Origin of the sequence: Porphyromonas asaccharolytica DSM 20707, from assembly GCF_000212375.1 — a bacterium.
Lineage (GTDB): Bacteria > Bacteroidota > Bacteroidia > Bacteroidales > Porphyromonadaceae > Porphyromonas > Porphyromonas asaccharolytica.
The window spans coordinates 634,387-749,729 of the sequence record NC_015501.1 but is presented as its reverse complement, the minus strand read 5'-3'; the positions used below and the strand labels follow the sequence as shown (position 1 = coordinate 749,729).

85 protein-coding genes, 6 tRNA genes, 2 rRNA genes and 3 pseudogenes (2 of these 96 only partly in view) are annotated in these 115,343 nt (G+C 52.7%); 39 read left to right on the top strand and 57 right to left on the bottom strand.

What is annotated here, in order from left to right:
* The 5 genes from PORAS_RS02995 to PORAS_RS02975 form a co-directional block, all read right to left on the bottom strand.
* Positions 1 to 2,465, bottom strand: a 23S ribosomal RNA gene (locus PORAS_RS02995) (it extends 412 nt beyond the left edge of the window).
* A 190-nt stretch (positions 2,466 to 2,655) separates the two neighbouring features.
* Positions 2,656 to 2,729 (bottom strand) — tRNA-Ala (locus PORAS_RS02990).
* Between the two features lie 46 nt (positions 2,730 to 2,775).
* Positions 2,776 to 2,849, bottom strand: a tRNA-Ile gene (locus tag PORAS_RS02985).
* A gap of 363 nt (positions 2,850 to 3,212) precedes the next feature.
* A 16S ribosomal RNA gene (locus PORAS_RS02980) occupies positions 3,213 to 4,741 on the bottom strand.
* The 16S and 23S rRNA genes sit together here with 2 tRNA genes alongside, the layout of an rRNA operon.
* A gap of 1,280 nt (positions 4,742 to 6,021) precedes the next feature.
* Positions 6,022 to 10,179, bottom strand: a complete 4,158-nt coding sequence (locus PORAS_RS02975; protein WP_013760134.1) for an InlB B-repeat-containing protein — start codon at positions 10,177 to 10,179, stop codon at positions 6,022 to 6,024.
* A gap of 541 nt (positions 10,180 to 10,720) precedes the next feature.
* Here PORAS_RS02975 and PORAS_RS09085 point away from each other — a divergent pair.
* The 8 genes from PORAS_RS09085 (at position 10,721) to PORAS_RS02940 (ending at position 17,115) form a co-directional block, all read left to right on the top strand.
* Positions 10,721 to 11,122 (top strand): hypothetical protein, encoded by a 402-nt coding sequence (locus tag PORAS_RS09085; RefSeq protein ID WP_245528051.1) that lies wholly within the window; start codon positions 10,721 to 10,723, stop codon positions 11,120 to 11,122.
* 205 nt (positions 11,123 to 11,327) lie between these two features.
* Positions 11,328 to 11,603, top strand: a complete 276-nt coding sequence (locus tag PORAS_RS09080; RefSeq protein ID WP_245528050.1) for a helix-turn-helix domain-containing protein — start codon at positions 11,328 to 11,330, stop codon at positions 11,601 to 11,603.
* 188 nt (positions 11,604 to 11,791) lie between these two features.
* A complete protein-coding gene (locus tag PORAS_RS02965; RefSeq protein WP_013760133.1) occupies positions 11,792 to 12,784 on the top strand; it encodes a glycosyltransferase family 2 protein in 993 nt (330 codons plus the stop codon).
* Positions 12,781 to 13,302: a nitroreductase family protein gene (locus PORAS_RS02960; protein ID WP_004330795.1), complete on the top strand. Its 522-nt coding sequence runs from the start codon at positions 12,781 to 12,783 to the stop codon at positions 13,300 to 13,302. The genes PORAS_RS02965 and PORAS_RS02960 overlap by 4 nt, the downstream gene beginning before the upstream one ends.
* Positions 13,303 to 13,317: 15 nt before the next feature.
* Positions 13,318 to 14,319, top strand: coding sequence for an FAD:protein FMN transferase (locus PORAS_RS02955; protein ID WP_013760132.1), 1,002 nt, complete (start codon positions 13,318 to 13,320; stop codon positions 14,317 to 14,319).
* A gap of 65 nt (positions 14,320 to 14,384) precedes the next feature.
* Positions 14,385 to 16,025: a hypothetical protein gene (locus tag PORAS_RS02950; RefSeq protein ID WP_013760131.1), complete on the top strand. Its 1,641-nt coding sequence runs from the start codon at positions 14,385 to 14,387 to the stop codon at positions 16,023 to 16,025.
* 36 nt (positions 16,026 to 16,061) lie between these two features.
* Positions 16,062 to 16,742 carry a nicotinate (nicotinamide) nucleotide adenylyltransferase gene (gene nadD / locus PORAS_RS02945; protein ID WP_013760130.1) on the top strand — a complete coding sequence of 227 codons (681 nt, stop codon included), beginning with the start codon at positions 16,062 to 16,064 and terminating at the stop codon, positions 16,740 to 16,742.
* Complete coding sequence (locus PORAS_RS02940) at positions 16,732 to 17,115, top strand: hypothetical protein (RefSeq protein WP_013760129.1); 384 nt, start codon at positions 16,732 to 16,734, stop codon at positions 17,113 to 17,115. Before nadD ends, PORAS_RS02940 begins: the two co-directional genes overlap by 11 nt.
* 114 nt (positions 17,116 to 17,229) lie before the next feature.
* Here PORAS_RS02940 and PORAS_RS02935 read toward each other — a convergent pair.
* The 3 genes and pseudogenes from PORAS_RS02935 to PORAS_RS02925 all read right to left on the bottom strand — a co-directional run.
* A pseudogene (locus PORAS_RS02935) lies at positions 17,230 to 17,472 on the bottom strand (PcfJ domain-containing protein); the annotation flags it as partial.
* Positions 17,473 to 17,700: 228 nt separating this feature from the next.
* Positions 17,701 to 19,314 (bottom strand): M56 family metallopeptidase, encoded by a 1,614-nt coding sequence (locus PORAS_RS02930; protein ID WP_013760128.1) that lies wholly within the window; start codon positions 19,312 to 19,314, stop codon positions 17,701 to 17,703.
* Positions 19,315 to 19,319: 5 nt separating this feature from the next.
* Entirely contained in the window at positions 19,320 to 19,694 is a 375-nt protein-coding gene (locus tag PORAS_RS02925) for a BlaI/MecI/CopY family transcriptional regulator (protein ID WP_013760127.1), read from the bottom strand.
* A 122-nt stretch (positions 19,695 to 19,816) separates the two neighbouring features.
* Between PORAS_RS02925 and PORAS_RS08730 the strand changes: the two are divergent.
* Positions 19,817 to 20,050 (top strand): annotated as a pseudogene (locus PORAS_RS08730) (transposase); the annotation flags it as partial.
* A 143-nt stretch (positions 20,051 to 20,193) separates the two neighbouring features.
* On the opposite strand, the gene PORAS_RS02920 reads toward PORAS_RS08730, so the two are convergent.
* Positions 20,194 to 20,267 (bottom strand) — tRNA-Asn (locus PORAS_RS02920).
* A 40-nt stretch (positions 20,268 to 20,307) separates the two neighbouring features.
* Positions 20,308 to 20,381, bottom strand: a tRNA-Asn gene (locus tag PORAS_RS02915).
* A 445-nt stretch (positions 20,382 to 20,826) separates the two neighbouring features.
* On the opposite strand from PORAS_RS02915, the gene PORAS_RS02910 reads away from it, so the two are divergent.
* The 8 genes from PORAS_RS02910 (at position 20,827) to PORAS_RS02875 (ending at position 31,105) form a co-directional block, all read left to right on the top strand.
* Positions 20,827 to 22,995 (top strand): TonB-dependent receptor, encoded by a 2,169-nt coding sequence (locus PORAS_RS02910; protein ID WP_013760126.1) that lies wholly within the window; start codon positions 20,827 to 20,829, stop codon positions 22,993 to 22,995.
* Positions 22,996 to 23,229: 234 nt separating this feature from the next.
* Entirely contained in the window at positions 23,230 to 23,625 is a 396-nt protein-coding gene (locus PORAS_RS02905; RefSeq protein WP_013760125.1) for a rhodanese-like domain-containing protein, read from the top strand.
* A gap of 554 nt (positions 23,626 to 24,179) precedes the next feature.
* A complete protein-coding gene (locus tag PORAS_RS02900) occupies positions 24,180 to 25,235 on the top strand; it encodes an asparaginase (RefSeq protein ID WP_013760124.1) in 1,056 nt (351 codons plus the stop codon).
* Positions 25,232 to 26,041, top strand: coding sequence for an MBL fold metallo-hydrolase (locus tag PORAS_RS02895; RefSeq protein WP_004330793.1), 810 nt, complete (start codon positions 25,232 to 25,234; stop codon positions 26,039 to 26,041). Before PORAS_RS02900 ends, PORAS_RS02895 begins: the two co-directional genes overlap by 4 nt.
* 405 nt (positions 26,042 to 26,446) lie before the next feature.
* Positions 26,447 to 28,102 carry a dipeptidase gene (locus PORAS_RS02890; protein ID WP_004330796.1) on the top strand — a complete coding sequence of 552 codons (1,656 nt, stop codon included), beginning with the start codon at positions 26,447 to 26,449 and terminating at the stop codon, positions 28,100 to 28,102.
* Between the two features lie 121 nt (positions 28,103 to 28,223).
* Positions 28,224 to 29,192, top strand: coding sequence for an ROK family protein (locus PORAS_RS02885; protein ID WP_004330778.1), 969 nt, complete (start codon positions 28,224 to 28,226; stop codon positions 29,190 to 29,192).
* 2 nt (positions 29,193 to 29,194) lie between these two features.
* Positions 29,195 to 29,728, top strand: a complete 534-nt coding sequence (locus tag PORAS_RS02880) for an NUDIX domain-containing protein (protein ID WP_013760123.1) — start codon at positions 29,195 to 29,197, stop codon at positions 29,726 to 29,728.
* Positions 29,729 to 29,785: 57 nt separating this feature from the next.
* Positions 29,786 to 31,105, top strand: a complete 1,320-nt coding sequence (locus PORAS_RS02875) for a replication-associated recombination protein A (RefSeq protein WP_013760122.1) — start codon at positions 29,786 to 29,788, stop codon at positions 31,103 to 31,105.
* A gap of 115 nt (positions 31,106 to 31,220) precedes the next feature.
* Here PORAS_RS02875 and PORAS_RS02870 read toward each other — a convergent pair whose 3' ends face one another.
* Positions 31,221 to 32,690 carry a metallophosphoesterase family protein gene (locus PORAS_RS02870; protein WP_013760121.1) on the bottom strand — a complete coding sequence of 490 codons (1,470 nt, stop codon included), beginning with the start codon at positions 32,688 to 32,690 and terminating at the stop codon, positions 31,221 to 31,223.
* A 212-nt stretch (positions 32,691 to 32,902) separates the two neighbouring features.
* Positions 32,903 to 35,476, bottom strand: a complete 2,574-nt coding sequence (gene glgP, locus PORAS_RS02865; protein WP_013760120.1) for an alpha-glucan family phosphorylase — start codon at positions 35,474 to 35,476, stop codon at positions 32,903 to 32,905.
* Positions 35,477 to 36,106: 630 nt separating this feature from the next.
* On the opposite strand from glgP, the gene PORAS_RS02860 reads away from it, so the two are divergent.
* Positions 36,107 to 37,129: a hypothetical protein gene (locus tag PORAS_RS02860; protein WP_013760119.1), complete on the top strand. Its 1,023-nt coding sequence runs from the start codon at positions 36,107 to 36,109 to the stop codon at positions 37,127 to 37,129.
* A 148-nt stretch (positions 37,130 to 37,277) separates the two neighbouring features.
* On the opposite strand, the gene PORAS_RS02855 is transcribed toward PORAS_RS02860, so the two are convergent.
* From PORAS_RS02855 to PORAS_RS02785, 15 genes are all read right to left on the bottom strand, one after another.
* Positions 37,278 to 38,126, bottom strand: a complete 849-nt coding sequence (locus PORAS_RS02855) for a 3-hydroxybutyryl-CoA dehydrogenase (protein ID WP_004330794.1) — start codon at positions 38,124 to 38,126, stop codon at positions 37,278 to 37,280.
* 56 nt (positions 38,127 to 38,182) lie between these two features.
* Positions 38,183 to 38,962, bottom strand: a complete 780-nt coding sequence (locus tag PORAS_RS02850; RefSeq protein WP_013760118.1) for an enoyl-CoA hydratase-related protein — start codon at positions 38,960 to 38,962, stop codon at positions 38,183 to 38,185.
* Between the two features lie 15 nt (positions 38,963 to 38,977).
* The gene (locus tag PORAS_RS02845) at positions 38,978 to 39,988 is read right to left on the bottom strand and encodes an electron transfer flavoprotein subunit alpha/FixB family protein (RefSeq protein ID WP_004330776.1); all 1,011 of its coding nucleotides are present in this window, start codon (positions 39,986 to 39,988) and stop codon (positions 38,978 to 38,980) included.
* Position 39,989: 1 nt separating this feature from the next.
* A complete protein-coding gene (locus PORAS_RS02840; RefSeq protein ID WP_004330805.1) occupies positions 39,990 to 40,775 on the bottom strand; it encodes an electron transfer flavoprotein subunit beta/FixA family protein in 786 nt (261 codons plus the stop codon).
* Positions 40,776 to 40,802: 27 nt separating this feature from the next.
* On the bottom strand, positions 40,803 to 41,942 hold the full coding sequence (locus PORAS_RS02835) for an acyl-CoA dehydrogenase (protein ID WP_004330777.1): 1,140 nt from the start codon (positions 41,940 to 41,942) through the stop codon (positions 40,803 to 40,805).
* Positions 41,943 to 42,034: 92 nt separating this feature from the next.
* Positions 42,035 to 42,703: a 3-oxoacid CoA-transferase subunit B gene (locus tag PORAS_RS02830; protein ID WP_004330803.1), complete on the bottom strand. Its 669-nt coding sequence runs from the start codon at positions 42,701 to 42,703 to the stop codon at positions 42,035 to 42,037.
* Positions 42,704 to 42,758: 55 nt separating this feature from the next.
* A complete protein-coding gene (kamE, locus tag PORAS_RS02825; RefSeq protein WP_013760117.1) occupies positions 42,759 to 43,556 on the bottom strand; it encodes a lysine 5,6-aminomutase subunit beta in 798 nt (265 codons plus the stop codon).
* A complete protein-coding gene (gene kamD / locus PORAS_RS02820; RefSeq protein WP_013760116.1) occupies positions 43,553 to 45,124 on the bottom strand; it encodes a lysine 5,6-aminomutase subunit alpha in 1,572 nt (523 codons plus the stop codon). Before kamD ends, kamE begins: the two co-directional genes overlap by 4 nt.
* A complete protein-coding gene (kamC, locus tag PORAS_RS02815) occupies positions 45,111 to 46,514 on the bottom strand; it encodes a lysine 5,6-aminomutase reactivase ATPase KamC (protein WP_013760115.1) in 1,404 nt (467 codons plus the stop codon). Before kamC ends, kamD begins: the two co-directional genes overlap by 14 nt.
* Positions 46,511 to 47,527, bottom strand: coding sequence for a lysine 5,6-aminomutase reactivase subunit KamB (gene kamB, locus PORAS_RS02810; protein ID WP_004330770.1), 1,017 nt, complete (start codon positions 47,525 to 47,527; stop codon positions 46,511 to 46,513). Before kamB ends, kamC begins: the two co-directional genes overlap by 4 nt.
* A gap of 53 nt (positions 47,528 to 47,580) precedes the next feature.
* Positions 47,581 to 48,846 carry a lysine 2,3-aminomutase gene (gene kamA, locus PORAS_RS02805; RefSeq protein WP_004330773.1) on the bottom strand — a complete coding sequence of 422 codons (1,266 nt, stop codon included), beginning with the start codon at positions 48,844 to 48,846 and terminating at the stop codon, positions 47,581 to 47,583.
* A 92-nt stretch (positions 48,847 to 48,938) separates the two neighbouring features.
* On the bottom strand, positions 48,939 to 49,982 hold the full coding sequence (gene kdd, locus PORAS_RS02800) for an L-erythro-3,5-diaminohexanoate dehydrogenase (protein WP_004330801.1): 1,044 nt from the start codon (positions 49,980 to 49,982) through the stop codon (positions 48,939 to 48,941).
* A gap of 65 nt (positions 49,983 to 50,047) precedes the next feature.
* On the bottom strand, positions 50,048 to 50,875 hold the full coding sequence (gene kce / locus PORAS_RS02795) for a 3-keto-5-aminohexanoate cleavage enzyme (protein ID WP_004330807.1): 828 nt from the start codon (positions 50,873 to 50,875) through the stop codon (positions 50,048 to 50,050).
* 31 nt (positions 50,876 to 50,906) lie between these two features.
* Positions 50,907 to 51,299, bottom strand: a complete 393-nt coding sequence (gene kal, locus PORAS_RS02790) for a 3-aminobutyryl-CoA ammonia lyase (RefSeq protein WP_004330786.1) — start codon at positions 51,297 to 51,299, stop codon at positions 50,907 to 50,909.
* 108 nt (positions 51,300 to 51,407) lie between these two features.
* Positions 51,408 to 52,052: a CoA transferase subunit A gene (locus PORAS_RS02785; protein ID WP_013760113.1), complete on the bottom strand. Its 645-nt coding sequence runs from the start codon at positions 52,050 to 52,052 to the stop codon at positions 51,408 to 51,410.
* Positions 52,053 to 53,109: 1,057 nt separating this feature from the next.
* Here PORAS_RS02785 and PORAS_RS02780 point away from each other — a divergent pair.
* The 8 genes from PORAS_RS02780 to PORAS_RS09125 all read left to right on the top strand — a co-directional run bounded on the left by PORAS_RS02780 (position 53,110) and on the right by PORAS_RS09125 (position 59,895).
* On the top strand, positions 53,110 to 54,153 hold the full coding sequence (locus tag PORAS_RS02780; protein ID WP_013760110.1) for a glycosyltransferase: 1,044 nt from the start codon (positions 53,110 to 53,112) through the stop codon (positions 54,151 to 54,153).
* The gene (locus tag PORAS_RS02775; protein ID WP_013760109.1) at positions 54,150 to 55,220 is read left to right on the top strand and encodes an EpsG family protein; all 1,071 of its coding nucleotides are present in this window, start codon (positions 54,150 to 54,152) and stop codon (positions 55,218 to 55,220) included. Before PORAS_RS02780 ends, PORAS_RS02775 begins: the two co-directional genes overlap by 4 nt.
* A complete protein-coding gene (locus tag PORAS_RS02770; RefSeq protein ID WP_013760108.1) occupies positions 55,214 to 56,395 on the top strand; it encodes a glycosyltransferase family 4 protein in 1,182 nt (393 codons plus the stop codon). Before PORAS_RS02775 ends, PORAS_RS02770 begins: the two co-directional genes overlap by 7 nt.
* 23 nt (positions 56,396 to 56,418) lie before the next feature.
* The gene (locus PORAS_RS02765; RefSeq protein WP_013760107.1) at positions 56,419 to 57,267 is read left to right on the top strand and encodes a glycosyltransferase family 2 protein; all 849 of its coding nucleotides are present in this window, start codon (positions 56,419 to 56,421) and stop codon (positions 57,265 to 57,267) included.
* Positions 57,264 to 58,259 (top strand): glycosyltransferase family 2 protein, encoded by a 996-nt coding sequence (locus PORAS_RS02760; RefSeq protein ID WP_013760106.1) that lies wholly within the window; start codon positions 57,264 to 57,266, stop codon positions 58,257 to 58,259. Before PORAS_RS02765 ends, PORAS_RS02760 begins: the two co-directional genes overlap by 4 nt.
* Before the next feature lie 6 nt (positions 58,260 to 58,265).
* The gene (locus PORAS_RS02755) at positions 58,266 to 58,934 is read left to right on the top strand and encodes a sugar transferase (protein WP_004330766.1); all 669 of its coding nucleotides are present in this window, start codon (positions 58,266 to 58,268) and stop codon (positions 58,932 to 58,934) included.
* Positions 58,935 to 59,091: 157 nt separating this feature from the next.
* Positions 59,092 to 59,679, top strand: coding sequence for an RNA polymerase sigma factor (locus tag PORAS_RS02750; protein ID WP_004330763.1), 588 nt, complete (start codon positions 59,092 to 59,094; stop codon positions 59,677 to 59,679).
* Between the two features lie 81 nt (positions 59,680 to 59,760).
* Positions 59,761 to 59,895 (top strand): hypothetical protein, encoded by a 135-nt coding sequence (locus PORAS_RS09125; protein ID WP_013760105.1) that lies wholly within the window; start codon positions 59,761 to 59,763, stop codon positions 59,893 to 59,895.
* Between the two features lie 140 nt (positions 59,896 to 60,035).
* On the opposite strand, the gene PORAS_RS02745 is transcribed toward PORAS_RS09125, so the two are convergent.
* On the bottom strand, positions 60,036 to 61,634 hold the full coding sequence (locus PORAS_RS02745) for an InlB B-repeat-containing protein (RefSeq protein WP_013760104.1): 1,599 nt from the start codon (positions 61,632 to 61,634) through the stop codon (positions 60,036 to 60,038).
* A gap of 165 nt (positions 61,635 to 61,799) precedes the next feature.
* Between PORAS_RS02745 and PORAS_RS02740 the strand changes: the two genes are divergently transcribed.
* Both PORAS_RS02740 and PORAS_RS02735 read left to right on the top strand, forming a co-directional pair.
* Positions 61,800 to 63,716, top strand: a complete 1,917-nt coding sequence (locus PORAS_RS02740; protein WP_044211225.1) for an InlB B-repeat-containing protein — start codon at positions 61,800 to 61,802, stop codon at positions 63,714 to 63,716.
* 269 nt (positions 63,717 to 63,985) lie between these two features.
* Positions 63,986 to 64,249 (top strand): type B 50S ribosomal protein L31, encoded by a 264-nt coding sequence (locus PORAS_RS02735; protein ID WP_004330764.1) that lies wholly within the window; start codon positions 63,986 to 63,988, stop codon positions 64,247 to 64,249.
* A 240-nt stretch (positions 64,250 to 64,489) separates the two neighbouring features.
* On the opposite strand, the gene PORAS_RS02730 is transcribed toward PORAS_RS02735, so the two are convergent.
* Positions 64,490 to 64,561, bottom strand: a tRNA-Met gene (locus PORAS_RS02730).
* Between the two features lie 531 nt (positions 64,562 to 65,092).
* On the bottom strand, positions 65,093 to 66,523 hold the full coding sequence (gene cls, locus PORAS_RS02725) for a cardiolipin synthase (protein WP_013760101.1): 1,431 nt from the start codon (positions 66,521 to 66,523) through the stop codon (positions 65,093 to 65,095).
* Positions 66,524 to 67,067: 544 nt separating this feature from the next.
* On the opposite strand from cls, the gene PORAS_RS02720 reads away from it, so the two are divergent.
* Both PORAS_RS02720 and PORAS_RS02715 read left to right on the top strand, forming a co-directional pair.
* A complete protein-coding gene (locus PORAS_RS02720) occupies positions 67,068 to 68,516 on the top strand; it encodes a T9SS type A sorting domain-containing protein (protein WP_245528049.1) in 1,449 nt (482 codons plus the stop codon).
* 13 nt (positions 68,517 to 68,529) lie between these two features.
* Complete coding sequence (locus PORAS_RS02715; RefSeq protein ID WP_013760099.1) at positions 68,530 to 69,885, top strand: hypothetical protein; 1,356 nt, start codon at positions 68,530 to 68,532, stop codon at positions 69,883 to 69,885.
* A 289-nt stretch (positions 69,886 to 70,174) separates the two neighbouring features.
* Here PORAS_RS02715 and mnmA read toward each other — a convergent pair whose 3' ends face one another.
* Genes mnmA through PORAS_RS02695 form a run of 4 tightly spaced genes read right to left on the bottom strand, consistent with a single transcriptional unit; the run spans position 70,175 to position 75,300 of the window.
* Positions 70,175 to 71,305, bottom strand: a complete 1,131-nt coding sequence (gene mnmA / locus PORAS_RS02710; RefSeq protein ID WP_044211512.1) for a tRNA 2-thiouridine(34) synthase MnmA — start codon at positions 71,303 to 71,305, stop codon at positions 70,175 to 70,177.
* Positions 71,306 to 71,335: 30 nt separating this feature from the next.
* Positions 71,336 to 73,150 (bottom strand): arginine--tRNA ligase, encoded by a 1,815-nt coding sequence (argS, locus tag PORAS_RS02705; protein ID WP_013760097.1) that lies wholly within the window; start codon positions 73,148 to 73,150, stop codon positions 71,336 to 71,338.
* Positions 73,151 to 73,168: 18 nt separating this feature from the next.
* Entirely contained in the window at positions 73,169 to 74,242 is a 1,074-nt protein-coding gene (locus tag PORAS_RS02700) for a porin (protein ID WP_013760096.1), read from the bottom strand.
* Positions 74,243 to 74,265: 23 nt separating this feature from the next.
* Complete coding sequence (locus PORAS_RS02695; RefSeq protein WP_013760095.1) at positions 74,266 to 75,300, bottom strand: YitT family protein; 1,035 nt, start codon at positions 75,298 to 75,300, stop codon at positions 74,266 to 74,268.
* Positions 75,301 to 75,763: 463 nt separating this feature from the next.
* Here PORAS_RS02695 and yajC point away from each other — a divergent pair, with 463 nt between their 5' ends.
* The 8 genes from yajC to PORAS_RS02655 all read left to right on the top strand — a co-directional run bounded on the left by yajC (position 75,764) and on the right by PORAS_RS02655 (position 81,224).
* Positions 75,764 to 76,072 carry a preprotein translocase subunit YajC gene (gene yajC / locus PORAS_RS02690; protein ID WP_004331694.1) on the top strand — a complete coding sequence of 103 codons (309 nt, stop codon included), beginning with the start codon at positions 75,764 to 75,766 and terminating at the stop codon, positions 76,070 to 76,072.
* Between the two features lie 30 nt (positions 76,073 to 76,102).
* Positions 76,103 to 77,116 (top strand): CdaR family protein, encoded by a 1,014-nt coding sequence (locus PORAS_RS02685; protein ID WP_013760094.1) that lies wholly within the window; start codon positions 76,103 to 76,105, stop codon positions 77,114 to 77,116.
* Positions 77,117 to 77,136: 20 nt separating this feature from the next.
* Positions 77,137 to 77,790 carry a dephospho-CoA kinase gene (gene coaE / locus PORAS_RS02680; protein WP_004331692.1) on the top strand — a complete coding sequence of 218 codons (654 nt, stop codon included), beginning with the start codon at positions 77,137 to 77,139 and terminating at the stop codon, positions 77,788 to 77,790.
* A 13-nt stretch (positions 77,791 to 77,803) separates the two neighbouring features.
* Positions 77,804 to 78,502: a DUF4271 domain-containing protein gene (locus tag PORAS_RS02675; RefSeq protein WP_013760093.1), complete on the top strand. Its 699-nt coding sequence runs from the start codon at positions 77,804 to 77,806 to the stop codon at positions 78,500 to 78,502.
* A gap of 32 nt (positions 78,503 to 78,534) precedes the next feature.
* Positions 78,535 to 79,290 carry a uroporphyrinogen-III synthase gene (locus PORAS_RS02670; RefSeq protein ID WP_052306460.1) on the top strand — a complete coding sequence of 252 codons (756 nt, stop codon included), beginning with the start codon at positions 78,535 to 78,537 and terminating at the stop codon, positions 79,288 to 79,290.
* On the top strand, positions 79,287 to 80,045 hold the full coding sequence (gene yidD, locus PORAS_RS09135) for a membrane protein insertion efficiency factor YidD (RefSeq protein ID WP_013760091.1): 759 nt from the start codon (positions 79,287 to 79,289) through the stop codon (positions 80,043 to 80,045). Before PORAS_RS02670 ends, yidD begins: the two co-directional genes overlap by 4 nt.
* Positions 80,042 to 80,794 (top strand): TatD family hydrolase, encoded by a 753-nt coding sequence (locus PORAS_RS02660; RefSeq protein WP_013760090.1) that lies wholly within the window; start codon positions 80,042 to 80,044, stop codon positions 80,792 to 80,794. The genes yidD and PORAS_RS02660 overlap by 4 nt, the downstream gene beginning before the upstream one ends.
* Positions 80,795 to 81,150: 356 nt before the next feature.
* A tRNA-Met gene (locus PORAS_RS02655) sits at positions 81,151 to 81,224 on the top strand.
* Positions 81,225 to 81,312: 88 nt separating this feature from the next.
* On the opposite strand, the gene PORAS_RS02650 is transcribed toward PORAS_RS02655, so the two are convergent.
* From PORAS_RS02650 to PORAS_RS02620, 7 genes are all read right to left on the bottom strand, one after another.
* Positions 81,313 to 81,690 carry a RidA family protein gene (locus tag PORAS_RS02650; protein WP_004331687.1) on the bottom strand — a complete coding sequence of 126 codons (378 nt, stop codon included), beginning with the start codon at positions 81,688 to 81,690 and terminating at the stop codon, positions 81,313 to 81,315.
* Between the two features lie 28 nt (positions 81,691 to 81,718).
* Positions 81,719 to 82,462 (bottom strand): 23S rRNA (guanosine(2251)-2'-O)-methyltransferase RlmB, encoded by a 744-nt coding sequence (gene rlmB / locus PORAS_RS02645; RefSeq protein ID WP_013760089.1) that lies wholly within the window; start codon positions 82,460 to 82,462, stop codon positions 81,719 to 81,721.
* Positions 82,455 to 84,137 (bottom strand): DNA repair protein RecN, encoded by a 1,683-nt coding sequence (locus PORAS_RS02640; protein ID WP_013760088.1) that lies wholly within the window; start codon positions 84,135 to 84,137, stop codon positions 82,455 to 82,457. The genes rlmB and PORAS_RS02640 overlap by 8 nt, the downstream gene beginning before the upstream one ends.
* 9 nt (positions 84,138 to 84,146) lie before the next feature.
* On the bottom strand, positions 84,147 to 85,031 hold the full coding sequence (gene porD, locus PORAS_RS02635) for a type IX secretion system protein PorD (RefSeq protein WP_044211221.1): 885 nt from the start codon (positions 85,029 to 85,031) through the stop codon (positions 84,147 to 84,149).
* Positions 85,032 to 85,254: 223 nt separating this feature from the next.
* A complete protein-coding gene (coaBC, locus tag PORAS_RS02630; RefSeq protein ID WP_013760086.1) occupies positions 85,255 to 86,484 on the bottom strand; it encodes a bifunctional phosphopantothenoylcysteine decarboxylase/phosphopantothenate--cysteine ligase CoaBC in 1,230 nt (409 codons plus the stop codon).
* A gap of 27 nt (positions 86,485 to 86,511) precedes the next feature.
* On the bottom strand, positions 86,512 to 87,279 hold the full coding sequence (locus tag PORAS_RS02625) for a 3'-5' exonuclease (RefSeq protein ID WP_013760085.1): 768 nt from the start codon (positions 87,277 to 87,279) through the stop codon (positions 86,512 to 86,514).
* 20 nt (positions 87,280 to 87,299) lie between these two features.
* Positions 87,300 to 88,508, bottom strand: a complete 1,209-nt coding sequence (locus tag PORAS_RS02620; RefSeq protein WP_004331684.1) for a DNA polymerase III subunit beta — start codon at positions 88,506 to 88,508, stop codon at positions 87,300 to 87,302.
* Positions 88,509 to 88,824: 316 nt separating this feature from the next.
* Here PORAS_RS02620 and PORAS_RS02615 point away from each other — a divergent pair, with 316 nt between their 5' ends.
* On the top strand, positions 88,825 to 90,024 hold the full coding sequence (locus tag PORAS_RS02615; RefSeq protein WP_004331682.1) for a saccharopine dehydrogenase family protein: 1,200 nt from the start codon (positions 88,825 to 88,827) through the stop codon (positions 90,022 to 90,024).
* A 76-nt stretch (positions 90,025 to 90,100) separates the two neighbouring features.
* Here PORAS_RS02615 and PORAS_RS02610 read toward each other — a convergent pair whose 3' ends face one another.
* The 16 genes and pseudogenes from PORAS_RS02610 to PORAS_RS02535 all read right to left on the bottom strand — a co-directional run.
* Positions 90,101 to 92,143, bottom strand: coding sequence for an alpha amylase C-terminal domain-containing protein (locus PORAS_RS02610; protein ID WP_013760084.1), 2,043 nt, complete (start codon positions 92,141 to 92,143; stop codon positions 90,101 to 90,103).
* Positions 92,144 to 92,145: 2 nt separating this feature from the next.
* Positions 92,146 to 94,533, bottom strand: coding sequence for a cation:proton antiporter (locus tag PORAS_RS02605; protein WP_013760083.1), 2,388 nt, complete (start codon positions 94,531 to 94,533; stop codon positions 92,146 to 92,148).
* Positions 94,534 to 95,325: 792 nt separating this feature from the next.
* Positions 95,326 to 97,377: a putative porin gene (locus tag PORAS_RS02600; RefSeq protein ID WP_013760082.1), complete on the bottom strand. Its 2,052-nt coding sequence runs from the start codon at positions 97,375 to 97,377 to the stop codon at positions 95,326 to 95,328.
* Positions 97,374 to 97,811 carry a Rieske (2Fe-2S) protein gene (locus PORAS_RS02595; protein WP_155811460.1) on the bottom strand — a complete coding sequence of 146 codons (438 nt, stop codon included), beginning with the start codon at positions 97,809 to 97,811 and terminating at the stop codon, positions 97,374 to 97,376. Before PORAS_RS02595 ends, PORAS_RS02600 begins: the two co-directional genes overlap by 4 nt.
* Before the next feature lie 56 nt (positions 97,812 to 97,867).
* Positions 97,868 to 98,290 carry a hypothetical protein gene (locus PORAS_RS02590; RefSeq protein ID WP_013760080.1) on the bottom strand — a complete coding sequence of 141 codons (423 nt, stop codon included), beginning with the start codon at positions 98,288 to 98,290 and terminating at the stop codon, positions 97,868 to 97,870.
* Positions 98,291 to 98,325: 35 nt separating this feature from the next.
* A complete protein-coding gene (gene pyrE / locus PORAS_RS02585; RefSeq protein WP_013760079.1) occupies positions 98,326 to 98,982 on the bottom strand; it encodes an orotate phosphoribosyltransferase in 657 nt (218 codons plus the stop codon).
* A gap of 274 nt (positions 98,983 to 99,256) precedes the next feature.
* The gene (locus PORAS_RS02580; RefSeq protein WP_044211216.1) at positions 99,257 to 102,898 is read right to left on the bottom strand and encodes a fimbrial protein; all 3,642 of its coding nucleotides are present in this window, start codon (positions 102,896 to 102,898) and stop codon (positions 99,257 to 99,259) included.
* 213 nt (positions 102,899 to 103,111) lie between these two features.
* Positions 103,112 to 104,014 (bottom strand): FimB/Mfa2 family fimbrial subunit, encoded by a 903-nt coding sequence (locus PORAS_RS02575; RefSeq protein WP_013760077.1) that lies wholly within the window; start codon positions 104,012 to 104,014, stop codon positions 103,112 to 103,114.
* Between the two features lie 205 nt (positions 104,015 to 104,219).
* Positions 104,220 to 105,329, bottom strand: a complete 1,110-nt coding sequence (locus PORAS_RS02570) for a hypothetical protein (RefSeq protein WP_013760076.1) — start codon at positions 105,327 to 105,329, stop codon at positions 104,220 to 104,222.
* A 185-nt stretch (positions 105,330 to 105,514) separates the two neighbouring features.
* Positions 105,515 to 106,867: a hypothetical protein gene (locus tag PORAS_RS02565; RefSeq protein WP_013760075.1), complete on the bottom strand. Its 1,353-nt coding sequence runs from the start codon at positions 106,865 to 106,867 to the stop codon at positions 105,515 to 105,517.
* 246 nt (positions 106,868 to 107,113) lie between these two features.
* Complete coding sequence (gene scpA, locus PORAS_RS02560) at positions 107,114 to 109,270, bottom strand: methylmalonyl-CoA mutase (RefSeq protein ID WP_004330652.1); 2,157 nt, start codon at positions 109,268 to 109,270, stop codon at positions 107,114 to 107,116.
* 24 nt (positions 109,271 to 109,294) lie between these two features.
* Positions 109,295 to 111,166, bottom strand: a complete 1,872-nt coding sequence (gene mutA, locus PORAS_RS02555; RefSeq protein ID WP_013760074.1) for a methylmalonyl-CoA mutase small subunit — start codon at positions 111,164 to 111,166, stop codon at positions 109,295 to 109,297.
* Positions 111,167 to 111,335: 169 nt separating this feature from the next.
* Positions 111,336 to 112,139 (bottom strand): LPS export ABC transporter ATP-binding protein, encoded by an 804-nt coding sequence (gene lptB, locus PORAS_RS02550; RefSeq protein WP_004330687.1) that lies wholly within the window; start codon positions 112,137 to 112,139, stop codon positions 111,336 to 111,338.
* Between the two features lie 3 nt (positions 112,140 to 112,142).
* On the bottom strand, positions 112,143 to 113,822 hold the full coding sequence (locus tag PORAS_RS02545; protein WP_013760073.1) for a putative transporter: 1,680 nt from the start codon (positions 113,820 to 113,822) through the stop codon (positions 112,143 to 112,145).
* Positions 113,823 to 114,215: 393 nt separating this feature from the next.
* Positions 114,216 to 114,401, bottom strand: a pseudogene (locus PORAS_RS09065) (RteC domain-containing protein); the annotation flags it as partial.
* On the bottom strand, positions 114,367 to 115,343 hold the 3' end of the coding sequence (locus PORAS_RS02535) for an outer membrane beta-barrel family protein (RefSeq protein WP_245528047.1). The gene runs 1,486 nt beyond the window's last position; the window shows 977 of its 2,463 coding nt (coding positions 1,487–2,463); the start codon falls outside the window, past its right edge; its stop codon occupies positions 114,367 to 114,369. The pseudogene PORAS_RS09065 and the gene PORAS_RS02535, both read right to left, overlap by 35 nt.

The window sequence follows — 115,343 nt, the reverse complement described above, 5'->3', positions numbered from 1 at the left end:
CTTGGGAGCGATCAGCCTGTTATCCCCGGAGTACCTTTTATCCTTTGAGCGATGGCCCTTCCATACGGAACCACCGGATCACTATGCTCTAGTTTCCTACCTGTGCGACTTGTTTGTCTCCCAGTCAAGCACCCTTGTGCCATTACACTCTACGACCGGTTACCAATCGGCCTGAGGGTACCTTTAGAAGCCTCCGTTACGCTTTTGGAGGCGACCACCCCAGTCAAACTACCCACCATACAGTGTCCTTGCTATTCGCAAGTTAGTACCCAAACATCAAAAGGGCCGTATTTCAACAGCGACTCCTGAAGCACTGGCGTGCCCCACTCTCAGTCTCCGGCCTATCCTACACATCTGATACCCAAGTACAATGTAAAGCTATAGTAAAGGTTCACGGGGTCTTTTCGTCCCGTTGCGGGTAATCGGCATCTTCACCGATACTACAATTTCACCGAGATCGCGGTTGAGACAGTGCCCACATCGTTACACCATTCGTGCAGGTCGGAACTTACCCGACAAGGAATTTCGCTACCTTAGGACCGTTATAGTTACGGCCGCCGTTTACTGGGGCTTCAATTCAATGCTTCTCTTGCGATGACATCTCCTCTTAACCTTCCAGCACCGGGCAGGTGTCAGGCTGTATACTTGATATTTCTATTTCGCACAGCCATATGTTTTTGTTAAACAGTCGCATGGGCCTATGCTCTGCGGCCAGTGTCGCCACTGGCGTCCTTTATCCCGAAGTTACAGGACCATTTTGCCTAGTTCCTTAACCGCGAATCTCTCGAGCGCCTTAGTATACTCAACCCAACCACCTGTGTCGGTTTGTGGTACGGGTAATATATCAATTGTTTAGCGGGTTTTCTTGGGAGCTGGCTTACCTACATTATCACTTTGTGCATGCACGCAGTGTACTCTCAGGTTCGACTCGGTCTGCGGATTTGCCTACAAACCAACTATCTACACCCTTTAACCAACTATTCCGTCAGTCGGCAGTAGTGTCACTTCTCCGTCTCCACATCACTCAATATATTAGTACTGGAATATTAACCAGTTCTTCCATCGGAATCGCCATTAGGCTTATCCTTAGGCCCCGACTAACCCTGATCCGATTAACGTTGATCAGGAATCCTTAGTCTTTCGGCGAGGGGGTTTCTCGCCCCCTTTATCGTTACTTATACCTACATTTGCTTTTCCTATCGATCCAACACAGGTTGCCCCTGTATCTTCTGCTCAATAGGAATGCTCCCCTACCGATGTATTCACATCCCACAGCTTCGGTACACCACTTATGCCCGATTATTATCCACGCCAAAATCCTCGACTAGTGAGCTGTTACGCACTCTTTAAATGAATGGCTGCTTCCAAGCCAACATCCTAGCTGTCTTCGCATCTTGACTTCGTTTGTCCAACTTAGTGGTGATTTCGGGACCTTAGCCGATGGTCCGGATTGTTCTCCTTTAGGACATGGACCTTAGCACCCATGCCCTCACTCCTTGGCTTTGACTTGTACGCATTCGGAGTTTGTCTGGACTTGATAGCCGGTGAAAGCCTCGCATCCAATCAGTCGCTCTACCTCATACAAGAAACACCAAAGGCTGCACCTAAATGCATTTCGGGGAGTACGAGCTATCTCCAAGTTTGATTAGCCTTTCACCCCTACCCTCAGTTCATCCGAAAGCTTTTCAACGCTTACCGGTTGGGTCCTCCAGATAGTGTTACCTATCCTTCAACCTGACCAAGGGTAGATCACTTGGTTTCGCGTCTACCTCTACCGACTAATCGCCCTATTCAGACTCGCTTTCGCTCCGGTTCCGTACTTACCTGTACTTAACCTCGCCGGCAACGGTAACTCGTAGGTTCATTATGCAAAAGGCACGCAGTCACCCCTCAGGGGGCTCCTACCGCTTGTAAGCAGATGGTTTCAGGGTCTATTGCACTCCTCTTATCGAGGTTCTTTTCACCTTTCCCTCACGGTACTTGTTCACTATCGGTCTCTTGGAAGTATTTAGCCTTACGGGATGGGCCCCGCAGATTCACACAGGATTTCTCGTGTCCCGCGCTACTCAGGTGGTAGCTCTGTCTACAAACATGTTTCAAGTACGGGACTGTCACCCTCTATGGTCGGACTTTCCAATCCGTTCTTCTACACGTTTACAGTACATTAGTGCTACTCCTACAACCCCGTAGATGCCGAAACATCTGCGGTTTGGGCTACTCCCCGTTCGCTCGCCACTACTAAGGGAATCACTTTTGTTTTCTTTTCCTGAGGGTACTGAGATGTTTCAGTTCCCCTCGTTGACCTCTCTTGCGAGATACTAGACCTCCAGTCTAGTGGGTTGCCCCATTCGGATATCTGCGGATCAATTCGTATGTGCCAATCCCCGCAGCTTTTCGCAGCTTATCACGTCCTTCTTCGCCTCCAAGAGCCTAGGCATCCGCCATCTGCCCTTATAACTTTTCGCCTTGAGCATTGCATCAACTTACGTCGATACAATCTCTGTTGAGTTATACTACTTAGCGCACGATCTAAAATCGTTACTCGCTTTGTATTCTTTATTTGTTCGTACTTATTTCTAAGCACGCTCGTTACTCGTTTCTATTGTTTCTATTGCTACGTATGTCAAAGATCACTTGATGCTGTTAGCATCCGTGTGGAGAATATCGGATTCGAACCGATGACCCCCTGCTTGCAAAGCAGGTGCTCTAGCCAGCTGAGCTAATCCCCCGTCCATCTTGCTTAAGATATACTAGCCCCGTGGTGCCGCCCTATCGTAGTCCCAGGCAGAGTTGAACTGCCGACCTCTACATTATCAGTGTAGCGCTCTAACCAACTGAGCTATAGGACTCTCTCGACAACCATACCGCAGTATGATCTGAGCCGTATATCCTATCATGGGTTTATCGCTCTACACGTGGACGACGTCTCGAGACCGCTCTCTATTCCTGCCTGCCTAGCTTAGACCGACAGCCTCTGAGCGTTGCCTCAGGGTCGCTCTCGCTTCATCGATTCTCCATGTTATATGGATTTCATAACTAATTCTACCTTCATCGTGTGTGTTACCTACTGACGATCTCCTATCCGTGCCTCACTGCGTCTGATAGACTTGTAAGAAAAAATAGCACCAATCTTAGAGATAGGTCTTGACGAGAGCTCTAGACGAAGGATCAACCCTCTTGTCTAAACCTCTCAGAGAGCCTCGTGTCTCCAGAAAGGAGGTGTTCCAGCCGCACCTTCCGGTACGGCTACCTTGTTACGACTTAGCCCCAGTCACCAGTTTTACCCTCAAGCGCTCCTGTGACGGTCACGCTCTTCAGGTACCCCCGACTCCCATGGCTTGACGGGCGGTGTGTGCAAGGTCCGGGAACGTATTCACCGCGCCATGGCTGATGCGCGATTACTAGCGAATCCAGCTTCACAGAGTCGAGTTGCAGACTCCGATCCGAACTGGGATAGGGTTTATAGATTAGCTCTCTGTCACCAGATGGCTGCTCGCTGTCCCTACCATTGTAACACGTGTGTCGCCCCGGATGTAAGGGCCGTGCTGATTTGACGTCATCCGCTCCTTCCTCACGTCTTACGACGGCTGTCTCGATAGAGTCCTCGACTTGACTCGTTAGTAACTATCGACGCGGGTTGCGCTCGTTATGGCACTTAAGCCGACACCTCACGGCACGAGCTGACGACAACCATGCAGCACCTACATAGAAGCCCCGAAGGGAAGAGACCTCTCAGCCTCATGCATCTACATTTCAATCCCGGGTAAGGTTCCTCGCGTATCATCGAATTAAACCACATGTTCCTCCGCTTGTGCGGACCCCCGCCAATCTCTTTGAGTTTCACCGTTGCCGGCGTACTCCCCAGGTGGAATACTTATCGCTTTCGCTTAGACCCATACTGTATATCGCATAGATCTAGTATTCATCGTTTACTGCGTGGACTACCAGGGTATCTAATCCTGTTGGATACCCACGCTTTCGTGCTTCAGTGTCAGTTGTAATGTAGTACGCTGCCTGCGCAATCGGAGTTCTGTGTGATATCTATGCATTTCACCGCTACACCACACGTTCCACGTACCTCCAGTACACTCTAGCTAGAGAGTTTCAAAGGCAAGACCATAGTTGAGCTACAGCTTTTCACCCCTGACTTCCCTTGCAACCTACGCACCCTTTAAACCCAATAATTCCGGATAACGCTCGCATCCTCCGTATTACCGCGGCTGCTGGCACGGAGTTAGCCGATGCTTATTCGTATGGTAACTGCAAACACCTACACGTAGGTGACTTTAATCCCATACAAAAGAAGTTTACAACCCTTGCGGGCAGTCTTCCTTCACGCGACTTGGCTGGTTCAGGCTCTCGCCCATTGACCAATATTCCTCACTGCTGCCTCCCGTAGGAGTTTGACCCGTATCTCAGTGTCAATGTGGGGGGTCAACCTCTCAGTCCCCCTATCCATCGTTGCCTTGGTAAGCCGTTACCTTACCAACTAGCTAATGGAACGCAGGCCCATCTCTTAGCGATTAATCTTTCCTCCTCTTCTCATGGGATCTAAGGAGTATATGGTGTATTAGTCCGACTTTCATCGGGTTATTCACCACTAAGAGGTAAGTTGCATACGTGTTACTCACCCATTCGCCGGTCGCCGACGACGTATTGCTACATCTCGCTGCCCCTCGACTTGCATGTGTTAAGCCTATCGCTAGCGTTCATCCTGAGCCAGAGTCAAACTCTCCATTGTTAGTATTTTGTTTGTTTGTTCTCTGTTATAACACAAGACCCTATTATCAGTAGCTTTCGCTACCGCAAGCCTTGTCTCTAAGATGATTATTGTGCTATTATGCTTATTGTCCTCGCAGTGTAGACCTAGATTGGATTGTCTTAGGTATTGTTTCATCTAGAGCATCGCAGCTCTAGATCACTACACTTTGATTGTTTAGTTATGAAATATATCAAAGATCGCTTCTATTATCCCCGTAAGCGTAGCCCTCTTAAGAGCCCCAGATCAACGCCTCTTCACCTGTGAAGAGCGATCTGCTTTTTCTTGCGGGTTGTGAGTGCAAAGGTACGACAAGTTTTTGAAACCACCAAATATTTGGAGAAGTTTTTTTTCGCCGATCGTTTTTTGTCAGTCGATGAACACTCATACGAGCAAGTGCTTCATTGAGTCTCTAAATCAACCTGGCAAGCGAGTCATCACATAGACTCAGCAAGCGTTTCGATCAGCTACCATCGTAACCAAACCCCAATCGTGCGCCGGACACTTCCGACCACCCTTTCTTTGAGGTTGCGAATGCAAAGGTACGACAACTTTTTGAATCCACCAAATTTTCGGAGAAGTTTTTTTTCGAGCTCCTCGCTCGTGCGTCTTACACCTATTATATATAGGGTCGCCAAGCGATGCTCTTAACATCAAAAACCTACTCGCCTCTCATGAGGCTCAGACACTTCCGAAACCCCGTTCTTTTGAGTTGCGAGTGCAAAGGTACTACAACTTTTCCAATCTACCAAATGTTTGGCAAACTTTTTTTCCGGCGAAGGCTGCTAATTATGATTTTGTGGCGCTGGGAGCGACCTGCATTGGCCTGTGATGGACTGGATCTCTTATGCCCCAAGACGATTTATCCTCAGAAGGGGTAGATCTCCACGTGGAAATTCGCAAATCTCCACGTGGAAAAAGAAAATTCTCCACGTGGGCGTGAAATGAAACTTCGGAGGAATCAAATGAAACTTCGGAGGAAATGATTCACGCCTACGTGGAGAATAAAAAATATCCACGTGGGGATTTGAGATTTTCCACGTGGATATCGAATTAGAGATTAGAAGTTAGAGATTAGAAATTAGAGGTTAGAGATTAGTCGCTAGTGCGACTCTAGCTAATAGCCAGCCTCCCAGCGGCCTCCTCAAGTGACGAGGGAGACCACCGACAGTGTGCGGTGATCTCCCTCGGGAAGTATTTACTGTACTACGTCCCTAGCGGGTGCGTGGTACTAGAGTCCTATCGTGGACGGCGGCATGGTCTTACTTGACGATGCGTGTCGTGTAGTTGCCGATGAGGACGATGTAGCTACCTGCGGGTAGTGCGCTGATGTCTAGCGCATGCTCTGTGCTTGAGAGCAGTAGCTGACCCGTGTAGTCGTAGAGACGTACCTCGGTACCCTCAGCAGCACCGGCGATCTCTAGGCGTGTGCCGCCATTTGTCACGTAAGCGACGATCTGGTTGGCGGTCAACTGCTCGACTGCACCACCTAGCTTGAAGGTTGCCTGGATCGTGATAGCCTCGGTGACTGTAAAGACGTACTTGTATCCTCCATCAGGTAGGTTAACAAGGTTCTCATCACCGACCTTGATCGTTGCATTATTGACTCGGAGGGTCTCCAGCTCATACTTGTCGGCAGGCTTTACCTCGACATACATCTCGGTGCCGGCGACGACACTATTACCACTCTCGACGGCCTCGCCATTCTTCTTGAAGAGCTGTACCGTACCAGCCTCTGCACTTGGCAGAACAGGATCTACGGTGACAGCGTACTCCTCAGGCTTTGTAGATCTAAAGGTTACCTTGACGTTGGTATCCTTAGAGAGGCTGAGGTAGTAGAAGTTGAGACCCGTGTTGGCAACAGGCTCACCATCGACTAGCCACTCATCGATCTCGTAATCCTCATCAGGCGTTGCGAGGATCTTGATCTTCGTACCAGCAGCGATCTTGGCGCCACTCTCGATTGGCTCCATATCAACTGTAGCCGTTACCGTACCGCCCTTACCAGCCTCAAAGGTGATTGTGTAGTCTACTGCTGGAGCAGGCTTCTCAGAGAAGACTGCGTGTACATCAGCATCCTCATTAGCGGTAAACGTGTAGACGAGTCCATCCTCCGTGAGTGCCTCAGCGGGAACGGGGTTGCCGTTGTTCGTATAAGCTACTAGGTAGTCACCCGTCATAAAGAACTTAGCCTTTACTGTGACGACACTGCCTAGCGGGATACGCTTGTCACCAAAGATCTTTAGCGGGTTGCCCGATCCATTTGGCTCTAAGTACGTAGTCTCGAGGTATCCAGCTGGTCCCTCATAGCTAATCTTGACGAAAGCCGTGGTCTTCTTCTGGATCTCAGCGAAGACACTTACAGAGCCATCTACCGTGAAGGTGTAAGGGTTCTGGAACTCAGTGCCTTCGATAAGCACAAAGTCAGCATCAACCCAATCCTTGACCTCATAGCCAGCCTCGGGTGTTACGGTCAGCTCGACACGTGCACCCAGAGGCAGCTTATCACCACTTGTGAATGGCTGGCCGTCTGCTGTACCAGTGATCGTAGCGTGCTTATCGCAATCGTAGAAGATTTGGAAGCCTATGACACCCTCCGTGAAGATAACCTTGATATCAGCTGCAGCCTCTAGGGTGAACTCGTACGTGAGTCCCTCGTCTGTGAGCTGGTCAGCAGCTACTGGGTTACCGTTGTGTGTGAAGGCGACGGTAGCTCCATCGATGGAAATGTTTGCTAAGACTCTCACCTTCGTGCCGATAGGCAGGTCTAGCGTTGGGTTGGTACCCTCAGCGGGCCTCTCCCAAGTGGTGCTACCAGGTGTTTGATACCTAACCATAGCAAAGCCACCTACGCCCTCCTCCTGGACGGAGAGGCGTACCTTCTCGACGGGTGTAGCCGTTGACTTGAGGATAGGCTCTACCTTGAGGTCGCCCTCGACGGTGATGATAGTCTGATTAGGTGTTTCGCTATCTAGCTCTTGACGGGCATCGTTGATCATCCAGTAGTCCATAGTGTAGCCCTTTTCAGGCGTAACGAGGAATGTAATGGTCGTGCCAAGATCTACGCCCATACCATCGGTAACGGCGATATCTTCGTATAGATCATCATCATAGTAAGAGGCAGCTAAGAAGCCTATCTCCTTACCTTGCTCATCCTTAGGCTGTATCATCGTGATGACACCCTGTGAGGGCTGTGGCTCTTCCTTTTTCTTCATGACAGGAAGCACCTTGACATCCTTAGAAAGTGTGATAACGAGTGGGTTGCTTGTGTCGTCAGACTTAACGTCATCGACCATCCAATAGTCTAGCTCGTAGCCACCCTCAGCGTCTACCTGGAAGCTAACCACTGTACCGACGGGTAGTACGTCTCCACTCTTCACAGCGGTCATGTCGCTACCATAGAATGCATAGAAGAAGCCCTGAGCGGTGGAGAACTCACCTAACGTGACAGTGCAACCAGCAGGTGCCTCAACCTTCTTGAGTACCGGCTCTACCTTGAGGTCGCCCTCGACGGTGATGACCTTATTATTAGCCATACCGGGTGTTAGCTCTTGGCGGGCATCATTGACCAGCCAGTAGTCCATCTCGTAGCCCTCAGCAGGCTCCACATGGAAGGTGACGGACGTCTCTAGAGCCACCCATGTGCTGTCTCGTAGATCTTTCTGCTCACCATTGTCAAAGTAGTAAGCGGTCATCTTGCCCTGCGTACTCTCAGGCTGTACCATAACGATCTGTCCGTGCGTCTTCTTAGCAACGGCTGAGAGTGTCAGAGGGGAGTCACCTACAGGAACGCCGATGTACCCCCAGTCGGGCTTATCAGCAGGCTTTGACTCACCGTTGACGAGGAAGTGATCAAGATCATATCCATCATCAAACCCCGCATAGACATCTAGCGTAATGCCCTGTGGCACCTCGTCACCAGTATTAACTGTTATCTCTTTGCCATAAGGACCATACGACACCTCTAGCTCACCATGCTCGAAGGGGTCGATGGTGACCTTCGTCATCGGCTTCTTTTCTACCACGACAGAGATCGTGACGGACTTCGTGATGAGGTACTCTAGTTCATTCTCATCCTTCCAATTCACTCGTCCAGTCTCCTCGTTACCATCGATGAGAAAGTGCTTGAACTCGTACTTAGGATCTACGGTAGCCGTAATGGTCACTCTTGTACCTTGAGGCACCTCATCGCCAGAGGCAACGATCGTAGGACTGGCGTAACTGCCATACTTCACCGTCAGCGTACCATGCTCAAATGGCGTGATGGTGACGATGCAAGGCTCGATCTTCTCAATGACCGCCGCGATGGTCATATCTGAGTTAGCCGTTTCAAATAGGTAAGGTCGCATAAGATTGTCTGGCACCTTGACCTCGCCATTGATGAGGAAGTGCTTGAACTGGTATCCAGCCTCTACCGTAGCCTTGATGCTGAGTCTCTCACCATCCTTAACACGAGTGCCAGAGGGGATCTCAGTCTCAGGATAGACATAGGTTACCTTCAGGGTACCATGCTCGGGCTGCTCGTAGGTTATTTTGCAACCAGCCTCTTTGAGTACCGCCGAGATGGTTGTAGCTGTCGTGACTGTGATCGTCTTTTGCTCTGAGAGACGCCCTGCCTGCTTCTCAACGCGTTCACCATTAACGAGCCAATAGGCTAGGACATAGTTCGTGTTTGGCTTGATGAACATAGTGATCTCAGTACCTGCTTCCACCTCATCTCCAGAGTTTAAAAGAGGTGCATACTTATCGTTTCCTTTGCGCACCTCGATTGTACCATTTTCTGGCTGCTCGATGGTGACAGCAACGAGTGTCGAGGCTCCTTTCTTCTTAAATTGCGCAGAGACGGTGACATCGCTCTTTACCATGTAATACTTACTGTACCGTAGAGACTCACGTTCAGCGGGCTTAATCTTCTGTCCGTCTATGAGCCAATACTCTATATCATAGCCCTCGTCAGGCTTTGCCGCCATCTTAATCTCAGTACCCGAACTAACTTGATCTCCTGTGTTGAGGGTTCCATAAGTTTTTAGGTTCGTTACAGTGAGGGTGCCACCTTCTGCAGGCGGTGTGATGGTGACGGTGCAAGGAGTGGCTTCTTCCACCTTGGCAGAGATCTCCATGTCAGAGTAGACAAACTCAAGACCTCCGGCACTTGAAGTAATCTCCTTTGGGACTCCATTGACAGTGTAGTGGGTCGCCATATAACCCTCATCAGGAGACACCTTGATGGATAACATCGCACCACGAGACACCCTATCCCCACTCTGTACCACAGTAGGTGAGGCGTAGGCTCCAGTGGTCACCGTTATGGTGGCGTGCTCCACTTGTTTGATGGTTACCATGAACTCCTGCGCTTGCGCCATGAGTGGCCAAAGCAGGAATGTGCCTAGTAACGCTAACATAGATAACATTCGTTTCATAAGCGAATCTGTTTAAGTGTAAGTGATTGAATTATCTTTATGTGATGTTTTGTGTGTCTACAGGCGGCGAAGAGGATGGGGGCAATGCAACTTCTCCTAGCTTCTCCTCTTCAAAGGGCTAAGATAATAAAAAAAAAGGACATAAGCCATTCGCCATTCGCTGCCCAGACTTTGTCCGTCTCACGAGTAACAACATATAGGGACGCACAGCTTGTCAGCACATTAAGCTTGCTGGTTATGAGATTTACGGGAGCCAGTGTGGTGTATATGTTCTTTTTTTTGAGGTTACAATTGTTTTTACTATCTTTGGGGTAAGGAAGGAAGGTCTATGTCCTTTGTTAGAGCTTTTCTTCCTGAGCGAGCGTATGAGGCGAACCTTATGAAGATCGTCTTCTGCCCCCTTATCGAGAGACGACTCGTGAATGCCCTCTATCGCAGACTGTAAGCTATCTCTAGCCGTTGGTCCTATGTCTACACAGGACTTTCGCAGGGGTGCTGAGTCGACCAGCTCTCTTTGATTCATTAACCTAAGGAGACTCCTATGGCACTATTTAATCCTCCCGAACATCTCTCTTGTCATCACTATGCTACTCCAGCCACTAGTGGCTGGATACTTGTCAAAGGCTCTGAGCAGCAAATATATCGAGGGGAGACTGAGTACCACTCGATCCTTCTCTGCACGCAAGGCTCCATACATTTATCTATTGGAGACGACTTGTGTGAGCTACAGACGGGTCAGATGAAGTTTATCCCTCGTGGCTCGTCTGTGCGTGCGATCTTGAGTAAAGATGGGGAGCTGCTGGATGCCTACTTTGATGTTATGGACTTCATCTGCGATAAGATCTCTCTGCAACAACTCAACGATCTCAAGGAGGAGGTAGTCTACAATCCAGATCCATTGGAGGTGCGGGGGGGGTATCCCCTCACTGCTCGCTACGCTTAGGATCTACCTTGATGACAAAGCTCAGTGTGCTTATCTGCATGAGCTGAAGGTCAAGGAGCTCTTTTGGAATCTACGTGCCTACTATAGTCGTGAGGAACTGGCATCTTTCCTATGGCCCGTACTAGGGGTGTCGAAGTTTCACAGTGAAGTGATCAATGCCTTTACGTGCAATGTCAAGGTCTCTGACTTGGCGAGGCGGGTCTATATGGCTACATCCACTTTTTACAAGCAATTTAGAGATGAGTTTGGTGAGACCCCCGAGCAGTGGATACGTATGCAGAGCAATAAGCAGATCCTCTTCCTTATCCAGGACTATGACCTTAACATCGGAGAGATAGCTACCAGTCTATCTTTTGGTTCGCTGTCGAGCTTCTCCCGCTACTGCACAAACAACTTCGGGTACTCGCCCACAGCCCTTCGTCAGGCACTTCAGGATGGCATCTCCTCCGATGCACTACTTGAGAGTGCCGCTCAAGTGTAGAGACATTTAGTGCGCTACGATCGTCCAGACGATCCACTTTTCTTACGAAGGACTCAAACACCCGAATCATCGCAGCGTCTTAGTAGATTGGGATACTATCGACAGTTGAGTCTACAGGCTTTCTGAGTATCGGTCTCTCGTAGGTGGCAAATTAGTATCTTTGTGCTGTAGTACTACAAGTGAACCTCATGACAGATCACAACTCTCTCGAATCTATCGCCACGGAGTGTCCCGACATCTCGGTGGTTATCCCCTTGCTCAACGAGGCTGAGAGCCTTCCCGAGCTCTACGAGCGCATCGTAGCTCACACCGCTGAGGTGGGGCTGAGCTACGAGATCATCTTCGTCGATGACGGCAGTAGCGATGGCTCGTGGGCGGTGATCGAGCAGTTGGCTGCCAAGGATAAGGCAGTGCATGGTATCAAGTTTCGTCGTAACTACGGCAAGTCGCCGGCACTGCAATATGGCTTTGCTCGGGCTCAAGGACGAGTGGTCATCACGATGGATGCCGACCTACAGGACGCTCCCGAGGAGATCGCAGGAATGTATAACATGATCGTCCATGAGGGGTACGACCTCGTGAGCGGGTGGAAGAAGAAGCGCTACGATCCGCTCTCCAAGACGATCCCCACGAAGCTCTTTAACGCCACGGCTAGGCGGGTGTCAGGGATCAAGAACCTGCACGACTTCAACTGCGGACTCAAGGCGTACCGCGCAGAGGTGGTGCATAGCATCGAGCTCTACAACGACATGCACCGCTACATCCCTTACTTGGCAAAGAATGCAGGCTTCGCCAAGATTGGCGAGCAGGTGGTACACCACGCCCCTCGCAAGTATGGACACTCGAAGTTTGGACTAGACCGCTTTTTCAACGGATACCTAGACCTCCTGACGCTTTGGTTCACCCATCGCTTCGGCCGCAAGCCGATGCACTTCTTCGGCTTCTGGGGGTCGTTCATGTTTCTCGTTGGGTTCATTGCACTTATCGTGGTACTCTCGATCAAGCTCTCCGCACTCATCAGTGGCACCCCCGCACCGCTCGTGACAGATCGGGTCTACTTCTACATCTCTCTCGCAGCGATGATCATCGGTGTGCAGCTCTTCTGTGCCGGCTTCATCGGAGAGATGATCTCACGCCGCGATCCCAATCGTGACAACTATAATATAGCAGCAGAACTATGACTAAGACTTTAGACCAAATCATCTCTACACGGCGCACGGTACGCCACTTTGATGCGACCAAGCCGATGACTCGTGCTGAGCTCATGCCGATATTGGAGGCTGGGCGGTTAGCCCCCTCGGCAAAAAACTTCCAACCTCTCCGCTTCGTCGTCGTACTCTCCGAGGAGGAGCGCACGAAGCTCCACGCCGTCAGTCAGCAGCCTTGGTTTTATCATGCTCCGAGCTATATCGTTATCATCGGCGACCACGACAAAGCGTGGCAGCGTCCCCACTGTGACCTCACCTATGTAGACACCTCGATAGCGCTCACACATATGCTCCTCAAGGCAGAGGATATGGGGCTAGGCGCTACGACCGTAGCAGCCTTCGACCAGGAGATCTGCCGTGAGCTGCTCCAGATACCTGAGCATGAGGAGCCGATCTTGATCTTAGCTGTGGGGCATCCCGACCCAGCCTTTGCAGGCAAAGAGGGTAATCCGCGTCGCAAGACGATGGAGGAGTTGGTCACCTTTATCTAAGCTCATCGCATCGCTATGCGTCGCACCGTCACCTTACTACTGCTCTCACTCATCTTCCTGAGTGGGTGCCACAAGGAGGCTCCTTACCGAAGTGCCGAGGGACTCATCTTCGGCACCCTCTATCGGATTACCTATCAGGCTGATGAAGATCTGTCTGATCAGATCAATGAGGCGCTGCAACAGGTCAACCATGTGGCGAATCCCTTTGACTCAACCTCTATGATCTATGCGGTCAATAACAACTTATCGATGACGGTGGACAGTACCTTCTACGCTATCTACAGCGTGGCACGTCGTGTCTACGAGCGGTCGGGAGGAGCCTACGATGTGACCATCGCTCCGCTGGTCAATGCGTGGGGCTTTGGCTTCGAGCAGGGCTATCCGCTCACGCAGCCACAGGTAGATAGTTTGCTGGAACTGGTCGGTATGGACAAAGTCTCCTGCACCCCCACAGAGCTGATCAAGGCGAACCCCGCCATGGAGCTAGACTTCGCTTCCGTTGCCAAGGGCTATGCTTCTGACTTAGTCGGCGAAAAGCTACGCAGGGCGGGCGTGACCAACTACCTCGTAGAGATAGGCGGCGAGATAGCTTATTCGGGGTGCAACCCTCGGGGTGCGGCATGGCGTGTAGGCATCTCTAAGCCTGACCTGGACTCGTTGGGGATAAGCCAAGAGCTACAAGAGATCATTGACTTGCCAGGTGAGCGGGGAGGACTAGCCACCTCAGGCAACTATCGTAACTACAAGGTCACAGCCGACGGAAGAGTCTACGGACACACGATCTCCGCTCTGAGCGGCTACCCTGCTGAGACCGACATACTGAGTGCCTCAGTGATCGCCCCTACCTGCGCTGAGGCGGATGCGCTAGCGACAGCTTTCATGGCTCTGGGATACGAAAGCTCCAAGGCTATGCGTACGCAACTTTCGTCTGACATCTCCTACCTACTCTTCGTCTCGACTGGCGATTCCCTAGCTTTTACCCCAATCTCTAGTCCGTCCTTTCCTCGATCGCATTGACGCTGGCTTGCTCCCTAGCGATATCGGACGGACTTTCTTATCTTTGCACCACATAGCCATACATTATGACCCAATCATCGCTTCCCAATAGAGCTGTCTACAACGAGCCAACTCGTTCTGACGAGGGCACACGACCGACCTTCTCGCAGATCCTCCGTCTGATCCTCAAGCAGTGGTACTGGTTCGTGCTCTCTTTCGTACTCTTCGTCGTACTCGGCAAGATCGTCGCTGACCATCGTCCCCTAGGGCGCCAGACGTACTACATGCAGCTCTCCTCACGAGAGCCTCACGAGCTGACGAATCCGATGATGACTCTGAGCGACTCAACGTTCAAGACCTCCCCCTGGACTCCTGAGTACATCGCTACGCTGCTCAATACGACGACAGCGGTCGTAGAGGCGGGAAGGCGTATTAACTTTCAGGTGGACTACTTTGTCAAGACACCCTGGGGGATGCGTGACTACTACAACCAGACGCCTATCATCGTACACTTTGACGATCTACTCCCGACAGACAAGGTGCATTGTATCGCTAAGCTTGATGATCCCGTTCACCCGCAGCAGGTCACGCTAAGCGGATTCTTGGGTACTGCGCAGGGGATATCTATTAACGAGCCATACGATGTCGTCATCCCTGTCGGCTCTACTCAGGAGACTCCTGTGGGGCATGTCTCCATAACCTTGGATAACCCCAAGCATCACTTCCCCTATCACATCGATCAGAAACATAAGAAGATAGCACTCTCCTACTCTACGCTTCAGGACATACGAGCCGTCTATGAGACAGAGATGCAAGTGACGATGAAAAAGGCGGATCTGCCCCTCTCCTCGGTCATGCGTGTCGAGATGCTCTCCAATCGCTCCGAGCGTCGCTGCCTAGACCTCCTCTACCAGATGTACCTCGTCACAGATAGCTTAGGATGGGTCGAGCAGCTGAGCGATGAGGGCGTGACAGACTCACTAGGGCAATTCGCAGGGACTGTACCACCCGCAGGACTTTCGCCTTTTAGGCTTATTGATGAGCCACGCATAGCTAAAGATCTAGAGCCAGACCTATTTATCATCGCTGGTATGGGACTCTTGGGTCTACTCCTACCGCTGCTCTTGATGTACATCTACTGGGCTATACGAGGAGTCATCTACTATGTCTCCGAGTTACCCAGTCTCCTACGTCATCGTCTCACACTAGACCTGAAGCGAGGTCGTAAGGGCAAGAAGCCCCTTTATCCTAACCTTGAAGAACTGTGCGCCCTCGTCATGCCACCGCAAGGCGAGCCACGCACCATACAGCTCGCTACGCCCAATAGCACGAAGTATCACGACCAGCTCCTAGCGGAGCTACAGCAAGCCTTAGAGCAGAGAGGCATCTCCTGCGCTGTGTGGCACTTAGACTTAGCAGAGCAAAAAGCCGTTAGCAAGACGCCTAGTGACGTCTACCACACTACGCTCACACCTGGTCTGATAAGCTCTACAGCCTTCCAGCAGCAACTCAAGCAGCTACAGACGCAGCACCAGCTCACGATCATCGCTTCCCCAGCACTCATGGAGGATCCGACCGCTTATCTCCTCTCTAGTAGCGTGGAGCAGAGCCTTTACTGCATCTATCGTGGTAGTACGAGAGTTAGAGCCATCAAGCGTATCGTCCATCAGCTACAGATCAGACAGCTGCTAGACCGCTCCCGCATAGAGATCCTTTGGATTGAGTAGCTAAGCATAACTACCCTACTTTTTATCACTCAGACTATGACTCCTGACGGTAAAGACTCTAGGGACAAGACTCTCGACCTGACCCATCTACGTCCTGCAGCATCGGACGTTAGCGGGACTGTCGGACTCTTTGGGGGGAGCTTCGACCCGCTTCACATCGGGCACCTGGCTCTCTGTGACTACATCTTGGCTTATCCAGAGCTGTCAGGGCTAACTCAAATATGGTTTATGCCTACCCCGCAAAACCCGCTCAAGGAGTATGGCCCCACGCTACCCTACACGCTGCGCTGTCGCATGATCGAGCAGGCTATTCAGTCCGATCATCGCTACGAGTTATGCACGATCGAGTCTATGCTCCCTGAGCCACACTACACGCTAGAGACGCTCACCGCTCTAGAGGAGCATTACCCGCACTGCTCCTTTAGTCTCATCATCGGTGCTGACAGCCTAGCCTCGCTCTCCCAGTGGTATCGCCACGGAGAGCTCATGGATCGTGTGCCACTCGTAGTCTATCCGCGGAGCGGGTACGACCTCTCCCAGCTAGTCAAGCAGTACCCCACAGCTCAGATACGACTGCTCAGCAAGGCTCCTCAGATAGAGATCTCCTCCACAGCCATCCGTCAGGCGCTCCACGAAGGGCGCGACCTGCGCCACTGGCTTCCTCAGCCTGCACTGTACGACACACTCTCTAAAATGACTACTCCTTATGAACGATGACCGAATGGTACAACTAGCCTCCTATCAGGTCGAAGAGGAGGCGCTCGATCTCCTCGATCTGCTCTCTGATCACGGCATACCAGCCACCATACGCAATAGTTACAGCGCACGGATGCTCAGCGCATTCGTTGACGTAGGCGGCTTCATCGTCGAGGTGCCAGAGAGTGCCCGCCCGCAGGTACAAGAGCTTATCGACAGTGGCGAGCTCGTCCTACCCGACCAGAGCGATGAGCCTACGACACGTCTCACACAGTGGGTCACTAGACTACCACTCCCAGCTCAATGGTCTCTGGAGAAGCGGCTCACCATGCTCCTCCTCCTACTCGTCGCCATCGGGATCATCATCGCTCTCATAGTCCTCATCGTCTCATAACGATGGTCCATTAAGGCAGTAGCCTACGGAATCAAGCAAAAAAAGAAGCCCCCGAAAGTGTTGCCGTCTGTCGGCACCCTTTTGGGGGCTTTTGTTATTAGGAAATGAAGATGTTTAAGCAGTGGCTTTTATTCTCTGCCTTATCAGCTGATGATTGGCATTGACAAGGCTCACAATTTGGTCGTGGTATGAGCTGTTTTGGTTGCACACACCACGGCTCTGTATTACTTGTAGTGTGTCAAGAGAGACCTCTATCGTCTCTATTCGCTTGCCCTCAATAGTAGCCGAAAGGATAAGCGAGTTCTCTTTGAGATAGTACTCATTTGAAAATAGGCAGTGATGCAATTCAGCACCTTCGTCTATATAGAGAATGTTGCGCGAAGTGCTATTCTCGCACATATGATTCATCAAATGTGCTAAGACTTTGAACGAAGGATGAGATGCCAGGCGCTGAGGGCAAGGTGCACGTAGGGCACCAGGCACACACAAAAGGATAAGGGTGATGGGAGCGTACTAGCGTACGTGACCGAGCCCGAATTCCAAAAGCAACGAAGCAGATCGCCTTCGTGCAACAGTCTCTTAAAGTTATTTGGTTGGTGCTGGGGTAGACCTAGGGAGCTTGAAACTGACAGGGATGGTAAAGCGGGCTCTTGCTGGCTGGCCATCCTGCATACCTGGCTTCCAATTGGGCATCGCATTGACCACTCTTAGCGCCTCGTTGTCTAGTGACTCATCTATGCCCCTAAAGACTTTGGCATTGGAGACGGAGCCATCCTTCTCAATCACGAATGAGATCATCACACGTCCCTCAATCTTGCCATCAACTGCCTCCTTTGGATACTGGATATTTTGGCTAAGCCACTCCATCATTGCCTTTCCTCCTCCTGGGAATTCAGGCATATTATCTAGGTCCTCAAAGACCTTTTCCTTAACTTCTGCAGATTGTTGGGTTTTGAAGCTGATTGGAACAAAGAAGCGGGCTCTTGCCGGTTGTCCATCTTGCATGCCTGGGTTCCACTTAGGCATGGCATTGATCACTCTTAGCGCCTCCTTGTCTAGTAACTCGTGGACACTTTTCTTTACCTCGACATTGGAGATAGAGCCATCCTTTTCGACAATAAATGAGACGATTACACGCCCCTCGATATTGCCGTCTACAGCATTCTTTGGGTATTGCATATTTTGGCTGATCCACTGCATCATTGCCTTTCCACCTCCTGGAAATTCAGGTAGTACATCTAGCTTTTCAAAGACCTTGTCTTCGGTTGGTGGCGGAGCCACCTCTGTGATGGTGCTTGCTTGGGCTTGCTTGATGGTGACCATCTGAGTACCGAGTGCCAAGAAGGCAAGTACTGGAAGGGCCGAAAGTGCGTAAACTACGGCTAGTTTCTTGTTGGTTCTGTTCTTGCTGTTCATCATTACGATTCGTTTCTTTAGGTTTTGCATAGAAAATGAGAGCGAGGGTAGCTCTACCTTTCGGCCTAGTGTACACTCCAGTAACTGGTACTGGTAGGTCTTTCGGTCTCTTCCCTCTCGCAACACCCCTTGGTCTGCTAGGTACTCAAGGTTAGTGCGCAGTTGTTGGAGCAATCCCCACGCACATGGATTCCACCACTGTAAGGGCTGCAGCACCGTACTAATGATGATATCCCAATAGTGCTTCTGCCTGATGTGCTCCAGCTCATGCGACAGAATAGTGGGTGTGATATCGCTTTGTGATAATGACTTGGGGATAAAGATCGCCCTGCCAATCGTGAAGGGGGCTAGCTCTTCATCTACCTCATAAAGTGTGGCGTTGTGACTGAGCTCGCGCTTCGTGGAAGTACGGCATAATCTATAGAGTTTGTACCCGCCAGAGGTGAGCCAGATGAGCGTACTTGCTGCACCAATAGCCCAAGTTGCCATCAGCACTCTGGTCCAGTCAATAGTGTTTCTCTTTGTAGCAGGTGCAGTGATGGTTGGTTCCTCCTCTATCACAATGGTGAAACTGGGGAGTAGCTTGTCTTGTGCCTCCTCTACCTCCCTTTTTGGTACTGCTAAAGAGAGCAGAGGGAGCAAAAGGCTAAAAACGATGGCGATAAGGTAATACCACCGCTTGGCTCGGAGTAGGGTGCTTTTGCGGAGCAATACCACTCCGAGGAGATAAAAGAGAGCAATCCCTATCCCCGACAGCCCTAGATATTTCAACCAAATCATCATACCACTTACTCCTCTTCAATTAGTTTCAGAATCTCTGAGATCTCCTCCTTGCTTACCTTCTCCTCCTGTGCAAAGTGCTGCACCAGACTTTTGTACGAGCCTTTGAAGAAGTTGGCAACAATGTATTTGATGGTCTTGTCGGTGTACTCCTCCAGGCTTACCAAAGGGGCATAGAGGTGTCCACGTCGCTTCCCCGTACGAGTAACATACCCTTTGCTCTCCAGTTTATTGACCACCGAAGCCACCGTGGTGTAGGGAGTATCCGAATGCTCCATCAGGGGGATAGCATCGCTTATCTCTCCCTCTCCAATATGCCATAGTGCACGCATAAAATCCTCCTCGAGAGGAGATAGTCCGTTTAGAAAGTTTGGCTCACTCATATTGTTGTTATCTACGATCAATGTCCTTTCTACGATTTATTCGTAGCAAAGTTACGACAATTTCGTAGATAAACAAACTTTCGCCCAATATTTTTATCCCACATCGCTAGAAGTGGCTCGAACAAGCAGACGATTCGGGTGTTAGGCATATCAAACAAATCGCTAAAACCATCCGGCTCTATCAATGGGGCATTCTAAATTGGTATGATCACCCCATTTCCAATGGAGTGGTCGAAGGGATCAATAACAAGATCAAAGTCCTCAAAAGGATTGCCTACGGATACAGAGATGTGGACTACTTTCAACTAAGACTTTATGCTCTCCACGATCAGGTCATCACACAAAATCTCGGATGAACAAAAAAAAAGAATCTCCTTCCGAATCCACTACTACGGATATTCGGGAGGAGATTTCTTTTGTTAACCACAAATATGAAGGCTCAAAAGACAACAGCTTTCTCTCAAGCCAAAAAACAAAACAACTCAGTGTAGCAACGCTGCGCTCCCTCTTGGGCTTGAACCAAGGACCCCCTGATTAACAGTCAGATGCTCTAACCAACTGAGCTAAGGAAGCAGTACGAGACTTAACAGCCTCACTGATGATCCACTCGTTGCGCTCCCTCTTGGGCTTGAACCAAGGACCCCCTGATTAACAGTCAGATGCTCTAACCAACTGAGCTAAGGAAGCGTTTCAAATGTGAGTGCAAAGGTAATACATTTCTCCAATACGTGCAAGTAGTCACACCACTAGATTGCGAGAAATCTATCGCAAGTCCGACCAAGGCGTTGAAGTATAGACATTTGCAGGGCATACAACTCTAGCATTCATCGACATTGTTTTTTACTACAACGACTGCTATAGTTTGGACGTTTTTCGTTAGCTTGCCCCGAACGACTGGGGGGAGTAAGTGATTAGCCCCCAAACTCATGCCCCCTTGTGGGGCGAACAAGTGGAAGTAGCTGTATTAATACACGAAGCCTCAAACGCAAGAGTACACTTCGCACATCATACTCAAAATACACACATATGGGTATTTCATATAATAGTGTAGTTTATGAACTTTGTAGCCGAATGAAGGAGTGGAGTCCAAATTGATCGTTTCTCCAAAATACACTAACAATATATTAATATCATGAGATATTTAGGACTAAACAGATGGGTACGCTACGTGGCCCTTTCTCTATTAATATCTACCTCCATAGGCCTTACAGCCATGGCTCAAAATGAGGTGCAGGATGAAGTCAAACTCGATGAAGTGGTCGTGACTGCTCAAAGAACCCCAGAAGTGAAAAGTCAATCGGCGACGTCCATCTCAATTGTAACACGAAAGGAACTAGCGGAGCTCAATAAGACTATGCCAGACATGCAGGCTATCGTAGGCTTTTTGGTGCCAGGGATGGCCTCTACTGGCAATACGACTAGTGAGCGCTCCAACACTTTGAGAGGAAGAAGTGTACTAGTACTGATTGATGGCATTCCACAAACAACCCCTCTACGGGCAACAAGCCGTGACCTTCGGACCATTGACCCAACGGCTGTAGAGCGAATTGAGGTGATCAAAGGTGCGACCGCACTTTATGGCAATGGAGCAAATGGTGGTATCATCAATATCGTGACGCGTAAGAACAGAAATGATAAGCCTTTCGGCGGTCAGTCTTACATAGCAATGCAGGATCACTCTTTGCTTAGCAATAAGACACAGTCATTTGGCTACCGTCTCAATCAGCAGCTCTATGGCAAGCTAGGAGGTTTTGACTACCTGGTTAATGGAGTGATCGGACAGACGGGTAGCTCGGTAGATGGAGATGGCGTATACCTCTCTCCTAGATATGGGCTAGGCGACACCCGCACATACAATGCCCTAGCAAAGGTCGGTTATCAAATAAGCGAGACAGCACGTATTGAGGGAATGTACAACTTCTTTAGGACCGTACAAAACAGTCCGCTCATTGCTAGTGGTGGTAAATACCTGGAAAGCCCACGCATCGGAATTAAAGGTGATCGGCCAAAAGAAGCAATCCCAGAGGGGATGGCGTACAATCACAATGCTTACATACGCTACACGCATCAAAACATCTTCAGCGGGACGAACTTTGAGGCGACCCTCCAGGGCCGTGCACTAAAGGTCGTGACAGACTACCGGATACATAATGAGAAGAAGCCTCGCTGGGAAGGCACTAGCGGGCAGGCAACCATTGAGGCAAAGCAGATCGGAGCAAAAGCTCAGCTTGACTCCAAACTCCCTCTGAGTGAGCAAGTATTTACAAAGCTCCTGTATGGGATAGACTTCACAATGGATCGTACTGGACAGCCTCTTGTAGACGGACGTTATTGGGTGCCAGAGATGACAGCTCTTAACTTCGGGCCATTTGTGCAAACCAAAACCACTATCGGCGACCTTCTCAACATCAAGGTTGGGGCAAGGTATGATCGCATCGACGTACACGTGCCAGACTATGAAGTCCTTCCAAAGAAGGCGGGCGTTGAGCGGACTAAGGTCCAAGGCGGTGTGCTGCCTTACAACAATCTATCCTTAAATGGTGGTGTAACCTTGAATAAGTGGAGAGTGTTCCAACCATTTTTAGCTTACTCTCAAGGCTTCTCTATATATGACCTAGGGCGCACCCTGCGCGATGCCAAGAGTGATGTGCTGAGCAAAATAGAGACTTCGCCTGTTAAGACTCACAATGCCGAAATAGGTTTTTACTCCACCGTTAGAGGACTCTTTGGAGAGGCTTCAAGGTTAGAGACTTCTGGCGCAGTATTCTACACCTATGCAGCACTTGGTAGTGACCTTAAAAGTGTAGATGGATTCTGGGTGGTAGATCGCTCACCCCAACGTATCCTAGGTGGAGAGCTATCAATGGATGCTACCATCAATAGACAGTGGCAGACGGGCGTTGGGTTCTCCATGATGGAGGGGAAGAAGTACGTTGATGGCTCTTGGGACCACTATATGAGTGGCCAGTCTATCCCTCCAATGAAGATTACAGCATATATCAATTGCCGCCCAACGAAACATAGCTATATACGCCTATATGGTATGTATACTGGAGCAAGGGACCGCTTTGCCACAAACGAAAAAGGAAAATATGCTGAGGGCGAAGGCAAGGTAACACCTGTCACCTTATTGCATCTCAATGCAGGGCTTACGGTAGATAAGTTTACCTACACATTGGGCATAGAGAACTTACTCAACACCACCTACTACACGGTCCAGTCTCAATTAGTAGCAAGAGATAACGAGTATACTCATGGTAATGGTCGTGTGATCAATCTCTCCATGACTTATAGATTTTAACTACTAGGAAGACCAACTATCCTCCTTGTAGCAGCTAGCGGTGCGACCTTGGATATACAAAAGTCTGAGGTCGCACCAATTACTCTTTGGGTTACAGTCTAGAATTAAATCACATAAAAATCGCTCTCTAGGGCAACACTTTGCTGTTCGAGCCGTTATATCAGTATCAATAGAGACTGTTGATTTCGCAACAGTCTCCAATAGGCAGTTTGGCCATAACAACACATTATATATATGACACGTACACTTTACTACTGCATCATTATGGGAGTACTATCAATGCTAATAGGATCATGCCATGCATCAGAGGGGATCAAATCGGTAGATTCAGCTACCTTCAAAGCGGAAATAAGTAGTGCCGCCGTACAGCTACTTGATGTACGCACAGCAGATGAATTTGCCAAAGGTCATCTCGAGAAGGCCATCAACATAGATGTGCATGAGTCACACTTCACTCAACTAGTCAAAGCGAGATTCGACAAGAGTCAGCCCATATACCTCTATTGTCGGTCGGGCAAGAGGAGCATGATGGCGGCCCAGCTACTGGTAAAGGAAGGATACCAAATCGTTAATCTCAAGGATGGAATCCTCGGATGGATGGATGCTGGCTATCCTGTGTCTCAAGAGTAACCCTGCTCTCCGATCCCTAATTTCTAATCTCTAACTTCTAACCTCTAATCTCTAGTTACATATCTTTACAGGGGAATTCGTCCGATTCTCTCCTTTCTCGAATATCCACGTGGAAAATCTCAAATCTCCACGTGGATATTTTTTATTTTCCACGTAGGCGTCATTCATTTCCTCCGAAGTTTCATTTGATTCCTCCGAAGAATTTTTTCTTTCCTACGTGGGAAAGAAAAAATCTCCACGTGGAGATTTGGAAATATCCACGTGGAGATCACTTTTCCCCAACACAGCCCCCGCATCGATATGTATTCGGATCTAAATTATTGCAACGCGCCGGCGTTGAGTTTGCCCAGCCAGGGCTGACGCATCATAATAACCCATTCAAGAGCTACACATTAGCGACAACCTAGAAGTCGAGAAGTCGATGAGCTCATTGTATATAATGCGTCAACCCTGGGCAAAATCTAGTTCGATCCATCGCAAAGGGAAATATCCGTATCTTTGTAAGCGCAGAAAAAAACTGCCCATAGGCTTGACTGAAGACTTATTCCTCCTCCATGACTACAGATAGAGATACGACCACCACCCTACCCCACCTGAAGGTTATCTACACAGGCGGGACCATCGGGATGGTACAAGATATAGAGACCGGTGCGCTCAAAGCATTCCAATTTGACTACCTACGGGAGCATGTGCCAGAGCTTGATCAGCTCCACTGCACTTTCGACATAGAGCAGTGCGACCCGCCCATAGACTCGTCGGCTATCACGCCCGAGCTTTGGGTCTGGCTAGGAGAGATGATCCAGCGGGAGATGCATGAGTATGATGGCTTCGTCATACTACATGGCACGGACACGATGGCTTACACCGCCTCTGCGCTGAGCTTTATGCTACAAGGGCTAGACAGACCCGTCATCTTGACCGGCTCTCAACTACCCATAGGGCGGTTGCGGACGGATGGTAAGGAAAATCTGATCACAGCCTTTGAGATTGCCTTGGCTAGACGTGCTGATGGCTCCCCGATGATCCCCGAAGTGGCCGTTTACTTCGAGGACGACCTCTACCGTGGCAATCGCACGCTCAAGTATAGTGCCGAGCACTTTGAGGCCTTTGCCTCGCCCAACTATCCGCACCTGGCCTTCGCTGGGATCGATATCAAGTATAGCCCGAGTGCTATCGGCTTTGACGAGCCTGCTCTATCGCAAGCGTGGCGACCCGCCTTCGATGGGCACGTAGTGGTACTCAAGCTGTTCCCCGGACTCTCAGCCTCGCTCCTAGATCATATCCTACACACGCCAGACCTCAGAGGAGTGGTACTAGAGACCTTCGGCAGTGGCAATGCCCCAACGAGCGAAGCTTTTCTCTCTGCTATAAAAGGAGCTGTGGCACGTGGCATCACGATCGTTAATGTGACGCAGTGCTACTCCGGATCGGTCGTCATGGGGCGCTACGAGACAGGCAACGTGCTTAGCCAGACGGGCGTCATCGGGGGTAGTGACATGACTACCGAGAGTGCTACCACAAAGCTTATGTACCTTCTAGCGCAAGATCTATCTCCCGAGGAGGTGGCGCATCTGATGCAAGTCTCTCTACGTGGCGAGCTGACCATATGATACGATTTATGAGCCTAGCGAGTGGTAGCACGGGAAACTGCTACTACCTCGAGCACGACGGGCAGGGGCTCCTCATAGATGCGGGCATAGCACTCTATGATATCAAGACTGGTCTAGAGCAAGCGGCTCTCTCGCTAGAGCACGATGTGCAGGCAATCCTCTTGACACACAATCATGCCGACCATGCACGCACTGTGGGCAAGCTGGCCAATCGCTACGGTCTACCTGTCTATGCAACTCATCCAGTGCAATGCGGGCTAGACTATATGAGAGGCATGGAGCGCATCAAGCACGATAGACGCTATGCGATCGAGCCGGAGGTGCCCTTTGAACTGATCGGACTGGTGGTAACCCCATTCTCCGTACCTCACGATAGTGCAGACAATGTGGGGTACCATATCTCTTCGGAGGATGGTTTTTCCTTTACCCTAGCGACAGACATAGGTCATCTGACCCCAACGATAGAGTACTACGCTAGCCTGGCGCACCATCTGGTGCTGGAGTCCAACTACGATCCCGAGATGCTCCGAATTGGTAAGTACCCGCCCTTCCTCAAGAAGCGAATCAGTGGACCTCTAGGGCACCTAAGCAATGATGAGTCAGTAGAGTTCCTCTGTCGTATCTGGAAACCGACGATGCGCAATGTCTTCCTCTGCCACCTCAGCAAGGAGAACAACCACCCCGAGCTAGTCCGCAAGACCTTCGACATACGTCTCTTCTCTGAGGGGATCCGTGTCGGCAAGGATGTCTACGTCACACCTCTGCAGCGCAACCACTGCAGTCCGATGTACCTACTAGAGACCTAGAGCGGGAGAGGAGCCTGAGCGTAGCATCGAGTCGCTAGCGTCTGACAAGTCAGGACAGCAAGGACGAATCTTTTACTCTTTTTCGTCTTCCCAATTAAACCTTCTCATAAGTAGGTCCTCTAAGGAAACAGAAAAACCCGCACGATGTGCAGGTCTCGGAAGTAAAATAAATGTATTGCGTGGTGACACGCACTGTGCCTGCCTTTGGATTTAAGCTTTTTACGAGGGCGCTATGGGCACCAGAAAGAAGGCACAAATGTTTTTATCGATATGGTTGTTCCCCTGTGCCTTCTTTCTTTTTTTCGTATCTTTGGAATCACCAATCGCACCACAGTGTGGAAGGTTGGTGATTCCTTCTTTTATATACTGCACATATCAATCCTAACAATATAGTAATCAAGAACTATGACAAAGAATGCACTGACTAGGCTATTAGCCCTACTCACTACACTTCTACTCCTAGGCACGAGCCAGAGCTACGCCTGCACAGGGCTACTCGTTGGCAAGAACGCCTCCGCCGATGGATCGGTGATGATCTCTTATAGTGCTGACTCACACACGCTCTATGGTGAGCTATACTACTGGCCAGCTGCCGACCACGCTCCTGGCTCTATGAGACAGATCACTGAGTGGGACTCGGGCAAGCCTCTCGGACAGATACCCGAAGTAGCACACACCTACGCCGTCATCGGCAATATGAATGAGCACGCACTAGCTATCACTGAGTCTACATGGGGTGGTCGTGAGGAGCTGATGGATCCTAATGGCTTGATGGACTATGGTAGCCTGATCTATGTAACCTTGCAGCGCGCTAAGACGGCTCGTGAGGCTATCGAGGTGATGACTACACTGGTCAAGGAGTATGGCTACGCTAGCTCTGGTGAGAGCATCTCCATAGCTGACAAGAACGAGGCATGGGTCCTTGAGATAGTCAGCAAGGGTAAGTACGGCAAGGGCGCCGTATGGGTCGCTATGCGTATCCCTGACAATGCAATCTCAGCACATGCTAACCAATCTCGTATCCAGCAGATCAAGTTCAACGATCCTGAGAACTGTCTCTACGCTCCCGACGTAATCGACTTCGCTCGTGAGAGAGGCTTCTTCAATGGTTCGGATCGTGACTTTAGCTTCCAAAAGGCTTACAACCCCTACACACCAGGCGGTCTACGTGGCTGCGAGGCGCGTGTGTGGGCTTTCTTCAATAAGTTTAGCGACAACATGAAGCAGTACGAGCGCTTCGTCATGGGTGATGAGAAGGCCTCCAAGCCTATGCCACTCTACGTTGTCCCCAACCGCAAGCTCTCTGTCGCTGACGTACGAGACATGATGCGTGACCACTACGAGGGTACACCGATGGATATGACTAAGGACGTAGGTGCTGGTCCCTACGCTGTGCCTTACCGCTGGCGCCCGATGACCTTCGAGGTAGATGGTCAGACCTACGTCAATGAGCGTGCGATCGCTACGCAGCAGACCGGCTTCGTGCTAGTAGCTCAGCTTAGACCCAACCTGCCTGACGCTTTCAGCATCTTGTGGTTTGGTGTAGATGATGCGAACACGGCTGTCTTTACGCCCGTCTACTGCTCTTCACTACGCACGCCTGAGTGCTACCGTGTGGGCAATGGCGATATGATGCACTTCTCCTGGACAAGCGCTTTCTGGATCCACAACTGGGTCGCCAATATGGCTTACGCGCGCTATGCTCCTATGATGAAGGATATTCGTCCCGTACAGCAGCAGCTGGAGCAGAGCTTCGACAAGATCGTCTCGGAGATCGATCAGCAGGCTCTAGCCATTTACAAGCAAGACCCGATGAAGGCTCGCGAAGTCCTCACGACCTTCTCCTGTGAGACCGCTGACTATGCGACACACCGCTGGAAGAAGCTCGGTGAGTACCTGCTCGTCAAGTATATGGACGGGAACATGAAGAAGGAGGAGAACGGGCAGTTCAAGACCAATGGCTATGGTCTGAGCGATATGCCTTACTTCCCTGGCTACGACAAGGCCTACTACGAGCGCATCGCTGAGACTACAGGCGATCTGCTCAAGATCAATGAGTAAGTCCCAGAAGCAGTATATGTAAATACAAAGTGGGCAATGCTAAGTAAGCGAGACTACTCCTCTAGAGGGACTGTTGAGCTACTAAGCATTGCCCACTCCTTATATTATATAGAGTAACAATATGTCACTATACTTAGGCATAGACATAGGTGGAACCAACACAGAGCTAGGCATCGTCGATGAGGAGGGACAAATAGTCTCCTCGCAGACGCTCTCGACGAAACAATGCGGAAGCCTCTTCTCTGACTACATCGAGGCGTTGAGCCAGCAGATAGCGCAAATGATCGCTAACCCAGCACTAACAGATCGGGTCGTCGGCATAGGCATCGGAGCGCCGAATGCCAACTACTTCTCAGGTTGTATCGAAGAGGCGGTCAACCTCCCCTGGACTGGCAACACGCCTATCGTTGCTGATCTCTCGGCTCGTACAGGACTACCCGTCGTCCTAGACAACGATGCCAATGCGAGTGCGCTCGGCGAGCATAGCTACGGCGTGGCTCGTGAGCTAGACCACTTCGTCGAGATAACCCTAGGCACAGGAGTAGGTAGCGGTATCTATGCCGATGGTCGTCTCATACGAGGTTACCAAGGCAAGGCGGGCGAGCTGGGACACATGGCTGTGGGTGAGCCTCATCAGCGCTGTGGCTGTGGACGATACGGGTGTCTCGAGGCTTCTGTCGCAGCACCAGCCGTGGCGCGGCGTGCCGTGAGCCTTAAGAAGCTCTGTCTAGAGCAAGGCATGTGGAGCGAACTCTGTGATATACCTGATGAAGAGCTAACCAGCAAGACTGTAGCAGAGGTAGCTCTAGCGACAGGCGACTCATTAGCTCGACAAGTCTTCGAGGAGACGGGAGAGATATTGGGACGCGCCTTGGCGCAGTTCGCTTGCTTCTCAGCACCACAAGCATTCGTTCTCTTCGGCGGCGTAGCACGGTGTGGTGACCTGCTCCTGCAACCGGCGCGCAAAGCCTTTGACGAAGCACTACTCCACATCTACAGAGGCTCTATCGAGATCCTCCTCAGCTCACTCCCTAAGGGACAAGCTGCCGTACTAGGTGCTGCCTCACTAGCCCGCGAACGAGCCCTATAAGTATGAGCCAACGCGAGACCTTCGACTACTGTCCGCGCTGTGGCGCTGACCGCTTGGAGGCGCATGGCATCAAGGCGCAGCACTGTCAGAGATGTGGCTTCACCTACTACCACAACCCCAGTGCTGCTGTGGCACTCCTCGTGCGGGATCTGCGTGGGCGACTACTCGTAGCGACTAGAGGCAAAGAACCCGCCAAGGGGACGCTAGACCTCCCAGGCGGCTTCGTCGACAAGGGCGAGACAGGAGAAGAGGCTGCGCAGCGAGAGCTATACGAGGAGAGCGGGCTACGACTCCCGACGGAGCAATTTGTCTACGCTTTCTCTCTGCCCAACAGCTACCTTTACAGCGACTTCCTCGTGCCGACGCTAGATCTCTTCTACATAGTTCAGCTACCGAGCGAGATGCCCACCGTACGAGCTATGGACGACGTGGCGCAGCTCAGCTGGCTCACACCCGCAGAGATCGACCCGTCACGCTTCGGACTAATATCTATCCGCCAAGGCATCGCTCGCTACCTATCCTCCCTCGCGGACTGACCTTTCCCCTACAACAGTCAAAGGCCAACAGCCAACCTTTTTGTACATTTGCACTATATGTCAGTAGAGCAGATACCGCTAGCGGAGCGGATGCGTCCTAAGACGCTCGAAGAGTATGTCGGACAGTCTCACCTCGTCGGTGCGAATGCCCCGCTACGCGTTATGCTCGAGCGGGGGCACATACCCTCGATGATCCTATGGGGACCACCAGGCGTCGGCAAGACGACCCTAGCACGGCTCCTCTCTCAGATGATGCAGTGCCGCTGCTATAGTCTCTCGGCCGTAGGCTCTGGCGTAGCCGATGTGCGCAAGACCCTGCAGGAGGCAAAAGAGGCGCAGTCAGGTCTCTTCTCACAGCATCAGGGACGGCCCATCCTCTTCATAGATGAGATACACCGCTTCTCCAAGTCTCAGCAAGACTCCCTGCTAGCAGCCGTCGAGCAGGGGGTGGTGACACTCATCGGAGCAACAACGGAGAACCCCTCCTTTCAAGTGATCCACCCGCTCCTCTCACGCTGTCAAGTCTTCGTCCTCAAGCCTCTAGAGCCTAGCGATCTCTCCCAGCTCATCGACCGAGTCTTCGCCACCGATCCGCTCTTCTCTCGCTACCAAGTAACCCTAGAGGGTGCCGACCGTGAGCTACTCATCCACCTCGCAGGGGGTGATGCCCGCAAGCTGCTCAACCTCCTCGAGATGACCCTCTCGATGGCACTCGAGCAGCACCCCGACGAGACCGCCGTACAGTTGACCGGCGAGGCGATCGCTAGCGTAGCACGCCAGCAACCCGCCGCCTTCGATCGTGATGGCGAGCTACATTACGACATCGCCTCCGCATTCATCAAGAGCATACGAGGTAGCGATCCCGATGCAGCGCTCTACTGGATGGCTCGCCTCATCGAGGGAGGCGAAGAGCCTCGCTTCATAGCGCGTCGTGTGGTCATCTCAGCGGCCGAAGATATAGGCTTGGCAAACCCGCAAGCACTCGTCGTGGCTCAGGCTGCTGCCGATGCGGTCGACTTCATCGGATGGCCCGAGGGACGCATACCGCTCGCCGAGGCAGTCGTCTACCTCGCAGCATCGCCAAAGAGCAACTCCGCCTACCTCGCCATCGATGCCGCCCTCGCCAAGGTGCGTGAGACGGGCAACCTGCCAGTCCCGCTACATCTGCGCAATGCGCCTACGAAGCTCATGTCAGACCTCGGCTATGGCGTCGACTACCGCTATCCGCATGACTATCCCAAGCACTACACACGGCAGCAGTACCTACCGGACGAACTCTCCGATGCGCAGTTCTACACGCCACAACAAGTAGGACAAGCAGAGCGCACGCTCAGTAGTTACCTCGACTTCATCGATCAAGAGGAGGAGACTAAATAATCTCCAGTAGCGTGTGCAAAGATAACATAGCGAACGATCGAGTCTAGCGTTCTAGTGCACGCAACATCTGTCTGTAGCCTGCAAGCGTTGTAACAGAGCCTCAAGCGAAGCGCCCCTAAGGCTTGCTCTTGGCAAGTCTTTGTCGATCCAAACGAGCGGTGTGATCGTAAGGCAGCGACACATTGTTGTCCGACTCAGAGGTGTCGTATAGAGCCGTCTCAAAGAGCTCTATCTGCTGAGTTAGCGATGGTACCAATCCTTGGATCAGTCCCTTCGTCTGATCAAAGAGATCCCCCGGATACGGCTCCGTCATCCTGGCCGTACTGTCGGGATTGTGATGCAGGCCCCGCTCGTCACCTTGCAGGTGATTTGCATAGATCTCCATAAATAGAGGCTTTAGCTCTGGTATCGCCTGCTCTATTACTCCCTTATAAGGAGCTATAACTGAGGCACTATCCTGACTCTCTAGATGCTCCGTGAGGAAGCGTACCAGATCATTCATGCCAAGCTCTAGGTGCTGATAAGCGTAATCTTGTAAAGAGATCGTCCCTTCCGAAGCTCTATGAGAGGGCATCGCTAAGGCGATCTGACGAGAAGATATACGTAGCTCTGTCGGGGTGACCTCGACCAAGCGATATGGACAGGGATATGTGACTGTCGATCCAGTCTCTATGTCATGTATGACACTCTGATTGTAGCTCTTAGCAGCGATGTCCTGAGCATGAAAGTGCCCCGTGAAGACATATTGCAGTCCAGCCTCAGCGAGTCGCTCTGCAATGCGATCATAATCCTGTATCAGATACTCCTTAGCCAGTAGCGACTGCCCCGGGAAGTGCTCCACGATGCCATGATGCATCATCGCTATGACCTGCTTGCCCTGAGCATTGGCTTGTCGCACTTGATCCTCGATCCACTGGACGCGCACCTCATCAAGACGCCCAGCCGTCGTAGGGTAGTTGTTGGCGATATTGTCATCATACTGACAAGCATCGATACCGATGACACGTAGCCCTGGGAGCGGCTCTGACACGTAGCAGAGCGCCGGGCCTCGCGAGATGCTTGAGGAGGAGTCATACCCGTATGGCGCCATAATCTGGACGAACTGATCGGGAGTGACATGCTCCGTAGCAGTCGTATGATCCCCCAGGTAGATCTGAGCAAGGGGATTGTTAATGTCATGATTGCCCGGCACGACAAGTACCTTGATACCAGCCGCTGTGAGTCGATCTAGCCGCTGCGTGAGGTAGCGATAGCTAGCCAGCTCACCATCCTTCGTTAGGTCTCCACAAATGAGGAAGAGATCAGGACGTATCTCTAGAGCTTCTTCTATTAATTGATCAAAGATCTGTACACTCTCAAGGAGTAGCTTGCGATCGCTACGTAATGTCTCCTCAAAGGCAGGTCCCTCCTGAACGACTAGCTCAGGAGCCATAATGTGCGGATCGCTACAGACGAGGAGCGTGTACTGCGACTGCATACTGAGCGGGGGACGCTCAGCCCACCCCTCCAGTGGATGAGCTAGCAAGATGATGGCGCTGATGAGTAGCGTGACGAGTCGTGTGAGGGATTGTGCTTTTTGTTTCATAGTCGATTGCGATATATTGCGTTTCCTAGATTGTCTACGCAAAGGTATCGTCTGTCGATTGCCCTATCGTTGTCTTTTTGCTACCAATAGGTTATCATGAGAGGTCCTGAATAATAGCAGAGGACTCAACCGCTCCCATTCAGCGATTGAGTCCTCTTGTTATTTATTCCGCCCTAGCTATGCGACCATGTCCAACAGTCAAAGGGCATCACTCAGAAAGAGATCCAGCGGACGTAGGCGAAGTCCATCAGATGAGTCAGCTCTGGCAGATAGGGACGCAGACGCACCGCTATCTGGTACTTGCCAGGCTGAGCCGATGGCACCGTCAGCTCATAGGTGCGGATCGTCCCCATGCGTGGCATCACCTCGTGGAAGAGATCCTTGCCCACATAGCGCACTTCGCCGGTCAGCTCGTCCCGCGTCGTGACAATCAGCTCGGCAACGATATCGGCCTCAACTTGCCCCGCATCGATCGTCACCCTAAAGGTCGGATCACTACACTGGCCATCGTAGTTTGGCTCTCGCATGACCCCCTCGAAAGTCGCCTCCTGCACGGTGATCGTATCCCACGTGGCAGCCACCTGCTGCTTCCAGGCAACTATATCACGAGCCTGCTGGTATCCCTGATGCTCTAGGAGCTCGGAGCGTACGGCCAGCTTATTGTAGAGGCGCTCGTAGTAGTCATCTAGCATGCGGCGCATCGTAAAGTGCGGCGCTATGTAGAGCATCGAGCGCTTGATATAGTCTACCCAGCGATCCGAGCAGCCAGCGGGCATATCGGCATAGTACGTGGGTACGATCTCCTGCTCTATGAGGTGGTAGATCGTCATCGCATCGAGCTGATCCTGCAGATGCGGATCGGTATAAGTATGCTCTGCCGAGAGTGCCCAACCGGCGTCCTCCTTGTACCCTTCGTACCACCAGCCATCCAGCACAGAGAGGTTGAGGACACCATTCATCTCGGCCTTTTCGCCAGAAGTACCAGAGGCCTCCATGAGACGTGTCGGGTTGTTGAGCCATACATCGACGCCCGGGATAAGTGTCTTGGCGAGCTCTATGTCATAGTCTGGCAGGAAGATGATCTTACCGACAAACTGCGGCATGCGGCTCACCTCTACGATACGCTTGATAAGCGCCTGGCCACCACCATCAGCGGGGTGCGCCTTGCCCGCAAAGATGAAACGGACGGGGTGCTCTTCGTTGTCTAGGATCTTTGCCAAAGCCTCTAGATCCTCAAAGAGCAGGTGAGCACGTTTGTAAGTAGCGAAGCGGCGTGAGAAGCCTATGTAGAGGGCGCGCTCCTGTAGCTCGTCGAGCGTTGCCTTAGCAAGCTGGGGCGGGAGCCCTATCTGTCCATGAGTCTGTATGATGGTATGCTGTATGTGCTGTATCAGACGTCTCTTGAGTATCTGGCGTATCTGACGTATCTCTTCACTTGGCACGCTCATGATCTTGGCCCACATCTCCTCCTGAGACTGATGGTTTAGATAGTCAGCACCGAAGTGACGGACGAAGAACTGCTGCCACTCAGGCGCTGCCCAGGTAGGCAGATGCACTCCATTCGTCACATAGGTGACATGGCTCTCCTCGGGGAAGAAGCCCTCCCACACGGGAGCAAACATACGCTTCGACACATCGCCGTGTAGCTTACTCACGCCATTGGCCTCCTGAGAGGTGTGTAGCGCTAAGACGCTCATAGAGAACTTACCACCGCTCCCGTGGCTATCCTTGCCCAGCTGGATAAACTCATCACGAGAGATCCCCAGACGACTATAGAAGGGCAAGAAGTAACGATCGATCAAAGCATCCTCAAAGTAGTCATGCCCTGCTGGTACAGGCGTATGCACCGTATAGAGAGAAGAAGCGCGTACCACCTCCAGCGCTACATCAAAGGGCAAGCCCCTATCCTCCACCAGATTGACCAGTCGCTCCACATTCATAAAGGCCGCATGCCCCTCGTTCATGTGGTACACATCGCACGTGATGCCGAGCTGCTTGAGCAGCATCGTACCACCGATACCTAGGAGGTACTCCTGACGGAGTCTATTCTCCCAGTCGCCACCATAGAGGCTGTGGGTGATGCTCTTCGCCAGATCCCCATTCTCAGGCACATCAGTGTCCAGCAGATAGAGCGACACGCGACCTACCGGCACGCGCCACACCTGACAAACGACAGGCAGTAAAGCCATTTCTAGTTGTAGCGTCAGTCGCTCGCCATGCTCGTTGAGTACCGGCTCGAGGGGAAGGTTGTGAAAGTTTTGCGGCACGTAGTGCGCCACCTGATTACCACTCGGGTCGAGACTCTGTGTGAAGTAGCCGTAGCGGTAGAGAAGCCCCACAGCGGTGAGCTGAACGTTGCTATCGCTCGCCTCCTTGACATAGTCACCCGCGAGGATGCCTAGGCCACCAGAGTAGATGTGTAGCGTATTGCTAATGCCATACTCCATGCAGAAGTAAGCGACCGAGGGGCGCGTCTCATCGGGACGCTCCTGTAGATAGGTCTGCAGCTCATCATAAAGAGCCTGCACCTCTGCGAGGAAGGCGCGATTCTGGCAAAGCTCCGCTATGCGCTCAGCCCCTAGGAGGTGAAGCATCCAGCGAGGATTGCCATCAGTCTGCGCCCATAGCTCGGGATCGATAGACTGAAAGAGTCGTATAGCGCGTGGTTGCCAAGACCACCATAAGTTCATCGTCAGGTCCTTGAGCGATTGCAGCTCTGTGGGGAGATTAGACTGGCTGTATATCTCTGTCCACTGCGGTGGATTACTCTTGTATTGTGGTATCATTTGCGTCTGTTCTATAGATCTAGTTACCTAAAGACACTGCGAAGGTACGACTATTTCGTGCAATGGCTGTTACGCCACACTCTCCAGAAGGTTTGTTTACATCCTTGGAAATTGCATTAGTGGGTGGAATGTACGTCGCTACAATAATTTAGAGCCTATTACATATCGAGGCGGCGCCGTGTCGGGGAAAAGTGATTTCCACGTGGATATTCCAAAATATCCAGGTGGAGAATTTTCATTTTCCAGGTAGGGAAGAAAAAATTCTTCGGAGGAATCAAATGAAACTTCGGAAGAAATGAATGACGCCCACGTGGAAAATAAAAAATATCAACGTGGAGAATTGAGATTTCCCACGTGGATATTCGAGAAAGGAGGAAATCGGACGAATTTCCCCGTAAAGATATGTAAACAGAGGTTAGAGGGCAGAGCGATTATGATGCGTCAGCCCTGAGGGCGGGAGCAAACACTTTGCACATTTAGTGGAAATCGTGTAACTTGCGGACGTAAGTACATAAGCTCGCACTAGTGCAGTGCTTTACAACGACTTGCCTTGTGGTATCACTCTCCTGCACTAGGTACGACCAATAAATACGCTGAGAATCCACAAACTATAACCTAACCACGACAATTATGAGACGTATCACCAGCCTAATCACAGCTACATTAGTTGTTCTCATCTCTAGCCTCTGGGGCCTATCAGCTCAAGAGACCCCGCCCACCCCAAAGACGCATCCGACCATCCCCACCATACAGGCGGGAGCCAAATGGATGGTCTACAAGGTTACCTTCGGTATATACTGTCAGACTAGTGAAAAGCCTGAACATTGGAACTACTGGAACTCTAGTACAGATCAATACGCTCTGACGAAGCTGGAGACAATAGATGGTAAGACCTACTTTGTCTTAGGTGATGAGACAGACTACGGCTACGCCTACACCTACCTGAGAGAGGATCTACCTGGCGGGAAGATCTATGCACGACACAAGAGTGGCGTCAAAGGAGGGGAGAAAGGTGAAGTCCCTGAGTATGTGCTCTGGGATTATAACCTCAAGGTGGGAGATCAAGTTACTCTTTACGACATTGATGGGTCGACAGCGCAGCATGACTTTACGAAAAGTCGATACACACTAGTCGTCTCAGCTATTGAGACCAGGCACCTATATGATGCTGATCGCTTAGTCTATATTATGAAGGATATGACGGGTATCCCGCTGCCATCTAATGAAATTTACTGGATAGAGGGCATCGGCTACTCCTTTGGCTTTTTATTTACGGGTATTAGGACTGAAGAGAGTACTGGAGGCTATGGCTACGAGACTCGCATACCCCTATGCTATACAGCACCCAATGGTGATGTGTACCACTTCCACCACTCAGGTATCTGTGAGGCTGTCAATGGCTTTACAGGCAATAAGACGATTGAAGCGTCTAAGACTACACCTCTGGATCTGCAAATCTCTAGAGATCAGCTAGGCTTGACCATACGTGTAGCTGATGGTAAGCATCATAATCTGACCATTTATCGTGCTGATGGCACGAAGCTCGTGGAGGCGACTACCTTTGTCGAGAGCTATGATCTAGCCTTGCCAATGGCTTCTGGGGAGAAGATTCTCATCGTAGTTGATGATGAGACTATTCCTTACGTCTTATAAGACTATTGACTTTTGCAACAGTCTCTTTTTACAAACCAAACGAGGGAGTATCACCACTGCTGGTGATACTCCCTCGCTGGTAAAGGTGTGTGGCTCTAGTGCTTAGCTTTGGGCTTGATGCGGTAGAGCGACCACTAGGGGGGAGTGACTACTTCTTAGAGTAGTCGTAGAAGCCCTTGCCACTCTTGCGGCCGAGCTGTCCGGCACGAACCATCTTGCGGAGCAAGGGATGTGGACGATACTTGGGATCGGCGTACTCATTATTGAGCACCTCCATGATGGCTAGGCATACGTCTAGACCGATGAAGTCGCCCAGTGCGAGCGGTCCCATAGGATGATTAGCACCGAGCTGCATAGCGGTATCGATCTCCTCAACGGTGGCTACGCCATCGGCATACTCACCGATAGCCTCGTTGATCATCGGGATGAGGATACGATTGACTACAAAGCCTGGAGCCTCGCTCACTCTGACGGCTGTCTTGCCGAGCTTCTCACAGAGCGTGAGGGTAGCCTCAAGGGTCTCCTCAGAGGTGCACTGACCACTGATGACCTCGACGAGCTTCATGACAGGTACGGGGTTGAAGAAGTGCATACCGATGACCTGCTCAGGACGCTTGGTGACGCTGGCTAGCTCGGTGATGCTGAGCGAAGAGGTGTTTGTAGCGAAGATTGCTGAGGGCTGTACGAGACCATCGATCTCACGAAGGATCTCCTTCTTGACCTCCATCTCCTCAGAAATAGCCTCGATAACGAGATCAGCCTGAGCGATGTCGGCATAGTCTGTCGTGACGGTGATGCGTCCGATGATCTGCTCAGCGTCTTCAGCGGTCATCTTGCCCTTCTCGACGAGACGATTGAGCCCTTTGTTCATACGTTGCATAGCACGGTCTAGAGACTCGTTGCTACGTCCTTTCATCGTGACGGCGAGACCCTTCTGCGCCATCGTCTGCACGATGCCTGCACCCATGGTGCCATTGCCTAATACGACTATATTCATAGAGTTATTGGTTTAAATAGAGCGTGCCACAGGAGTGCGACACGCTCTAGTAAGTTTTAGAATTGTGGTTTGCGCTTCTCTAGGAAAGCGGACATACCCTCGCGTTGCTCGGGATGTGCGAAGGCGTTGCTAAAGAGATCGTTCTCAATGGCAATGCCTGTATCAATATCACTCTGCAGCCCCCTATTGATAGCTCGCTTAGAGATCGCTACGGCGTGTGGTGACTTGCTCGCTATCTCCTCAGCCAGCTCGGTCACGGTGGGCATGAGTGCGTCAGGCTCTACGACACGGTTGACCAGTCCTAGAGCGAGTGCCTCATCTGCCTTGATGACACGTGCGGTGTAGATGAGCTCCTTGGCGGCGCCTGCCCCGATGAGACGGGGTAGACGCTGTGTGCCACTGAAGCCTGGGGGGATGCCTAGACCGACTTCGGGCTGACCAAACTTAGCCTTGTCACTGGCGATGCGTAGGTCGCACGCTAGGGATAGCTCGCAGCCACCACCGAGTGCAAAGCCGTTGACCGCGGCTATGACGGGGCAGTAGAGCAGCTCTACCTTGCGAAAGACACGAGCACCACGCTCACCGAAGGCGAGTGCCTCCTGGGGCGTTAGCTCTGCCATCTCGGCTATGTCAGCCCCCGCAACGAAGGAGCGTCCGGCTCCTGTGATGACGAGGACGCGCACGGTGCGCTCCTGAGCGATCTGATCGATGACGATCTCTAGCTCACTGAGTACCTGCGTAGAGAGTGCGTTGAGCGCTTCGGGGCGATCGATCGTTAGGGTACCGATCTGCCCATTGGCACTGACACTATAATGTATGGTCTGGAAGTCTGTCATGACAGTGTGGAGTGTTTACTTCTTATTAGCTTGAAGCGTCTTGAGACGCTCCGTGAGGACGGGCAGCACCTTGTGCAGGTCACCTACGATACCGAGGTCGGCTACCTGGAAGATGGGAGCAAACTTGTCCTTGTTGATGGCAATGATATACTCCGACTCCTCCATACCAGCGAGGTGCTGGATAGCTCCTGAGATACCGCATGCGAAGTAGATGTCAGGACGTACGGTCTTACCGGTCTGTCCGACCTGTCTCTCATGCCCGATGATACCAGCATCGACCATAGCACGTGAAGAAGAAACCTCAGCCTTGATGGTCTGTGCTAGAGCCTTGAGCTTGTCAAAGCCACCGTCGGTACCTACACCACGTCCGCCAGATACGAGTACGCTAGCCTCGGTGATGTCGACCATGTTCTTGGTCTCGTGCTTCTTGCTCACGAGGCGCACCTTAAAGCGACGCTCGTCAAAGGGTACCTTGACCTCCTCGACCTCGCCTGTACGTGTCTTATCGTCAGCCTTGCGACGCATGACGCCTGGGCGTACGGTAGACATCTGAGGTCTATTCTGATCGCAGACGATGGTCGCCATGAGGTTACCACCGAAGGCGGGACGAGTCATCATGAGGTTGCGATCCTCACCGATCTCAAGTGACGTACAGTCTGCCGTGAGACCTGTGCGTAGACGTGCCGAGAGACGTGGAGCTAGGTCACGCCCGATGGTGGTAGCACCAAAGAGGACGATCTCAGGCTTGTAGACGGTGATGAGGTGATAGACAGCCTGTGCGTACTGCTCGGTGACATAATCTTTAAGATTGGGATCATCGACGAATAGCACACGATCAGCACCTGCATGGATGAGCTGGTCGGCTAGTCCCTTGACCTGATAGCCACATAGGATGGCAGTGACCTGCTCGTTGATCTGATCGGCTAGCTCACGTGCCTTGCCGATGAGCTCAAAGGCTACATTCTGGATGACGCCCTCGCGTTGCTCAGCGAAGACTAGAATTCCTTTATACTGTGTCTTATCCATATCAGATGATGAATTTCTCTTTAAGTTTCTCGATAATCAAATCAGCAGCCTCCTCAGGTGTCAGCTCCTCGTAGAGTGTGCCCATAGCCTTGGCACCCTTGGTGAAGGACTTCTTGACACGCGTGGGAGAGCCCTTGAGTCCTAGACGCTCCTCCTCGACGGGGAAGCTGTCAGCCGTCAGCGTAGTGATCTCCTTGTCGAAGGCGGTCATGATGTCGCTGACATTCATATAGCGAGGCTCGTAAGCAGATGCTAGGAAGGTGAGCATACAGGGTGTCTCGACCTCTAGGATTTCGTGTCCCTCCTCGACATTGCGCATGACGGTCAGGGTGTTCTTGCCATCATAGTCTACATGCTCTACGTAGGTGATCTGAGGCAGGTCTAGCTGCTCAGCGATCTGAGGACCTACCTGTGCTGTATCTCCATCGATAGCCTGACGTCCTGCGAGGATGATATCGTAGTCAAGCGTCTTGAGTGCATGAGAGATGGTATAGCTGGTGGCGAGGGTATCGGCACCTCCGAAGCGACGATCTGAAATGAGGTAGCCCTTGTCACAACCCATAGCAAATGCCTCACGGATGATAGCGGTAGCCTGGGGCGGACCCATGGTGATCACGCTGACCTCAGCGCCATACTGATCCTTGAGGAGCAGAGCCTGCTCGAGTGCCCCCTTATCGTCGGGGTTCATAATGCTGGGTACGCCATCACGGATCAGAGTGCCCTTGACGGGGTCAAGCTTGATCTCAGTGGTATCGGGTACCTGCTTGATACATACTATAATCTTCATATGTCTAATAAGTGTCCTAAGGGGTCATTACTTGAGTAGGTGCGCTGCGATAACCATACGCTGTACCTCGCTGGTACCCTCGTAGATCTCGGTAATCTTAGCATCACGCATCATACGCTCTACAGGATACTCACGGGTGTAGCCGTAGCCACCGTGGAACTGTACAGCCTTTGTCGTCATATCCATAGCGGTCTCAGCGCAGAAGAGCTTAGCCTCGGCTGCCTCTAGGTTGTAAGAGAGACCGTTGTCCTTGCACCACGCTGCACGACGTACGAGCAGGCTAGCGCAGTCGATACGAGCCTTGAGGTCTGCTAGCTGGAACTGGGTGTTCTGGAACTTAGCAATGCTGCGACCGAACTGCTTGCGCTCCTTGGTATACTTGACAGTCTCGTCCATAGCGCCACGAGCGATACCGAGTGCCTGAGCAGCGATACCGATACGGCCACCATCGAGGGTGTGCATGGCTACCTTGAAGCCTCCGCCCACCTTGCCTAGGAGACGATCCTTGGGGATGCGACAATTCTCCATAATCAGCTCGCACGTAGCAGAGCCGCGGATACCGAGCTTGAGCTCATGCTTACCTACAGAAAAACCGGGGTCGTCCTTCTCAACGATAAAAGCGGTGATGCCCTTATTGCCCTTGCTCTTGTCCGTCATGGCAAAGATGATATAGACGTGAGCATACTCAGCATTGGTGATAAAGATCTTATTACCATTGAGGATGTAGCACTCTTCCTCCTCGACAGCAAAGGTCTGCTGTGCGGAAGCGTCTGTACCAGCGTTGGGCTCCGTGAGACCGAATGCACCGATCCACTCACCTGAAGCTAGCTTAGGGAGGTAGTGCTGCTTCTGCTCCTCTGTACCAAAACTCATGATAGGATCACAGCAGAGTGATGTGTGAGCAGAGACGACAACGCCTGTGGTAGCACAGACACGGCTGAGCTCCTCGACAGCCATCGTGTAGATCTGTACGGTAGAGCCTGCGCCTCCGTACTCCTTGGGAATGGGGATACCCATGATGCCCAGCTTGCTCATCTTCTGAACAGTCTCAATGGGGAAGCGCTCCTGCTCGTCGATCTCTGCAGCGAGAGGCTTGACCTCTTTCTCTGCAAACTCTCTGATCATTTGCAAGAATAGCTCCTCTTGTGGGGTCTTACTAAAGTCCATAGTTTGAAATATGATTGTCTATAATAGTGTGTTGTTGGCTTGATAAGGCCTGTCGCCCGAAGGCGGCAGGCTCTAAGGGTAGTGTCGTAAGACTACTGACGCATGGGCTTGACATCGTCCACGTAGTGTAGCGTAGCCTCTGTGGCTGCCTCTATCTCCTCACGTGTGACGCCGTCACGGATCTCTGTGACGTAGAGTCCCTGACCCTTGCGTACCTCGATGACGCATAGCTCAGTGATGATGAGGTCTACCTGACCAGCTGCTGTGAGCGGCAGAGTACACTTCTTGAGGATCTTAGCTTTGCCCTTTGCAGTGTGGGTCATAGCAAGGATCACCTTGCGTGTACCTACGAGCAGATCCATAGCACCACCCATACCGGGGGCGAGCTTGCCAGGGATAATCCAGTTAGCTAGGTCACCAGCCTCATCGACCTGTAGTGCGCCGAGGATGCTTACATCCACGTGACCTCCACGGATGATCCCGAAGGAGGTAGCACTGTCGAAGGTGGCAGCCTCTGGCACAGCGGTGATAGCACCACCACCAGCATTGATCCAAAGGGGATCCTCCTCGCCTGCTGCAGGAGCACCACCCATACCGATCATACCATTCTCAGACTGTAGCATCACATGCACGTCTGGCTTGAGATAGTTGGGTACCATCGTGGGTAGACCGATGCCGAGGTTGACGACATCGCCATCCTTTAGTTCTAGGGCTACGCGCTTGGCGATAACCTCTCTGACTTGATTCTTGTCTAGTTCCATATCGTATTATACCTTGATTTATATTACTTCTTACTTTGTGGAGCCGAGCGGGGCTTTACTTACCCGCAGCCTCTTTGCGACGCACGATCTCCTGACAGATAAACGAAGCCACATCGTCGGCAAAGGTATTGGCGCCAAAGCCAGCGTCAAAGCCTAACTCCTTGGCCAGCTCGTGCGAGATACGTGGACCGCCACAGATGACGATCATCTTGTCGCGTAGCCCCTCAGCCTCGATGAGCTCGATGAACTCGGTCATGTTCTTGATGTGTACGTCCTTCTGCGTGACCGTCTGGGAGATGAGCAGTGCGTCGGCATGCATCTCGATACCCTTGGCGATGAGCTCTTCGTTGGGCACCTGGCTACCGAGGTTGTAAGCATCGATCATGTCATAGCGCTCTAGGCCGTAGTGACCTGCGAAGCCCTTCATATTCATGATCGCATCGATACCTACCGTGTGCGCATCGGTTCCCGTGCTAGCTCCTAGCACCACCAGCTTGCGCCCGATGTGTGTGCGGATGTACTCGTCGGTCTCCTCCATGCTCCAGGTGGTCGACTCGACCTTGGGCACGTAAATGTTGGAGTAGTCAACCGTATGGGTGCAACTACCATAACAATTGAAGAAGGTAAAGCCCTTGGTCAGCTCCTCTGAGAAGACAACCATCGGGTTTTGTAGTCCCATCTCCTTGAGTAGGAGCTTAGCAGCCTCCTCGGCCTCAGCCCCCTTAGGTACAGGCAGCGTGAAGCTCAGCTGTACCTTACCATCGTTCATGGTGTCGCCGTAAGGCTTTACTTGCGAAAGGTCGAGGGTACGGTCGAAGTCCTTCGCTTCCATTGAATATAGTCCTCCACTCATAGCTTGCCTTGTATCTTACGGTTCTTCATTAGTTCTAGTGTCGGGTTGTAGTAGCGCTCGCTCTTTGGCTTGACGCCGTCCAATCCACGTCCTCCATCGAGAGGGCGCTTGATATCTGCAAAGATACCCTTAGAGAGCGCGGTAAAGAGTCCCTCGCCCTTGATCTCCTCGAGGAGGTCTAGTGTCTTGTCTAGCACCTCACGAGCACGGCTCTGGATGATACCACCCTCCTTAAACTCAACCTCGTCGCCGATGGAGCGCATATTGTTGAAGATGTAGCGCGCATTCTCGATCGAGAGGAAGCGGTCGCTCATGAAAGGCGTGTGGATAGCCTCCGTCGGCATACCGAGGAGCTGTAGTCCCTGATGCGTCCAGATACCTATTATATTAAAGAGTGCATCCTGTATGTGACCACGGAAGATATTTCCGGTCATAAACTTCGTAGGAGGCATATACTTGAGTGGAGCCTTGGGGAAGATCTCACGGGTCATCTGAGCCTGCGCCAGCTCGAAGAGGAAGCCGTTTTCGGTCATCGGATCCATCTCGAAGGCGTGTCCTAGACCCATCTGCTCCTCCGGGAGTGCAGCTCGTAGAGCAAACTGCTCATTGATGAAGTCAGACGCTAGCACCGTGTGTGCCTGCTCGATAGCATCAGCCGTCGTGAGGTAGTTGTCCTCACCCGTATTGATGATGACGCCGGCAAAGCCATTGATCACACGACTCGTGTACTGGTCGATGATCGTGCGCTGCATGTTAATGTCTCGGAAGAGAATACCGTAGAGGGCATCGTTGAGCATGACGTCTAGTCCCTCGAAAGCGCCCATGATAGCGATCTCTGGCATACAGAGACCAGAGCAGTAGTTACAGAGACGTACATACTTGCCACGCTCCTCACCGACCTCGTCAAGCGCCTTGCGCATGATGCGGAAGTTCTCCTGTGTCGCATAGGTACCACCGAAGCCCTCAGTCGTAGCACCGTAAGGTACATAGTCGATCAAACTCTGTCCCGTAGTACGGATCACAGCGATAATGTCAGCACCCTGTCGTGCCGCTGCCTGCGCCTGGATCACGTCCTCGTAGATATTACCCGTAGCGACGATCACATAGAGGTAAGGCTTAGGTCCCTCACCGATCGTCTTGAGGTAGTTCTCACGGCGCTCTCTATGCTCGACGATGCGCTGCATACCCTTGAGGATGTAAGGCTCTAGCACGTCGGCTATCTCCTCAGGCGTGCGTGCCGGATAGTGCGTTAAGTTGATCTCGCCACGAGCTACTCCTTCAGCGATCTGCTGTGGATCCAGGCCCGTAGCCAGCATTGCGTTGGCAAGGTAAAAGAAAACTCCGTCTGAGAGAGCCTCCTGCTCCTTGAGATGTGTCACGACGACGTTAGGCAGAGGCACATCATGCTCGTCTACTCCGTCAATCCCGACGAAGCGACAGAGCGTGCGCTCGACCGTCACAGTCGTATAGCGGTCAACAAAGCTCTGCACCTCCTCGGCGATCGTGCCGGCGGCATTGCGAGCCTTGTCCACTTTGGCAAAGTCTATACCTACTTTACTTGTCTTCATTCTTTGTTGCTAAGTTCTTTTCGCATAAATCTAATAGCTCCCTATCCATGCCTAGTATCTCTGCTATGCGCAGAGCCTCGTGAGGCGCATCGGTCTGGGTGTCGTGTATGAGAGAGTAGTCGATACAACGATTGAGCTGGTTGATCTCGAGTGGCTGTCGTAGACGCTCCTCTACGAAGCCGCGTACTCTCCATCTGTGGCATCGCCCCAAGATGCCACTATAATGTGTCGTGATGATAGCTCGCACAGCATACTGAGCGAAGAGCTGTACGAGGGCACTCACCAGAGCGTGTCCCTCCTCGGGATTGGTCGTGCGTGCGGGCTCATCAATGAGTGCTAAGACCTGCTTACCCTCCTTGACCGACTCGATGATTCGGTTCAGACGTAGCATCTCGGCACCATAGGAAGAGAGCCCCGACTTGATATTTTGATCATCTCCGATGGAGAAGATCACCTCATCGACCGGGACCAGCTGTGCCTGCCGTGCTGTCACATAGCAGCCAAACTGCATGAGACACTGCGCCAATCCTATCGAAGCGAGCAGGACGCTCTTGCCTGCCATATTAGCTCCTGTGATGAGCGTAGGCTGATCCGTGTAGGAGATCGTCACTGGCTGGAACCTATCCTGTCGCTCAGCTAGGTGATGAGCCACCTCTGGATGTATCAGGTCTGTCAGATTACTCTCGCCAGAGCGCATAGGTTTAGGACGACAGCAGCCATGCGCCAAAGCCCACTGAGCGATGGCGTGGAGCTTGTCAATCTGCGCCAAAGCCTCTAGAGCCTCCTCTATCTGATCAGCATAAGGATGCAGCGCCTCGGTGAGTCGCTTCCGTACGCGATCCTCTTCGATAGCGCATTGGACAGCTAGCTCGTCTCGCTCGGTCTCTTCGGAGGTGCGCTCCATCTGCTTGCGTAGCGAGCGCAGCACAGCACTGTAACTATCGCTAATATAGAAGCTCGGTAGTCGCTCCCCGTCGATATCCAGTATATCCACGACCTCAGTGAGTGTGTGGCACTGTAGGATCTCCAGATGATACTGCTCGGCAAGGCGACGCACCTTCTCCTCGATGAGTGCGAGTCGCTTGATCTCAAAGAGGTCGATGTCGCTACAGATGACCTGAGGCTGTCTGATCGTCTCGATCGAGCCCGAGACATTCATCAAGTCGCAGAGATGTAGTGCCACTTCTTGCATACCCTTCTGCTGCTCATGGTCAGAGAGATAGGCTATGTAGCGGGCCACCTCATCTAGTCGCTGCTCGATAGTCTCCACTTCACTACTCCAGAGCGTAGCCAGCATAGCCATACGTCCTGGAGAAGAGTTGAAGTGCATCTCCTCCACGACATAGCGCACTCCGCTTATTTGGTCTATACAACTACGTAGATCTTTCATAGCCTTCTAACATCATATACAGGTACCCCAAGAGCTTCTGATAGACGCCCACACATACGCTCACTATCTAGTCGATAGCCCGAGGGGGCTAGCGGGTTGAAAGTGACCGCCATGAGCTTACTACTATATAGAGTCTTTATCTCCCTGCCAGTAGCTAGATAACTCTGTACAGCTTGTCCCGATGCAAAGATACGAGTAAAGTCTTTGACCACAAGCTGTCGGTGCCGCTTTATGAGCCTCAACTGATTCAGCAGTTTGTCACTGACCACGCCTGGCACGTAGAGCATATCGCCCTCAGCCAGCCAAGTCGTGTCACGCCACATGTCGGGGGTAAGCGCAGAGGCAAAGCCTGGATCTACGATAGCCCCCTCATTCGTTAGGAGACGAACGCCCTTGTCCACCTCAGCAAGCTGCTCAGCAAGCTCCCTGTCGGCCAGCTGTGGCAGACGGATCAGACGCATCAACTCACGCATACGCTTGATCAGCTGCTCAGGCTGAGCCGAGTAAGCACTACCCGTGGCGAGCACCATCCCCTCGGCTACCGAGGGAGATGCTAGCGAGAGACGTGAGAGCGCTCCGTCGATGAGTGTCAGATCAACGCCCTCCTGACTCATCCTGGCGACTACACGACGCAGACCTCCCGTCGAGGGGGGACCCGCTATGAGCGTCTTGCCGATGCCTCGTGCTCGTGCATAGATAAGCCGCCCGATCGAGGAGGAGTAGATGCGATCAATGTCAAATATCTCGGCTGGTAAGAGCTTCTTGCGAAAGAAGTTCTCAGCCGTCACAAAGCGCATCCCGTTGTGCAGGGTTATCTCTGGCTTGTCTGTCTGTGTCACCTGATCACGTAGCTCTCCATCGATGCCAATTGACGTCAGCGCCAGCTGCAGCTCTGGGTGGCGCTCTCGTAGCGCGCCGAGGATGTAGTTAAGACTTTCCGTCTTGCCCACATTCTTAGCAGTCCCTACGATAGCGAGACTCTTGAGCTGAGCTATGTTTGCGATGAATGGCATCAGTCGATAGTTTGATCTAATAGGAGAGCTACGTAATCAAAGGCGTGAGGAGCTTATCCCTTGTGGGCTTCGCGCCACTTACGGCTACGCTCCTTGCGGTCGAGATGATCAGGAGCCATAGAGAGCTGATCGCCTGTGAGTAGCCCGTAGACCCCCTCGTGGCGAGCCTTCTTACAGTCAGGGCACTGACAGGGCTCCTCCTTGTAGTCCATCGGCTCTGTGTAGGTCGTGATGACTCCCTCATAGTTGCGCAGCACCACACGGTGAGGCGACTGAGAGATCACATAGGTCGGCATGACTGGGATCTTGCCACCACCACCTGGCGCATCTACGACGAAGGTAGGTACAGCATAACCCGACGTATGACCACGTAGAGCCTCGATGATCTCGATACCCTTGGAGACAGGCGTACGGAAGTGTGAGATACCCTGCGAGAGGTCACATACATATATATAGTATGGACGTACGCGCATCTTGACTAACTCATGGACGAGGTGCATCATGATCGAGGGGCAGTCGTTGATACCACGCAGTAGCACCGACTGATTACCTAGAGGTATACCAGCATTAGCCATACGCTCGCAAGCCTCACGGCTCTCGCGAGTTACCTCGTTGGGGTGGTTAAAGTGCGTATTGAGCCATATAGGGTGATACTTGCTCAGCATCTGTACCAGCTCAGGCGTGATACGCTGTGGACATACGACAGGTGTGCGTGATCCGATACGGATGATCTCTACATGAGGGATAGCACGCAGGCGCTGTATGATATACTCCAGCATCTTATCGCTAACCATGAGCGCGTCACCACCGGAGAGGAGCACGTCGCGTACCTCAGGTGTCTGCTCGATGTACTCGATACACTTCTCGATGCGCTCCTTAGGAGAGGCAGCATCCTTCTGTCCGGCAAAGCGACGACGCGTGCAGTGGCGACAGTACATAGAGCACATATCGGTAATCAGAAAGAGCACACGATCAGGATAGCGGTGCGTCAGTCCAGGCACGGGTGAGTCCTCATCCTCGCTCAGAGGGTCTAGCTGATCCTCTGGGCTTACGTGTAGCTCATTGATCGTGGGGATCGACTGCTTACGTACAGGATCGTTAGGATCATTGGGGTCGATCAAGCTTAGGTAGTAAGGCGTGATAGCCATACGGATCGTCTTGAGCGACTCACGTACACCCTCCTCCTCCTCGGGAGTTAGTTTGATATACTTCTTGAGCTGGTCTAGCGTCTCGATACGGTTACGTACCTGCCAGTGCCAATCATTCCAATCAGCGTCAGATACTTCGGGAAAGAACTCCTTTCTTCTGCTTTCGTTCATTGTATGTGTGATTGATAGGGGATTGAATTTCGATGTATAAAGAGTAAGAGACTAGAGCGTCTTGGATACGCTCTAATCTCTTATCAATTTATTTAAGCATATAGCTCAGTGAAGATCTTGCGTAGAGCCTCACACTCACGCAGCTCCTGTAGCGTGATCTCTGCGTGACCCTTGGTATAGCCGTTACCTACGATCATCGTCACATCCTTGCCGACACCCTCTGCGCCTAGAGCTGCCTTGGTAAAGCTCGTAGCCATAGAGAAGAAGTAGACAACACCATCATCCTTCGTACAGAGGATACTAGTCATCTCCGTATCGGTGATGTTGACATTGTTGATCGTAACATCACACATCTTGCCGTCGGTGAGCTTCTCGATCTCCTCCATGACAGGTACAGGCTGTGTCGCATTGGCTGAGAATACGTAGTCGCAGAAGCCGAGAGCCTTCAAACGATCCGTACTACGCTGTGAGTGGCATAGTCCGATGACCTTACCCGTGACGCCAGCACGCTTCTTAGCCTCGTAGCAGCAGAGCATACCGCTCTTACCACCAGCACCGATGATGAGAACCGTGTCGCCTGGCTTGACCAGCTTAGCCACCTGAGCAGGAGCGCCAGCTACGTCTAGAGCTGAGAGTGCGAGGTTCTCAGGTAGATCTTCAGGGATCTTAGCGTAGATACCGCTCTCGAAGAGGATAGCCTTGCCGTCAATGTCGACCTGGTCAATGTCGGGACGGATATCCTTGATCTTGTCGATGCGTAGAGGAGTCAGTGAGAGTGATACGAGGGTAGCGATCTTGTCGCCTTCCTTGAGGTCTATCTTACCCTTGAGTGCATCACCTATCTTCTCGACAGTGCCGAGGAGCATACCACCAGAGCCTGTGACTGGGTTGCGGTGCTTGCCTTGCTTCTCGACGATGCCCATCATGATCTCGGCGATCTTTGCCTTGTCGCCACCAGCCTGCTCCGCTATCTGCGTGAAGCTAGCTGAGTCGATGTTTAGCGTCTGTACATCGATGAGGATCTCGTTGTCATAGATCTCATCCATGTTGTTGTCGATCTTGTCTGCGGGCTGTGGTAGTACGCCCTTAGGAGAGATGACACGATGCGTGCCATACTTGTTTCCTTTCTTCTGCATATAAAAGTTGATATGATTGATTGTGTGATTGTATTAGTAAATAGGGGGGGGGAATCAATATCCTTTTAGTGGCGAGGAGCCAGCGAAAGGATCTGACGAGCCTCAGCAGGGTTAGCGATCTCACGACCTAGCTCATGAGCTATGCGTGCTGCCTTGGCGACTAGCTCGCCATTGCTCTTAGCGAGGACACCCTTAGAGAGATATAGGTTATCCTCAAAGCCGACACGTACGTGACCGCCCATGCCGATAGCAGCTGCTGCTAGTGGGAACTCGTGACGACCTATACCGGTAGCTGTCCAGGTAGAGCCTGCGGGGATGTTCTTAACGAGCCAAGCGAGATTGTCAGCCGTAGCGGGCGTACAGCCGAAGACACCTAGCACGAAGTTAAACTGCATAGGATCTCCAGGCACCTCACCTCTCTGAGCGAGACGCAGGATGGTGTCTAGGTGACCCATCTCAAAGCACTCGTACTCAGGCTTGATCTTGTTTTCGATCATACGCTTGCCGAAGGCACGCATCATGGGGATCGTGTTTTCGAAGACATCATCGCCAAAGTTACACGTACCGCAGTCTAGCGTAGCCATCTCAGGCATCAGCTCTGTAGGCTGTAGACGCTCCTCAGCGGTCATGCCTACCGCACCACCCGTCGAGGGGATGATGATCACATCGGGGATCACCTTGTAGATGGCATCTAGGGCTTCCTTAAAGCGCGCCTTAGACTGTGTCGGTGTACCATCGTCCTCACGGACGTGGACGTGGATGACAGCGGCTCCAGCATCGTATGCGGACTTAGCCTCACGAACGATCTCATCGATTGTATAGGGGACAGCGGGGTTCTGCTCTTTTGTTACCTCGGCACCGCAGATCGCTGCCGTTAGGATTAGTTTATCCATAGATAGTTACTGCTTTAGAGAGATGTATAGATTAAGACTTGCGCTGGCACTTCTTAGGTACTACGCAGGTACCATGAGCACGACATACGACGACAGGCTCCTCAAGGACATCTGCTGCAGAAGCACTGATGTCAGTGCGTGGAGCGATCACCTTGCGTGCCTCAAACTGCATCTGGCGTGATGAATTACCGACCTGGGTGATCTCACCGACAGCCTCTATATAGTCTCCAGCATATACTGGAGCGAGGAACTCGACCTTGTCGTAGGCGCAGAAGAGACCCTCATCGCCATCTTGTATAATGAGTAGCTCAGTAGCCACATCGCCAAAGAGCTGTAGCATCTTAGCACCATCTACGAGGTTACCACCATAGTGCGCATCAGCACTAGACATACGTAGACGGATCATTGATTTTGGATTTGCCATTGTTTTGGGGATATTAAAGTGATTGATTGATCAGAGCCTGCGTTCAGGAGAGCCTCTCTAGAAGCTCGTACCACATCACTCCGATATTGTATAAAATCTCTGTACGACTTACTCAAAGATGTAGTCCACAAAGATACCAGAGGTGTGTACCGCCTCGGGGCTGATCTGCCCTACGGGAACGATCTCGTCAATCTCAGCGACGACGCAGTCAGCAGCCATAGCCATCAGAGGCTGGAAGTTTTGTGTCGTGCCCTTGTAGACTAGGTTACCGGTCTCGTCACCGACAGTACCCTTGATAAAAGCCATATCAGCACGTAGCGGCAGCTCGAGGAGGTAGTCCTGACCGTTGATATTGATCACCTTCTTACCATCGGCAATGATCGTACCTAGGCCCGTAGTCGTTAGGACGCCACCGAGACCGCAGCCACCTACGCGGATACGCTCAGCGAGTGTACCCTGAGGGCTAAACTCGACCTCCAGCTCACCATTGTTCATCTGCTCAGCGGTCATCGGGTTCGTACCGATGTGAGAGACGATCAGGTGCTTGACCTGCTTATTGGCGATGAGACGACCACAGCCACGGTCAGGATAAGAGGTGTCGTTGACGATCATCGTGAGATCCTTGACCCCACTCTCGACCAGCACGTCGACAATACGCTCAGGAGTCCCATTAGCGAGAAATCCCCCGATCATGATAGACATACCATCGTGCAGCTTAGCTTTGAGTCCTGCTTTATCGATTGATTTTTTCATAGATCTATGTGTTTATATATTTTGAACTTACTATCGTAGATTGTTTTTGGTCGCTCGGAGCACCAGATCGTAGCACCGCTACGACACAGCTACTGTGGCGTGAAGCCTGCACTTACCCTCTAGGCACAAGCATAGCGTCAGAACCGCTCGGAGTAAGAAGGATCCAAGCAATTCCCCGCCTAGCGTACTCTGCGTGACACCATGAGTATCAGCCTTTATGTAGCCATCGTCGTACAACTCTTCAAAGGTACGAATATTTTGCGAATAATCCACTGTCCCACGACCGCAAACCTCACGAGTAGCGACTGATATGGATCGTATAACGAGTAACCCGTTGCTTTCTAAGTTCATATGCAAGTAAAATGCGAAGTTTTTTCTCGTTTCGGAAACTCAGTCGACTTCTCTTCGGGTGAACCGCTCGGCGGGGTGGAAGCTTCCACCGTAGGGGCGGACCTGTGTGTCCGCCCGTCCTCACCTGAGCTCAGTCTATTCTGCGGGCGGACACGTAGGTCCGCCCCTACACAAGCTACGTCAGCACGACAATTCCATTCATCAAACGCTGTAACCTCGATCTGTAGGGACACACGATCGTGTCTAGCGGGAGGGCGTCCGTTGTATCAAAGGTTACAGCATCAATGCTTTAACGGGGACGGACGCCCTCCGACTAGACACTCCCGTGCGTCCCTACACAGGCTACTCGTCTCTTCTCGGGAGGAATTTTCGAATAGCTCGGTGGAAAATGAAAATTCTCCACGTGGGCGAGAAAAAATTCTTCGGAAGAATCAAATGAAACTTCGGAAGAATCAATTGATAAGTCCGAAGTATTTCTGATTTCTCACGTGGAAAATAAAAAATAGCCACGTGGAGATTTAAGATTTTCCACGTAGCTATCGAATGAGAGGTTAGAAGTTAGAGATTAGAGGTCCGTTTCTAGTTGCACTAGTGCTACTAGGAAGACTTGCACCCCGATCTCTAATTTCTAATCTCTAACTTCTAATCTCCAATTTCGTATCTTTGCAGTTAAGAACATGTTGCTCATCCCTTGATTCACCACGAGATGTCTTTATCACAAGAGTCCGCAGAAGCCCAGACGCCTAAGGTGTCGGTCATCGTACCTGTCTACAATGTCGAGCAGTACCTCCGTCGCTGTCTAGACAGCATACTAGGGCAGACGATGTCTGACTGGGAGGCGATCTGCGTTGATGACGGCAGCCCTGACAGGTCGGCAAGCATACTCGCAGAGTATGCCGAGCGTGATAGTCGCTTCCGTATCCTAACGAAGGAAAACGGCGGACTCTCCTCTGCGCGCAATGCTGGGACAGCCTGGGCGCGGGGTAAGTATGTCAACTACGTGGACTCAGACGACTTCATCCACCCGCAGACCTTCGAGCTGGCAGTGGCTCTGGCGGAGCGTGATCGCTCTGACATCGTATCGTGGGTACCAGACATGATCTATAAGCGTCGGCTACTCCTACGCGCTAAGCTGGGGCAGCCTTATGGCGATGTGGTGCCCTGGAGCATGTCTCAGCGCTACGACCTGAGCAAGGTGCATGCGGTCTGCACGACGGAAGTGACAAGGCATGCGACCAATCATCGCTGGTTCGATGGCGTCACAGATCCTATCCGATACTTCTACGCTTGGCGCCATTTGGTACGTCGTGAGCTCGCAGTAGAAACCCCTTTTGTAGAGGGACTGAAGTTTGAGGATTTCCCCTGGTGGAGCGACCTCATGCTGCGCTCCCCTCGTGTCACCCTCACGCAGCTACCGCTCTACTATTACTACTATAATAAAGAGTCTATCACGAGTGCCTCGACAGAGTGCCACAAGATGACTCACTGGATAGCTGGCATCCGGCACACCTTCCCGCAGTATGCCACGGCAGCATCTGAGGTACAGAGGACGTGCTGGGAGCGGCAATGTCTCTGGGCGGTCGTATGCGATCGCATCTCCAAGCAGCTCTATAAGGTGCAGGACGAGACAAGCCGTGAGACCCTCGTACCACTACTGCGAGAGCTGTGGGATATGGGTGTCTTTGCGACGCCCTATAACAAGCGCACGAAGTATCACCAAGGTCGTATCAAAGAGTACATAGGATTGTGATCCCCTACGTCATCTTGCTGAGCTTACTGCTCCTCTTCACGGCGCTGTACTACAGAGACCAGCGCTTTGAGGGACTGTACCAGCTCTTCACCTTTACCCTACTGGTTGGCTTCGCCGGTCTGCGTGTCGGACTGGGACAGGACTACGAGGTGTATGAGAATGGGTACAACTGGATCTCGTCTGAGTCCTTTCAGGCTTTTGAGCCTCTATGGCGGTGGGTTATAGTCGAGATGCATGCCCTAGGGCTGGGCTTTCGCTCCTTCATGATACTCACCTCAGCCATTACGATTGCTCTATTTTTTCAGGGCATACGGCGCCTCTCCATCTCCTATCCACTGGGCATTCTCTTTTTTGTCCTCTTTAATACGGGCTATCTGGAGACGCTCAATGGGGTGCGACAATGTCTCGCTCTGATGATTACCTTTGCAGCCTTCCATCTCTATGTGGAGCGGCGCTATTGGCGCTTCTTCCTGTGGGTCGTCCTCTCCTGTCTAGTACACAGCTCCTCGGTGATATGGTTTATCCTCTTACCGCTGATGTCGATAAGGTGGGACTGGCGCGTGCTGACGGTGCTGCTCGTGGTGACGCTCGCTGTGGGGAATCCACTCTTCAAGGTAGTGGGGCATGTCCTGGAGCCGATCCTCCCCGAGCGCTACGCCTTCTACATATCTAGTCGAGAGATGGACGCACACCAAGGGTGGGTCAATATATTGGTCCAAAACGGGATGACGCTCCTACTACTCATCGGGTCGCTCTATCTAGATAAGGAGCGTGATAGGACGACCTGTCTAGCTATCCTACTCATCGCTTTCAGCAGTATGATCTACAACTGTACCCTCTCGTCAGATGTAGCAATGCGCTTTATGTACAACCCAGGCATCATGATCTGCGTGGCTCTGCCTAACCTCCTACTATCGGTAAAGGATCGATGGTATCAGCTGACCATTGCTGGAGTAATGATCCTTTACTTCCTCTTTACTGTCAACAATGTGATGGATCCTGGCAGCTCCCTCCATACCTACCGATGGATCTATGACGACTACATCTATACCCCTACGCTATGGTAACCAATGAGTCTACACCGCCTAGAGCGATCGCCTTCGTGGTGAATCAGATCCGCCCGCAAGGACCTCTCTTTGTGGTGCGAGACATTGTCGCAGGACTACCTGAGGGCTACTACAAGCCTTACATCATACAGCTCTGCTCTCTAGAGCCTCAAGGCGAGGCGATGGCTGACGAACTGCAAGCGCTGGGATGCGAGATCATCGAGCTAGGCTTCACTCGTGGGCAACTAGAGCTATTCCCCCGATCGGCGGCAAGGCTGCTCGACGAGTGCCTGCAGCACTACGACATTACACTGGTGCATAGTCACACCTACCAGCCAGACATCGTCACCAGTTATCTGACTCATCGCTACATACTGCTGACGACCCAGCACAACATCGCTAAGCTAGACTTCACCTACGGCAAGGGGCGCCTGCTCGGTAACTACATGTGTCGTCACCTGATGCGCGCCCTGTCTCGTCACCGTGAGGTGGTCTGCGTCTCGCATGTCTGTCGTGACTACTACCGCAAGTCGCTCCCCACCAAGGTCAATGTCTATGTCGCTCCTAATGGGATAGACAACACGCTCTTTACTCCTCCCGCCACTCCCTCCGAACAGGCGCAGCTACGTCGCCAGCTAGCACTCCCTGAGCGAGGCTATATCATCACATACTGCGGATCACTCATCAAGCGCAAAGATCCAGAGCTGATCCTCCGCGCCTTGCGCCGACTGAAGAGGCGTCACCAGCTACCGAGTGACCTACGTCTCTTGATCCTCGGCAAGGGCCCTCTAGAGAGACGTTGCAAGCAGCTAGCGAAGCCACTCGGTGAGCAGGTGCAGTTTGTCGGCTTTACCGATCGTGTATCGGACTATCTAGGCGCTTCAAATGCCCTGATCACGGCTAGTCACGCTGAGGGATTACCGCTCAACGTCATCGAGGGAGTCGCATCGGGATGCGTGGTCATTCACTCGAATTTGCCTATCTTTGGCGAGATTTTGGGATCTGTCCCGCAGATGGCTGCTCTACGATTTGATATGGGAAATGTATCTCAGTGTGCCGATTGTATACTAAAAGCACCCTCTGTGACGTTTGATAGACAGGAAGCTCTGGAGATGGGAGGTCTGTATGGTCGCCAGCGCATGGCTCTGCAGTACCATCGTATCTACCAGCAACTCTTGCGCAAGTATCTTGGATAACTTATAATATAGACAATAACTAGGTGCTAACAACTGGCTCTATAGTACTCTACAAGAGCAATGCATTCTTTGTGGAGCAGATTATTGAGGACTTCTTCAGGACCCCCTCACAGCCACAGGTAGAGACCGACAAGCGTCTCTACCTGATTGACAATTCGCCCACAGATGAGTTGCGCTTCCTAGCAGACCTACCCGTCGGCGACGGACGTATCTACTATGAGCATCAGCCGAGCAACCTAGGCTTCGGCAAGGCACACAACATAGCCATACGCCTAGCCCACGATCAGGGAGCACGGTACCATGTGATCATCAATCCCGATGTGCGCTTTGACGAGACAGTGCTCGACACGCTGACCTCCTACATGGAGGCGCACGAGGAGGTGGGGCTCGTATCGCCTTTTGTCTCCTACCCGGATGGTCGTCCGCAGCAGCTCTGCAAGCTCTTGCCTAGACCGTGGGATGTGCTCTTGCGTCGATTCTCTTTCAGTCAGTGGGTCCGCAATAAGATCAACAATCGCTACGAGATGCACTGGCTAGACTATAGCGAGCCTGTGGAGGTACCCTACTTGTCTGGTTGCTTCATGTTTACACGCATGGCGATACTGGAGCGCGTGGGGGGCTTTGACGAGCGCTTCTTTATGTATGTCGAGGATATCGATCTCTCTAGGCGCATCGGACAGATCTCTAAGACGATCTGTCATCCCGAGGCTAAGATCACGCATGTCCACAGCCGAGGCTCCTATCACGATGCTAAGCTCCTATGTCACCACATCTCCTCGATGGTCAAGTACTTCAACAAGTGGGGCTGGTGGTGCGATGCAGAGCGCAAAGAGATCAATGCGCGCTATATCCCTAAGGAGGCAAAGCTATGAGTATAGGCCTACCTCTCTCTGTCATCATACCAGTATATAATGGAGCGAAGACGATCGTTCGTTGCCTAGACTCCCTCGTCGCTATCCCTGATGCTGCGACAGCACTAGAGATCATCGTGATCAATGACGGGAGCCAGGATGAGACACGGGAGGTAGTGACGGCCTACCAAGCACAGCACCCAGAGCAAACTATAAGAATCATCACCCAGGCCAATCAAGGACAGTCGGCAGCTCGCAATAGAGGCTTGGAGGTAGCTCAGGGAGCCTACGTATGGTTTGTCGATGCCGATGACTGGGTAGATAGCACCGCAGCTGGTTACCTACTCTCTCTCATCGCAGAGGATTCGTACGACATGCTCTGCTTTGGGGTTCGCAATGAGGCAGACGAGGAGGAGGTCCCCTCCGAGTGGTTGGACAGCGCGGCACACGACTTCGACCAGCTCCAGTGTACCGATGGAAGAGCGCTCTTGACAGAGCACAACTTATCAGGAGGTATCTGGGCTTTCCTGTGGCGACGCTCCATGCTGGAGGAGCATCAGGCGCGATTTATGGAGGGGTTGCTCCATGAGGATGCCCTCTTCTACTGGCACTACACAGCCTTTGCCGAGCGAGCACTTCTCGTCCCTGTCGTAGCTTATTACTACTATCAGAGAGCAGACTCATCTATCCATAGTGCACACACTTTACAGCTTCGTGCTTTCTCTCGCCTAGAGGGAGCCTTGAGCTTAATGCAGTATGCCGAGGAGATGCCCGCTTTGCGAGACTTCTATCTAGACAAAGCCTCCACCAACTATCGACTCAGCCTACGTATGATCGCTCGCTATGGCAAGGTCTCCGAACTCAAAGCGTACACGCAGCGTATGGAGCAGTCGGGAGACTACAAGCTCCTCATGCGCTATGCGGGTCGTAAGGGTGCTCCACTCATCTGTATAGCTCACCGCTCTCCCTGGCTTTTCAATCTAATTGCTCACATACTCCCCCCTGTTTCATAGACAAGTATGTATCGTAACTATCTCAAGCGACTCTTAGATATCATCTGCTCCCTACTGGGACTCATCATCCTGTCTCCACTGCTTCTTGTGGTGATCGTGGTGATGCTCTTTGCCAATAAGGGGGCAGGGGTCTTCTTCTCTCAAGCACGTCCTGGACGAGGAGAGCGGCTCTTTAATATGTACAAGTTCAAGTCGATGACTGATGAGCGTGATGCTGCGGGCAATCTGCTCCCCGATGCGAAGAGACTGACCGCCATGGGGCGGTTTATCCGCAAGACCTCCATCGACGAGCTACCGCAGCTGTGGAATGTACTACGAGGCGATATGAGTCTCGTGGGTCCGCGCCCCTTCCTAGCTACTTACCGTCAGATCCCTACGAAGCGCAGGAAGGTGGAGATCATCAGTGTCTCTATCGAGGGCGATGCGATAGAGATCACACCAGCACAGCGCGTGCGCTATGAGGTGCGTCCTGGCATCACAGGCTTAGCGCAGATCAATGGTCGCAACAAGCTGAGCTACCAGCGTCGCTTTGAGTATGATGCGTGGTATGTACGTCACCTCTCCTTGGCACTAGACCTCAAGATCCTCTTAAAGACAATCGGTCTAACCCTCCGGATGAAAGATGTCTCCTCGGCAACGGGTGAGACCTCCGAGACATTTACTGGAGAGAACTAAAGCTCCCCGCTCCTTCTTTTATTTTGACCCTAAAACTCCTCATGATTTGCATATCTCGAGGAGATTTGGTTACTTTGCGGTGTAATAGTAATCACAAAGTAATCACAGCCTATAGGATAGATAGCTACCTTTTATAAATACAAAGGATACTCTCTATATGACCACACTCCGTACGTGCAGCGACGATGAGCTCGTCTGCCAATATTGTGAGGGCTGTGATAGAGCTTTTGCAGAGCTCCTCCGTCGGTACGAAACTGACATTCATAACTATATCTATCTAACGATCGCTGATAGCGATGTCGCTGACGATCTCTTTCAGGAGGTCTTCATCAAGGTGATGCGTACCCTAAAGGATGGTAAGTACCATGCCAAGGGCAAGTTCAAAGCTTGGCTCCTCCGCCTGACGCATAATATGATGATGGATCACTTCCGCCAGGAGAAGCGGGCACTCTACGTGACTAACTACGATGCCAATCAGCAGATCCTCGACCTGACACCGGCGAGTGAGCTCCCAGAGGACTTCTTCGATGATCAGGAGGCTCTGTATCACCAGATATCGCTCTGCGTAGAGGATCTACCCGAAGCACAGCGAGAGGTTCTCAAGATGAGGATCTACGAGGATATACCCTTTAAGGAGATCGCTGAGCGCACCGAGGTAAGCATCAGCACAGCCCTCGGACGTATGCGCTATGCTCTGATCAATCTGCGCAAGATGGTACGTGAGCGCAATATTGCGCCCGTCTAAGCGTTTAGTCTGTGTAAGGGGATCTCGTAAGCTGTAGCCCATAGGACTGATAGCCCTGCACACCCCCTTCCTCAGACGACTATGGATATACGACTACCTTATCTCACACCCACAGAGCTATCCCAGGCTCTAGACGACGCCGCACAAGCGAGACGCTCTACGCATCATCAAGAGATGATACAGCACCTACTCGAGCTGGCACAGAGTGGTGCATAGAGACTTCTATCTGACAGCAACAATCGGCTGTCCGCCCCACCCCCTTCCCTTAAGACATATTCCATGCGAGCCGCCTAGTACTCAGAGAGAGACTAGACGGCTCGCTGCTCTTATTGCGTCCTGTGACTACCGCACAAGGATCACTGCACGATCAGGCTATAACTCGTTGCACCAGCCCGTACAATGTATCGCCCTGCCGGCAGATCGGTCAGCGCTATCGTTGCTGCGCAAGACTCATCAACCTGCGTCTCAGCGACCAGTGTACCTCGTAGATCATAGAGCATCACCTGGGTACCTGCAGCAACGCCCTCGATCGTCACCTGCTCACGGGCGGGGTTCGGATAGAGCGCATGACGAGCCTCATCAGGCGTGACGAGAGCCGTGTGATCGACAAACTTAGCATGTATCGTCGTAGGCTTCTGGATCGTTACCATAAGATCAGACAATATGTCACGTCCATCAGCAGTCAGCTCCTCGAGCACCCAATGCTCGTCCTTAGGCACAGGGATCAGGGTCAGCTCTTGATTGTAAAAGACCGAGTCCAGTTTTACCCAGTCAGGAGAGACATCGATCCGTCCCTCTCCCTCGACCTCTATCTTCACTGGGTAGCTTTGTAGCCCAAAGGCCACCACAATGATTGTATTCTCCTCGATGACCACACTCGCCGTCTCGGTGATGTCCGTCTCATTAGCCTTGATATAGACGAGACGTCGTCCCTCATCTGGGGTTGCCGCCACCGTGATCGTCGTGCCCTTAGGCACCTCATCATAGTACTCAGCCCCCGAGAGCTTGACCTCGCCGTCCCCGACTATAGCCAGCTGCACGACATAAGTGTCAGGCTTAGGAGCCGTAGAGCGAAAAGTGACACGGATATCGAGAGGCTTGTCAACCGCTAGCGTAAATAGATCGATCCCCTTGAAGAAGTCTCCTGCAGGCTCTCCATCTTGATACCACTCGTCTACCACATAGCCATCGTCAGGCGTAGCAAGCAGATTGACCAGCACCCCCTGAGGCACGGAGTCGCCACTCTCGAAGCTCACCTTATTGCTAGCATCATCGTAATAGTAGCCCGTCACGCGACCGCCCTCGCCAGCCGTATAAGTCACTGGATAAGCATCCGCTTGCTCGCCTGTAGACACAAAGACAGCCTCTAGAGTCAGTGGGCTATGCAGATTGTACGAGTACTTGTTCGGCTCATATTTGTCAGGCTCCACCGCTTGATCGTTGACCACCCACTTCTGCAGTTTGTAACCCTTGGCGGGGGTTGCCAGGAACTCGATGAAAGAGCCCTCAGGAAGAGTCGTCCCACTCAGCAAGTTGTTTGACACCATATCCTGATCATAGTAAGTCGCCGACAGCGTGCCCCCCTCACTAGCGGAGAAGGAGACCATAAAGCGCTCAGGACCACCCTGGGAGACAAAGGTCACACGAATATCCTTAGGCTCATCGATCCTCACACCAAAGAGCGTGTTGCCTTTGGCATGGTCCATAGGCTTGTCATTGACCAGCCATTCGTCTACCTCATACCCCTCGTTAGGAGTAGCCGTCAGATAGACCTGAGCATCCTTGGGAACCATCTCACCACTTGCGAAGGGCACCTCTGTAAGCTTGGCATAGTAAGCAGCTTCGACAGTCCCCCCTTCGCCTGCCGAGTAGGTCACCTTATACTGCTCCTGGGCAGACAGGTGCGCCACAAGAGATAGAGACAGTAGAGATAAGAGAAGTAGTAATCGTTTCATGAGCTATGATGTTTTATAAGAGTATCTACAATTGCTTTGAAGTAACACTAAAGGTCCTCAAGGGCAAATATAACAATCTTCTACGAAATGCGCACATTTCTAAATCCCGCAAGTTCCATCGTTTTTGTACTTTTGTGCAGATCGATAATGCAAAGCAATAGTCCTATGACACAACGACTACACTATTTACTACTCATGCTGACCGCCCTACTAATCGGACAGGCAGTCTGTACTGCGCAAGATCCCGCCGAGACCGCGCAGATCGAGCTGATCGTACCTAAGGGTACGCAGTATGTCAACTTCCAGGTCACCTACCTCGAGGGCGCCGAGGCGAATAATATCGACTTTGGAGATGGCACCATAGAGCAACACAAAGGGCGCTATCAGGGTGTCAATCACAAGTATGACCCTGCGACAACGGAGGAGACGGTCATCAAGATTGACGCCGCTCAGCTTACGCAGCTACGTAATGCCTCCGTAACCCCTGGCTTTTCTGGCTTTGGCAAGATTGCTGCTCCCGAGCTACAAGTCTTAGCCTTCCGACTAGACAACTACACGCTCCGGGAGAGTCGTGAGCAGATGGTAGACCTATCTGAGTGCCCTAAGCTCGAAGAGGTTTACCTGCGCAATGTGCTAGACATTAAGCTCCCCAACGAGCGCACCGTTCTCAAGAAGGTGACTCTGTACACCTCCAACTCCGACACCGATCGCAACTATACCATACTCTCTAGTAAGCATCTAGACCTATCAGGCTACACAGCTCTAGAAGAGATCGATATACAGCGTCAGCCGAACTTAGAGTCGGTCAATCTGACAGGACTGACCGCCCTAACCAAACTCACTATCAAGCAGTGCAGCCTCTACAAGATCGACGGCATCAAAGAGCTAGCAGCACTCACAGAGGTAGACCTATCGCGCAACTACCTCCCCTACTCTTCGCTACCACTCCAGCGCCCTGCGCTAACCTCCTTTAAGTATGGGCAGGAGGGCGTACGTCTAGCTCCTGAGTGCGTGGACAAGAACACGATCCACCTCGCCGATATGCTCGAGGTGAAAGATGCCGACGGCGAAGCACAGCCTAGTACGATCAAGCAGATCCGACAGCTCAACACGCCACGCACACTCAAGGAGGGACAGGACTACATCCTCAAGGGGAGCGACCTCATCATCCTCGAGCGTGGCTTCGGAGGCTTTGGCGGTGACAACCCGCTAGACTCTATCCAGCTAAGCATCAAGGTCACCAACGAATACTACCCCAAGTATGGTAAGAGCACCTATGAAGTTCCTGAGCTCAAGCTAGACATAGCTCGCGAGGGCGCTGTCTACCCTGGGGAAAAGCAGCCGCTCACCTTCTCTGCTAGTGAGGGTGGCTCTATCCAGGCTATGGCAGGCGACACAGAGCTCTCCTCTGACGACAAGGTCGAGCCAGGCACACCGCTCACCTTCACCGCAACGCCCGACGAGGGGTACATCATCACCGAGTGGCGTGTCAATGATATCGTCCAGATGACCCCAGGACTTGACAAGAAGCCGATTACGGATGCTACCTTTAAGGTCAATATGTATAGCGAACCGATGACGGTCACCGTCACCTTTGCCCGGGCGGAAGACAATTATGCTGTCACCTTCTCCAAGGAAGGCGAGGGCAAGCTGACGGTCACGGTCGATGGCAAGCCGTTTACCTCCGGGACCTTCGTTGCCAAGGGTACGAAGGTGCTCTTCGAGGCAGAAGCCTTCACCGACCACATTGTCAAGGAGTGGCAGATCAATGGCGAAGTCATCCCCGCTGGCGAAGAGCAAGCAAGCTACACGCTGACTGTCGACAAGACGATGGAGGTTAAGGTGATCTTCGCCAAGCATGATGCTATCGATGCAGTCAGTGCCACACGCTATCAGATCGCTCAGACCGACCAGACGCTCACCGTACTGGGCGTCACGGCAGACGAGACGATCCGCCTCTACACGCTCACGGGTACTCCTGTCGCTACGGCAACGGGAGACGCCACGCTTTCCATCGCACAGCTCCCCGCAGGCGTCTACCTCCTACAGATCGGCAGCGACTGGGTCAAGGTAACGCTCTAACGTGTAACCCGACTTGACGTGTAACCCGACTTGCGGAATTATCGAAAAGTCTCGAGGGGCGAAGATTCAGATATTTATTGTACCTTTGCCCCTCGAAGTTTGTCTCCCAAGTGTGAGCAGCTCACCGATTGCTACTTGATCGGGACAAGCCCTTGCGGTATCCACGTGGTGCTAGACGATAGGAAGATCCTGCGCTAGCCCTTTTGCCACTTGACGAAAGGAGAGCCACGCCCCTGCAAGATTATTAACTACTTAAACGCATCAAAGCAATGAAAAAGGATCTACATCCTGAGAATTACCGTCCAGTGGCATTCAAAGATATGTCCAACGACGAAGTCTTCATCACGAAGAGTACAGCCAACGCTAAGGAGACCATCGAGATCGATGGCGAGACCTATCCGCTCATCAAGATAGAGATCTCCAACACGTCTCACCCCTTCTACACGGGCAAGGCTAAGCTCGTTGATACGGCAGGACGTGTCGATAAGTTCATGAGCCGCTACGGCAATCGTGGTAAGAAGGCTGACAAGTAAGCCACACATCGGAGTCTGAGAGCGCCGATCTGCGTCTCTCGTCCCCAACCAAATGACAAAGCACGCTACGAACCCTCACACGAGGGTCTGTAGCGTGCTTTTCGTATATAGTCACTTTTGCCAATAGGCGCATCAAGCTGCAGCCGTACTCTCCTTCATCTTCGTCTCACGCATCGCAGTCATAGCGGAGGGACAACAAAAAAAAGACGCACCCCAAAGGAAGGATGCGTCTATCGTTAGTTGCGGAGACAGGACTCGAACCTGTGACCTTTGGGTTATGAGCCCAACGAGCTACCACTGCTCCACTCCGCGATCGTTTGTATCTGCAAAGGTACGAAGAATATCTGAGACCGCCAAACATCTACCAAACCTAGACCCTGCAAATCAGGTAGCCCGATGAGCCGTGTACCCCTACAAATCGTTTCTCGTCAGTACAGATCGCTACCCATCAGTATGTCTAGCTCGCTTGTAATGAGATTTTCGAGGTTGAGGTACCTCTATTTGCATAACTCAGAATATTGCCTTATATTTGTCGTAGCAAGACACCGATAGGTGCCTGCGCAGCGTGATCTTCTTACATAGTACATGTAGACAGCGCAGACCCATAGCCGCACTGCTCGATACGGAAACTCTTCAATTTTAATCGACTATTCCGAGATCATTCTATCTACCCGATGACCGGCCTCGACAGACTCCTAGTGAGTGTGTGAGTACTTGTTGCTCCAGTGGACTTCAAAGGGGGATGGATCCTCAAAACTTGTATGTTCTTCGGAGTTTTTCTAATCCGCAGTGCGGCTTTTTTGTGTCTGTTGCCATAGGCAGCAGGCTTTTTTATGGCGGGACTTACAGGAGCGGGGAGAAAAGGCGAGCCAGCGCCTCTAGAGTTCGTATCCAGAAGGAGCGCCCACTCCACTCCTCTAGGGTTAGCTGACGACACGCTTTGAGATCCTCCTCGAAGGCTTCGCTCAGCTCCTCAGCTATCTGCTTGTCATAGACGAAGGACATCACCTCTAGATTGATCTCTAAACTACGAAAGTCCATATTAGCACTGCCGATGCCCACGATGCGCCTATCCACCACCAGCAGCTTAGAGTGTAGGAAGCCACCCCTATAGCGTCTCACATCCACTCCAGCCTTTAGCAATTGCGTTAGATAAGAGTCTGAGGCACGCTGCGTCAGATAGGAGTCTCCTCGCTCAGGCAGCATGACGAAGACGTATACACCGCGCAGGGCAGCACTGCAGAGACTCATCAGCAATCCCTCTGGCGGGAGGAAGTAAGGGGTCTGTACTAAGATCTCTTCGTGCGCTATCGAGCACGCCTTGATAAAGGCTTGCTCGATCGTCTGCCAGTGAGCTTGGGGACCATTCGTGAGGAACTGCATCGCTATGGGATGCTCGTAGGAAGCGCCTCGGTCGATCTTGGCAAAGTAAGGCTCTAGGTCAAAGCGCTTACGCACTGCTACGGCCCAGTCTACAAGAAAAACACGCTGTAGCCCCGCTACAGCACTCCCCTCAATGCGAAAGTGTGTATCACGCCACTGTCCCAACTCATTGCCTTGCGTATAGTACTGCGCCACATTCATTCCTCCGAAGTAACCGATGCGCTGATCTATCACCACCACCTTACGATGGTTGCGGTAGTTGATACGTAGATTGAAAAAGGGAAAACGCACTGGGAGAAACGCATAGACCTCACCGCCTGCTCTACGTAGCGGTTTCCAGAAGCCCTTCAGATCACTCCGGATGGAGCCTAGACCATCGTAGACCACACGCACTTTGACCCCCTCGCGAGCTTTATCCACCAATAGATCACGCAGCTCGACTCCCAGCTCGTCAGACATTATGATGTAGTACATCAGATGGATCTCCTGCTTTGCCGAGCGAATATCCTCAAAGAGCTGTCGGTATTTATCCGTCCCGACCGTGATCACCTCCATCGAGGAGGCCGCCAGCACCGTACGATCGTCACTATTGTAGAGTAGCTTGCCCAGAGAGCTGTAGTCAGGGTTCTCTAGGGTCGCTCGGTGAAAGTCAAAGTCCGTATGCTCCACAGGCATACGATTGATCTTCTTTAGGAAATCCTTAGGTATCAGTCGCATCGAAGCCGTCGAGCGGCCGAAGAGCAAGTAAAGTATCACCCCAGCTACCGGCACAAAGATCACGACCATCAGCCACGAGAACATCCGATAGATGTCATCGCCTCCCGTCAGGATCACGACCACAACGCCCACAACTAGGAGCGTGTATAGGATAGTCAGCACTGTCGTCCACATAGCATCTTAAGTCTAGGAGCTAGCCATAGCTAGCTAGTCTAGCAGGTTCACTATCGCAAAGGTAGTAATATTCCCTTGACCCAAATAGGGCAATCGTATGGCGTAGACTCAACTATCAAATGCAAGACACACGATTTTCAGCCGACTCCCTCGTTACTTGACTCACGGGATTGAGAGGTCTATATAAAAGCTACGTGGGAAATGTCAAAATTCCCACGTAGCTATTTTTTATTCTCCACGTGGGGACGGAAAAATTCTTCGGAAGTTTCATTTGATTCCTCCGAAGTTTCGTTTCTTCCCTCCGTGGGGATTTTTTCTTTCCTCCGTGGAGATTTGGAAATTCCTACGTGGGGATTTGGAAATTCCTACGTGGAGATCGGCTCTTTTTGCCACCCACGCATCGATATGCTCCGACAGGCATCAGGATATGCCCCTAGCTGACAAAGCTATTACAAAAAAATGTACATTTGCCTATGGGTAGCTGCTTTTTGTAAAAGACATGCTCCCTAGCATCTCTAAGCATAACTCCTAATCACATACGACTATGAAAAGAACTACGCTGCGAACCCTTATGACGACTAGCTGGCTACTACTCCTCACGCTCTGCGTCTCTACACCTCAGCTACGCGCTCAGGAGGACAATCTACTGCTATCGATACAGATCCAGTCTGCGCAAAATGCGCGACAGGTACTCAGACTGGCAGGTGTGAGCAATAAGCTGTGGATAGACTTCGGCGATGGCAGTGGTAAGCAACAGTTTGCCGTACCCGATGAGGTGCCCGATGATCTAAACCAGCTCAAGGAGATACCATTTACGGTGCGACAAGCGAATCCGACCATCAAGGTGTACGGAGCGGGTATACGCGCTTTCGGCTTCTTCCGTACAGGCTCTATCCTAGACTTACAGCTCGTGAAGACGAGCGACCTGCAGGTACTCGCTCTGGACAATACACATCTGGCTAGTTTGGATCTCAGCGGCTGCCCCAGTCTAGAGGTGCTCCAGTGCTTTGGCAATTTTGAGCTCACACAGCTCGATCTGTCCCACTGTCCTAAGCTTAAGGAGCTACAGGTACAGTACACGGGGCTCAAGAGTATCGATCTAACGCCTTGCAAGGAGCTTGAGGTCTTTCTTGCTTTCAAAAGTCTACTAGAAGAGGTACACCTCGGATCTCACCCCAAGCTATGGTACTTCAAGGCTGATGAAGCGCACATTCGCTCGCTCGACCTCTCGGGTTGCCCTGCGCTACAGCTCTTGCATATGAATACGAACAGTCTCTCGAGCTTGACACTGCGGGGCAATATCGCTTTGTCAGATATGCAACTAGGTGAAAACAAGCAGCTCGCCAGAGCCGACTGGAGCGAAGCGCCTGCACTACGCTCACTCTACCTAGACCAGACGGCGGTCGCTCAACTAGACCTCAGGTCGCTACACCACCTAGAGATATTACAGGCACAGCAGTCTCAGCTGGAGATGGTTAAGGTGAGCGATCAAGCACACTTTAGCAAGATGATGCTATGGGGCAACAACCTATCGGCATGTGCACTAGACACCCTCTATGCTACACTGGCTCCTCTGCCAGCTGGCGATCAAGATACGATCTACCTACGAGCCACGGCAGACTTTACCAATCCAGGACTAGAGACCTCTCGCACGGATATTGCTAAAAACAAGGGGTACCTCCTCCTAGACATTATGAGTCTTGAGGAGCTAGTCGGTGACGCGACTGGTTGCCCAGGGAGCAACGTAGGTATGGAGTACATCCCCCGCATCACGGAGCAGTGCCTTATCGCTATCGATGGGCAGAGGCGCTATCGCATCAATACGGCTCTAGGCGTGAGCTCGATCACGATCTACGATGCCCAGGGGCAGTTACTCTTACAGCAGCTAGCCTCTACGACAGAGCTAGACCTCTCTCGACTCCCGGCTGGACAATACATCGTACTGGCTACAGCTCTCACTGGTCAGACCTATGGGCAGACGCTAATCCTCTAGTTGTGAACGCACTATGAATAAGAATCTAATACGTTTTGTCGTAGCCCTTCTCCTTGGCTGGGCTACTTTGTCGCTCGTCGGCTGCCACGCTGATCCTAAGCCTAGCAAAGAGGATCCGAGCAAAGAGGGGGAGCATGAGGGTGGAGGTGAACAGCCTGACACCATACCTGACACCGTAAAGGTTACGCCTCAAGCCTTCTTCATGCCTCTGCTACGCTTTGGCGAGCAAGTGTCTCCGACTGAGTTAGACGAGTGGAGTAAGCTAGTGGGAGCGACTCTAACGGCCTCTGATGCTGAGACGAGGCGATACGCTCTGCCCTCGGACACGCTAGAGGCTATGATCCTCCAGACTCCTCGAGGCATCTACAGAGAGATGACGCTCATCGTACCGCAGCATCCTTTTGGAGCAGAGCGTAGCTTCTTGAGCTTCTTGCGAAGAGAGGGCTTTCAGCAAAGCCAGCTCTATCCGTACCTTTGGTTTGACCAAAAGCGTGGACTGTGGATGGAGTACTATGCAGACGAGACTGCTAGAGAGGATATTCACTACTACGCTGGTGCTGTGCTGACTGACTTCTCGCTCGCCTTCACCCAGCTCTGCAAGGATGTCTCTCGTCGGGAGGTGCGCGAGCAGCTAGCGACTCAAGGGTATCAGTACAATAAGGAGGCGAGCGACCTCTACAAGCTTGTCTTCGACCAAGCTGAGAGCGACTGGCCTCGGGTGGTGGTTTACTACGACAAGAGCAATGAGCAGCCAGCTCAGGTGCAGATGCTAGCACGAGATCGATACGTACTGCACAGCCCGACGATTCAAAAGCGTCTCGAAGAGCAGGGCTTCTATGTCAATACGAAGCGACACAGCTACGAGGCTTTTAGCTACATTCATGACGATATGGAGCTACAAGTGGATCTCTACATGAGCGATACCCCTACTCAGGGCAAGATGCCTGGAGGGCTCATCATCTCCTACCATGTGAACCCTAATGCTCCAGTTCAGATGGACCATATAGACTTCCCCAGCTTTAATTGGGGCGCTACACAGGAGGAGCTAGAGGCTTTTGAGAAGGAGCGTGGCCGCGCATCACAAATGTTTATGGGTGTACTCAACGTGCCGACGGGTGACCCGAACTTTCCTCGTCACGCTTACTACTTCGATGGTAATGGTAAGTACATCTTCTCAGAGACTCAGGTCTCACGGCCTGCGGTCGTCAAGGACAAAGTTTTCGTACAGCTGATGCGCGAGGCGGGCTTTGACTTCGATAGTGAGCAGGACGGGAAGATCAAATACTTCAACGACTTCCAGCATATCGTAGCGATCATTGACCTCACGGCGCCTAGCCTCGGTATCACCTACCGGCCACTCGGAGGGTAACGAGTTGGAGACTCCTAGGCTAAGTCTATGGAGACTGTTGCAAAAGTCAACAGTCTCACAATCTTGCTTGCAAGATTGTCCTGACTTTGCAGAAAGGATGAAGCGCAAGGCGCTGAGGGTGAGGTCTGAAGGGAGCATACATCCGTATGTGACCGAAGCCGAATCCCGAAAACAACACAGCGATTCGCCTTTATGCAACAGTCTCCTATGGCAAGGTCTCTTGTGCCAAACAAAAAAGGAGAACCCTCGTATGTGAGCGTTCTCCTTTTCATTGGTAGAAATGGTATGGTTAGCGACCTGATCGGATCGGAGCGCTGCCCCAACAGAGCTGATGCTGCGGATCGTAGATGGTAGCAAACTGCCCAGCTGCAATCCCCTGTATCGGCTCGCTACTGACTAGCTGATAGCCCCCCGAGGGGAGTCGCTCGAGGCGACCAGCGGTGAAGTCGGGCGTGTGTCTGATCTTGAAGGTGACCTCCAGCGGACTATCTGACGGGGTCTCCGTCCAGAGCCACGGATCGACGGTGAGCCAGTGCATCTCTTCGGTCTCGATGATCGTGCCGTACTGCGTCTTAGGATCGTAGCCTCGTGAGGCGTAGAGGACGTTGTGCTCCACATCTTTTGCCACGACATACCACGGACCGCCCGAGAGTCCTAGCCCTTTGCGCTGCCCGATGGTGTGAAACCAGTAGCCTCGATGCTCCCCTATCTTCTCTCCTGTCTCATGGTCGATGATGTCGCCCGTCTGAGTGCCTAAGTAGCGCTCGATGAAGTCGTTGTAGTTGATCTGCCCTAAGAAGCAGATGCCTTGGCTGTCTTTGCGCTGCGCATTGACCAGATGCGCCTCGAGGGCGATGCGACGCACCTCCTCCTTGGGGAGGTGACCGATGGGGAAGAGGAGACGCTCCATCTGCCGAAAGCCGATCTGCGCCAAGAAGTCAGTCTGGTCCTTCACTGGGTCGGGAGAGGTGCCGAGGAAGGTCAAGCCTTCCGCCGTCTTTCGTATCGTAGCGTAGTGACCCGTGGCAATGTAGTCGTACGAGGAGCCGCTCCTTTCCTCAAAAGCTCCGAACTTGATCAACTTATTGCACATTACATCGGGATTGGGCGTGAGCCCTCGCCGGACCGCATCCATCGTATAGGCGACCACACGATCCCAATAAAGCTTATGCAAGTCGATGACCTCTAAGTGTAGGTCGTAGCGACGGGCGAGGAGCGTCACCAGTTCGATGTCTTCCTCGGCAGGGCAGTCGAGATAGCCGCCATCTTCGTCCTGCATACCGATACGTATATAGTAGAGGTCAGGACGAAAGCCCGCCTCGACGAGCAGATGCATCGCCACACTACTATCCACGCCACCCGAAGCGAGCAGAGCGATGCGACTATCCCGTGGCAGTGCTGTGTAGAGAGCGGTCTCCATACACTTCATGAGTCAAGCCCGCAGAGAGGACTACATACGCTCGGGTAGCGCAATGCCGAGGAGCCCCATAGCGCTATGGATCGTCTCGGCAACGGTCTTGCTCAGCTGCAGACGCATGCTGCGCAGCGCTTCGTCCTCCTCACGCAGTACAGAGCACTCGTGGTAGAACTGGTTATACCCCTTGACCAAGTCGTAGGTATAGTTGGCAATGCGGGCTGGCGAATAGCTCTCGGCAGCCTCCTGCACAACTGTCGGATAGTCGAGCAGCTGCTGGACGAGTGCCGTCTCGTACGATGAGAGTGCTAGCGCGCCACCCTCAGGGAGCTGGTGCTTGTAGCCCATCTCGTCAGCCTTCTGCAGGAGCGAGCAGATGCGGGCGTAGGTGTACTGGATGAAAGGTCCCGTGTTGCCGTTGAAGTCGATAGACTCCTCGGGATTGAACATCATATTCTTCCTCGGGTCCACCTTGAGGATGAAGTACTTGAGCGCGCCTAGTCCGACCATCTCGGCGGTGCGTAGCTCCTCAGCGGTCGGCTCGGCAGCTAGCTCTACGCCCTTCGCCTGCTGAGCTGTCCGTGCTACCTCTAGGGCTGTGTCGCGCATAGCGTCCATCAGATCGTCCGCATCGACGACCGTACCCTCGCGACTCTTCATCTTGCCATTAGGTAGCTCGACCATACCGTAGCTAAAGTGTGTCAAGCTCTTGCCCCACTTATATCCCAAGCGGTCTAAGAGTAGCGATAGCACCTGAAAGTGGTACTCCTGCTCGTTGCCCACGACGTAAACCATCTGGTCTATCGGGAAGTCTTGATAGCGAAGCTTGGCAGTGCCGATGTCTTGGGTGATGTAGACGGAAGTGCCGTCACTGCGTAGGAGGATCTTCTTGTCCAGTCCCTCCGCCTCAAAGTCGGCCCATACGGAGCCATCCTCATGTCGCTCGAAGAGCCCTTCCTTCAAACCTCGCAAGACCTCCTCGCGGCCTACGAGGTAGGTGTCGCTCTCGTAGTAGATCTTGTCAAAGGAGACACCCATACGGCTGTAAGTCTCGTCAAAGCCTTTGTAGACCCACTCATTCATCTGTCGCCATAGTGCACGCACCTCAGGATCGCCCTGCTCCCACTGACGTAGCATCTGTCGTGCATCAGCCATGAGCTGAGACTTAGCCTCGACCTCTTCGTCGCTCCAGTCAGGATGGGCAGCACGTATTTGCGCCAGTTCGGCACGATACTCTTTGTCAAAGCGTACGTAGTAGTCTCCGATGAGGTGGTCGCCCTTCTTGCCCGAAGACTCAGGCGTCTCGCCATTGCCCCAGCGTAGCCATGCCAACATGGACTTGCATATGTGCACGCCACGGTCATTGACGATGTTTGTCTTGACCACACGATGTCCACTCGCCTCCAGTATCTGAGCAAGGCTGTAGCCGAGCAGATTGTTGCGCACGTGTCCGAGGTGAAGCGGCTTGTTGGTGTTTGGCGAGGAGTACTCAATCATCACGAGCGGTGACTGAGCTGTCGGCGTGATGTGACCGTAATGCGGAGTTTCGGCAATCTCTCGTAGGGCTGAGATCCACACTGTGTCGGTCAGTGTGAGATTGAGAAAGCCCTTGACCACGCCATAGGACGCTATGAGGTCAGTCTGCTCTTGGAGCTTGGCACCGATCGTCTCGGCAGTCTCTTGCGGAGACTTGTGCGAAGCCTTGAGATAAGGGAAGACGACGAGCGTCATATGCCCCTCAAACTCAGGGCGCGTGGCGGTCAGCGTGATCTCGTCAGCTGTTGTGGTGAGACCGTAAAGTGTATGTAGTGTCGAGGCGATCGCCTCGCTAAGCTGTCTGTAAAGGCTCATAGTATATCGTATAAGGTGTTAGAGTACTTTCATGCGCCAGGTGACCCCCACGTTGATCTGCGTGCGCTTGTCATGCAGCACGGCCTGCGGATTCGTGTTCGTGCCAAAGGCGTAGTTAGCGTGTGCATGCAGACGCACCTCGGGGATGGGTGAGTACTCGACACCGCCACCGAGACAGGCTATCTGCGTGCCGTCGGTGACCCCGTAATCTGCTGCTAAGCCACTTAGATTCTGATCATAGCTCCCCTTGAGGTAAAGCTTCGTCTGGGTCGTCGGGTGGAAGGCTAGCTGACCATAGATAGAGTAATCGGCAAAAGCCTTCTTACCCTCGCCATCTAGTGGCGCACGATGCATCAAGTCTAGATCGATGAAGGTGCGACGGGTCAGCTGAAAGCGGTTGCCCAGCGAAACGTAGTTCATAAAGCGTCCAGGCGCATACTCCATAAAGTTGACACTCCACATCGGCACAAACCAATCGTGGTGCGCTGTCCAGATGAGATTGTAAGCATACATATCAGCCGGCTGCCCGCTCATCCCCTCGTAAACCTTACGATAGGGGCTCTGGATCACCTGCGCATGGAGGTTGTCCTGCCCATTAGGCAAGGTGTAGCTCACCGTAGCCCCCCACTGATAGGCGGGCATCTGATAGCAAAACTCTCCCAACTGAAAGACATCTATCGGCGCAGGCTCAAACTCCCACCCACCGACGAAAACGATCCACTTGCCGAGCTTGACACTGAGCTGCTCGGTAGGGTTATACTGTAGGTAGAGGAAGTCGATCGACTCGAAGAAGGTGCGGTCCAGATTGACCGAGCTAAGTCGCTGCCGGTAGAGGTAGCTAAACTTTGGCGAGAGGGTACCACTAAGTATGACGTTAGCGATATTGCCCTTAAAGCCTGATCCCGCTTTGTCGGCTTGGCTGCCTAGATAGATGCGCTGATAGTCCCCACGTGCCTCTAGCGAGAGTGACACCTTCTTGTCATGCGGTGCTTCTAGCTCAGCATCGGGCGTAGGCTCCTGCGCCATCAGCGAGCCGAATGCAAGTGACAGTAGGAGTATGAAGGCCGACAGCGACTTCGTAAGATGTGACATAGTTCTAGGTAAATCAGGTAATACTAAAAGGTGCTCTCATCGGGCGTCCCTGTCTCGACCGGGAGCTCCTCACGCTGGCTCCTCTTGCGCCACAGACCATACACCTCGCTGACAGGGTCTGAGGTGATAAACGGATCCATACGCTCGGCACGTAGGTGATCCAGTAGCTTGCCAAACTCATCTCTTGTCAAGATGCACTCTAGCTGCTTGTGATCCTCGCCTGAATAGCCACCCGTCACAGGGTGGATCGTCACCCCACGATTGAGCGTATGAATGACATAGTCACGGATATGCTCCCACTCCTTAGAGATGACGTAGACACGTGTCCGCGAACTCATACGGGTCATGAAGTAGTCGAGGATCATACCGTTGAGCCAAGTACCCACCAGGCCCATGATCACCAGACCCGTAGGACTGGTCAGGAAGGCGGAGCAGCAGATCAGACCACCAGCGATCGTCACCGACACGCCTAGTGGTACATGGAGGTACTTATTGAAGATCTTCGCCAAGATATCTAGTCCGCCCGTTGAGGCGTTGATGCTAAAGAGGATCGCCTGCGCTGCACTCATCACCAAGATGAAGCAGACCAAGTCAAACCCCGGATTGGCCACCACAACGCCATGAACCTCCTGAGCGAACATCGATCCACTGACAGGATCGATCCACCCCATCAAGTCGACAAACGGTCCTAAGATCAGTGCCGTGTAGCAAGTCTTCGCACCAAACTCGTTGCCGATCAGGATAAAGGAGAGCAGCAGTAGGATCGCATTGATGAGAAACATATAGGACCCCAGCGACATAATCGGGAGCAGTCGCTCCAGCACAATGCCCAGTCCCGTCACCGATCCGACGATCAGACCACTAGGAGCGAGGAAGTAGTGTACCGCCATAGCGCCAATAAACATGGCAACGGTCATTAAGACCAATTCGTACCAAAACTTACGGCTAGAGAGTACGTCAGTGGCCTGAGCAGGCAGAGCTGCCAGGCGAGCACGAAGTTCATCCTTACTGGGGAGCTTGTATTTCATTAGATGCGTATTACGTAGTGAGAGATCCATCGCGAGGCAACTGCGCTCTAGGCGATGCTCTCCGATAGGTATCTGAGTGCAAAGATACAAAATAGCACAACACACTGTCCGTACAAACACACGACGCCTTTCACCCTTTTGCTAGCTCCTGTCCTAAGGTGATGGAGAAGTGCAGAGTTGATATGCTATAAACAAGATCTCTGACGCTGCGCAACACGTTTGCCTCAGAAGAAGCAGATCCTCACGTGGGAATTTTTCAATCTCCATGTAGAAACGAAAAAACCCCCACGTAGGAACGAAATGAAACTTCGGAGGAATCAAACGAAACTTCGGAGGAACCGTTTCTCCTCCACGTGGAGAATAAAAAATAACCACGTGGCAATTTGACATTCTCCACATGGCTATCGTACTAAAGCATCTCAGGATAATGTGCCATGCGATTGGTTTTTTGTAAGTTTGCAGAAGTAATTGGATTCATCAACTATAGATACCTATGAATATGTTTCTTCTACAAGCAGCACAGCAGGGCGCTCCTGCGTGGACTTCGCTTATCTTTTTTGTAGTCATCATCTTGATCTTTTGGCTCTTCTTCATCCGTCCTCAGAGCAAGCGTCAGAAGAAGCTGCAGCAGGAGCGTGATGCGCTCGCTGTAGGCGATGCAGTCATAACGGCTGGCGGTGTGCATGGCGAGATCCGTAAGGTGCGCGAGCAGACCTTTGAGGTGGAGATAGCACATGACGTCTGCATAGAGATTGCCAAGAGCTCGGTATATCCGCTCGGCACGGATCCCAACGCACGCTAATAGAGTCTCCTAACCTTTAAGACGGGAGCGGTGCGACTCAATCTGACCCCTAAGCCTCGCACAGGCGGAGATCCTGTGGTGCGTAAGCAGCGTATTCCTCGCCTGAGACGACTGCTGGGGATCGCTGTGTGGGTGCTCCTAGCGACCGTCTTATGGTTTATGCAGACGCTCTCCCGAGGGACGACAACGATCGTCCATGTCCCCATCGTATATGAGGAGATGCCTGGAGAGATCGGGCTAGAGGGGGATCAGCCAGCGACGCTAGATGTTAGCGTCTCGGCAAAAGGCTCTCAGCTCCTCTTCCGCTGGATGAAGGGCGTACCTCCGATCACTCTATCGATGCCTCAGAGGGTGCCTCAGGGAGGACGTGTCCTCTTTAGCAGTTCGGTTTTGACACAGAAGGTTCGTGAGAGCCTCGGGAGTTCGATACAGATCCGAGACATTTATCCTAATCAGATTTCGCTACGCGCATTTGCTCTCCAGAGGAAAGAGGTACCAGTCGTAAATCATGTGTCGGCCTCTGCTAAGGATGGCTATATGGTACTGCCGCTGACGATGACTCCTAACACGGTCAAGCTGTATGGTAGTCGTGAAGCTCTGGAGGGGATTAGCGAGGTACATACCAAAGAGCTGCTCTACAAGAACTTGTCACAAGACAAAGTGGTGCGCGTGCCGTTCGAAGAGATCCCTCATGTCTACAGCTCTCCCGATAGCGTGCAGCTACAGATCTCAGTCGTCGAGCTGACGGAGAGACGCATCGAGCTTTCTATCGAGGCTCTTAATACGCCCTCAGGCTTTGTTGCTAAATTGCTTCCAGCTCGTGTCTCTCTGACTCTGACGATGCCGATCACAGACTACAATAAACCTATCGGGGACAAGGTATCGGTGGTGGTCGATTTGCATCAGATAGCAGAGGCCGAGCAGCGTGGCGAGAAGCGGCCGGAGATGCTGCCCGTAAGAGTCGAGGGACTACCTGACTGGGTGGTGCGTGCTACGACTACTCCCAAGGCAGTACAGTATATCCTAGAGGCTGCCGAATCGTGAGCCGTAGTGGCTACTGAGTCATGACCGAACAGCAGCTCACCTCCTCAACGACCCCGCGCATCTTAGGATTGACAGGAGGGATAGGTGCGGGCAAGAGTTTCGTTGGCCAGATGCTTGTCCAGTCGGGGCTACCCCTGATGGATAGCGATGCGGTGGCTCGGAGGGCTTACACGGAGAGCGATCAAGTGCGTCAGCAAGTGATCGCATTACTAGGTGCAGAGGTCTATGACTCGGAGGGTAAGCCTCGCTATGATGAGATCGCTCGCCAAGTTTTCGCACCGTCTGATGAGGGCAAGTCGCTATTGCACCGCTTAGAGCAGATCATTCACCCCTATGTGTCTGAGAGACTGAAGACTTGGGCTATGGAGCAGCAAGCCCCCGAGGGATGGGTAGTCCTAGAGAGTGCCATCTTATGGCAGTCAGGCTTCTATCGTCTCTGTGACGCTGTAGTCGTCGTGACGGCCCCTGAGTCGGTACGTGTGGCTCGTGTCCAGGAGCGTGACGGAGCCACTCGCGAGCAGGTGCAGGCACGGATAGACCGTCAAGCGTCGTACTCCTTTACAGCTCTGCAGCAGGCGCACCCAGAGCTACCTCTCTATCAGATCCACAATGATGGAGTGCAGGATCTAGAGGGGCAGGTGGCACAGTTACTCTCGGATCTAGTCGCTCTGTGATAGGCTAGCGTGTATGGAGAGCTCGATCGGGTTATGGACGTTGACTCCCTTTGGGGTAGATCGAGGAGCAGAGGATATCATCTTACTGCTGCTCCTGGTGCTCCTCTTACTCCCCGCTTTTATGCAAATGTGGGTCGGCTCCCTCTTGCCTCGCTCGGTGGATGCCTTACTATATAATAGAGGACACATCTTCTTTCGCAACTTAGTACATCGAGTATCCATCGGCACCTATGCGCTCCTCGGAGGGTTGCAGCGGCACTTGCTGGTCGGCGTGACTAGCTTTCTGCTCCTGCGTTACTATGCCGACTTCTCCTCAAGTGAGCTATGGACGACACTCTCACAGGTAGGACTTCTAGCACTCTGTAGCTTGATCCTGAGCGGACTTTACCTAGGACTCAACCGTCTACTGCCGGGGATCTATCTTGACTCGACCTTTTATCTACACTGGGTGCGTCATTACAGCATCTTGGAGTGGCTGTGGCCTCTGCCCCTCTACCTGAGCTCCCTGATGCTGCTGGCGGGAGTCTGGCAGGATGTCGCACTCTGGCTGACGGTCGCCGTAATTCTCCTATGGCGCCTTGCACTCATCGTGCCCACAGCACGATGGCTAGGGGAGGCTGGGGTGACTCCTTTGCTTATTTCTTTGTACCTTTGCAGCCAGGAAGTGGCTCCTCTTGCCTATCTCATAGGCTTTGGAATGCTGATCCTATAAAAGAATCTATCGTATACCATTAGCCCCTGCCTGTGAGTATGTCCCGGATTAAAAAAATACTTATTTCTCAGCCCGCTCCACTGATGGCTAATCCCTACACCGAAGTCGCTGAAAAGTATCAAGTAGAGCTCGATTACAAGCAGTTCATTCGTGTCGAGACAGTTGCAACAAAAGAGTTTCGCCAGCAGCGCATCAATCCGTTGGATTACACAGCCATCATCTTTACCTCTCGTACCGCTATCCTGCACTTCTTCACGCTGATGAAAGAGATGCGCATCACGATGCCGGACACGATGAAGTATTACTGTAGCTCAGAGAAGTCTGCGCCATACCTACAGAAATTTGTCAACTACCGCAAGCGCAAGGTTTTTTTCTCACCGACAGGGCGTACCGAAGATCTTGTCAAGGTAATTGTAAAGCACAAAGGTGAGAAGTATCTCCTACCCGTCGCAGAGGAGCACAGTGCCAAGCTCTCCGACCTACTGACAGAGGCCGGGGTAGACTATACCAAGTCGGTCATGTACCGCACCATACCTCGTGAGTTAGAGCTTGAGAAGCCGCTACCTTACGATATGATCATCTTCTTCAGTCCTGTAGGGATCACCTCGCTCTTTGAGAATGTCCCCGACTTCAAGCAGGAGGAGATGATCATCGCTACGGTAGGCCCTAAGACCGCACAGAGAGCTGAGGAACTAGGGCTCAGAGTAGATATCAAGTCTACGGGCAGCCGTCAGGATCCACCGATGCCTGAGCTACTCCACAACTACCTTGCCGAGCAAGAGGGATGACTACGGAGGAAGACTCCCCTCGCTCCCACCAGGATCAACGTCTAACAAAAGGTGAGCGGCTCTATCTGCGTGAAGAGATAGAGCGACTGCATAGCCGTGGACGTTCGTTTGTCTCTTATCCCATTCGCATTGTATGGCTTGCGGAGCCCATTGCCACGCAGAGTCCAGGAGATCAGACGCAGGTGGCGGTCATGACCTCGGTCGCTAAGCGTCGCTTCAAGCATGCGGTAGATCGCAACCGCATCAAGCGCATGACCCGCTCCGCTTATCGTCTCCACAAAGCTCCGCTCTGGCAGGTTGCTACCCAGCACCACTGTACTGTGCGCATAGCACTACAATCTGTCGCTAAGACCATGCCGACCTATCCAGAGCTAGAGCAAGCGGTAGAGCGGGCCATAGCACGCATCGTCAAGGAGATAGAAAAAGCTAACCCGACCTCTCCTGAGGCTGAGGCCTCAACTAGTCGTCAAGAGCAGACTGCGAAAGTTACAGCGAAGCAAGCTACACAAGACGACTCGCAACAGCTCTCACTAGCGGTACGCCTGCTGAGCTACCCTGTCAAGTTTTATCGCCACTTTATCTCTCCGCTGCTGCCTCCCAGCTGTCGTTTTACACCGACCTGCTCGCAGTATGCACTAGAGGCTCTACGGGTCCATGGAGCCCTAAAGGGGAGCTGCCTAACCCTATGGAGACTCTTGCGGTGTAACCCATTCAACCCACATGTGGGTTACGACCCCGTACCACCACGACAATGAGCGAGGAGGTCAGAGCAGCAGAGCAAGAGTGTGATGGGCGATGCGTTAGCCGTCCCAAACTTCCAGACTGCCACACGCATAGCCACGAGACGAGCGGCCAAGCGATTCGTTCGCTCACTTACGCAGAGTGGAGCGGTGGCGTAACGATCGAGGAGGATCAGCTCTATTCGATAGGCTTTCACCCCTGGTCTCTACCCCAAGAGAGGAGTTTGACAGTCCTCATTGATCAGATGCAGAGTCGCCTAGCGACTGTTCCGCAGATCGTTGCCATTGGCGAGTGTGGTGTCGACAAGGTGCGAAGCAATGCAGCGCTCTCAGAGCAACTAGTCTGGCTAGAGGCGCAGATGCGCTTAGCCTGTCAGCTACATCGCCCTATCCTCCTACACACTGTACGTGCATGGGCTGAGATGATTGAGATGCGAAGTCAGATGGCGCAAGAGTTTGCGCAGCTCCCTCCGATGGTGCTGCATGGCTTTCGCGCTAAAGGAGAGGTAGCGCAGATGATGCTGAGCAAGGGTTTTGCGCTCTCCTTCGGTCATCGCTACGATGCTGCAGCTTTGCATCTAGCCTCCGAAGCGAAGGCTCTCCTCGTCGAGACCGACGAGATCCCCAACGGTCTCGCGCATCGTGAGGCTATCGCAGAGGTCTATGGGCTCCTAGCCAAGAGCTTAGCAACAGATGCAGCTACCTTGGCAGATCAAGTGGCGGCGACATCATTCTGGCAGCTGATCGATAAGCGACCTCTTTAGAAAGAGGGTTTGAGACATGGGTCGGATTTCGATCTGTAAGACACTTTTGGTCCGAACATTTGTTCTTACTTTGTGAATCCTCAGTAGATAGCGCAAAGGTAATATGGATGACAATCGGAACCGCACACTAGTGCACTCAAGATCCGTCCGTAAGACTGCAAACGATTCAATAGTTCACAAAGAAGAGCGACACCGTTTGCTACCAGCAGCGACTCTATGACACCTTCCGTGAAACTTGAGTCTAGTCTCTTCGTAGCACTCCAAAATAAAAAACAGCTTGTTTTCGTGAGAGCGTTGGTTTGTTCGAGAATATTGTGTACCTTTGCATCGTCTAAGGGGGTAGCCCCTCTGTGGATGGCGAGGTAGCTCAGCTGGTTAGAGCGTCGGATTCATAATCCGGAGGTCGAGGGATCGTGCCCCTCTCTCGCTACAAACGAAAAAAAGAGCAGCACCTTGATTGCGGTCAAGGTGCTGCTCTGCTATTATGTAGGGGGGCTACTTAAGACTGTACACAGTCACTACTTGTGTGCGATCACTTCGATCTCGACGAGTCCGCCCTTGGGGAGGGTCTTGACAGCTACGGCTGAGCGTGCTGGGAAGGCACCTGAGAAGTGCTTCTCGTAGACTGCATTCATCGCTGCAAAGTCGCCCATATCAGCGAGGAAGCAGGTGGTCTTGACGACCTGGTCAAAGGTAAAACCAGCCTCGTCGAGGATAGCCTTCAGATTGCGAAAGACTTGCTCCGTCTGCGCAGAGACATCTTCTGATACGAAAGCACCAGACTTGGGGTCCAGGCCTAGCTGACCAGAGGTGATAAGCATGTCGCCGAAGGCTATTGCCTGGCTGTAAGGTCCGATAGCTGCAGGAGCGTTGGGAGTGGAGATTACTTTTTTCATAGTATACTTCTGATTGTGTTGTGAACTTTTATAGGTTTGCGTTGTGCTGACGAACGACCTCGTAGAGCATGATGCCGGTAGCGACCGATACGTTGAGCGAGGAGATCTGTCCCAGCTGAGGTATGGAGACGCGGTCGGTGAGTTGCTTGAGGACGCCCGTGGAGATACCTTTTTGCTCCGAACCCATGACGATACCGAGGGGTGGCGTCATCGGGAGAGAGGTGTAGTTTGTCGTGGCGTCTACATCGGCACCGACGAGCTGCAGACCGCTATCCCGTAGGAAGCGACAGGCGGTCACGAGGTCACGCTCACGACAGACGGGGATGCGCATGAGCGCTCCCGCGGAGGCGTTGACCGCATCGGCCGTGACGGAGACGCTATCTCGCTCGGGGATGACGATAGCATGGACGCCTGCGCATTCGCAAGTACGAGCGATAGCACCAAAGTTGCGCACGTCGGTGACTCCGTCGAGCAATACGATAAAGGGCATCTGCCCCTCGTCATAAAGCATCGGTATGAGCGACTCTAGACGGGTGTAAGTGATCGGCGATATGAGTGCTACGACCCCTTGGTGAGCACCTCGTGTGAAGCGGTTGAGACGCTCGGCGGGGACCTCCATGACGGGTACGCCCTGAGTGCGTGCGGTGCGCTTGATCTCTAGGAGTTCGCCAGTGACGGCTCCTTTCTTCATATAGATCTTGTCTATGTCGCTATGAGAGGCGAGGCTCTCATTGAGAGCGTGGATGCCGTAGATGAGTTTTTGCTTAATCATGTGCTGTAAGTAATGTGTATGCGGCAGCGATGGCCTCGGGGGTGATCTGGTCGCCACTCTGGAGGCGTGCTATCTCGTTGATGCGCTCTTCGGGCGTGAGGAGGCGAAGGTGCGAGTAAGTCTCGCCGTTGGTCTCCTCTTTATAAATGAGTATGTGCTGGGTAGCAGCTGAAGCGATCTGCGGTAGGTGGGTGATGACGAAGATCTGCTGGCGCTCGCCCATCGTGTGGAGCATATCGCCTATGCGAGAGGCAGCGATGCCTGAGGTGCCGGTGTCGATCTCGTCAAAGACGATGGCTGGCGATGTAGCCAGCTCGGCGAGGCTCGTGGCGGCTTGGCTGCGCAGAGCCTTGAGTGCTAGCATCAGTCGGGCTATCTCACCGCCCGAAGCGATGTCTGTGACGGGGCGGAGTGGCTGATCGCTGTTCGCTGAGAGAAGGAAGTCGACCTGGTCCATGCCTCGCTCGGTAGGCTTGTCGAGGAGCTGCAGCGCTATATCAAAGCGTGCGTGCGGCATCTCCAGTTGGCAGAGCGTCTTGGTGACGCTCCGTGCGATCTGGGCAGCGACCTTGGCGCGTGCCTCGTGGAGCTGCTTGCCTAAGGTGAGGACTGCAGTGCGCTGCTGGAGTACTTCGGTGCGTAGTGCGGCTAGCTCTTGCTCGTACTGGGCGGTGTGAGCGAGCTTGGCTCCAAGCTCTTGGCTGTACTCGATGAGCTCTTCGGGGGATAGGAGGTTATGCTTTTTGAGCAAAGCATTGACCCCTCCTAGGATCGTGTTGATCTCCTCTAGGCGCGCAGGATTGTAGGCGACCTCGCCCTGCAGACGGCTCAAGTCGCTCTCGATGTCGTCTAGCTCGATGACGAGGCTCCGCATGCGCTCGGTGTAGTTGCTGAGCTCGGGGAGGTAAGCGGAGGTCTGCTCCATCTGCTCCTGCGCTGTCGTAAGCTGATCGACGATGCTGTGCGGTCTATTGAGTAGCGCTAGGATACTTTGCAGTCCTTCCTGTATCTCCTGCGTGTGGGTGAGTCGCTCCGCCTCCTCGGTAAGGTCGGTGAGCGAGTACTGCTCGAGCTTGAGCGCAGCGATCTCCTCGTAGGCTCGGCTGTTAAGCTCATACTCCGCCTCGGCTTGCTGCGCCTCTGTGCGTAGCTTCTTGAGTCGTATGGCGTTGTCGTGGTACTGCTGATAAGCGCTGTGGTACGCCTCGACAAGCTGCGCCTCGGCTCCCAGCTGCGAGTCGATCAGTGCGATCTGGTAAGCGCCCTCACGGAGCAACAGGTTGCGATGCTGCGAGTGAACGTCTAGCAATAGTGCGCCCAGCTCCTCCAGCTGAGCGAGGGTCACGGGCGTATCATTGACGAAGATGCGACTACGTCCCGTCTGTCGTATCTCACGACGTACGAGACAGCTCTCCTCGACTTCTAATTCCTGCGCTTGCATCCATTCGATGACCTGAGGGTTGAGCTGAGTGAACTCACCCTCGATGACCGCCTTCTGGCAGCCCTGACGAATGGTCGATATGTCGGCACGCCCTCCGGCTAGCAGTTGTAGGGCTGAGACAAAGATACTCTTGCCCGCTCCCGTCTCGCCCGTGACCGCTATGAGTCCCGTGGGGAAGGTGCAGCTGAGCTCCTCGATGAGGATGTAGTCCCGTATGTATAAGCTGTGCAGCATGAGGTCTAGTTACTTCTTCAGGGCTGAGAGCTTGCTATCTTCCGTTGGATAGATCTTCGAGAGCGTCTTGTAAGCTGCCATACGGCTCTCCTGTGGAGCGCCCTCGACTAGAAGGGGTAGCTCGTCTAGCTTGGTCTGTGCGAAGATCTGGAGGAGCGGCGACAAACTATTGGCCTGCCAGGTCTCCTCAAGGAGGGAGAGCTGCTCTAATATGTTGGTATAGCCACGACGTAAGTTGCTCGTGAGGAGGTCTAGTCCCTGGCGATGGTACTGATACCAGTAGTTGCGCCACGGCTGGTGCGCCGGATCATTATAAGCTTGGCTGATAGCGTATCGGTTGTTGTCGCTGGCGTAAGCTTTCCAGCCCGACCAGTCCATCATCTGCTGAGCTGTCGCCACCAGTTGCTGCATCTGTCGCGCAGCGTAGTCGCCCCCGAGAGGCGCAAAGGAGTCAAAGTCTAGAGCTAAGATGAGATAAGCGTAGAAAGCGACCGTCGCCACCAAGTTGTTGTCAATCTGTGTGGGCGCATAGACGAGTGGCTGGTAGGGAGCGTACTGGAAGTTTAGCTCACGATCTAGATGTACCAGCAGCGGGGTCGTATAGGAGGCTCCGTAGACGGGGCGCTGTGCGGATATACTTAGCTCTGCCGTGTAGAGACCGTCGTCAGAGACGCTCACGAGGTTCAGACCCCAGGCGCACTCGATCCGCTCCATTGGCGAGAAAGTGGCGTTCGTCCATCGCGTCTGATTGATCATCTCGGTCAATTGCTGGGTCAAGTCGGACACGATCGCCTGATCGGCGGACGAGCCGAGACGATCCACGTTGACCGTGACACGCGCATTCAGTTCCTGCGCTTGGCTCTGCTGCGCAGGAAGCCAGAGGAGTAGTGCCACTAAGAGACTGTTGCATAAAAGCGAATCGCGGCGTTGCTTTCGGGATTCGGCTTCGGTCACATACGGATGTATGCTCCCTTCAGACCTCACCCTCAGCGCCTTGCGCTTCATCCTTTCTGCAAAGTCAGGACAATCTTGCAAGCAAGATTGTGAGCCTGTTGACCTTTGCAACAGTCTCACTAAGGCTAGGAAAAAGCGCTTCATCTGATCAAGCTTCATAAGACTAAACGAGCTGTGTACGATGCTTGAGCACGAAGTCTACGATCTGCTCCGCCACGACCGCCTTGCTCTCTAGCGGTAGGTCGCACCGAGCACCCGCTTTGTCTAGGATTAGCACCTTATTGGTCGGAACTCCAAAGCCCGCGCCCGCATCGCTTGTCGAGTTAAGCACGATCGCATCGAGATGCTTGTTGTGTAGCTTGCCCTCGGCTGCGGAGGTGTCCACAGAGGTCTCCAGGGCAAAGCCTACTAAGTACTGTCCTGCACGGCGCTGCGCCCCAAGAGTCGCGGCTATGTCGGGATTTTGCGTCAGCGTGAGCTGCATCCGCTCCCCGCCACGACGCTCCTTCTTGATCTTCCCTGACACACGCTCCTCGGGTCGGTAGTCAGCCACCGCTGCTGCGAAGATCGCTATCGAGCTACGCCCGAAGGTCTCCTGAGCAGCCGCCAGCATCTCTTCGGCTGTCATCACGGGATGTACGACAATGTGCGGATTGGTGGGACGAAGATGCGTTGGCCCTAAGACCAAATGCACCTCGGCGCCTTGACATGCCAAAGCTTCCGCCAGTGAGATGCCCATCAGTCCCGACGAGTGGTTGCCTATGAAACGCACATCGTCGATCGGTTCGTAGGTAGGCCCAGCTGTGATGGTGACGCACTCCCCTGCTAAGGGCAGCTTCTCCGTTGTAGCGGTGAGCATTGCGACCGCCTGCTCTAAGATCTCCTCCGGCTCCTGCATACGTCCCCGCCCTGTCAGTCCACTAGCGAGGAATCCCTCAGCGGGCAACGCTTGTGCCACACCATCTTGTGCCAATATCTCCAGATTGCGAGCGGTCGTCGGGTGAGACCACATGTCCAGATCCATCGCTGGAGCGATCAGCACAGGAGCGCGCATCGCTAGGTAAGTGGTCACGAGGATATTGTCGGCAATGCCGTGCGCCATCTTGCCAATCGTGCTAGCCGTGGCGGGAGCTATGATCATCAGATCGGGCCAAGTGCCCAGCGTCACGTGACTATGCCACGAACCGTCACGACGATCGAAGAAGTCTGAGACCACCGCATGCTGCGAGAGCGTGGCAAGCGTCAGTGGCGTGATGAACTCCTTTGCCGCGGGCGTCATAACCACCTGCACTTCGGCACCCTCCTTGATCAGCAGGCGTACGAGCGAGGCACTCTTGTAGGCAGCTATCCCGCCGGTGATCCCTACGACTATATGCTTGTTCTGTAAGCGCATGGCTATCTATCGTGTGGCGTGACGGCTCTAAGGCTTCATCTGCTCCTTGATCAGGAGGAACTGACGCTTCGTGTCTCGTGAGAAGTCCGCTTGCAGTAGCCAACTGAGGTAGCCAGGCTCTTCTCGCAAGACTGTCTCGACAGAGCGCCCCTTGTGCTTGCCAAAGTTAAAGACTGGCACATCGTTATCGTCTAGCACAATGCGCCCAGCGAGGTCTACATTGCGATGATAAGTGGTCAGATCAGACAGCTCCTTGACACTATGTGGCAGTGCATCGCCATACTTATCCAGCTGAGCCAGTAGCACATCGAGCGTAGCGATCGTGTCCGCCTCGGCACCATGCGCTCCGATATGCTCACGATGACAGTAGAAGCGCACAGCCCCCTCAAGCGTCCGTGGCTCCATCTTGTGAAAGATCGTCTGCACGTCTATGTGCTGCCTAGAGAGCAAATCCACCTCCACACCAGCACGGAGGAACTCCTCCCCCAGCATCGGCAGGTCAAAGCGCTGCGAGTTGTAGCCCGCCAGGTCGCACCCATCGATCAGCTCCGCTAAGCTCTTAGCACAAGCTCTAAAGGGAGGACAGTCACGCACATCTTCATCCGTGATACCATGTATCGCTGTGCTCTCGGCTGGGATAGGCATCTCTGGGTTGAAGCGTCGTGTCCGTACGATCCGCTCCCCATCAGGCATCAGCTTGAGTATCGTTAGCTCGATGATACGGTCATTCGTAATATCCAGTCCCGTAGCCTCTATGTCAAAGACCACTAGCGGACGATCCAATTGTAGCGTCATAACTTATCGATTCGGTGTTCTTAGATACGTACGGGAGCTGTGATACCTCTCAGGTCTGTTTGGTCAGCCACCTTGGTCGGTGTGATCATGATCGGCTGCGTAGCATTGGTAATGTGTAGCTGCAAGCTCTCCGCATTGAACGCCTTGAGGAACTTGATGAAGGTGTTCGTCTTGAAGGTGATCTGCATCCCCTCCATTTGCTCGGGATAGTCCACGGGGATACGCTCCTCGACATCGACTCCAGGCGTATTAGCGCCCTGTGCGTAGAAGCCTCCCTTCATCACCATCGCATGCTCCTCGAAGGTGATACAGAGCAAGCTTGAGTCGGCACCTAGCCCCACAATATTGCTCAGATAGTTGACACGAGTCGTGGCTCGCTGCAAGACTTGACCGTCGATCTCGATCATATAGGTCATCGCGTCGGGGAGTAACCCGTTGTAGTTGGGGAAGTCCAGCACACTCACCTGCGAGACCACATTATAAGTGCCGAAGCGCACCTCTACCTGCTTATTGTTGAAGACAACGAGTGCCTCCTCATTGGCAAAGTTCGGGAGGATAGACTGTAGGAAGCTAGAGACCTTGATCGGGAGCGTGAAGCTAGGATCCCTCAGCGAAGCTTGTGCTACCTCGTCCTCCTTCTCGACGATCCGCGCATCGTAGTCTATGTAGCGTACGAGCTGCACATTGTCCGTTGCGCAGAGCTCTAGACGATCCGTGAGCATGACGAAGTGCACGCCATGTAGCTGCTCACGCGACGTGTCGGGATAGGCAGCCGGCAGGACAGCCGAGATACCAGCCAAGAGACTAGAGCTATTCATACTCATCATAGCAGCCCCCTCGGTATCCTCTGGAGACTCTCTAGAGACGTAGAGATCCGCATCGCCGATGGGTATGTCTAGGTACCCTGTCGAGTGGATCAGGTGGATAAACCGTGCACCCTCCTCCGTCGTCTGCATCTCCATCGTCAGTGGCTGCACAGGCAGCGACTTGATATAGTCCAGTAGCGGCGTGGGAGCTATCAGGAAGCGCATCTCACCATCACACTCTAGTGGAGCTATCACACCAGTCGAGCGCATCATCGTATCTCCTCCCGTCACGGAGATCCGCTCAGGAGTCACCTCAAAAAGGTAGTTGGCCAGCGCTGGCATAGAGACATTGCTCGCAGGGACTAGGCGCCCCACATTTTGCAAGAGCGTGGAGAGCTCGTTGCTATTGACGGTAAACTTCATATATGATTCCTATCTGCTGATTATACCACAAAGATAATAAAAACTCTCCCCACGACAAAGGGGAAGCTGGAGTTGAGAGGTTAGAAGTTAGAGATTAGAAGTTAGAGGTTAGAGATCCGATCACTCAGATGGCTCCGATAGTTCCGATCTCTAACTTCTAACCTCTAACTTCTAACCTCTAATCTCTAACCTCTAACTTCTTTTTCGTATCTTTAGCAAGACAAAGTAGCGACGACGCATGAGCAGCCGCAAAGGATTGCCAGCGTAGCTACCTTATACCTCATGAATCTCTAACGCTTTTAACTATACAACCTCTATGACAAGAGTGATCATCATCGGAGCTGGTGGCGTAGGCACCGTAGTAGCTCACAAGGTGGCTCAGAATGCTGAGACCTTTACTGACATTATGCTGGCGAGCCGCACTAAGTCTAAGTGTGACGCTATCGCAGCACAGATACAAAACGTCAAGATCCAGACCGCACAGGTGGATGCGGACGACGTAGAGCAGCTTGTGAAGCTCTTCGAGAGCTTCCGCCCAGATATCTGCATCAACGTAGCACTCCCCTACCAAGATCTCACCATCATGGAGGCGTGTCTCAAGGCAGGCGTCAACTACCTCGACACGGCAAACTACGAGCCTCTCGACGAGGCTAAGTATCAGTACAGCTGGCAGTGGGCATACCACGACCGCTTTAAGGAAGCTGGACTGACCGCCGTCCTAGGGTGTGGCTTTGACCCTGGCGTGACCAGTATCTTCACCGCTTACGCTGCCAAGCATCACTTTGACGAGATACACGACCTCGACATCGTAGACTGCAACGGAGGTGACCACCACAAGGCGTTTGCGACCAACTTCAACCCAGAGATCAATATCCGTGAGATCACCCAAAAGGGTAAGTACTACCACAAGGGCGAGTGGATCGAGACGGAGCCTCAGGAGATACATCGTCCGCTGCACTACCCCGGCATCGGCGTACGCGAGTCTTACCTACTCTACCATGAGGAGCTGGAGTCGCTTGTCAAGCACTTCCCCACGATACGTAGGGCGCGCTTCTGGATGACCTTCGGAGAGGAGTATCTCAAGTACCTCGAGGTGATCCAAAACATCGGTATGGCTAGCATCGAGCCGATCAACTACAACGGCCAGGAGATCGTGCCGATCCAATTCCTCAAGGCTGTCCTACCCAATCCTAAGGAGCTGGGCGAGAACTATACGGGCGAGACCTCTATCGGCTGCCGTATCCGTGGTGTCAAGGATGGCAAGGAGCGTACCTACTATATATGGAACAACTGCTCTCACCAAGCAGCTTACCGGGAGACCGGCACGCAGGGTGTCAGCTACACGACGGGTGTACCCGCTACGACGGGCGCTCTGATGCTCGCCAAGGGACTGTGGGGTGGCGCTGGCGTCTTCAACGTCGAGCAGTTTGACCCAGATCCTTTCCTCGAGGAGGTAGCTCGTCAGGGACTGCCCTGGCATGAGTCCTTTGACATCGACATCGAGTTCGAGAAGTAAAGCTCATATCTAAGCAAAACAAAGGCGCATAGCTCTTCGTGAACTATGCGCCTTTGCTGTTTTTACAAAAGGGCTGTTACGGCTTGTGGCTGTAGACTTGCGCTGAGCGGGAGGGCAGATAGAGTCGTAGCTCGGTGCCACCCTCGGCGGTGGTGCGGGTGTGATGCGTGACACTGGCATCGATACGTCCGAAGCCTCCGCAGGCGACCGCATCGCTGTCGAGGAGTAGCATATACTGTCCCGCGGGCACGCCCTCTATGGGATAGTCGACGTAGCTCTCCGTGGGGCTAAAGTTGAAGGCAAAGAGGTAGCCGTCACCCCGCATGAAGACGATAACCTGTCGCTCCGTGTGACTGTGGTAGCAGTAGTCCGAGAGCTCTGCAAAGCGGGGCGTCAAGCTACAGAGCGAGAGCATCCCTTTGTCAAAGTGCGCTAGCTGCTTGTAGCGCAGTAAGTCATTGTCCCGCAGTGACCACTGACGACGAGCGTACTGGTAAGAGTAACCATTGCCCTCACGAGGGAAGTCAATCCACTCGGGGTGACCAAACTCATTGCCCATAAAGGTGAGATAACCGCCACACATCGTGGCGAAGGTCATCAGACGGATCATATTGCAGAGCGCTATGCCACGCATCACCCGATCGTTGTAGTCGCTCTGCTGCATATGCCAGTACATATCGCTGTCGATGAGTCGGAAGATGATGGTCTTGTCTCCGACGAGTGCCTGATCATGGCTCTCAGCGTAGGAGATCGTTCGCTCCGTAGGACGGTGATTGCGCAGTTCGTACCACATATTCTCCGGATTCCACGCTTCGTCGGGCTGCTCTTTGATCAGCTTGATCCAGTAGTCTGGCACATTCATCGCCAGTCGGTAGTCAAAGCCGTACCCATCGGAGGCTTGGCTCTCGCACAGTCCCGGCAGTCCGCTCACCTCCTCGGCGATGGTAGTCGCTGCGGGCTTGACAGCGTGGATCAGCTCGTTGGCGAGCGTCAGATAGGTCAGCGCATCTCGGTCTACATGGCCATTATAGTAGTCCTCATAGGTGAGGAAAGGTCTCCCCAAGCCGTGATCCTCGTAAAGCATTGAGGTGACCCCGTCGAAGCGGAAGCCATCGAAGCCATACTCCGTGAGCCAGTAGTGGCAATTGGAGAGGAGGTAGTGGACCACCTCGCCAGGGCCGTAATCAAAGCAGAGCGAGTCCCACTGCGGGTGCTCCCCTCGGCTCCCCTCGTGAAAGAAGAGCGTCCGCGTGCCGTCGTAGCGAGCCAAGCCCTCAGCTTCGTTGCGCACGGCATGCGAGTGAACTAAGTCCATAATGACGTAAAGGCCCAAAGCGTGCGCCTCATCGACCAGGCGCTTGAGGTCGTCGGGCGTACCGAAGCGACTGGACGGAGCAAAGAAGTTGGAGACGTGATAGCCGTACGAACCGTAGTACGGGTGCTCCTGCACCGCCATGATCTGGAGCGTGTTGTAGCCCGCCGAGACGATGTAGGGCAGTCGCTCCGTGCGAAACTGCTCGTAGCTCGCCACGCCCATCTCCTCGCCACTCATCCCTATGTGGCACTCATAGATGAGCAAGGTGTCGGGACGTTCAGGTGCTGGCGCCTGCATCAGGTAAGGCTCTTCGGGTGCCCAGACTCGAGCGCAGAAGCTGTAGTCACGCGGATCCTGCACCACATAATGTGCGTAAGCGGGGATACGCTCTAGCTCCTCATCGTCGGTGCAGATAAGGAGCTTGTAGTAGTCCAGATGGTGCAGCGCTGTGGCGGGTAGCTTGAGGAGCCACTCACCTGGCCGCTCCTCATTAGCAACATATCGATAGATCGGATCTTGACGCCACTGGTTAGCGTCGCAAAGTAGGTAGACTGCCTTAGCTGCTGGCGCATATTCACGCAGTGTCCACCCCGACTCTGTGCGATGCAGCCCAAAGTAAAGGTGTCCACACGCCCAGCTCGAGAGGCTCTGCGAGCCGACAAGCAGCTGCCGACGCGCTGCGATATAGCTTTGCCACGCAGCGATCGTCTCATAGTAGGGCGCGAGCCACGGGTCTTGCTGTGCCCAGAGCGGTGTGATCTGCTTTGGCTTCACTTGGCGAGGAGTGCCTTTCTCACGTTTCATCGTTAAGATACTTTACCAAGATAAGAGACGGCTCCCGTAGTAGGACGATGTATCGTCGGCAACTCGATGGTCGCCTCGTCAATGTCTAGAATGAGGTAAGAGGGCAACTGCTGGAGTAGCTCTTGCTGTGCTGGCGTGAGGGCTGCCCACGCATCGTAAGCAATGAGCGCGAAGTCGTAAGCACTCAGATCGACCTGCTCAGCAAAGGTCTCTCGGCTCCACGACACACGATCCGTCAGCTCTGTCTCAGGCTTGGCGAGATGTGACGAGAGCGGCATCAGCGTGATCGGGCTATCGGCACGCTCTGACACCTGCTCGGCAACGAGTAGTAGCTCCCGATCCTCAGGTCGCTGCATCAGCACGAGCGGATGCGCTATCGGGGTCTGACCATTGTCCACATAGATACCGACCGAGCAAGGCGCTTCATGAGCAAAGGTGGCGATAATCTCCTCAAAGGAGTGCGAGCTCTGCTCTTTCTTCGCTTGACGACGGCGACCAGTCACAACTTTCCACCGACGGGTGAGCTTATCGCTATAAGCGACCAGGTCGCGATCTTTCTTGTCTTGTGAGAGGTTGACACTCGCCCCGAGGAGCAGCAGGTTGCTCTGGATATGATTAGCGTGCGAGAGAACCGCCTCAGGGACCGACTCCGCGATCTCATACTTACGCTCCACGGAGAGGTCTAGCTGCTTGGCCATCTCCATCGGCGCGGCAAAGCTACTGGCATAGTAGTGATCCGCATCGATCGTGCTAATGTCTGTATCGGTGGTAACGTGCATCAGCGTACAAGCTACCTGTGGAGAGGTGCCGCCACAGAGCCTATGGAAGAACTCAAGGAGCGTGACGCCCGTCTCGGCACGACCGAAGGAGATGAGCACTTGACCTGTCGCATGCTCCAAGCTCTGCGGTGTTTTCTTCTTCTTGAGGAGCCAGTCGATCAGCTGCAGCGTCGGAGCGGTCATGATCGTCGTCACGAGTGTCATCATCACGAGGATCGTAAAGAGGACCGTCGAGAGGACTCCTAGGTCGAGTCCGATACGCAGTACAACCAGCTCCATCAGCCCTCGGGTGTTCATATAAGCACCTAGATAAAGGCTTTCGCGACTTTGTATGCCGCAGCTTCGCGCTGCTAAGTAGGTGCCGCCCATTTTGCCGACAACCGCCACGAGTGTGAAGATCCCAAAGAGGCCCCACAGCTGAGGCGTATTGACCAAGCCCAGCTCCGTGCGCAATCCTGAGCTAACGAAGAAAAGTGGCAGGAGGAGCAAGAGGGCAAGGTCCTCGACTTTCTCCTTGACAATCACTCGGAAGTCTAGGTTCTCTGGCATGATAAGCCCCAGCATGAAGGCTCCAAAGAGGGCGTGCATACTCATGATTTCGGTGAAGTAGGCGCTCGCCATGAGGAGGATGAAGATGAGCCCCATGAGCGACTTGGAGAGTACCTCACGATGTCTCACACGTCGCCCGAGGAGTCCGAAGAGTGGTCGCAAAATACCAAAGATGACCGCCAAGTAGAGCGCCAGGAAGAGCATATTGTAGAGGGCACTCGTGAAGCTCCCCCCTTGGCTGACCGCCATAATGGCCGCCAGCATAAGCCACGCCACGATGTCTCCCATGGCTGCGGTCGAGAGCGCCAAGCGTCCTAGGTGACTATGCGAGAGCGAGCGCTCCTGGATGATACGCGCCAAGACAGGGAAGGCGGTGATGCTGAGCGAGATGCCCACAAAGAGGGCGAGCGACAAGAAGCTGCTCCCCTCGCTCAGCAGCTCTGGGCGACTGTAAAGGCTATAAGTGAGGATGATGCCCAGGATAAAGGGAAAGATGATCCCCGACTGACTGATGATGAAAGCTTGCTGCGCCTGCCCCTTGAGGTCTTTCATACGCAGCTCCATACCTATGGTAAACATAAAGAGGATCAGTCCGAACTGACTGAGTAGCTCTAGATTGCCCAAGCTGTGTACAGGGAAGAGCGTCTCCATCGCTTCAGGCCATACGGCTCCCAGCAAGCTCGGACCGAGCAGTATACCAGCAAGGATCTCCCCAATGACCGTCGGCTGTCGCAGCCGTGCGAAGAGCCACCCCACGACACGCACCACGAGCAGGATGACGACCAACTGGATCAGCAGCAGCCCTATGTCTGAGGCGGCATGAGCGCGCACCGAAGCGACAAACGATTGCCACGGTGAAGCCTCTCCCGCAGGCGAAAGGGTCGCAGCCCCCTGGGGAAGTTCGCTTAGGGACTCAGTCGTAGCTACAGGAGCCGTGACGAGAGCCTCCGAGGAGCCACTCATAGCTTGGTCAGTAGCAGCGACCCACCACAAGAGCGCCACAAAGATGATCATTAGCCCGCCGTAGAGCCACCACGCTTGCTGTCGTTGTTGTGTATTCATTCAGGGTACACCTATTTCGTTATGCAGTCAATGTAGCGACGAGACCACACCTGCAGTCTCCGTCTTGTGGGACAAAGATACGAAATCACAACTGTCCGATGAGGGTTTCCTCCCTTGGAACCAAAAAGTTCCTCCGTTGACTTTGGCTAATTTCTATTTTGAGGTGCTGGAAGAAATGTAGGCTGACGTATTCTAATCATCTGAGACGATAAAAAAGAATATCCACGTGGGGATTCTCAATTCTCCACGTGGATATTTTTTATTCTCCACGTAGGGACGAAACGATTCCTCCGAAGTTTCATTTGATTCCTCCGAAGTTTCATGTCTTCCCTACGTAGGCATTTTTAATTTGCCACGTGGATATTTGAGAATTTCCACGTGGAGATCTACCCCTTCTAAGGGAAAATCGTATCGGGCTCTAAGAGATTCTGTCGACCGCATATCAGTGCGATCCCCTTTCAGCACCTCAAAATAGAACTTAGCTGAGATTTTAGAATTCCTCCCTAGGAACTTTTTTAGTTTCAACGGAGGAACCAACTTTGGACCTCGTATGTACTACGAGGAAAGCACGATACAAAGCAGTTCGCTGTATCAATGCGACACGAGTAGCGAAATGTAGGGGCGGACCTATGTGTCCGCCCGTTCTCGTTGAAGCGCAGTATGACCTGTGGGCGGACACGCAGGTCCGCCCCTACAACGAGTTACTCCTCTCGTTTTGACACAACGGGCGCACAGATCGTGCGTCCCTACAGGAGTCGTCTTGCTTGTTCAGCAACAGACGCCCCCAGCGTACTACTTGTTTAGATCGAGCGAGACACCGAGGCGGACAGCGGGCGGATTGATTGGGTAGTGCGCTGCGGAGAAGCGCTCCGAGGGAGAGATAAAGAGATCGCCGAGGTTGTAGTACTCGACAAAGAAGCGCGCCCGCTTGAGCTGAAAGCTGACGAAAGCATTCAAGTGGGGGAAGTTGCCATACTTCGTTTCCGTCTGATTGACAAACTGCATGACAGCAGGCTCATAGTAAGGCGCGTAGTATCGTGTATGCCAGCGACAGTCCACGCCCAGCATGATGCGTAAGACACGAGCGTAAAAGAAGTCTGTGTAGAGCGCCCCGTAGAGACTCAGCGTAGGCAGGGGTATCACCTCCTGACGTGTGGAGAGCTGGTAGAGAGCTTGTAGTCTCCAGGCGAGCCAGCCCCACTTGTAGCCGTGCTGCAGGCGTGCCGAGAGGATCTGTATCGGGTCAGCACACTGTTCGACGATCCCTTGCGAAGTCCAGTAGAGCTGGTTCTGCAGGGTGGCGGTCTCGACACTCAGCGAAGTGCCTAGTTTGTCGAGTGTGAGTCGCCCACCGAAGGCTAGCCGACGCTCATAGCCGAAGTCTCTGTCCCAGCGGTGGAAGGTGCCGTGGAAGTGCCGTATGAAGTAGTCCGGGCGGCGATTCTCAAAGTTGCCCCAGGCACGCAATCCTACGGGGAAGCTCCAGAGACGGAACGAAGTGCTGATACCGCCTTGCGCCAGTATGGAGCCGATGTTTTCGCCTAGGAGGGTACTCTCGAGCTGTGCATCGAAGTTGAGCAAGTGTCCCGAGGTACGTGCTATGCGTCCCCCCACGACCACGTCCATGGTGCTGTGCCCAGGTCGCTCCTGATAGAGCGAGTCGGGGTTGTAGTAGTATTTGTTTTCCAGTCGCACATAAGCCTCTAGACCAAACTTGACCCACGATCTGAAACCTTCACGGAGCGAGAGGACGAAGCTATTGTCCAGCTGCCACCGTCGGGTACTATCCTCGGGCAAGACGTAGAGCGAGTCAAGCGCCCCCGAGGGACCTTTGTGCATATAGGAGTAGTGGTTGGGGTACTGGTCCCAGGAGGTTTGGTTGCGGTTCACATACTGGTGAACGCCTTGTCTGAAGCTCAAGATATGCCCCACACTAGCTATCGGCACAAAGCGCATCGTATCGGCTTCGGTGCGGCGCTCGCCAAAGATAGTCAGCGAGTCGCTAGCACTGCGAGGCCGATAGGAGCCGAAGTTGTAGCGATGCGAGAGGAAGAAGTGAGCATCGTCGATACCGTTCCAGACGTGCTCTGCCTGACGAACGGGTATCTCGTGACTCTCTAGATTGCGCCTGCCGGAGTTGCCCCGTGTAGGATCATTGACATAGGCATCCTCGAGGATACCGCCATTCTCCGTGATACGTGCGAAGTTGCCCCCGCCCGTGAGGTACGCCTCGTAGCGGTCTAGGGTCAGCGTCGCAAAGAGCCGATAGTCACAGCCCTTGGTGCGATTGCCTATGTAGTAGCCTGGCGAGTAGGTGTAGTTGAAGTCGGCTCCCATCGCTATCCGCTTGCTGAGGTTGAAGGCGATCGTTGCGTCAAACTGCTCTTCGCGTCTCTGGGCATCTCCATTGCGCTGATAGAAGAGCTTGGAGAAAGGGGTCTTCGTGCGATAGAAAAGCCTATTAGACTCGTCCCATACGAAGCCCGAGAGCGTCTGATCGTAGAGGAATCGATGCTGCGGACGCCATCGGTTGAAGTAGTCCATGTCAACCCACGGAGAGCGCAAGTTGCCTAGGTAAGCCATCACGATGGAGCGACTCTCTGCTTTGACCTGATCGTGAAAGAGCGTGCTGAGCGTGTCGGGACGTGCTGCATAGAGCGCTCCCGTGTAGGGGTTGATCAGATAGCTGTGGAGCGTCTCGCCACGATAGATGAGTTCGTTAGGATCTTTGTCAAAGGCTGGCAGCGGTATGTCGTAATCGTAGCGCGACTGCGCCCTAACGACTGTCGCCAAGAGACTCCACAAGACGAGGAGGCTGAGAAGGTATCGGACTAGCTTGCTCATAGCTCAGGTGCAGTGATCAGTATACCCCCATCGATGGGCAGTACACGGTAAGGCAGGAGGGGGCTTTGAGCAGGCCCTTGAACAGGCGTTCCCCCGCCATAGACGATGCTAAAGCGACTATGACACTTCGGACAGACCGCCTCAAGCTTCTCATTGACCATCAGTGAATTCGTAGGGTCCAGCTCCTTAGGGCAAGCGAGGTCGTAGGCGTAGTAGTAATCGGCCATGCCACTACCGGCGAAGCCGTGAATGACCAGGATGCCTCCGAAGCCGATGGCTGAGGTTGCTGTGGAGGGCTTGGTGATGCGCAGGTACCCCCCGACGGGTATGAGCGCCCTCCCCTCGGCACTGGCGAAGTATATCGGATAGTGTATAGGACGCAGGGGCGTGGCGTACTGCACCTCACCTTGACACCCCAGTAGTAGGAGCGTCATGAGCGGTAAAAGCATTATGCGGGTACGCTGCATCCTTGTCCTGACTTAGCTTTAGACTATGCGTCGTAGCGCATCTGCCCCAGCATATTGGCAATGTACTGCACCGCCTCCTCTAGGTGGGGCTGTACCATGCCAGCAACAAAGGGATTGAGCTTAGCATCTAGTGAGATGACTAAGGTGCTACCTCCAGCTTCTTGGGGAGTCAGTCGTATGGAGACATTGGCGGGCATCATATCGTGCTCGATCTGATAGCGCACCTCCTCGGTGGGGATACGCTCCGAGACAACAAGCGCGAGATTTGCCGGGAATTTCATCACCTGCGCCTGCACCTCGCAGCGATCGCTACTGAGTGAGGAGACCGTGACTTGCTTCTCCTCGAGAAGCTGTTGTACCTCCTCGAGATTGGTCAAGTCGCTGATCTTACAATAGATCGCCTCGCAACTATATGTAGAGGCGACGGGTTGGCTTTGTATCGTCATAGGAATGGGATGTGTAAGCTAAGATGTCGTAAATGCTAGCGTCCCCACTGACTCGGGTTCTCGCGCCACTGAGCAAGCATCTCTAGGTCATGCTCAGAGACGTAACCAGCAGAGACCGCTTGGCGAATTACTTCGTTGTAATCGGTCAGGGTGCGCATCTCTACGCCTGCCTTGGCGAAGAGATCCTCGGCCTCAGCGAAGCCATGCGTATAGACCGCCATGAGTCCCTCGACCTGCGCGCCTGCTGCTTGCAGTGCCTCGACAGCCTTCATACTGCTGCCGCCCGTAGAGATCAGATCCTCGATGACTACGACACGAGCTCCCTCGGGTAGATAGCCCTCGATGAGGTTTTGCTTGCCATGATCCTTAGCCGAGGAGCGTACATAGACGAAGGGCAGCCCCAGCTCGTCTGCAACCAAGGCTCCCCACGAGATAGCACCCGTGGCAACACCAGCCACCACCTCAGCATCTGGGTAACGGTCGCTCACCTGAAGTGCAAAGGCCTGCTTGATATAGCTGCGATGCTCGGGGTAAGAGAGCGTCTTGCGGTTGTCACAGTAAATAGGGCTAAGCCACCCAGAAGCCCACGTAAAGGGTGCGTCTGGACGCAGCTCGACAGCCTGGATAGCGAGCAAACGATGAGCTACCGACTGCGCGATAGTACACTGCTGATCTGAAACTTTTGATGTCATAAGAGGATAAGTATCTTAGATATGCCACAAAGGTACGAATTTAGAGGTTAGAAGTTAGCGGTTAGCCCTCAATTCCACAAGTATCTAACCTCTAATTTCGATTTGACAGCCCCGCTCCATCGTAACGAGCGAGGGGGCGCTGCCTGCGAATGTGCAGGCGGCGCCCCCTCGGGTCGTTTGTCGTCACAGCGTGCCTCGGTTAGCGGAGCGGGGTGACGTTGTGTCGGCACGGCGTGCCCGCAGTTAGCGGGCGGTGCCGTGACGGACGGTGCGGTTAGCGACGACGTTGAAAGAAGCCTTCCTCTGTAAACGCCTTGTAATCCAACTCATTTTCATTCACACGGCAACGCACCGGTATAGCCGCCGACGGATTCGTACTCGTACCCCTCAACATATTATAGTTCATTATCCTTGTACTATAATCATATTGAATTCCGGGATTAATATCCCGCACGTTAATACGGGTGGATACGGAGTATGCAGAATATTTATCAGTATCCTTTATCCATTCAAGCTTACGGCTATCCCCTTGTGGAAAGCAACCAGAAGCCGCGGGATAGAAGCCTCGTGAATCCGCATAATTGGATTCGAGCCCTACTGCAGGCACCTTCCATCCGTAAGGAGAGGGGTCGAAAGGTGTTTTAATAGTTTTATTCTTGCATATCCGACGCGATACTTCCATATAGGTGGTCACAGCAGTTGTTCCTTGCCAAGCCGTATTACCAGCTTCGTTACGGAACTCCCAAGGACCCCACTCCATCGAATTAGAGAATGAACTATCAAAGAAGCCCATACCGGAAGGGTCTCGCACAAAGTCCTTCATACGCCAGAAACGTTTTAGGTCACTCATCTCAAAGAGAGTCTGCATGTTGTGTTGGGGCAAACGCTTAATCCTCTTTTGGTATGATATTGTTGATTTTTGCATTGCTGGGTTGTCAAAAATCAGGTTTGTATTCTGGTACAACTTAACACCCTCACCCGAAGCCTTATTGTAAGGATGGAACGGATCTTTACGACCAAACTGATAGTACATACCGGCTTGGTTGGGGTCATAAATAGGACTTTTGTCCGTTTTCTGATAACGTGCCCCCAAGTTCCTATTCATAAAGGGCAGCGGTGACTTTGATCCTTGTAACGGTTCCCAAGGATAGTTATCCACTACCCAAATATGCCAACTCCATAAGATTTCACCGTCATTGCCTGGACGTCTCACCACGAGCACAGCACTCCCTATGTCATCTGAATTGGGATCTACGGCCACAGACATATAGTTTCTTTTTCCGAAGCCTTCAATCTGAACCTTCTTGAATGTTAATCCAGGTCCCCCTCCGGTATGGTCGATAGTAGACCAAAGACAGTCAATTTCCCAATTATCATCAGTGGCTTCCAAACGCGTCAACCTTGAAGCTTCGTCAGCTAAATATTTATTGATTACGTTTTTATCGAATCCATTGACATCCCCTGAAGCACCATTCGCACGTTGCTTTACGGTTGCCTCCATAACATCTTCAAACTGCTCATACCACTCAGCAGCTTTTAGAATCTGCTCCGAAACCGGAATCAAAATGGGTAGTTTAGCTCCCCTCTTGATAATGTAGCAGTTAGCCGTAGGCTGAATAATACTAGAAGCGAGGAGAATTGTAAATTGCTTTGTTTCAAATGTCTTTTGTGGATCTGTAGGTACAATGTTGAAAGTAATCTTCGCAATAGTTACATCTCCAGGAGTAATACCGGTTTCCCCGAATGTATAGTCGTAGGGAGTAAAACTAATGCGATCTCCAGAAAGGTGTCCCACACTTTCATGCACTAGTTTATTGGAACGTGCATTCCAACCCTTTACCACTTTATCTTGGAAACTCTGTATATCATTCGGGCTCGTTTGTATAGACGTAATAATCAGCTGGTAGGGAGCATTTGCTTTGATGTAGAAGCTTTGCTCTCTGTTGTCCAACACGTAGCCATTTTCAGTAGAATTGATCATGTTCAAATGCAAATCTCCAAATCTATAGGGAATGGCGTTATATACCTGCAGCATAACGGTTAGGTCTGCATTGGCGGCCCTTCCGTCCAAGTCGGCTATGAAGCGTGCCGCCGCAATAAGATTAAACGTCTCCTCGTCAATGCGACTTTCATCGGGCGTAATTTTATAAACGGCCTTTCCGGAAACAGAGCCATCGTCTGTTCGCTCCCATAAGAATTGAGAACCCGCATCGGTTACACGGCGTTCTAAGTTAGCTCCGGGCGTGTACTCAACTTCAACTATTTTGGTTTCGCCCTTTTTAATCTCTAGCAGATTGGTGGGTACACGCTTCCCACCCACTTGCTCGTAGAGCCTGATATAGACGGCTATTTCATTGGATTGGTTGATTTTGAGGGGCCACTTGATGCGACCGGCCTGGACGAAGAGCTCTGTGGGAGCGATGGTGCGAGGGGCACCCGGGTTGGCGAGGACGTTGACCGTACTGGTCATGTCTTCGTTGACTAACTTCTGACTGCCCGTGGGAGAGATGTATGCCCACTTGTCAGTACCCTGCAGATCTGTGGCAGCCTTAGGCCACTCCTTGCCGTCCTTGTCGACGATCTTGTAGCCCTCGGGCCAGTTGGTACGCACGGTAAAGGGTTCGTTGCCCTCACTCCTACCAAAATCGAACTTATCCTTGGAGACCGCTAGGTAGTACTGTCCGTCGTAAACGATCTTGTCGATGTCGGCATCGTCCCATACGAGACAGTCGTAAGCGATGTTGACCGGCTCGGTGATGAGCGCCTCCTCGGGGCTGTTTGTACCAGGACCAGCTACCTTGGTGATGTTGAAGCGGTAGCGGTAGTTACGCAAGATGTCTAGCTGCTCGGTGGTCTTCTTGCCAGAAGCGTCTTCCTCAGTACGTATGAAGTCGACACGGTAGTAAGTCTGCTTGCCACTCTTATTATAGTCTCCACCGATGACGAGGCAGATGCGCTGAGCCTTTGTCTTGGTCTTGTTCTCAATCTCGGGGATGTAGATGTTACGTACATAACTCTTGGCATCTTTTGCGGCAGCGGTGAAGACGAGCGGATTAGCATCGGCAGCAGTGGCGACATCAGCGGGTGTATGGGGCAGTGCGTTGCGACGCCCATTGTCAAAGTTGAAAGCGGTCTCCTGCGTACCTGCTACGTACATAGAGGTGGCGTAGCGGTAGACGCGTACCGACATGATCTTGAAGTCTGTGCCACCTGCAACGGGCTTCTCGCTGGAGGGATCCGCTTCAAAGTTGACGCCGACGTCGACACGAGCTAGCGCACGAACGAGGTGGATGACCCCATCGTTGTTTCTGTTCTGAGTGGCATTACCATAAGCGAGCTTGGTGCAGCTGTTGAACTTGGTGGTGGGTTTGACGGGCTGCTTGTCGCTCTCACCCCACATAGGGATGGGTTGCGAGCCGTCGGTCTTCCAGCCTTGCTGTGTGAAGGGCTTCTTCATTCCATCATTGTTCTCAAGAATGGTCTTCTTGGCAGTGCCCACGGTGAGAATGCCATCGGGAACGTTGTGGTTGGCGATACAGACGATGCGCATCGGCTTCTCCGTAGCTAGGAGCTTACAGACGATACGCGTGACGCCCTCAGCATCGGGTGTCAAGTTGGTCGTGGTGACTTGTGCCTCGTAGGCAAAGGTCTCCTGATCCTCGGCGAGGTCATTGTCTGAAGCGTCTTTGGTGTTGAAGACTAATACTCGTACGCTTTTGACTTCGCTCTCCTGCTGTAGGGTGAGCTGACGGAGGGAGGTCTCTAGTGCTGGCACTTTGAGTGCGAACTCGAGCTCGACCTCATCGCCCTCAGTGATGCAGTCGCTCACGTTGCGGTCGGCGACGCACCCTGCGGTGAGCAGAGCGAGCAGCAAGCCGCTAATGATATGAATGGTATATGTAGTCAGACGTGTCATATAGCTATTGTGTTTTTTGCGAATTGGGGAGGAGGGATCGTGTAACCCGCTGTAGGGGCGGACCTGCGTGTCCGCCCACAAGGCATACAGTGCTTCAACGGGGACGGGCGGACACATAGGTCCGCCCCTACAAAGGGTTACTCGTTTTGCTTTGATGCAACGGACAAAGGGTTACTCGTCTCTCTAATCTCTAACTTCTAATCTCTAATTTCTCTATTTATATTTGTCAGGACGGATGTTGATGCTACCCCATACGAATGGGTTAATCGTTATATCTAGTGCGCCTGTGAAGGTAATCAGTAGGGGGAGGTTGGCCTCTTGAAGCTTGTCGAAGGAGATGCCTTGGCTCTTGAGGTAGTCGGTGAGTGCAATGCGTCGTATCTCTTTGCCGGTCTGGCTGTCGGTGAGTCGCAGCACGGGCGCCTCGGCATCGGTGAAGCGGAAGAGGTCGAAGCGTGCGCGATACATGTCGTCACGCTCGGAGTGCCCCATATAGGGGACGAATGGTTTGTGAGCATCGGGCAAAGGTATGCCAGCGGGGTGCTCGACGAAGGTGTAGTGCGTACCGCCCGATAGGATCTCTACCTGTGGCGCCCCTGCACCGGGGTGGAATGTGTCATAACCCTTGATGACTACATCTAGCCCTATATGAGCCGATGAGAAGGGTACGGTGTACTCGCCTTGCAGTGTGTTGCGCAGGTCGAGCAAAAGCTCAGCACGGTAGAGTGAGTCGGTGCCTCGGTAGATGCCTTTGTCGTCAGGCAAGGCTGTGATGTCTGCCTCCGCGAGTCTGTCGGAGTGAGCTATCTGCGAGTGGTCGGAGACGTTGCCCCAAGCGATAACTCGGTACTGAGCGAATGTCAAGACGGGCAGCTGAATCCCCTCGGCTAGGTCTCGACGTGTGAGTCGCTGCGTATAGCATACCGCTCCAGACTCATCATATATGTATAGCTGTCCATCCCGTATATAGTTGGGTACGACGTTTTCGCTGCCGTCTGCATTGTAGACGAAGCGCAGTCGTGGCTCGGGACACTTGCTCAGATCCTCATAAACGCATGAGGAGAGTAGCGCCATGAGTAGCACCGTGAGGGGAAGTAGTAGTACTTTCTTTGCCATTGGAGGTAGCGGAGCTGGGATGAATAGAAGTTAGAGATTAGAGCTTCTCTAGTGGGTCTCGTCTCTTGTGAATCTCTAGTGCTTCTAGTGAAGGTAGTGAGTAGTGAAGGTAGTGTCGCTAGCGTGGCTCCGCCCGCTGTGGAGCGAGAGCCACGCCGCGATACTATGCTTGGAGACGTACGTTAAGTCTCCGCCTTAGGCGTGATTACTTCTTGTAACCACCGTTGACGTCAGGCTTGATGTTGACAGCCGTCCACGTCCAAGACTTAACCTTGACAACGAGGATGTGCTGTCCTTCCTGCTCAGGATCTGGAGTATCAGGACCAGTTGGGTTGCCTTCGTCATCAGTTGTGAAGTCCTTGGTTAGCTCCTGAAGATCAAGCTTGTAGATCTTACCAGCCTCAAAGCTTGTGATCTTGCTATTATCCGTATCTTGGAACTTAACCATCGTGACATAGCGAGTCTGTGCAGTTGCAGGATAACCCTTAGCAACATCTGTGTTATACTCTACCGTGAGTCGGAGGATGATGTGGTCATAGAACTTGTCGCCAGCAGCCTCACCCTTCTTGATAGGGAAGAGCTGGTAACCAGCGACCTTGCTCTTAGCCTTGAATGAAGCCTGGTCTGCGATTACATCACACATATTTGCATGAGGATCTGTCTCGAACTTACCATCCTTACCAGCGCAGTAAACACGATCACCAGCGCGAGTGGGGAGGTAGTTGTTGATGTAAACCTGCTCTACCTTGATAGACTTGTAAGCAGACTTACCAGAAGCATTCTCTGGGAATTTGCCAGAGTTTCCAGCCTCGATGTCACCAGCGACCTCAACACGTGAGAAAGCAGGTACAGGCTGTAGCTCTACGGTGTAAACGGTGTTCTTACCCTCTACACCTGGAGTTACAGTTGTCTCAGGAGCTGTTAGAGGTATCTCCGTAGTGAACTTATCAGCCTTGCCCTGCCATGCAGTAATCTCAGTATCGTTAGTAATCTCAGCGTTAGCCTTGACGATAGAGACCTGCTTAACAACCTCACCAACGGTGATTCTCGTTCCCTTAGTAAGATTCTTAGCCTCCTCAATCTGCGTAGGAGTAAGATTAATCTCACGACCGCTAGGGAAGAGCTTGATCGTCACATTCTCAGTGATGTTCGTCTCTGTACCGCCAGCGACTTCACCCTCAATAGCGCGAAGCTGAGAGTCGTTGATACGGAGACTGAGGGCAGAAGCCTCAGCGCTTGGCTCATTGCTCTTGTTCTTACAAGAGAAGAGCGCTAGTGCCATCAGGGCGATGGCGGCCATCTTCATGTACTTCATAAAGTTTGATTAGTTGATTAAAGTGAATATTCTGTTTGATGATTTGTCTAGTGTGGTGGGAGAAGGAGCGATTTGTAGGGGCGGACCTATGTGTCCGCCCGTTCTCGTCAGAGCGTTGTTTGCCATATGGGCGGACACGCAGGTCCGCCCCTACATTTCGTTCTTCGTTTCGTTTGGTTCTTTGTTTACTCTAGTTCGGTGTCTATATTAATATGTGTCCAGCCGGAGACGTCTACGTGTACCGCTGCGGAGGCTTCCTCGGGACGCTCGTCGGTACGCTCCCGGCGTGGGATGATTATGGCACTCTCGTCTATCGTTGTAACACCAGGCTTGGTATTCATCGAGAAGAGCGGAGAGAGGTAGTTGAGGTCGATACGATATATCTTACCTGGGTCAAAGGCTACGAGCGACTGGTCGGTGCCGCTCTCGGTGACGAGAAACTTGCGTATGGTGATGAAGCGTCTGAGCTTTTGGTCGGGCTTTGTCTCTACACGAGAACAAGCGTAGACGTAGTCGCCTTTATCCTTATTGTAAACCATTGCGTCGAAGTAACCGACACGGGTGTGTAGCTTGTACTCGACCTCCACAATGATATGATCTAGCGCCTCGGGATCTGTAGCAGAGCCTGGGTAGATCTGATAAGCGTCTACCTTGCCAGCGGCAATCTGGCTAGCGTAGGGGTTTGTAGCAACAAAGAAGGTGTGCATCGCAGCATTGTGCCCTGTCCAAACTTTATGGATCAGATCATATTTGTCAGCAGTTAAGGAGTCACGATCCTTGTTGGCGGCATTGGGCGTCTTCTTATAATTATTGATGTAGATGCCTCGTATGGTGAAGTCCGTTATATAACGTATCGGGAGTTCGCAAGGGCTAGCTACGTACGAGTAGCCTTCACCAGGATAGGTCTTCATCCTCTGGGCAACGATCTCGTCAGCGATCGTTTGTTGTGACTCTGTGGGTATAGTTATATTACCAGAGATCTCTAGTCGTGCTACGTTGGGCACTGGCTTAAGCTCTACGGTGAGCTTGTTTGATGAGAGAGCCTTTACGGGTGTCTTTGGAGCTACGTAAGGGACGCTGTGTAGGAAGCTTTTGGTTGCATCATCAGCCCCACCTAGTTCCTGCAGCTGATCGATGGTGATGCCATCTAGTGCTGTAGGATTCAGGACACCGCTACGCCCAGCGACGGCAGAGACTTGGCTGACGGCTTGGCGCACCTTGATCTCATAGCCAGCGCCCATTGCCTTAGCAAGATCTTCGGCGCTCTTAAGTTCAACACGATAAGGCTCGGTGGGGTCGCCCGCAGCATTGTAGAAGAAAAGTGTGATGGGGTTGTAAGCGCCTACCTCGTAGGCGTCCTGCTGGGCGCGATCTTCTATAGTTCGAAAGGGGTGTATAGGCGAAAACCTGATGAGGAGTGTCAACTCCTCATCACTCCCCTCTAGAGGGGAGCGGCCACAACTCGTCGTGGCCACTACGACGAAGAGCATGCCAACGAGCAGTAACAATATATTATTGGGATGAATGCGTGAACGCATGAGAATGAGAACGTTTCTTTTATGCATCTCTTGGCGCAAAGGTACAATGTTCCTTTGGAACAGCAGTTTGCAAAATCGATATTTTGTTTGACAAAGTCTGTTTGTTTGAAAAAGTCTGTGTTGAGGATTAGGAATAAAAAGGAAGTAGGAGGTAAACGCCTATGATTAGTGTTTACCTCCTACTCGATTGATGAGGAGACTAGTGACGATGCATTAGTCTCGTATGGTGACTATCTTGTCGCCGTATTATGCTTCCTTGCCGAGAAGTATCTCGAGACACTTAGCAGCTGAGTAGGCGACAGGTGTACCTGGGCCGAAGATAGCTGCGACGCCTGCCTTGTAGAGGAAGTCGTAGTCTTGCGCTGGGATGACACCGCCAGCGGTGACGATGATGTCAGGACGTCCGAGCTTGCGTAGCTCCTCGATGACCTGCGGGATAAGCGTCTTGTGTCCTGCTGCCAGTGAGCTGACGCCTAGGATGTTGACGTCGTTCTCGACAGCCTGACGAGCACTCTCCTCAGGGGTCTGGAAGAGAGGACCCATATCGACATCAAAGCCGCAGTCGGCATAGCCAGTGGCTACTACCTTAGCACCACGGTCGTGACCGTCTTGTCCCATCTTGGCAATCATAATACGAGGCTGACGCCCCTCACGCTGTGCAAACTCCGCAGCAAGCTGCTTAGCATACTCCAGCTGCTTGTCATGTCCTGATTCTTTTGAATACACGCCACTGATCGTTCTAATTACTGCACTATATCGTCCTACGACCTCTTCGCAAGCGTCGGATATTTCGCCTAGCGAAGCACGTAGACCTGCTGCCTTGACGGCTAGCTCGAGAAGGTTGCCCTGCTTGGTGCGTACACACTCGGTGATCTCCTTGAGAGCTGCTTGTACAGCCTGCTCATCACGATGAGCACGTAGATCCTCTAGACGAGCTACCTGGCTCTGACGTACAGAGGTGTTGTCGATCTCTAGGATCTCGATCGGATCCTCGTGCTCTAGGCGGTACTTATTGATACCGATGATCACCTGCTGGTTGGAGTCGATACGAGCCTGCGTACGTGCGGCTGCCTCCTCGATACGCATCTTGGGGAGGCCAGTCTCGATAGCCTTAGCCATACCACCGATCTTCTCCACCTCCTGGATATGCTCCCAAGCTCTGTGAGCGATCTCGTCCGTGAGGGTCTCTATATAATAGGAGCCACCCCATGGATCGATAGAGCGACAGACCTGCGTCTCCTTCTGGATATAGATCTGCGTATTACGAGCGATACGAGCTGAGAAGTCGGTCGGCAAGGCGATCGCCTCATCAAGCGCATTGGTGTGTAGCGACTGCGTGTGACCGAGAGCTGCTGCCATAGCTTCGATACAGGTACGCCCGACGTTGTTGTAGGGATCCTGCTCGGTGAGTGACCAACCAGAGGTCTGGCAGTGCGTACGGAGCATGAGCGACTTAGGATTCTCAGCGCCAAAGCTCTTGACCACCTTAGCCCATAGCATACGTGCGGCACGCATCTTAGCGATCTCCATAAAGTGATTGACACCGATACCCCAGAAGAAGGAGAGACGTGGCGCAAACTTATCCACGGGGATGCCTGCGTTGATACCAGCGCGAAGGTACTCGATACCGTCGGCGATGGTAAAGGCGATCTCGATGTCGGCCGTAGCTCCAGCCTCCTGCATGTGGTAGCCGGAGATGGAGATAGAGTTGAACTTAGGCATCTTCTGCGAGGTGTACTCAAAGATGTCGGCGATGATCTTCATCGAGAATTCAGGCGGATAGATGTAGGTGTTGCGCACCATGAACTCTTTGAGGATATCGTTCTGAATGGTACCAGCCATCTCCTCGAGCTTAGCACCCTGCTCTAGTCCTGCATTGATGTAGAAAGCGAGGATCGGCAGTACGGCTCCATTCATCGTCATGGAGACAGACATCTTGGCTAGGGGGATACCGTCGAAGAGTACCTTCATATCCTCCAGCGAGCAGATAGAGACGCCCGCCTTACCCACATCGCCCACGACACGTGGGTGGTCAGCATCGTAACCACGGTGTGTCGGGAGGTCGAAAGCAACTGATAGTCCCTTCTGACCACTCGCAAGGTTACGACGGTAGAAGGCGTTACTCTCTTCAGCCGTCGAGAAGCCAGCGTACTGACGTATCGTCCACGGACGGAACGGGTACATCAAGCTATACGGACCACGGAGGAATGGAGGCAGACCTGACACGTAGTCGAGGTGCTCTAGCTCCTCTATATCGTCAGCCGTGTAGACTGGCTTGACTTTGATCTGCTCTGGCGTAGTCCAGTTCGCCTCTAGAGCATGCTCCTTGCCCCACTTAGCGGCATCGGTGCGTCCAAACTGAGAGTGACTCAGGTCAATCTCTTTATATAATGGCTTTGTCATTTGTGTGTGTTACTTAGAGGGTTACTACGCTAGTCCAAAGAGCTCGTTGAAGTGCTGCAGCGTCTCCAACACGTTACTACGGACATGGATAAAGTGCTCGATGCCGAGAGCTTGCAGCTGCTCCGTGCAGGCGGGATTGCCCGCTACGACAAACTGCGCTCTGCCGTCGAGTAGACGGAACGCCTCAGGAGCGTAAGTCTCATACTCATCGTCGCTAGAGCAGAGCACCACGATGTCTGCCTTAGCAGCGACGGCTGCGTCAATACCCTCTTGGACTGTCTCAAAGCCGAGGTTGTCGATGAGCTTGTAGCCAGCACAACCGAAGAAGTTGCCCGAGAACTGTGAGCGAGCGAGTCTCATCGCTAGATTGCCGATCGTCAGCATGAAGACGACAGGCTGCTTGCCACGCTCCGTCGTCAAGCGTAGCGTCTCAAACTGATTGGCGCCACGGTCGAAGTTGAGGGGCTGTAGACCCTCCTGCTGCTCTCCAGCAGTGCAACCGCAGCCAGTCGTGATGACAGCGGGCGTTGCGAGCTTCTCGTGAGCGGTCTCCGTAAAGTTCGGGAATTCGTTGGTACCCAGTAGGGTCTCCTTGCGCTTGGCGACCGCTGCGTGACGCTCCGTATTGGTCTCCTGGAGATCACGCTGTAGTGCGCCCGTGGTGACAAAGCTTTCGAAGCCACCCTCGCTAGCGCTAATCTCACCAAAGAGCTGCCAAGCTTGCTCGGCAATCACATTGGTTAGCGTCTCTATGTAGTAAGAACCAGCAGCGGGGTCGACAACCTTGTCGAAGTGACTCTCCTCGCTCAGGAGGAGCTGCTGATTGCGTGCGATACGCTCGGAGAAGTCGGTGCTCTCCTCGTAAGCAATGTTGAAAGGTAGGACCGTGATCGAGTCGACACCACCCAGCGCTGCCGACATGGTCTCCGTCTGTGAGCGGAGCAGGTTGACATAAGCGTCATAGATGGTCATATTCCACTGCGAGGTGGTTGCATGCTGACAAATCTTAGCCACATCGCCCTTGTACTGGTCACCATGTGCCCCGATAATCTCGGCCCATAGCCAGCGTGCAGCACGGAACTTGGCCATCTCCATGAAGTAGCTCGAGCTAATGCCAAAGTGGAACTTGATCCTCCGAGCGATCTCCTCGACCTTGTGACCACGAGCCACCATCTGGTCGAGCACCTCCGCCCCCCATGCGAGTGCATAGGCGAGCTCCTTGACGATGCCCGCACCAGCATTGCTCAGCATCGAGGCCTCTACGATGTAAAGGCGCATCTGTGGGATAGGCTTAGCAATGTTGTAGAGCTGCTCTAGCGTGTCGTAGCGCTTGTCGTCGACGACACCCTTCATGAGCTCTCGCTTGAAGGGGTTGTACTCGATAGCACCTCTTACGGCTGCGCCATCGATCTGATGCTTCTGCACGTAGGCGGCAAAGAGCTCAGCCAGCTCGACCGTACGCGAGATGCAGGTCGAGAGATTGATCTCTACAGCCGTCAGGTCTATTCCCTTGAGGAGTGTCTCTAGGGTCTCGGCAGAGAGTATCGTCTTAGAGATGTTGAACCCTAGGGAAGTGACTCCCTTATTGAGTATATCTAGAGCCTTAGCATTTGCCTCGGCGGGATCCTTAACCTTAATGTCTTGGCGTACGAGCCACTCATTGTTTAGCTTCGTCGATCGCACGTAGGGGTATTCACCAGGTAGTGCTAGACGTGAGGCATATTGAGCAATGTCTTCGCGTCTGTACATAGGCTGTAGGTTAAAGCCTTCAGGCGTACGCCATACGAGCCGCTTGTCAAAGGAGGCACCCTTGAGATCGACTGTGACTTTCTCCAGCCACTGCTCTTTGCTTACGGGGGGGAAGTCCCCAAAGAGCCGTTCTCTTTTATTTGCCATATCGTATATGTGTGTGTTGTGTGAATTGATTACGCAAAGGTGCAGCAATGAGGACTCTCTCCTATCCGATAGAAGCTAGTCGACCGTGTTGCTACCCGCAAAGATAACTATTTCTATTTTAATAGAGCGTCACCCGTGCCTATTGTCACCACAACAATAGTGCCAAAGACTAGAGATCAGCGAAGCTCTTGCGACGCAAGACGAAGTCGCGTCCGAGGTACTTCTCACGCACGAGAGCGTTCTCGGCGAGCTGCTCGGCAGTACCCTGAAAGAGTACCTTGCCCTCGAAGAGCAGATAGGCACGATCGGTGATACTGAGCGTCTCATTGACATTGTGATCGGTGATCAGGATGCCTATGTTGCGCTGCTTGAGCTTAGCCACGATAGACTGTATGTCCTGCACAGCGATCGGGTCGACACCAGCAAAGGGCTCATCGAGCATGATAAACTTGGGATCGATGGCGAGACAGCGAGCTATCTCGACACGCCTACGCTCACCCCCCGAGAGCCTGTTGCCCTGGTTGGTGCGTACCTTATGAAGGCCGAACTCCTCTATCAGCATTTCCAGACGCTCGCGCTGCTGGTCTGGTGTGAGCGGCGTCATCTCTAGCACCGCCTTGATATTGTCCTCTACCGAAAGCTTTCTAAAGACCGACGCCTCCTGCGCTAGATAACCGATTCCGAGGCGGGCACGCTGATAGACAGGGAGCTTCGTTATGTCCTGCTCATTGAGGTATATCTTGCCCCCATTAGGTACGACCAGCCCCACCGTCATATAGAAAGTGGTTGTCTTGCCCGCACCATTAGGGCCTAGCAGTCCGACGATCTCCCCTTGGCGTAGCTCGATAGAGACATCGTTGACCACGGTACGACTGCGGTAACGCTTCACCAGATGCTCCGTACGCAAGAGCCCCGTCTCACCTTTGTGGCGATCAGGAGAGAGTGCCTCAGCGGTATCTATAGTATCTGTCATAAGCTATACAAAGAGTAAGATGAGTAGCTGTGCGGTGATGATACGGACGAACATACCGAGCGGATAAACCGTAGCATAGGCGACCGTGTGCCTGCTCCCTTTGAGTCTATCGCCGACCACCTCCAGAGCCATCGGGTTCGCCATGCTACCACACACCACCCCGCACATAGTAGCGTAGTCCCCCCGCTTGCGTCGTAGCATATACCAGCCGACCAGCAGGATAGGTAGCACCGTCAGCAAGGCGCCATAGCCGAGCCATACCAACCCTTGAGTACTAAAGAGGATATCAAAGAAGCCTGCGCCCGACGAGAGCCCCAGACAGCCAAGGTAGAGGATCAGTCCCAGCTGTCGTACCAGTAGACTAGCACTATTGGTGATGTAAGTAGTCACATGCATACGAGGGCCGAAGGCTCCCATAAGGATACCGATGATGATACCGCCACCAGCTAGCCCCAGACGTATAGGCATGCTCACACCAGGGATATAGAAAGGTATCATACCGACGAAAACGCTGATGAAGAGACCAATGAAAAGCCCCAGCAGGTTGGGAGCGTCCAAGTCCTTGATCTCGTTGCCGATTTTTGCCGCGACCGCATCGGTAGCCTCCTTGGTGCCCACCACGGTCATACGGTCTCCCAGCTGCAGGTGCAAGTCGGGTGAGGTAAGCAGCTCGATGCCTGCACGATCGATACGTGTCACATTGACCCTGTAGTCATTGCGCAGGTGTAAGGCGCTGAGACGCACACCGTTGTACTCCTTGCGTGTGAGGACGAGTCGCCTAGAGACGAGACTCTGGTCCACACTATCCCAATCAATGTCAGAGCGGTTCCAGTCCCTCGCCATCTTCTTACCGAAGAATAGCTCTAGCCTAGGCACCTCTCGCTCGTCTGACACGATTAGCAAGCGATCTCCCTCCTGTAGCTGCGTCGAGGAGTCGGGAGACATAGCCTTGCCATCACGCCATATACGACTAATCACAAAGGGCGTCCCTGCGATCCGTGAGACCTCCGAGATCGTCTTGCCGACGACCCCCATATTCATCACCTCGTACTCGCTAAAGAAGGCTGCGCGCTCCTCCTCGTCGGACTGTCCCTTGGCACGTTTCTTTGCTAAGGGGGCTAGTACATAGAGCGCTAGTATGACCCCCACCACACCAAAGGGGTAGGTGATCGCACACGCCAGTGCCATCTCTGCCAGCATGCTCTGCCCCTCGGTACCGACACTCGGCAGACTACTCTGCGCCGCAGCTAGCGCCGGCGTATTGGTCGTAGCACCCGACATGATGCCGACCCACTGGCTGATGGGCAGCTCCGAGACGAAGAAGAGGGCCACGACGAGCGCCAGGTCGACCACCACGATGAGGAGCGAGTCGAGATTGTCCCGTATGCCACCCTTCTTGAGTGAGGGAAAGAAAGCAGGACCCACCTGAAGACCCAGCGCATAGATAAAGAGGATCAACCCAAAGTTCATCCCAAAGTCTAGCGTCCTCGCCTCTAGCGTGATACCCCAGTAGGAGAGCAGGATGCCAACGAAGAAGACGAAGGTCACCCCCAGGGAGATACGGGCTATACGGATGCGAGCTAAGAGCAACCCCACCAGAGAGACCAGTGAGATCACAATAATCGATTGAGGCACCGATGGTATGACGAAGAGTTCGTTGAGAAAAGCTCGCAGACTATCCATACGTGTAGTTAGAAATAGAAGGTCAGCCCCCTACTCGGGAGCTATGCAAATGGGAGGGTACATCGTCCTGACGATACACTCCTATGGTTGCGCAAAGATACACAGAATCAGATTAACAACGCATACGACTAACTTCGCACATTCCAGGTCAGCAACATAAGTACGCAGTTATCTATAATTGAATTGCTAACATGCACAGTTTCTTTGATTTAACTTAAACTCTTCTTTGTTATCATTGAAGTTTTACTGCTCCTTTTTTCTGTTTGTGGGCAGTGTTTAGGGTAATAAGGAACTGCTTTCAACATCCGATGATATAGCCAAGAAGTTGGAAGTACTTATCAAAGAAAGAATGAAGGGAGGTATTCCGAAATACCGGAATATCTCCCTTTTGATTTACCGCTTTTTGAACTTGCCACCTTTCAGGTCACTCTCCACTATACTCTTATTGAGTTTCTCTCGGAGTTCATCGAGGAAATGGGTGCGGTTGTCATCCTTCCGAAGCTTCATATATACGTCGTAGCAAGTCTTTACTTCCTTTTGAGCTTTACTTAACACTTTCCGTAATTCCGCCACCTTGACCATTCGTGTTGTTGCTTCCTGTACTGAGGTCGTCATTGACGATTGTGTGGCGAGCCTTCGAAACGTTCTGTTTCATCTGACCGAAGTTGTAGGTTAGGTTGATGCCGACGCTGAAGTTACTGCGAGAGACTATAGTTGTCACGTTATTGCCTGGTCCATGCCCATGTATGTTTAGTCTCATTACAGGCGTGAAGGGGTTCTGCACGTAGGCACCTACGGTGAGGAGATCCTTGAGGAATTTCTTGCTGATGTTGACGTTGTTCCACCAGAGGTTGTAGTTGTCCATATTGAGTGCTACACCTTGCTGTACGTAGCCTCCTGAGAGGGTGGCAGACCAACTCTTGGGGAGTGTGAACATAGCCTGAAACCACAACTGGCCGCCCCAGCCTCCATTCTTCCATGCATAGATGTTCGCAGTGCTGTTGATCTTGCCAAAGGACTCGAAGGAGTGATAGCCATACATCCCTCCTCCCATGATGCGTAGCCAGAGGGTAGGCATGTAGGAACTGTAGAGTGTGAGGATGGTGCTCCAGTTGCGCCCGATATTGCCCCAAGTGAAGTGGATCAGTTTAGGATTCGAGGGGTCTGCGAAGTTGTAGACGCCTATAGCATTGTTGCATAGTTGACCGATGAGCGAAGCTTGTAGCATGAATCGATTGCTAAAGGTGCTGAAGGAAAGTGTGCCCGAGTGGCGATGCTCATTCTCCAAGTTGGGATTCCCGTACTGGATCTCATAGGGACTTCCTTGATTGCGTGTCGGATTAAGTTGCATGATATTGGGACGTGCTACATTAAAGCGATATGCGAAGCCGATCTGTTGCGTTGGTGAGAAGTTGTACGAGAGATTGACCTCTGGCACCCAGTCGAGGAACTGGTTCTTGAAGTTGTCCGATGGATTGTTTGGGTAATAGATATTGTTTAGTCCATACTCCCCACGCACAC

What these genes read in the sequence shown, in the direction of transcription:
- PORAS_RS02745 (WP_013760104.1), bottom strand. Translation starts at nt 61,634, where the DNA reads ATGAAACGATTACTACTTCTCTTATCTCTACTGTCTCTATCTCTTGTG.
- PORAS_RS02930 (WP_013760128.1), bottom strand. Translation starts at nt 19,314, where the DNA reads ATGATGATTTGGTTGAAATATCTAGGGCTGTCGGGGATAGGGATTGCT.
- pyrE (WP_013760079.1), bottom strand. Translation starts at nt 98,982, where the DNA reads ATGACATCAAAAGTTTCAGATCAGCAGTGTACTATCGCGCAGTCGGTA.
- PORAS_RS02565 (WP_013760075.1), bottom strand. Translation starts at nt 106,867, where the DNA reads ATGCGTTCACGCATTCATCCCAATAATATATTGTTACTGCTCGTTGGC.
- PORAS_RS02780 (WP_013760110.1), top strand. Translation starts at nt 53,110, where the DNA reads ATGTCTTTATCACAAGAGTCCGCAGAAGCCCAGACGCCTAAGGTGTCG.
- kdd (WP_004330801.1), bottom strand. Translation starts at nt 49,982, where the DNA reads ATGCAGAAGAAAGGAAACAAGTATGGCACGCATCGTGTCATCTCTCCT.
- cls (WP_013760101.1), bottom strand. Translation starts at nt 66,523, where the DNA reads ATGTGGACGACAGTGCTGACTATCCTATACACGCTCCTAGTTGTGGGC.
- PORAS_RS02595 (WP_155811460.1), bottom strand. Translation starts at nt 97,811, where the DNA reads ATGACGCTCCTACTACTGGGGTGTCAAGGTGAGGTGCAGTACGCCACG.
- rlmB (WP_013760089.1), bottom strand. Translation starts at nt 82,462, where the DNA reads ATGATTAAGCAAAAACTCATCTACGGCATCCACGCTCTCAATGAGAGC.
- PORAS_RS02885 (WP_004330778.1), top strand. Translation starts at nt 28,224, where the DNA reads ATGTCACTATACTTAGGCATAGACATAGGTGGAACCAACACAGAGCTA.
- kamD (WP_013760116.1), bottom strand. Translation starts at nt 45,124, where the DNA reads ATGAAGACAAGTAAAGTAGGTATAGACTTTGCCAAAGTGGACAAGGCT.
- PORAS_RS09080 (WP_245528050.1), top strand. Translation starts at nt 11,328, where the DNA reads ATGGCTACATCCACTTTTTACAAGCAATTTAGAGATGAGTTTGGTGAG.
- PORAS_RS02755 (WP_004330766.1), top strand. Translation starts at nt 58,266, where the DNA reads ATGTATCGTAACTATCTCAAGCGACTCTTAGATATCATCTGCTCCCTA.
- PORAS_RS02940 (WP_013760129.1), top strand. Translation starts at nt 16,732, where the DNA reads ATGAACGATGACCGAATGGTACAACTAGCCTCCTATCAGGTCGAAGAG.
- PORAS_RS02640 (WP_013760088.1), bottom strand. Translation starts at nt 84,137, where the DNA reads ATGCTGCACAGCTTATACATACGGGACTACATCCTCATCGAGGAGCTC.
- PORAS_RS02760 (WP_013760106.1), top strand. Translation starts at nt 57,264, where the DNA reads ATGAGTATAGGCCTACCTCTCTCTGTCATCATACCAGTATATAATGGA.
- PORAS_RS02545 (WP_013760073.1), bottom strand. Translation starts at nt 113,822, where the DNA reads ATGGATAGTCTGCGAGCTTTTCTCAACGAACTCTTCGTCATACCATCG.
- PORAS_RS02770 (WP_013760108.1), top strand. Translation starts at nt 55,214, where the DNA reads ATGGTAACCAATGAGTCTACACCGCCTAGAGCGATCGCCTTCGTGGTG.
- PORAS_RS02965 (WP_013760133.1), top strand. Translation starts at nt 11,792, where the DNA reads ATGACAGATCACAACTCTCTCGAATCTATCGCCACGGAGTGTCCCGAC.
- PORAS_RS02955 (WP_013760132.1), top strand. Translation starts at nt 13,318, where the DNA reads ATGCGTCGCACCGTCACCTTACTACTGCTCTCACTCATCTTCCTGAGT.
- PORAS_RS02625 (WP_013760085.1), bottom strand. Translation starts at nt 87,279, where the DNA reads ATGACGCTACAATTGGATCGTCCGCTAGTGGTCTTTGACATAGAGGCT.
- kamB (WP_004330770.1), bottom strand. Translation starts at nt 47,527, where the DNA reads ATGCCATTCATCGCAAACATAGCTCAGCTCAAGAGTCTCGCTATCGTA.
- PORAS_RS02620 (WP_004331684.1), bottom strand. Translation starts at nt 88,508, where the DNA reads ATGAAGTTTACCGTCAATAGCAACGAGCTCTCCACGCTCTTGCAAAAT.
- PORAS_RS02905 (WP_013760125.1), top strand. Translation starts at nt 23,230, where the DNA reads ATGACACGTACACTTTACTACTGCATCATTATGGGAGTACTATCAATG.
- PORAS_RS02975 (WP_013760134.1), bottom strand. Translation starts at nt 10,179, where the DNA reads ATGAAACGAATGTTATCTATGTTAGCGTTACTAGGCACATTCCTGCTT.
- PORAS_RS02875 (WP_013760122.1), top strand. Translation starts at nt 29,786, where the DNA reads ATGTCAGTAGAGCAGATACCGCTAGCGGAGCGGATGCGTCCTAAGACG.
- PORAS_RS02830 (WP_004330803.1), bottom strand. Translation starts at nt 42,703, where the DNA reads ATGGAACTAGACAAGAATCAAGTCAGAGAGGTTATCGCCAAGCGCGTA.
- scpA (WP_004330652.1), bottom strand. Translation starts at nt 109,270, where the DNA reads ATGACAAAGCCATTATATAAAGAGATTGACCTGAGTCACTCTCAGTTT.
- lptB (WP_004330687.1), bottom strand. Translation starts at nt 112,139, where the DNA reads ATGACAGATACTATAGATACCGCTGAGGCACTCTCTCCTGATCGCCAC.
- PORAS_RS02910 (WP_013760126.1), top strand. Translation starts at nt 20,827, where the DNA reads ATGAGATATTTAGGACTAAACAGATGGGTACGCTACGTGGCCCTTTCT.
- kamE (WP_013760117.1), bottom strand. Translation starts at nt 43,556, where the DNA reads ATGAGTGGAGGACTATATTCAATGGAAGCGAAGGACTTCGACCGTACC.
- yidD (WP_013760091.1), top strand. Translation starts at nt 79,287, where the DNA reads ATGACTACGGAGGAAGACTCCCCTCGCTCCCACCAGGATCAACGTCTA.
- PORAS_RS02855 (WP_004330794.1), bottom strand. Translation starts at nt 38,126, where the DNA reads ATGAATATAGTCGTATTAGGCAATGGCACCATGGGTGCAGGCATCGTG.
- PORAS_RS02715 (WP_013760099.1), top strand. Translation starts at nt 68,530, where the DNA reads ATGAATAAGAATCTAATACGTTTTGTCGTAGCCCTTCTCCTTGGCTGG.
- PORAS_RS02870 (WP_013760121.1), bottom strand. Translation starts at nt 32,690, where the DNA reads ATGAAACAAAAAGCACAATCCCTCACACGACTCGTCACGCTACTCATC.
- PORAS_RS02675 (WP_013760093.1), top strand. Translation starts at nt 77,804, where the DNA reads ATGGAGAGCTCGATCGGGTTATGGACGTTGACTCCCTTTGGGGTAGAT.
- PORAS_RS02580 (WP_044211216.1), bottom strand. Translation starts at nt 102,898, where the DNA reads ATGACACGTCTGACTACATATACCATTCATATCATTAGCGGCTTGCTG.
- mnmA (WP_044211512.1), bottom strand. Translation starts at nt 71,305, where the DNA reads ATGGAGACCGCTCTCTACACAGCACTGCCACGGGATAGTCGCATCGCT.
- nadD (WP_013760130.1), top strand. Translation starts at nt 16,062, where the DNA reads ATGACTCCTGACGGTAAAGACTCTAGGGACAAGACTCTCGACCTGACC.
- PORAS_RS02750 (WP_004330763.1), top strand. Translation starts at nt 59,092, where the DNA reads ATGACCACACTCCGTACGTGCAGCGACGATGAGCTCGTCTGCCAATAT.
- PORAS_RS02695 (WP_013760095.1), bottom strand. Translation starts at nt 75,300, where the DNA reads ATGGATCTCTCACTACGTAATACGCATCTAATGAAATACAAGCTCCCC.
- glgP (WP_013760120.1), bottom strand. Translation starts at nt 35,476, where the DNA reads ATGATACCACAATACAAGAGTAATCCACCGCAGTGGACAGAGATATAC.
- PORAS_RS02590 (WP_013760080.1), bottom strand. Translation starts at nt 98,290, where the DNA reads ATGACGATACAAAGCCAACCCGTCGCCTCTACATATAGTTGCGAGGCG.
- PORAS_RS02700 (WP_013760096.1), bottom strand. Translation starts at nt 74,242, where the DNA reads ATGTCACATCTTACGAAGTCGCTGTCGGCCTTCATACTCCTACTGTCA.
- kamC (WP_013760115.1), bottom strand. Translation starts at nt 46,514, where the DNA reads ATGAAAGATCTACGTAGTTGTATAGACCAAATAAGCGGAGTGCGCTAT.
- PORAS_RS02890 (WP_004330796.1), top strand. Translation starts at nt 26,447, where the DNA reads ATGACAAAGAATGCACTGACTAGGCTATTAGCCCTACTCACTACACTT.
- PORAS_RS02740 (WP_044211225.1), top strand. Translation starts at nt 61,800, where the DNA reads ATGACACAACGACTACACTATTTACTACTCATGCTGACCGCCCTACTA.
- argS (WP_013760097.1), bottom strand. Translation starts at nt 73,150, where the DNA reads ATGAGCCTTTACAGACAGCTTAGCGAGGCGATCGCCTCGACACTACAT.
- PORAS_RS02845 (WP_004330776.1), bottom strand. Translation starts at nt 39,988, where the DNA reads ATGGATAAGACACAGTATAAAGGAATTCTAGTCTTCGCTGAGCAACGC.
- PORAS_RS02785 (WP_013760113.1), bottom strand. Translation starts at nt 52,052, where the DNA reads ATGAAAAAATCAATCGATAAAGCAGGACTCAAAGCTAAGCTGCACGAT.
- PORAS_RS02925 (WP_013760127.1), bottom strand. Translation starts at nt 19,694, where the DNA reads ATGAGTGAGCCAAACTTTCTAAACGGACTATCTCCTCTCGAGGAGGAT.
- PORAS_RS02570 (WP_013760076.1), bottom strand. Translation starts at nt 105,329, where the DNA reads ATGAAGTACATGAAGATGGCCGCCATCGCCCTGATGGCACTAGCGCTC.
- PORAS_RS09085 (WP_245528051.1), top strand. Translation starts at nt 10,721, where the DNA reads ATGGCACTATTTAATCCTCCCGAACATCTCTCTTGTCATCACTATGCT.
- PORAS_RS02720 (WP_245528049.1), top strand. Translation starts at nt 67,068, where the DNA reads ATGAAAAGAACTACGCTGCGAACCCTTATGACGACTAGCTGGCTACTA.
- PORAS_RS02660 (WP_013760090.1), top strand. Translation starts at nt 80,042, where the DNA reads ATGAGCGAGGAGGTCAGAGCAGCAGAGCAAGAGTGTGATGGGCGATGC.
- PORAS_RS02880 (WP_013760123.1), top strand. Translation starts at nt 29,195, where the DNA reads ATGAGCCAACGCGAGACCTTCGACTACTGTCCGCGCTGTGGCGCTGAC.
- PORAS_RS02605 (WP_013760083.1), bottom strand. Translation starts at nt 94,533, where the DNA reads ATGAATACACAACAACGACAGCAAGCGTGGTGGCTCTACGGCGGGCTA.
- PORAS_RS02735 (WP_004330764.1), top strand. Translation starts at nt 63,986, where the DNA reads ATGAAAAAGGATCTACATCCTGAGAATTACCGTCCAGTGGCATTCAAA.
- PORAS_RS02895 (WP_004330793.1), top strand. Translation starts at nt 25,232, where the DNA reads ATGATACGATTTATGAGCCTAGCGAGTGGTAGCACGGGAAACTGCTAC.
- yajC (WP_004331694.1), top strand. Translation starts at nt 75,764, where the DNA reads ATGAATATGTTTCTTCTACAAGCAGCACAGCAGGGCGCTCCTGCGTGG.
- PORAS_RS02650 (WP_004331687.1), bottom strand. Translation starts at nt 81,690, where the DNA reads ATGAAAAAAGTAATCTCCACTCCCAACGCTCCTGCAGCTATCGGACCT.
- PORAS_RS02840 (WP_004330805.1), bottom strand. Translation starts at nt 40,775, where the DNA reads ATGAAGATTATAGTATGTATCAAGCAGGTACCCGATACCACTGAGATC.
- coaE (WP_004331692.1), top strand. Translation starts at nt 77,137, where the DNA reads ATGACCGAACAGCAGCTCACCTCCTCAACGACCCCGCGCATCTTAGGA.
- PORAS_RS02600 (WP_013760082.1), bottom strand. Translation starts at nt 97,377, where the DNA reads ATGAGCAAGCTAGTCCGATACCTTCTCAGCCTCCTCGTCTTGTGGAGT.
- PORAS_RS02950 (WP_013760131.1), top strand. Translation starts at nt 14,385, where the DNA reads ATGACCCAATCATCGCTTCCCAATAGAGCTGTCTACAACGAGCCAACT.
- PORAS_RS09125 (WP_013760105.1), top strand. Translation starts at nt 59,761, where the DNA reads ATGGATATACGACTACCTTATCTCACACCCACAGAGCTATCCCAGGCT.
- kamA (WP_004330773.1), bottom strand. Translation starts at nt 48,846, where the DNA reads ATGAACGAAAGCAGAAGAAAGGAGTTCTTTCCCGAAGTATCTGACGCT.
- kal (WP_004330786.1), bottom strand. Translation starts at nt 51,299, where the DNA reads ATGGCAAATCCAAAATCAATGATCCGTCTACGTATGTCTAGTGCTGAT.
- PORAS_RS02610 (WP_013760084.1), bottom strand. Translation starts at nt 92,143, where the DNA reads ATGAAACGTGAGAAAGGCACTCCTCGCCAAGTGAAGCCAAAGCAGATC.
- PORAS_RS02860 (WP_013760119.1), top strand. Translation starts at nt 36,107, where the DNA reads ATGAGACGTATCACCAGCCTAATCACAGCTACATTAGTTGTTCTCATC.
- coaBC (WP_013760086.1), bottom strand. Translation starts at nt 86,484, where the DNA reads ATGCGCTTACAGAACAAGCATATAGTCGTAGGGATCACCGGCGGGATA.
- PORAS_RS02835 (WP_004330777.1), bottom strand. Translation starts at nt 41,942, where the DNA reads ATGGACTTTAGTAAGACCCCACAAGAGGAGCTATTCTTGCAAATGATC.
- PORAS_RS02615 (WP_004331682.1), top strand. Translation starts at nt 88,825, where the DNA reads ATGACAAGAGTGATCATCATCGGAGCTGGTGGCGTAGGCACCGTAGTA.
- PORAS_RS02575 (WP_013760077.1), bottom strand. Translation starts at nt 104,014, where the DNA reads ATGGCAAAGAAAGTACTACTACTTCCCCTCACGGTGCTACTCATGGCG.
- PORAS_RS02850 (WP_013760118.1), bottom strand. Translation starts at nt 38,962, where the DNA reads ATGACAGACTTCCAGACCATACATTATAGTGTCAGTGCCAATGGGCAG.
- mutA (WP_013760074.1), bottom strand. Translation starts at nt 111,166, where the DNA reads ATGGCAAATAAAAGAGAACGGCTCTTTGGGGACTTCCCCCCCGTAAGC.
- PORAS_RS02900 (WP_013760124.1), top strand. Translation starts at nt 24,180, where the DNA reads ATGACTACAGATAGAGATACGACCACCACCCTACCCCACCTGAAGGTT.
- PORAS_RS02960 (WP_004330795.1), top strand. Translation starts at nt 12,781, where the DNA reads ATGACTAAGACTTTAGACCAAATCATCTCTACACGGCGCACGGTACGC.
- kce (WP_004330807.1), bottom strand. Translation starts at nt 50,875, where the DNA reads ATGGATAAACTAATCCTAACGGCAGCGATCTGCGGTGCCGAGGTAACA.